114 protein-coding genes (1 of these 114 cut by a window edge) are annotated in these 113,383 nt (G+C 68.4%); 22 read left to right on the top strand and 92 right to left on the bottom strand.

The genetic code is table 11. From position 1 onward, the window contains the following. The 3 genes from ACZ3HL_RS20765 to guaB all read right to left on the bottom strand — a co-directional run. Positions 1–995, bottom strand: partial view of a GuaB3 family IMP dehydrogenase-related protein gene (locus ACZ3HL_RS20765; RefSeq protein ID WP_126736622.1) — the 5' portion only. The gene continues 139 nt to the left of window position 1, outside the view; 995 of the gene's 1,134 nt are visible here — the first part of the coding sequence; the start codon lies at positions 993–995; its stop codon lies beyond the left edge, outside the window. 150 nt (positions 996–1,145) lie between these two features. Further along, complete coding sequence (locus ACZ3HL_RS20760) at positions 1,146–1,616, bottom strand: DUF3574 domain-containing protein (protein ID WP_465415243.1); 471 nt, start codon at positions 1,614–1,616, stop codon at positions 1,146–1,148. A gap of 81 nt (positions 1,617–1,697) precedes the next feature. Further along, positions 1,698–3,209, bottom strand: coding sequence for an IMP dehydrogenase (gene guaB / locus ACZ3HL_RS20755; RefSeq protein ID WP_340684712.1), 1,512 nt, complete (start codon positions 3,207–3,209; stop codon positions 1,698–1,700). 135 nt (positions 3,210–3,344) lie between these two features. On the opposite strand from guaB, the gene ACZ3HL_RS20750 reads away from it, so the two are divergent. Then, positions 3,345–3,731, top strand: a complete 387-nt coding sequence (locus tag ACZ3HL_RS20750; RefSeq protein ID WP_005166667.1) for a DUF5319 domain-containing protein — start codon at positions 3,345–3,347, stop codon at positions 3,729–3,731. 111 nt (positions 3,732–3,842) lie between these two features. On the opposite strand, the gene ACZ3HL_RS20745 is transcribed toward ACZ3HL_RS20750, so the two are convergent. The 5 genes from ACZ3HL_RS20745 to ACZ3HL_RS20725 all read right to left on the bottom strand — a co-directional run bounded on the left by ACZ3HL_RS20745 (position 3,843) and on the right by ACZ3HL_RS20725 (position 8,245). After that, complete coding sequence (locus tag ACZ3HL_RS20745) at positions 3,843–4,790, bottom strand: anti-sigma-D factor RsdA (protein ID WP_465415246.1); 948 nt, start codon at positions 4,788–4,790, stop codon at positions 3,843–3,845. Beyond that, positions 4,791–5,363, bottom strand: a complete 573-nt coding sequence (locus tag ACZ3HL_RS20740; protein ID WP_026467317.1) for a sigma-70 family RNA polymerase sigma factor — start codon at positions 5,361–5,363, stop codon at positions 4,791–4,793. Positions 5,364–5,744: 381 nt separating this feature from the next. Then, positions 5,745–6,341 carry a response regulator transcription factor gene (locus ACZ3HL_RS20735; protein WP_003073605.1) on the bottom strand — a complete coding sequence of 199 codons (597 nt, stop codon included), beginning with the start codon at positions 6,339–6,341 and terminating at the stop codon, positions 5,745–5,747. Between the two features lie 140 nt (positions 6,342–6,481). Then, positions 6,482–7,321, bottom strand: a complete 840-nt coding sequence (locus tag ACZ3HL_RS20730; protein WP_465532873.1) for a hypothetical protein — start codon at positions 7,319–7,321, stop codon at positions 6,482–6,484. A gap of 9 nt (positions 7,322–7,330) precedes the next feature. Beyond that, positions 7,331–8,245 carry a MerR family transcriptional regulator gene (locus ACZ3HL_RS20725; protein ID WP_465533164.1) on the bottom strand — a complete coding sequence of 305 codons (915 nt, stop codon included), beginning with the start codon at positions 8,243–8,245 and terminating at the stop codon, positions 7,331–7,333. Between the two features lie 230 nt (positions 8,246–8,475). On the opposite strand from ACZ3HL_RS20725, the gene ACZ3HL_RS20720 reads away from it, so the two are divergent. After that, a complete protein-coding gene (locus tag ACZ3HL_RS20720; RefSeq protein ID WP_073847344.1) occupies positions 8,476–8,796 on the top strand; it encodes a WhiB family transcriptional regulator in 321 nt (106 codons plus the stop codon). Positions 8,797–9,112: 316 nt separating this feature from the next. Here the strand turns inward: ACZ3HL_RS20720 and groL are convergent, their stop codons facing one another. From groL to ACZ3HL_RS20705, 3 genes are all read right to left on the bottom strand, one after another. Beyond that, positions 9,113–10,726, bottom strand: coding sequence for a chaperonin GroEL (gene groL, locus ACZ3HL_RS20715; protein ID WP_400936152.1), 1,614 nt, complete (start codon positions 10,724–10,726; stop codon positions 9,113–9,115). A 100-nt stretch (positions 10,727–10,826) separates the two neighbouring features. Next, positions 10,827–11,120: a co-chaperone GroES gene (gene groES, locus ACZ3HL_RS20710; protein ID WP_009072407.1), complete on the bottom strand. Its 294-nt coding sequence runs from the start codon at positions 11,118–11,120 to the stop codon at positions 10,827–10,829. A 217-nt stretch (positions 11,121–11,337) separates the two neighbouring features. Further along, positions 11,338–11,976, bottom strand: coding sequence for an HAD family hydrolase (locus ACZ3HL_RS20705; protein WP_465415251.1), 639 nt, complete (start codon positions 11,974–11,976; stop codon positions 11,338–11,340). A 141-nt stretch (positions 11,977–12,117) separates the two neighbouring features. Between ACZ3HL_RS20705 and ACZ3HL_RS20700 the strand changes: the two genes are divergently transcribed. Then, positions 12,118–14,013: an N-acetylmuramoyl-L-alanine amidase gene (locus ACZ3HL_RS20700; RefSeq protein WP_465532871.1), complete on the top strand. Its 1,896-nt coding sequence runs from the start codon at positions 12,118–12,120 to the stop codon at positions 14,011–14,013. Positions 14,014–14,027: 14 nt separating this feature from the next. On the opposite strand, the gene ACZ3HL_RS20695 is transcribed toward ACZ3HL_RS20700, so the two are convergent. Together ACZ3HL_RS20695 and xrtP are read right to left on the bottom strand one after the other, a co-directional pair. Continuing rightward, a complete protein-coding gene (locus tag ACZ3HL_RS20695) occupies positions 14,028–15,416 on the bottom strand; it encodes a glycosyltransferase (protein WP_465415254.1) in 1,389 nt (462 codons plus the stop codon). Next, complete coding sequence (gene xrtP, locus ACZ3HL_RS20690; RefSeq protein WP_465533162.1) at positions 15,416–15,919, bottom strand: exosortase P; 504 nt, start codon at positions 15,917–15,919, stop codon at positions 15,416–15,418. The genes ACZ3HL_RS20695 and xrtP overlap by 1 nt, the downstream gene beginning before the upstream one ends. Positions 15,920–16,348: 429 nt before the next feature. Between xrtP and ACZ3HL_RS20685 the strand changes: the two genes are divergently transcribed. The 3 genes from ACZ3HL_RS20685 to wecB all read left to right on the top strand — a co-directional run bounded on the left by ACZ3HL_RS20685 (position 16,349) and on the right by wecB (position 18,582). Continuing rightward, entirely contained in the window at positions 16,349–17,125 is a 777-nt protein-coding gene (locus ACZ3HL_RS20685; protein ID WP_465415257.1) for a choice-of-anchor P family protein, read from the top strand. 21 nt (positions 17,126–17,146) lie between these two features. Further along, entirely contained in the window at positions 17,147–17,326 is a 180-nt protein-coding gene (locus ACZ3HL_RS20680) for an LPXTG cell wall anchor domain-containing protein (RefSeq protein WP_465415259.1), read from the top strand. Positions 17,327–17,430: 104 nt separating this feature from the next. Beyond that, entirely contained in the window at positions 17,431–18,582 is a 1,152-nt protein-coding gene (gene wecB / locus ACZ3HL_RS20675) for a non-hydrolyzing UDP-N-acetylglucosamine 2-epimerase (protein WP_465415893.1), read from the top strand. Here wecB and tsaD read toward each other — a convergent pair. The 3 genes from tsaD to tsaB are packed head-to-tail and all read right to left on the bottom strand — an operon-like array spanning position 18,579 to position 20,760. Then, entirely contained in the window at positions 18,579–19,625 is a 1,047-nt protein-coding gene (gene tsaD, locus ACZ3HL_RS20670; RefSeq protein WP_465532869.1) for a tRNA (adenosine(37)-N6)-threonylcarbamoyltransferase complex transferase subunit TsaD, read from the bottom strand. The genes wecB and tsaD overlap by 4 nt on opposite strands. After that, positions 19,625–20,104, bottom strand: coding sequence for a ribosomal protein S18-alanine N-acetyltransferase (gene rimI / locus ACZ3HL_RS20665; protein ID WP_465532867.1), 480 nt, complete (start codon positions 20,102–20,104; stop codon positions 19,625–19,627). Before rimI ends, tsaD begins: the two co-directional genes overlap by 1 nt. Next, the gene (tsaB, locus tag ACZ3HL_RS20660; RefSeq protein ID WP_465532865.1) at positions 20,101–20,760 is read right to left on the bottom strand and encodes a tRNA (adenosine(37)-N6)-threonylcarbamoyltransferase complex dimerization subunit type 1 TsaB; all 660 of its coding nucleotides are present in this window, start codon (positions 20,758–20,760) and stop codon (positions 20,101–20,103) included. The genes rimI and tsaB overlap by 4 nt, the downstream gene beginning before the upstream one ends. A 285-nt stretch (positions 20,761–21,045) precedes the next feature. On the opposite strand from tsaB, the gene ACZ3HL_RS20655 reads away from it, so the two are divergent. Continuing rightward, positions 21,046–22,467 carry an acyl-CoA synthetase gene (locus tag ACZ3HL_RS20655; RefSeq protein ID WP_465532863.1) on the top strand — a complete coding sequence of 474 codons (1,422 nt, stop codon included), beginning with the start codon at positions 21,046–21,048 and terminating at the stop codon, positions 22,465–22,467. Further along, the gene (locus ACZ3HL_RS20650) at positions 22,464–23,804 is read left to right on the top strand and encodes a carboxyl transferase domain-containing protein (RefSeq protein WP_465532861.1); all 1,341 of its coding nucleotides are present in this window, start codon (positions 22,464–22,466) and stop codon (positions 23,802–23,804) included. Before ACZ3HL_RS20655 ends, ACZ3HL_RS20650 begins: the two co-directional genes overlap by 4 nt. A 64-nt stretch (positions 23,805–23,868) precedes the next feature. Here ACZ3HL_RS20650 and tsaE read toward each other — a convergent pair whose 3' ends face one another. From tsaE to glmS, 8 genes are all read right to left on the bottom strand, one after another. Then, positions 23,869–24,333, bottom strand: coding sequence for a tRNA (adenosine(37)-N6)-threonylcarbamoyltransferase complex ATPase subunit type 1 TsaE (tsaE, locus tag ACZ3HL_RS20645; RefSeq protein WP_465415271.1), 465 nt, complete (start codon positions 24,331–24,333; stop codon positions 23,869–23,871). Then, positions 24,333–25,430, bottom strand: a complete 1,098-nt coding sequence (locus tag ACZ3HL_RS20640; RefSeq protein ID WP_465415273.1) for an alpha/beta fold hydrolase — start codon at positions 25,428–25,430, stop codon at positions 24,333–24,335. The genes tsaE and ACZ3HL_RS20640 overlap by 1 nt, the downstream gene beginning before the upstream one ends. Beyond that, a complete protein-coding gene (gene alr, locus ACZ3HL_RS20635) occupies positions 25,427–26,566 on the bottom strand; it encodes an alanine racemase (protein ID WP_465415275.1) in 1,140 nt (379 codons plus the stop codon). Before alr ends, ACZ3HL_RS20640 begins: the two co-directional genes overlap by 4 nt. Positions 26,567–26,594: 28 nt before the next feature. After that, the gene (locus tag ACZ3HL_RS20630; protein WP_034304347.1) at positions 26,595–27,686 is read right to left on the bottom strand and encodes an ABC transporter ATP-binding protein; all 1,092 of its coding nucleotides are present in this window, start codon (positions 27,684–27,686) and stop codon (positions 26,595–26,597) included. Positions 27,687–27,690: 4 nt separating this feature from the next. Further along, complete coding sequence (gene xylB / locus ACZ3HL_RS20625; RefSeq protein WP_465532859.1) at positions 27,691–29,118, bottom strand: xylulokinase; 1,428 nt, start codon at positions 29,116–29,118, stop codon at positions 27,691–27,693. Further along, positions 29,108–29,923 carry a DeoR/GlpR family DNA-binding transcription regulator gene (locus tag ACZ3HL_RS20620; protein WP_465415281.1) on the bottom strand — a complete coding sequence of 272 codons (816 nt, stop codon included), beginning with the start codon at positions 29,921–29,923 and terminating at the stop codon, positions 29,108–29,110. The genes xylB and ACZ3HL_RS20620 overlap by 11 nt, the downstream gene beginning before the upstream one ends. Positions 29,924–30,157: 234 nt before the next feature. Beyond that, positions 30,158–31,597, bottom strand: coding sequence for an NAD(P)H-hydrate dehydratase (locus ACZ3HL_RS20615; RefSeq protein WP_465532858.1), 1,440 nt, complete (start codon positions 31,595–31,597; stop codon positions 30,158–30,160). Positions 31,598–31,612: 15 nt separating this feature from the next. Continuing rightward, the gene (gene glmS / locus ACZ3HL_RS20610; RefSeq protein ID WP_465532856.1) at positions 31,613–33,475 is read right to left on the bottom strand and encodes a glutamine--fructose-6-phosphate transaminase (isomerizing); all 1,863 of its coding nucleotides are present in this window, start codon (positions 33,473–33,475) and stop codon (positions 31,613–31,615) included. 171 nt (positions 33,476–33,646) lie between these two features. On the opposite strand from glmS, the gene ACZ3HL_RS20605 reads away from it, so the two are divergent. After that, positions 33,647–34,471, top strand: a complete 825-nt coding sequence (locus ACZ3HL_RS20605; RefSeq protein ID WP_465532854.1) for a dienelactone hydrolase family protein — start codon at positions 33,647–33,649, stop codon at positions 34,469–34,471. 247 nt (positions 34,472–34,718) lie between these two features. Here ACZ3HL_RS20605 and ACZ3HL_RS20600 read toward each other — a convergent pair whose 3' ends face one another. The 5 genes from ACZ3HL_RS20600 to ACZ3HL_RS20580 all read right to left on the bottom strand — a co-directional run bounded on the left by ACZ3HL_RS20600 (position 34,719) and on the right by ACZ3HL_RS20580 (position 40,102). Next, positions 34,719–35,255, bottom strand: coding sequence for a hypothetical protein (locus ACZ3HL_RS20600; protein WP_465532852.1), 537 nt, complete (start codon positions 35,253–35,255; stop codon positions 34,719–34,721). 29 nt (positions 35,256–35,284) lie between these two features. Then, positions 35,285–37,675: a hypothetical protein gene (locus ACZ3HL_RS20595; RefSeq protein ID WP_465532850.1), complete on the bottom strand. Its 2,391-nt coding sequence runs from the start codon at positions 37,673–37,675 to the stop codon at positions 35,285–35,287. Continuing rightward, a complete protein-coding gene (locus tag ACZ3HL_RS20590) occupies positions 37,675–37,989 on the bottom strand; it encodes a hypothetical protein (RefSeq protein ID WP_016331125.1) in 315 nt (104 codons plus the stop codon). Before ACZ3HL_RS20590 ends, ACZ3HL_RS20595 begins: the two co-directional genes overlap by 1 nt. A 138-nt stretch (positions 37,990–38,127) precedes the next feature. Next, a complete protein-coding gene (locus ACZ3HL_RS20585) occupies positions 38,128–38,433 on the bottom strand; it encodes an acyl carrier protein (protein ID WP_465415294.1) in 306 nt (101 codons plus the stop codon). After that, positions 38,423–40,102 (bottom strand): fatty acyl-AMP ligase, encoded by a 1,680-nt coding sequence (locus ACZ3HL_RS20580; RefSeq protein WP_465532848.1) that lies wholly within the window; start codon positions 40,100–40,102, stop codon positions 38,423–38,425. The genes ACZ3HL_RS20585 and ACZ3HL_RS20580 overlap by 11 nt, the downstream gene beginning before the upstream one ends. A gap of 32 nt (positions 40,103–40,134) precedes the next feature. On the opposite strand from ACZ3HL_RS20580, the gene ACZ3HL_RS20575 reads away from it, so the two are divergent. After that, positions 40,135–41,067, top strand: coding sequence for a cytochrome P450 family protein (locus ACZ3HL_RS20575; RefSeq protein ID WP_465532846.1), 933 nt, complete (start codon positions 40,135–40,137; stop codon positions 41,065–41,067). 4 nt (positions 41,068–41,071) lie between these two features. Here ACZ3HL_RS20575 and ACZ3HL_RS20570 read toward each other — a convergent pair whose 3' ends face one another. From ACZ3HL_RS20570 to rplM, 6 genes are all read right to left on the bottom strand, one after another. Continuing rightward, positions 41,072–41,545, bottom strand: coding sequence for a hypothetical protein (locus tag ACZ3HL_RS20570; RefSeq protein ID WP_465415302.1), 474 nt, complete (start codon positions 41,543–41,545; stop codon positions 41,072–41,074). An 11-nt stretch (positions 41,546–41,556) separates the two neighbouring features. Further along, positions 41,557–43,926 (bottom strand): hypothetical protein, encoded by a 2,370-nt coding sequence (locus ACZ3HL_RS20565; RefSeq protein WP_465532844.1) that lies wholly within the window; start codon positions 43,924–43,926, stop codon positions 41,557–41,559. After that, a complete protein-coding gene (locus ACZ3HL_RS20560) occupies positions 43,926–44,234 on the bottom strand; it encodes a type VII secretion target (protein ID WP_126736594.1) in 309 nt (102 codons plus the stop codon). The genes ACZ3HL_RS20565 and ACZ3HL_RS20560 overlap by 1 nt, the downstream gene beginning before the upstream one ends. A gap of 84 nt (positions 44,235–44,318) precedes the next feature. Next, positions 44,319–45,653 (bottom strand): phosphoglucosamine mutase, encoded by a 1,335-nt coding sequence (gene glmM / locus ACZ3HL_RS20555; RefSeq protein WP_465532842.1) that lies wholly within the window; start codon positions 45,651–45,653, stop codon positions 44,319–44,321. 256 nt (positions 45,654–45,909) lie between these two features. Further along, complete coding sequence (rpsI, locus tag ACZ3HL_RS20550) at positions 45,910–46,413, bottom strand: 30S ribosomal protein S9 (protein WP_034304312.1); 504 nt, start codon at positions 46,411–46,413, stop codon at positions 45,910–45,912. A 14-nt stretch (positions 46,414–46,427) separates the two neighbouring features. Next, the gene (gene rplM, locus ACZ3HL_RS20545) at positions 46,428–46,880 is read right to left on the bottom strand and encodes a 50S ribosomal protein L13 (protein WP_005166833.1); all 453 of its coding nucleotides are present in this window, start codon (positions 46,878–46,880) and stop codon (positions 46,428–46,430) included. 275 nt (positions 46,881–47,155) lie between these two features. On the opposite strand from rplM, the gene ACZ3HL_RS20540 reads away from it, so the two are divergent. Then, positions 47,156–48,046: a hypothetical protein gene (locus ACZ3HL_RS20540; protein ID WP_465415311.1), complete on the top strand. Its 891-nt coding sequence runs from the start codon at positions 47,156–47,158 to the stop codon at positions 48,044–48,046. A gap of 59 nt (positions 48,047–48,105) precedes the next feature. Further along, complete coding sequence (locus tag ACZ3HL_RS20535) at positions 48,106–48,840, top strand: DUF4333 domain-containing protein (RefSeq protein WP_465415313.1); 735 nt, start codon at positions 48,106–48,108, stop codon at positions 48,838–48,840. Positions 48,841–48,963: 123 nt separating this feature from the next. On the opposite strand, the gene ACZ3HL_RS20530 is transcribed toward ACZ3HL_RS20535, so the two are convergent. From ACZ3HL_RS20530 to eccCa, 5 genes are all read right to left on the bottom strand, one after another. Beyond that, positions 48,964–49,248, bottom strand: a complete 285-nt coding sequence (locus ACZ3HL_RS20530; protein ID WP_219146111.1) for a WXG100 family type VII secretion target — start codon at positions 49,246–49,248, stop codon at positions 48,964–48,966. 53 nt (positions 49,249–49,301) lie between these two features. Further along, positions 49,302–49,622 carry a WXG100 family type VII secretion target gene (locus tag ACZ3HL_RS20525; RefSeq protein ID WP_091597926.1) on the bottom strand — a complete coding sequence of 107 codons (321 nt, stop codon included), beginning with the start codon at positions 49,620–49,622 and terminating at the stop codon, positions 49,302–49,304. Between the two features lie 232 nt (positions 49,623–49,854). Further along, entirely contained in the window at positions 49,855–50,217 is a 363-nt protein-coding gene (locus ACZ3HL_RS20520) for a hypothetical protein (RefSeq protein WP_465415316.1), read from the bottom strand. A 12-nt stretch (positions 50,218–50,229) separates the two neighbouring features. Next, positions 50,230–52,170, bottom strand: a complete 1,941-nt coding sequence (locus ACZ3HL_RS20515) for a type VII secretion-associated protein (RefSeq protein ID WP_465532840.1) — start codon at positions 52,168–52,170, stop codon at positions 50,230–50,232. Between the two features lie 68 nt (positions 52,171–52,238). Then, entirely contained in the window at positions 52,239–56,246 is a 4,008-nt protein-coding gene (gene eccCa / locus ACZ3HL_RS20510) for a type VII secretion protein EccCa (protein ID WP_465532838.1), read from the bottom strand. Positions 56,247–56,715: 469 nt separating this feature from the next. Here eccCa and eccD point away from each other — a divergent pair, with 469 nt between their 5' ends. Then, complete coding sequence (eccD, locus tag ACZ3HL_RS20505; RefSeq protein WP_465532836.1) at positions 56,716–58,080, top strand: type VII secretion integral membrane protein EccD; 1,365 nt, start codon at positions 56,716–56,718, stop codon at positions 58,078–58,080. A 23-nt stretch (positions 58,081–58,103) separates the two neighbouring features. Continuing rightward, a complete protein-coding gene (gene mycP, locus ACZ3HL_RS20500; protein ID WP_465532834.1) occupies positions 58,104–59,744 on the top strand; it encodes a type VII secretion-associated serine protease mycosin in 1,641 nt (546 codons plus the stop codon). A 96-nt stretch (positions 59,745–59,840) separates the two neighbouring features. Here the strand turns inward: mycP and ACZ3HL_RS20495 are convergent, their stop codons facing one another. The 3 genes from ACZ3HL_RS20495 to eccB form a co-directional block, all read right to left on the bottom strand. Beyond that, positions 59,841–60,977, bottom strand: coding sequence for a WXG100 family type VII secretion target (locus ACZ3HL_RS20495; RefSeq protein ID WP_465532832.1), 1,137 nt, complete (start codon positions 60,975–60,977; stop codon positions 59,841–59,843). Positions 60,978–60,982: 5 nt separating this feature from the next. Beyond that, a complete protein-coding gene (locus ACZ3HL_RS20490; protein WP_034304288.1) occupies positions 60,983–61,297 on the bottom strand; it encodes a hypothetical protein in 315 nt (104 codons plus the stop codon). A 68-nt stretch (positions 61,298–61,365) separates the two neighbouring features. Continuing rightward, positions 61,366–62,979, bottom strand: coding sequence for a type VII secretion protein EccB (gene eccB, locus ACZ3HL_RS20485; protein WP_465532830.1), 1,614 nt, complete (start codon positions 62,977–62,979; stop codon positions 61,366–61,368). Between the two features lie 558 nt (positions 62,980–63,537). On the opposite strand from eccB, the gene eccE reads away from it, so the two are divergent. The 3 genes from eccE to ACZ3HL_RS20470 all read left to right on the top strand — a co-directional run bounded on the left by eccE (position 63,538) and on the right by ACZ3HL_RS20470 (position 66,639). Then, positions 63,538–64,719: a type VII secretion protein EccE gene (gene eccE / locus ACZ3HL_RS20480; RefSeq protein WP_465415332.1), complete on the top strand. Its 1,182-nt coding sequence runs from the start codon at positions 63,538–63,540 to the stop codon at positions 64,717–64,719. Beyond that, positions 64,716–65,438 (top strand): hypothetical protein, encoded by a 723-nt coding sequence (locus ACZ3HL_RS20475; protein ID WP_465415334.1) that lies wholly within the window; start codon positions 64,716–64,718, stop codon positions 65,436–65,438. The genes eccE and ACZ3HL_RS20475 overlap by 4 nt, the downstream gene beginning before the upstream one ends. A 241-nt stretch (positions 65,439–65,679) precedes the next feature. After that, the gene (locus tag ACZ3HL_RS20470; RefSeq protein WP_465533160.1) at positions 65,680–66,639 is read left to right on the top strand and encodes an endonuclease domain-containing protein; all 960 of its coding nucleotides are present in this window, start codon (positions 65,680–65,682) and stop codon (positions 66,637–66,639) included. Here the strand turns inward: ACZ3HL_RS20470 and truA are convergent. The 40 genes from truA to ACZ3HL_RS20270 all read right to left on the bottom strand — a co-directional run bounded on the left by truA (position 66,609) and on the right by ACZ3HL_RS20270 (position 91,571). Continuing rightward, on the bottom strand, positions 66,609–67,442 hold the full coding sequence (truA, locus tag ACZ3HL_RS20465; RefSeq protein ID WP_465415895.1) for a tRNA pseudouridine(38-40) synthase TruA: 834 nt from the start codon (positions 67,440–67,442) through the stop codon (positions 66,609–66,611). The genes ACZ3HL_RS20470 and truA overlap by 31 nt on opposite strands. A gap of 73 nt (positions 67,443–67,515) precedes the next feature. After that, positions 67,516–68,079: a 50S ribosomal protein L17 gene (gene rplQ, locus ACZ3HL_RS20460; protein WP_034304270.1), complete on the bottom strand. Its 564-nt coding sequence runs from the start codon at positions 68,077–68,079 to the stop codon at positions 67,516–67,518. A gap of 74 nt (positions 68,080–68,153) precedes the next feature. Then, positions 68,154–69,227, bottom strand: a complete 1,074-nt coding sequence (locus tag ACZ3HL_RS20455; protein ID WP_005166811.1) for a DNA-directed RNA polymerase subunit alpha — start codon at positions 69,225–69,227, stop codon at positions 68,154–68,156. Positions 69,228–69,354: 127 nt separating this feature from the next. Beyond that, positions 69,355–69,960 carry a 30S ribosomal protein S4 gene (rpsD, locus tag ACZ3HL_RS20450; RefSeq protein ID WP_007031054.1) on the bottom strand — a complete coding sequence of 202 codons (606 nt, stop codon included), beginning with the start codon at positions 69,958–69,960 and terminating at the stop codon, positions 69,355–69,357. Between the two features lie 23 nt (positions 69,961–69,983). Then, entirely contained in the window at positions 69,984–70,391 is a 408-nt protein-coding gene (gene rpsK / locus ACZ3HL_RS20445; RefSeq protein ID WP_004558885.1) for a 30S ribosomal protein S11, read from the bottom strand. An 18-nt stretch (positions 70,392–70,409) separates the two neighbouring features. Then, positions 70,410–70,595, bottom strand: coding sequence for a hypothetical protein (locus ACZ3HL_RS20440; RefSeq protein ID WP_005166807.1), 186 nt, complete (start codon positions 70,593–70,595; stop codon positions 70,410–70,412). After that, entirely contained in the window at positions 70,592–70,972 is a 381-nt protein-coding gene (gene rpsM, locus ACZ3HL_RS20435; protein ID WP_005166805.1) for a 30S ribosomal protein S13, read from the bottom strand. Before rpsM ends, ACZ3HL_RS20440 begins: the two co-directional genes overlap by 4 nt. Before the next feature lie 205 nt (positions 70,973–71,177). Further along, positions 71,178–71,291 carry a 50S ribosomal protein L36 gene (gene rpmJ, locus ACZ3HL_RS20430; protein WP_004558882.1) on the bottom strand — a complete coding sequence of 38 codons (114 nt, stop codon included), beginning with the start codon at positions 71,289–71,291 and terminating at the stop codon, positions 71,178–71,180. 36 nt (positions 71,292–71,327) lie between these two features. After that, positions 71,328–71,549 (bottom strand): translation initiation factor IF-1, encoded by a 222-nt coding sequence (gene infA, locus ACZ3HL_RS20425; protein WP_005166804.1) that lies wholly within the window; start codon positions 71,547–71,549, stop codon positions 71,328–71,330. A 475-nt stretch (positions 71,550–72,024) separates the two neighbouring features. Further along, on the bottom strand, positions 72,025–72,801 hold the full coding sequence (map, locus tag ACZ3HL_RS20420) for a type I methionyl aminopeptidase (protein WP_465532828.1): 777 nt from the start codon (positions 72,799–72,801) through the stop codon (positions 72,025–72,027). A 44-nt stretch (positions 72,802–72,845) separates the two neighbouring features. Further along, positions 72,846–73,400: an adenylate kinase gene (locus ACZ3HL_RS20415; RefSeq protein WP_465415340.1), complete on the bottom strand. Its 555-nt coding sequence runs from the start codon at positions 73,398–73,400 to the stop codon at positions 72,846–72,848. After that, a complete protein-coding gene (gene secY, locus ACZ3HL_RS20410; protein WP_126733351.1) occupies positions 73,397–74,704 on the bottom strand; it encodes a preprotein translocase subunit SecY in 1,308 nt (435 codons plus the stop codon). Before secY ends, ACZ3HL_RS20415 begins: the two co-directional genes overlap by 4 nt. Before the next feature lie 306 nt (positions 74,705–75,010). Next, the gene (locus ACZ3HL_RS20405; RefSeq protein ID WP_465532826.1) at positions 75,011–75,643 is read right to left on the bottom strand and encodes a LysE family translocator; all 633 of its coding nucleotides are present in this window, start codon (positions 75,641–75,643) and stop codon (positions 75,011–75,013) included. A gap of 50 nt (positions 75,644–75,693) precedes the next feature. Beyond that, the gene (locus ACZ3HL_RS20400; protein WP_465532824.1) at positions 75,694–76,461 is read right to left on the bottom strand and encodes a hypothetical protein; all 768 of its coding nucleotides are present in this window, start codon (positions 76,459–76,461) and stop codon (positions 75,694–75,696) included. A gap of 212 nt (positions 76,462–76,673) precedes the next feature. Continuing rightward, complete coding sequence (gene rplO, locus ACZ3HL_RS20395; RefSeq protein ID WP_034304258.1) at positions 76,674–77,120, bottom strand: 50S ribosomal protein L15; 447 nt, start codon at positions 77,118–77,120, stop codon at positions 76,674–76,676. Further along, positions 77,117–77,302 carry a 50S ribosomal protein L30 gene (rpmD, locus tag ACZ3HL_RS20390; protein ID WP_007031047.1) on the bottom strand — a complete coding sequence of 62 codons (186 nt, stop codon included), beginning with the start codon at positions 77,300–77,302 and terminating at the stop codon, positions 77,117–77,119. The genes rplO and rpmD overlap by 4 nt, the downstream gene beginning before the upstream one ends. Before the next feature lie 2 nt (positions 77,303–77,304). Then, entirely contained in the window at positions 77,305–77,949 is a 645-nt protein-coding gene (gene rpsE, locus ACZ3HL_RS20385) for a 30S ribosomal protein S5 (RefSeq protein WP_007031046.1), read from the bottom strand. 31 nt (positions 77,950–77,980) lie between these two features. Then, complete coding sequence (rplR, locus tag ACZ3HL_RS20380; RefSeq protein ID WP_007031045.1) at positions 77,981–78,379, bottom strand: 50S ribosomal protein L18; 399 nt, start codon at positions 78,377–78,379, stop codon at positions 77,981–77,983. Positions 78,380–78,381: 2 nt separating this feature from the next. Further along, positions 78,382–78,921 carry a 50S ribosomal protein L6 gene (gene rplF / locus ACZ3HL_RS20375; protein WP_340684757.1) on the bottom strand — a complete coding sequence of 180 codons (540 nt, stop codon included), beginning with the start codon at positions 78,919–78,921 and terminating at the stop codon, positions 78,382–78,384. A gap of 16 nt (positions 78,922–78,937) precedes the next feature. Continuing rightward, positions 78,938–79,336 (bottom strand): 30S ribosomal protein S8, encoded by a 399-nt coding sequence (gene rpsH, locus ACZ3HL_RS20370; protein WP_005166791.1) that lies wholly within the window; start codon positions 79,334–79,336, stop codon positions 78,938–78,940. An 80-nt stretch (positions 79,337–79,416) separates the two neighbouring features. Next, the gene (locus tag ACZ3HL_RS20365) at positions 79,417–79,602 is read right to left on the bottom strand and encodes a type Z 30S ribosomal protein S14 (protein ID WP_005166789.1); all 186 of its coding nucleotides are present in this window, start codon (positions 79,600–79,602) and stop codon (positions 79,417–79,419) included. Positions 79,603–79,606: 4 nt separating this feature from the next. Next, the gene (gene rplE, locus ACZ3HL_RS20360) at positions 79,607–80,170 is read right to left on the bottom strand and encodes a 50S ribosomal protein L5 (protein WP_007031042.1); all 564 of its coding nucleotides are present in this window, start codon (positions 80,168–80,170) and stop codon (positions 79,607–79,609) included. A gap of 2 nt (positions 80,171–80,172) precedes the next feature. Then, the gene (rplX, locus tag ACZ3HL_RS20355) at positions 80,173–80,487 is read right to left on the bottom strand and encodes a 50S ribosomal protein L24 (RefSeq protein ID WP_005166786.1); all 315 of its coding nucleotides are present in this window, start codon (positions 80,485–80,487) and stop codon (positions 80,173–80,175) included. A gap of 3 nt (positions 80,488–80,490) precedes the next feature. Continuing rightward, positions 80,491–80,859: a 50S ribosomal protein L14 gene (rplN, locus tag ACZ3HL_RS20350; RefSeq protein ID WP_005166785.1), complete on the bottom strand. Its 369-nt coding sequence runs from the start codon at positions 80,857–80,859 to the stop codon at positions 80,491–80,493. Between the two features lie 77 nt (positions 80,860–80,936). Continuing rightward, positions 80,937–81,218, bottom strand: a complete 282-nt coding sequence (rpsQ, locus tag ACZ3HL_RS20345; RefSeq protein ID WP_007031041.1) for a 30S ribosomal protein S17 — start codon at positions 81,216–81,218, stop codon at positions 80,937–80,939. Next, on the bottom strand, positions 81,215–81,463 hold the full coding sequence (rpmC, locus tag ACZ3HL_RS20340; RefSeq protein WP_007031040.1) for a 50S ribosomal protein L29: 249 nt from the start codon (positions 81,461–81,463) through the stop codon (positions 81,215–81,217). Before rpmC ends, rpsQ begins: the two co-directional genes overlap by 4 nt. Next, the gene (rplP, locus tag ACZ3HL_RS20335; RefSeq protein ID WP_005166782.1) at positions 81,463–81,882 is read right to left on the bottom strand and encodes a 50S ribosomal protein L16; all 420 of its coding nucleotides are present in this window, start codon (positions 81,880–81,882) and stop codon (positions 81,463–81,465) included. The genes rpmC and rplP overlap by 1 nt, the downstream gene beginning before the upstream one ends. A 3-nt stretch (positions 81,883–81,885) precedes the next feature. After that, positions 81,886–82,743, bottom strand: a complete 858-nt coding sequence (gene rpsC / locus ACZ3HL_RS20330) for a 30S ribosomal protein S3 (RefSeq protein ID WP_037332686.1) — start codon at positions 82,741–82,743, stop codon at positions 81,886–81,888. Continuing rightward, positions 82,743–83,159, bottom strand: a complete 417-nt coding sequence (gene rplV / locus ACZ3HL_RS20325; RefSeq protein ID WP_005166780.1) for a 50S ribosomal protein L22 — start codon at positions 83,157–83,159, stop codon at positions 82,743–82,745. The genes rpsC and rplV overlap by 1 nt, the downstream gene beginning before the upstream one ends. Positions 83,160–83,187: 28 nt before the next feature. Continuing rightward, positions 83,188–83,469, bottom strand: a complete 282-nt coding sequence (gene rpsS, locus ACZ3HL_RS20320) for a 30S ribosomal protein S19 (RefSeq protein WP_003102083.1) — start codon at positions 83,467–83,469, stop codon at positions 83,188–83,190. Between the two features lie 18 nt (positions 83,470–83,487). Continuing rightward, the gene (gene rplB / locus ACZ3HL_RS20315; RefSeq protein ID WP_005166779.1) at positions 83,488–84,321 is read right to left on the bottom strand and encodes a 50S ribosomal protein L2; all 834 of its coding nucleotides are present in this window, start codon (positions 84,319–84,321) and stop codon (positions 83,488–83,490) included. Between the two features lie 16 nt (positions 84,322–84,337). Then, the gene (rplW, locus tag ACZ3HL_RS20310; protein WP_005166778.1) at positions 84,338–84,649 is read right to left on the bottom strand and encodes a 50S ribosomal protein L23; all 312 of its coding nucleotides are present in this window, start codon (positions 84,647–84,649) and stop codon (positions 84,338–84,340) included. Beyond that, a complete protein-coding gene (rplD, locus tag ACZ3HL_RS20305) occupies positions 84,646–85,332 on the bottom strand; it encodes a 50S ribosomal protein L4 (RefSeq protein WP_034304244.1) in 687 nt (228 codons plus the stop codon). Before rplD ends, rplW begins: the two co-directional genes overlap by 4 nt. A 2-nt stretch (positions 85,333–85,334) precedes the next feature. After that, a complete protein-coding gene (rplC, locus tag ACZ3HL_RS20300) occupies positions 85,335–85,985 on the bottom strand; it encodes a 50S ribosomal protein L3 (protein WP_007031036.1) in 651 nt (216 codons plus the stop codon). Positions 85,986–86,019: 34 nt separating this feature from the next. After that, the gene (gene rpsJ, locus ACZ3HL_RS20295; RefSeq protein WP_003102098.1) at positions 86,020–86,325 is read right to left on the bottom strand and encodes a 30S ribosomal protein S10; all 306 of its coding nucleotides are present in this window, start codon (positions 86,323–86,325) and stop codon (positions 86,020–86,022) included. 410 nt (positions 86,326–86,735) lie between these two features. Then, positions 86,736–87,929 (bottom strand): elongation factor Tu, encoded by a 1,194-nt coding sequence (gene tuf / locus ACZ3HL_RS20290; protein WP_465415348.1) that lies wholly within the window; start codon positions 87,927–87,929, stop codon positions 86,736–86,738. 124 nt (positions 87,930–88,053) lie between these two features. After that, a complete protein-coding gene (fusA, locus tag ACZ3HL_RS20285; RefSeq protein ID WP_034304237.1) occupies positions 88,054–90,153 on the bottom strand; it encodes an elongation factor G in 2,100 nt (699 codons plus the stop codon). 63 nt (positions 90,154–90,216) lie between these two features. Beyond that, a complete protein-coding gene (gene rpsG, locus ACZ3HL_RS20280) occupies positions 90,217–90,687 on the bottom strand; it encodes a 30S ribosomal protein S7 (RefSeq protein ID WP_007031033.1) in 471 nt (156 codons plus the stop codon). Next, complete coding sequence (rpsL, locus tag ACZ3HL_RS20275) at positions 90,687–91,061, bottom strand: 30S ribosomal protein S12 (protein ID WP_003102113.1); 375 nt, start codon at positions 91,059–91,061, stop codon at positions 90,687–90,689. Before rpsL ends, rpsG begins: the two co-directional genes overlap by 1 nt. A gap of 363 nt (positions 91,062–91,424) precedes the next feature. Then, on the bottom strand, positions 91,425–91,571 hold the full coding sequence (locus tag ACZ3HL_RS20270; protein ID WP_126733346.1) for a hypothetical protein: 147 nt from the start codon (positions 91,569–91,571) through the stop codon (positions 91,425–91,427). A 171-nt stretch (positions 91,572–91,742) separates the two neighbouring features. Here ACZ3HL_RS20270 and ACZ3HL_RS20265 point away from each other — a divergent pair, with 171 nt between their 5' ends. The 4 genes from ACZ3HL_RS20265 to ACZ3HL_RS20250 are packed head-to-tail and all read left to right on the top strand — an operon-like array spanning position 91,743 to position 95,273. After that, the gene (locus ACZ3HL_RS20265; protein WP_465532822.1) at positions 91,743–92,321 is read left to right on the top strand and encodes a YbaB/EbfC family nucleoid-associated protein; all 579 of its coding nucleotides are present in this window, start codon (positions 91,743–91,745) and stop codon (positions 92,319–92,321) included. Then, positions 92,318–92,650 (top strand): hypothetical protein, encoded by a 333-nt coding sequence (locus ACZ3HL_RS20260; protein ID WP_465415353.1) that lies wholly within the window; start codon positions 92,318–92,320, stop codon positions 92,648–92,650. Before ACZ3HL_RS20265 ends, ACZ3HL_RS20260 begins: the two co-directional genes overlap by 4 nt. 13 nt (positions 92,651–92,663) lie before the next feature. After that, positions 92,664–93,827, top strand: a complete 1,164-nt coding sequence (locus ACZ3HL_RS20255) for a hypothetical protein (protein WP_465532820.1) — start codon at positions 92,664–92,666, stop codon at positions 93,825–93,827. A gap of 9 nt (positions 93,828–93,836) precedes the next feature. After that, entirely contained in the window at positions 93,837–95,273 is a 1,437-nt protein-coding gene (locus ACZ3HL_RS20250; protein WP_465532818.1) for a hypothetical protein, read from the top strand. Between the two features lie 4 nt (positions 95,274–95,277). On the opposite strand, the gene ACZ3HL_RS20245 is transcribed toward ACZ3HL_RS20250, so the two are convergent. From ACZ3HL_RS20245 to rpoB, 9 genes are all read right to left on the bottom strand, one after another. Then, entirely contained in the window at positions 95,278–95,778 is a 501-nt protein-coding gene (locus ACZ3HL_RS20245) for a GNAT family N-acetyltransferase (RefSeq protein ID WP_465415359.1), read from the bottom strand. An 86-nt stretch (positions 95,779–95,864) separates the two neighbouring features. After that, positions 95,865–96,326, bottom strand: a complete 462-nt coding sequence (locus tag ACZ3HL_RS20240; protein WP_465532816.1) for a hypothetical protein — start codon at positions 96,324–96,326, stop codon at positions 95,865–95,867. A gap of 55 nt (positions 96,327–96,381) precedes the next feature. Beyond that, the gene (locus ACZ3HL_RS20235) at positions 96,382–96,612 is read right to left on the bottom strand and encodes a hypothetical protein (RefSeq protein WP_465532814.1); all 231 of its coding nucleotides are present in this window, start codon (positions 96,610–96,612) and stop codon (positions 96,382–96,384) included. Between the two features lie 26 nt (positions 96,613–96,638). Then, positions 96,639–96,872 (bottom strand): hypothetical protein, encoded by a 234-nt coding sequence (locus tag ACZ3HL_RS20230; RefSeq protein WP_465532812.1) that lies wholly within the window; start codon positions 96,870–96,872, stop codon positions 96,639–96,641. A 32-nt stretch (positions 96,873–96,904) separates the two neighbouring features. Further along, positions 96,905–98,665, bottom strand: a complete 1,761-nt coding sequence (locus ACZ3HL_RS20225) for a hypothetical protein (protein WP_465532810.1) — start codon at positions 98,663–98,665, stop codon at positions 96,905–96,907. An 80-nt stretch (positions 98,666–98,745) separates the two neighbouring features. Then, the gene (locus tag ACZ3HL_RS20220) at positions 98,746–100,590 is read right to left on the bottom strand and encodes a hypothetical protein (protein WP_465532808.1); all 1,845 of its coding nucleotides are present in this window, start codon (positions 100,588–100,590) and stop codon (positions 98,746–98,748) included. Positions 100,591–101,941: 1,351 nt separating this feature from the next. After that, entirely contained in the window at positions 101,942–103,699 is a 1,758-nt protein-coding gene (locus ACZ3HL_RS20215; RefSeq protein ID WP_465532806.1) for a hypothetical protein, read from the bottom strand. A gap of 189 nt (positions 103,700–103,888) precedes the next feature. Continuing rightward, positions 103,889–107,800 (bottom strand): DNA-directed RNA polymerase subunit beta', encoded by a 3,912-nt coding sequence (locus tag ACZ3HL_RS20210; RefSeq protein WP_257489273.1) that lies wholly within the window; start codon positions 107,798–107,800, stop codon positions 103,889–103,891. Positions 107,801–107,885: 85 nt separating this feature from the next. Then, complete coding sequence (gene rpoB / locus ACZ3HL_RS20205; protein ID WP_192747819.1) at positions 107,886–111,386, bottom strand: DNA-directed RNA polymerase subunit beta; 3,501 nt, start codon at positions 111,384–111,386, stop codon at positions 107,886–107,888. A gap of 646 nt (positions 111,387–112,032) precedes the next feature. Here rpoB and ACZ3HL_RS20200 point away from each other — a divergent pair. Beyond that, positions 112,033–113,250: a hypothetical protein gene (locus ACZ3HL_RS20200; protein WP_465532804.1), complete on the top strand. Its 1,218-nt coding sequence runs from the start codon at positions 112,033–112,035 to the stop codon at positions 113,248–113,250. Positions 113,251–113,383 lie beyond the last annotated feature (133 nt).

Here is a 113,383-nt window from a genome sequence, read left to right as displayed (position 1 = left end):
AAGTCGACGGCGTAGTCCGGCCCCAGCGCCACGCGCGAACGCGGCAGCGACGGGTGCGCGGCCGCCGACGTCCAGTAGAGCCCCTGCCCCGGCGCCTCGGAGGACGCGGCCAGCGGCGCGCCCAGCATGACCGCGTCGGCACCGCAGGCGATGGCCTTGGCGATGTCACCGGACGTGCTCATCCCGCCGTCGGCGAGCACGTGGACGTACCGGCCGCCGGTCTCGTCGAGGTAGTCACGCCGCGCGGCCGCGGCGTCGACGATCGCGGTCGCCATCGGCGTCCCGATCCCCAGCACGCTGTCGGTGCTCGTCACCCCGCGGCTGGCCCCGTGCCCGACGATGACGCCGGCCGCACCGGTGCGCATCAGGTGCATCGCGGTGCGGTAGTCGCTGACGCCGCCCGCGATCACCGGGACGTCGAGCCGTCCGATGAAGTCCTTCAGGTCCAGCGGCTCGGCGTCACGCTGGACGTGTTCGGCGGAGATGATCGTGCCCTGCACGACGAGGATCTCGACGCCGGCCGCGAGCAGGTCCGGCGTCAGCTCCGCGGCGTGCTGCGGGCTGACCCGAGCGGCCACGGTGACCCCGGACTCGCGGACGGTCTTGATCGCCTCGGTCAGCAGGTCCAGCCGGATCGGGGCGGAGTGCAGTTCCTGCAGCTCACGCACGATCGCGGTCGGGTCCTCGGTGTCCTCGGCCGCCCGGACGAGGCGGAAGATCGCGTCCTCGACGTTCGGGTGCCGCGCCCACAGCCCTTCGGCGTTGAGGACGCCCAGCCCGCCGAGCTCACCGACGGCCACCGCGGTCCCCGGCGACACGATCGCGTCGGTGGGGTGCGTGACCAGCGGCAGCTCGAACCGGTACGCGTCGATCTGCCAGGCGGTGGACACGACCGAAGACGACCGGGTGCGCCGCGACGGCACGATCTCCACGTCATCGAGGTCATACGCCCGCCGCGCGGTGCGGCCCATGCCGATCTCGACCAGATCCCGCACGTCAAGTCCCTTCTCACCGACGACCGTTACACCCCATTGTCGCTAGGCCGCGTGGGTGACCTGCGCACGGGGCACCCGAACCGGGCCGGAAGTCACACCAGCCCCGTTCGCCCCACCCGTTTCACGTTTAGCCCGCTAAAGGCGCTCGGGTCAGAAGGAGACCTTCTCCACCGAGTCGGTCCGGAGGACGGATTCCTGCGCGAAGGCCTTCTTGTAGTCGGTCCGGATCTCTTCGATCTCGCGGTTCGCGTCGCGGTCGCTGAACGGGTACACGACGACGATCACCTTCGACTTCTCTCGCGAGATCACGCCGTCCGAACCGCGCCACTGGCCACGTCCGGTCAGCTCGGTGAACCCGTCCGGGAACCTCGGTGTGACGGACTTGTCGGTGAACGCGGCGAACTCGGCGTCGGTCAGCTCCCCGCCGCCCGGCTTCGTCGTCCCGAAGTACAGCTCGGTGCGCTTCCACAGCTCACCCGGCGAGGCCTGAAGAGCCGCGGCCTCAGGTGCGGAAGGCGCGGCGGAAGCGGTGGGGACGGCGGAAGCCGCCACTCCGCCGCCGAGCCCGAGGGCGGCGGCGGCGAAGACGGCGAGCGCGGTTCGGCGCGAGGTGAAAGACATCGGGTTCCTCCCAGGAGACTTGATCGGCGGGCCAAGTCTCCTGGGAACGGAACCGGATGGGTAAGTGTCCTAAGGGACGGACTAACGGGTGGTGTAGTTCGGCGCCTCGACGGTCATCGTGATGTCGTGCGGATGGCTCTCCTTGAGCCCGGCCGCGGTGATCCGCACCAGCTGCGCCTCCTGCAGCTCGGGGATGGTCGACGCGCCCGCGTACCCCATTCCCGACCGCAGCCCGCCCACCAGCTGGTGGACGACGTTCGCGAGCGGCCCGCGGAACGGGATCCGCCCCTCGATGCCCTCGGGGACCAGCTTGTCCTCGCTCAGCACGTCGTCCTGGGCGTAGCGGTCCTTCGAGTAGGACTTCGCCTGGCCGCGCGACTGCATGGCCCCCAGCGAGCCCATGCCGCGATAGGTCTTGAACTGCTTGCCGTTGACCAGGATCAGGTCGCCGGGCGATTCGGCGGTTCCCGCGAGCAGGCTGCCGAGCATCACCGTGGACGCGCCGGACGCGATCGCCTTCGCGATGTCGCCCGAGTACTGGATACCGCCGTCGCCGATCACCGGGATCCCGGCCGGACGTGCGGCCTGGTCGGCCTCGTAGATCGCGGAGATCTGCGGCACGCCGACCCCGGCGACGATGCGGGTGGTGCAGATCGAACCGGGGCCGACCCCGACCTTGATCCCGTCCGCGCCGGCTTCCACCAGCGCCTGCGCGCCGGCCCGGGTCGCGACGTTGCCGCCGACGATGTCGACGGTGTCGCCCAGTTCCTTCTTCAGCAGCGCGACGGTCTCGACGACGGCGCGGGAGTGCCCGTGCGCGGTGTCGACCATCAGCACGTCCACCCCGGCGTCCGCCAGCGCCATCGCGCGCTTGTGCCCGTCCGGGCCGACCCCGACGGCGGCACCGACGATCAGGCGGCCGTTGGTGTCCTTGGAGGCGTTGGGGTACTGCTCGGTCTTGACGAAGTCCTTGACCGTGATCAGCCCGCGCAGCTTGCCGGCGCCGTCGACGATGGGCAGCTTCTCGATCTTGTGACGGCGCAGCAGCCCGAGCGCGGCCTCCGCGGTGACGCCGACCTGCGCGGTGACCAGCGGCGGCTTCGTCATCACCTCGTGCACCGCACGGGTGTGGTCGACCTCGAACCGCATGTCGCGGTTGGTGATGATGCCCACCAGGGACCCGGCGGCGTCCGTCACCGGCACACCGGAGATCCGGAACCGCGCGCACAGGGCGTCGACCTCGGCGAGGGTGTCCTCGGGCGAGCACGTGACCGGGTCGGTCACCATGCCGGCTTCGGAGCGCTTCACGACCTCGACGGCGGCCGCCTGGTCGTCGATCGGCAGGTTGCGCTGCAGCACGCCCATCCCGCCCTGACGCGCCATCGCGATGGCCATCCGGCCCTCGGTGACCGTGTCCATGGCGGCGGAGACCAGCGGGATGTTCAGGGTGACGTTGCGCGAGAGCCGGGTGCGGGTGCTGACCGCACTGGGCACCACGTCGGACTCGGCCGGCAGCAGCAGCACGTCGTCGAAGGTCAGCCCGAGCATGGCGAACTTGCTCGGGACGGGGGCGGTGACGCTGTCGCTGGTCATAGCAGGCGAAGGGCCTTCCTGGCGGTGATGGAGGGAAGCCGCCGTGGCTGGTGGCATCGTGGCGGGGGCCTGCTCCTCATGATATCCGGGCCGGGCGGCCGCCCGGCCCGGGTGGGCGCCCGGTAGCGTGCAGGCGTGCCGCAAGATGCGTTGCCCCCAGACCCGTTCGCGGATGACCCGGACGACCCGGCCCGCGCGTTCATCGACGACGCCGACCGGCTCGACGAGCCGATCAGCGACGAAGAACGCACCGAGTTGCTGGCCGATCTCTCCGATCTCGCCGTCTACCAGGCGCTCCTCGAGCCGCGCGGGGTGCGCGGGATCGTGGTCGACTGTGGTGAATGCGACGAACCCCACTACCACGACTGGCATCTGCTGCGCGCCAGTCTCGAACAGCTGCTCGCCGACGGCCGTATGCGGCCGCACGAGCCCGCGTTCGACCCGAACCCCGGTGACTACGTGAGCTGGGACTACTGCCGCGGCTTCGCGGACGGTGTCACGGCCAACGAGAGCGCCTACTGATCGCGTTTAGCCCGCTAAAGGCGATCGCCTTTAGCGGGCTAAACGCGATCTGAGACAGCGAAGGGCCTGGTGAGAGAGATCTCACCAGGCCCTTCGGGCGTTCGCGGGGTGTTAAGGCGTCGTCTCGACCGCACCGGGAGCCTGCGCTCCGGCGCCCGGCGACGGCTCGTTACGCGAGCCACCGGGGTCGTTGCCCGAGGCCGGCGGCGTCGTGGACGTCGTGGGCGCTGGCGGCTCGCTGGTCGTGGTGGGCGGAGTCGGCGAGGGAGTCGTGGTGCCCGGCAGACTCGTGCCGGGGTTGCCGCCTCCAGGCAGCGACGTCGGCGGAGCGGTCGGCTGCGGAGTGGGCTGTGGTGTGGTCGCGACCGGAGTCTGCGTCGGCCGCTGCTGATCCGGCGGCAACGGCTGCTGGCCGGGGTTCTGCAGCTGAGCGCTCAACTGGCGGTGCTGTTCGAGCAGCTGACCGCGGTTTTCTTCGTCGGTCACCTGGCTCAGCGCGGCCTGGGCCTCGTCGAGCGCCTTGCGGGCGTCGTCGAGGCGCCCGCCGGCGAGCGCGAGGTTGGCGTTCTCGAGATCGATTTTGGCCGCGGCGGCGGCCTCGACCGACCGGGCGTGGTCGGCGTAAAGCACCTTGGTCAGGCCCCAGAGCGTGTCACCAGGCTGCGCGTCCTTCGCGGCGAGACCGGTACCGGCGAAGGCGATGGCCAAGACGGCCGCGGCGGCGGCCACCGGGACCAGCAGCCGGCGTCTTCCCCCGTGTTTGCGGGCGAGCGCGGCGGTCTTCACGGTGACGACGGCGGTGTCGACGTCGACGAGTTCCGCGAGCGGTTCGCTGTCGATGTCACGCCGCCAGGCCAGCAGCAACGCATTGAGCTCTTGATCGCCGAGGTCGTCGGCCATCTTCGGATCCGAGCCACCGAGTGCGTCGAGCAGCGCGTCATCGGCCTGGACGGCCGACAGATCCGCGGCGAACTCGGCCTCCGAGGGCGTCAGCCCTCTTTCAAAGGCCGTCAGTTCACGATCGGTCCCAGGGGAGAACCGATGGTCGCGATCGGTCACTCAGATCACCTCCTCAGCGGCCAGAACCTTACGTAGGCGCGCGAGGGCGCGATGCTGGGCCACCCGGACGGCGCCTGGGGTGGACCCCACGGCCTCGGCCGTCTCTTCGGCGGACAATCCCACGACCACCCGCAGGACCACGATCTCACGCTGTTTGTCGGGTAGGACGCGCAGCAGCTGCGACATGCGCTCGTTCAGCTCGCCTTGCAGGGCACGCTGCTCGGGACCGACGCCGCCCTCGACCTCGTCGGGGACTTCGGCGACCGGTTCGGCGCGGTTACGGGCCGCGGCGCGATGCGCGTCGGCCACCTTGTGCTGGGCGATCCCGTAGACGAAGGCCAGGAACGGGCGGCCCTGATCACGGTACGAAGGCAATGCCGTGAGCACCGCGAGACACACCTCCTGAGCAACGTCGTCTGCGGAAGCGAACGAACGCTCCTGCCTGCCAACCCGAGCGCGGCAGTACCGCACTACCAAAGGACGGATGGCCGCCAGCAACCGCTCGACCGCTTGAGGGTCACCCTCAACAGCAGCGGCGACCGGCTCATCCAGTCCGTCCCCCACATTGGCCATCGCAGACAACAGTCCCAGTGTTACGTATAGGCGTGCAAAGAGTCCGGCGTGTGACTTCGGAATCCACTACCGGTGACAACTACCGTACCGCTCGGGCTCGCCGCCTTCGTTGACGGCCGCCATCGGCGCGCCGCCCTGCCGGCGAGCACGCTGAACCCGGATCTTCCTGGTCCCTTTCGCTCGTGGTCGAACTTTCAACGAGCCGGAACACAGTGGGGTACGACGGTCCACCCGGAGGCGGACTCGCTCGGGCCAGGGTGCCCGAGCGGTGAACAGAAAAGCGCGAAGCGTGACAGGGAACACAGGTACGGGCCAGGGGTGTACCCCCGGCCCGTTCGTCACCCGTTGTGCGATCTCGCCGTCGAAATCAAGAAAGCGTTGTCAGGAAACAAGTCCACGGCGGAATCCGTGGGCAACCGCCTGAGCGCGGTCTCGCACGCCGAGCTTGCGGAACAAGCGGCGCGCGTGGGTCTTCACGGTGTCTTCGGACAGATACAGCTCTCGGCCGATCTGCCCGTTGCTCTTGCCCTGGCTCATCCCGCGAAGCACCTGAAGCTCTCGCTCGGTGAGCTGGACACCGGGGTCCGACGGCTGACGCGGCGCCGGCACCGAGGTGCTGGCGAGCGTGTGCGCCAGTGCGGCGACCAGCTCGGGACGCGAGGCGTCCCAGCGCAGGTAGCCGCGGGCTCCGCCGGCGATGGCGGCGGCAATGCTGCCCGCGTCGTCCGGGGCGCCGAACACGATCACGTTCGCTTGGGGGTTCGCCGAGACGAGCCGCCGGGTGGCTTCGACGCCGGTCGGGACGGCGCGCTGGGTACCGACCAGCACGACGTCGACCGGCTGACGGGAGTACCGGGCCAGCAGCTCGTCACCGTGCGCTACGCAGTCGATGCGACTGACCCCTGGGACCGCGGACATCACTCGGGTGAGCCCTTCGCGGACACTGCGTCGGTCGTCGCAGATCAAGACCGTCGTCACGGGGTTTCCTTCCTGCAGCCGGGTGACATTCCACTTCCCCTATCGGACGCTTTAGCCCGAACCTTGACACGATCCGGTGGCTTTTTTTGAAAGTTCTTAGCCCGGTTGCCGGAATGGGCCCTCCAACAGGCTAGACGCCGTCAGAGGGGCACCCACGGAGATTGCCGGGCGAGCCACCTCCCGCAAGGATCCGCATGCCGTAACACTGCGTGCAACACTTCCGCCCCTCTGAATCGATACTCATCGGCGTGTCCTGCCCCGAAGTCCGCCCCGACCAGGCACGCCACCCACAAAAGTGAATTGAATTCGTATTTTTCAGCGGTTTCGCGCGCACTCTCCACCAGCGCTTTCGCGCGCTCCCGCTCAGCGGAACCGCCATTCGCGATCGTCACGCCGAGTACAAGCTGTGATTTGACGACGTGCCGGCACGCACCCCTGGCGCGCGCTGTTTCCCACGCCATTTCCGCAGGTGCGATCGCCGCGGCGGAAATGTTACTCGCCAGTTCGATTTCCGCGCCGACCCAGCCCGCCCTCGTCCGGGTCCGCCAGTTGCCGGTGTGCGCGCCCGCACGGGCGAGCAACCTCCGGGCGACGGCGAGCCTGCCGCGCCCCAGATTGTCCGCCGCGAGGCCGAGGAGGGCGTCCGCCCGCGCCCCCTCGGCGTCCAGACCGTCGGGGTCCGGCTCGCCTCGCGGCTCCGTGACCACCCGCGCGAGCGCCTCGCCGTCGAGGACGAGGGCCGCCGCATGCCCGCCCAGCTGCCGCCGATGCGAGGCCAGCGTGCTCGCGGCCAGCGACGCGACCACCGGATCCTTCCCCGTGCGCAACCCGTTCAGCAGCGTGGCCGCCGCCGCGTACCGGCCGCGGGCGCCGAGCCCGATCGCGGCGAGCAACCGTCCGCGAGACGACGCGGGCACCGCGAAAGAGTTCGGCGGCGGCACGCCGTCGCCGAACGCGGCGGACCGCAAGGACGATTCCATGCGTCCTTTCTATCGCCTCGCACCGACAAGAACGTGCTCAATCCGGTCGGCGGCGGTCGCGAGTTCGCCGAGCAGTTCGATCTTGTCCGGGAGGGCGGCGGGGTCCCAGCCGGGGCCGCACGCGAAGAGCCTGCTGCGCTGACGGCCGCGGGACACCCTGGCGAACAGGCGAGGGTCCGCCGTCGCACGTCGTCCCGACCACAGCACCACCGCCGCCGGGACGCTGCGGCGCACGGTCACCGCGAGCACCTCGGCGGGCAAGGAGGCCCCGAACAGCTGGGCGCCGATCCGGCGTCCCGCCAGCGCCGCGGCGAGCGCGTACATGGGCAGGTTGTCGCGCTCGTCCGGGACGCAGGTCAGCAGGACCGGTCGCTGGTTACGCGGTTCATGCAGCACCGGCGTCGCGCGGACGAGGGCGGCGTACACGCATTCGGCGAGCAGATACTCGACCTCGGCTCCGGCGCTGACACCGCGCCAGCGCGCGCCGAGCGCTGTCAGGACCGGCGAGACGACACCCGTCCAGGCCGGCAGGACGCCGAGTTCGCGGATCGTGTCGGCGAGCATGCGCTGGACCGCGCCGAAATCCATCGCGAGCGCTGCGGTGCTCAAGCGCCTGGCGAGACGAGATGGAACGTCATGATCGTCGGCGGGCGGCGCGGCGGCCCGCTCGTCCACTTGGACCACGGCGGCTTCGGGCGGCTCCGTCGTCGTCCGGGGCATCTGCTCCAGCGCGTACTTCGCCGCTTCGGCCGTCGAGGCGCCGCGAAGCAACGCGCGCTGCATCAGTTCGAGGCGGCCGATGTCGGAACTGCCGTAGCGACGGTGACGGCCGTTGGTGTGACGGCTCGGCCCTACGCCGTATCTGCGATCCCAGGTGCGCAGGGTGGACGGCGCGACCCCGAGCCGACGAGCGACCGAGGCCACCGGCAGGGTGGGTTCTTCACTGCTGATCCGAGATCCCACTCGACCCAATATCCAGGCAGCCCGGGACGGCGGCAACCGGAACGGAAAGTACCGCTCACACATCCGGGGGATGCCTAACGGCTGAATCGTCTTGAATCTCTTGAACAAGTATTGGCGCGCTTCTAACGTTACCGCCGTTGCACCGAATGGAGTATCCGCAGCGCAGCAGAGCAGGTAAACGCTTCGACCGGATGACGGAGGCGGTCAGGATGGCGGACACACGCAGGCTCCCAGGGCCCAACGCGGATGTATGGGACTGGCAGCTCGAAGGGTCGTGCCGAGGCATGGACAGCGCGTCCTTCTTTCACCCTGACGGCGAGCGCGGGCCGGCCAGAGCCCGCCGCGAGGCGAGGGCCAAAGCCGTGTGCCTGGCCTGCCCGGTACTGGCCATGTGCCGGAACCACGCGCTCGCCGTGCACGAGCCGTACGGGATCTGGGGCGGCCTGTCGGAATCGGAACGCGAGCACATCATCAAGGCGGACAAGCGTCAATTGAGCATGTCGAACGGCTGATCCGGCCGAGTCGGCAACGCGGAAGGGCGGCATCCGGGTGGGGTGCCGCCCTTCCGCGTCTCCGGCGCCGGATCGCGATTAGGGGGCTAAACGCAGGTCGGTGCGGCTGGGGGCACCCGCGCCACCCGGATCGCGTTTAGCCCGCGAAACGCAAGTCGGCCCGGCCGCCGCTCTCCGACCGCCGCATCGCGTTTAGCCCGCGAAACGCAGGTCGGGCGGCAGATCGCGATTAGGGGGCTAAACGCAGGTCGCCGACGGGCACAGCAAAACGGGGCGGCACTCCGGATGGAGTACCGCCCCGCTTCAAGGGGTGGAACTAGTGCGCGTGGCCGTGACCGGCCGCGGCGGGCTCCTCCTCGACCGGCTTCTCGACGATGGAGCTCTCCGTCGTGAGCACGAGCCGGGCGATGGAAGCGGCGTTCGCCACCGCGGACCGGGTCACCTTGACCGGGTCGACGATGCCGGCGGCCAGCAGGTCGGTGAGCTCACCGGTGGCGGCGTTGAAGCCGTGCCCCCAGCTCTGCTCCTGGACCTTGTTCACGATGACCGCGCCCTCGTGGCCCGCGTTGGTCGCGATCCAGAACAGCGGGGCGGACAGCGCGTCGCGGACGATGCGGACACCGGTCGCTTCGTCGCCCTCGAGGCCGAGGCCACCGTCGAGCTCCTTGACCGCGTGCACCAGCGCCGAGCCACCGCCGGGCAGGATGCCCTCTTCGACGGCCGCCTTGGTCGAAGCCACGGCGTCCTCGATGCGGTGCTTGCGCTCGTTCAGCTCGGTCTCGGTGGCCGCGCCGACCTTGATCACCGCGACACCGCCGCCGAGCTTCGCCAGCCGCTCCTGCAGCTTTTCGCGGTCCCAGTCGGAGTCGGTGTTCTCGATCTCCTTGCGGATCTGCGCGACGCGGCCCGCGATGTCGTCCTTGGTGCCGGCACCGTCGACGAGCGTGGTGTCGTCCTTGGTGACGACGATCCGGCGGGCGTTGCCCAGCTGGGCCAGCGTGGTCTCGGACAGCTTGTGCCCGATCTCGGCCGAGATGACCTCGCCGCCGGTGACGACCGCGAGGTCGTCCAGGAACGCCTTGCGGCGGTCGCCGAAGAACGGCGCCTTGACCGCGACGGCGGTGATCGTCTTGCGCAGCGAGTTCACGACGAGGGTCGAGAGCGCTTCGCCGTCGACGTCCTCGGCGATGATCAGCAGCGGCTTCTTGGCCTCGACGACCTTCTCCAGCACCGGGAGCAGGTCGGCCAGCGCCGAGATCTTCTCGCGGACCAGCAGGATGTAGGCGTCCTCGAGGATCGCCTTCTGCTCCTCCGGGTTGGTCGCGAAGTGCGCCGACAGGAAACCCTTGTCGAACTGCACACCCTCGGTGATCACGAGCTCGGTCGCCAGCGTGGACGACTCCTCGATCGTGATGACACCGTCTTCGCCGACCCGCTCGACGGCCTCGCCGAGCAGGGCGCCGATGGCCGCGTCACGGGAGGTGACGGTGCCAACCTGGGCGATGTTGTCGCGCCCCTTGACCGGGGTCGCCTTCTCCTTGAGGACCGCGATGACCTTCTCCGCGGCGGCCTCGATGCCACGGCCGACGGCGGTCGGGTTGGCACCGGCGGCGACGTTGCGCAGGCCGACCTTCACCAGCGACTGCGCGAGCACGGTCGCGGTCGTGGTGCCGTCACCGGCGACGTCGTTGGTCTTGGTGGCGACGCTCTTGGCGAGCTGGGCGCCGAGGTTCTCGAACGGGTCGTCGAGCTCGATCTCACGAGCGACGGTGACGCCATCGAGGGTGATGGTCGGGCCACCGAACTTCTTGTCGAGTACGACGTGGCGACCGCGCGGGCCGAGGGTGACCTTGACCGCGTCGGCGAGCTTGTTCACCCCGCGCTCGAGCGCGCGACGAGCGTCCTCGTCGAAACTGATCTGCTTGGGCATGGCCTGTTCCGCTTACCTTCCAGTTCTAAAGCTCGGAAAACACGAACGCCCCGTTCCCCGGCAATGCGGGGCCCGGGGCGTCATGCGCTGAGAGCGGACGTCAGTTGATGACGGCCAGCACGTCGCGAGCGGAAAGGATCAAGTAGTCCTCACCGTTGTACTTCACTTCGGTGCCGCCGTACTTGGAGTAGATGACGACGTCGCCGACAGCCACGTCCAGCGGAACGCGGTTGCCCTTGTCGTCGATGCGGCCCGGGCCCACGGCCAGAACCTTGCCCTCCTGGGGCTTCTCCTTGGCGGTGTCGGGGATGACGAGGCCGGAAGCGGTCGTCTCCTCGGCCTCACTCGTCTGGACAACGATCTTGTCCTCGAGCGGCTTGATGTTCACGCTCACCGGGTTGACCTCCACGGTCGTCGAAAGCGTTGGCAGGATTAGTTACGGCTCCTACCACCCCCGCCGTCGCGGGTGCCGGGGCGTGTTCGGGCCGTGCAATTAGCACTCTAGCCATGTGAGTGCCAGCTTCGCAAGGAGGGTCCGCTCACCCCGGGGAAACTCGGCCGCCGAGCCCCTGACCGGCCGTTTTGCTCCGCCCGGCACCACCGGATCGCGATTAGGGGGCTAAACGCAAGTCCGCGAGGTCGGTCACCAGGGCATCGGGGTCGAGCGCCGCGAGGGCCCGGCGTTTGGCGGGCGTCTTCGCCAAAGCGATCGAAGCGACGCCGGCGGCGCGGGCGGCCAGGATGTCCGCGGCCGAGTCGCCGACCATGACGCACTGCCCCGGCGACGTGCCGAGAGCCTTCACCGCGGCGTCGAGGAGCGCCGGCTGAGGCTTCAGCCTCGCGGGGTCGCTCGTCGTCCGCGCGCTGATCCCGCGAACGAACTCGGCGAGCTCGTGCAGCCCCAGGAAGGACCGGATCGCGTCGACGGAGTTGTTGCTGACGATCGTCACCGTGAATCCCTGGGCACGCCAGTCGCGGAGCACGTCCGCGACACCGGGCGACGGCGAGATCTGCGCGACGGCCTCCCCTTCGAAGCGGGTGAGCTGCCGCTCGACGACATGCCCGGCGTTCGGGCCGCATGAGGCCGCGAACCGGAGCACGTCGAACGGATCGGCCGAGTCGAGCACCTCGGGCTCGATGAGGCGGTTGAGCCTGTCCGCCACCTCGCTCGCCGGCAGCCTGGCGAACACGTCGCACACCGGCCCGTCGAAGTCGAGGAAGACGTGGTCCTTCTCCCGTAGAAGCTCCATGCCCCCACCTTGGCACCGACCTGCGTTTAGCCCCCTAATCGCGATCTGGAGGGGCCTTACGGGCAAAGCCGGTTTCTGGTTAGGTTCCGACCGTTGGGGTCGGTCCTGTTCAGCAGACCTAGTCACTGGGGGTATACGCCCATGCCGCGTCCCTTCCGTCCCGTAACCCTCGAGCCGCTCCGGCGCCGGTCCAAACGGACCGCCGGGCTCGCGGTCCTCGCCCTCGCCGCCGGCCTCCTCGCCGCGGCCCCTGCCGAAGCCGCTCCTGCGGACCAGCAGCGTCAGCGGGACTTCGCGGCCGCCGCGCGGGAGTTCGGCGTCCCGGAGAACGTCCTGCTCGGCGTCTCCTTCCTGGAGTCGCGCTGGGATTTCAACGCCGGCACCCCGAGCACGTCCGCCGGGTACGGCCCGATGCACCTGACCGACCTGCGCGAGGCGGGCACGGGCACGCATCACGACGAAGGCGAGGAAGACCCGCGCGGCGACGACGCCCGCCCGGCGAAACTCCCGGAGACGCCGGCGCCGAAGCCTCCCCCGCCCGGTCTCCAGACCATCGACGAAGCGGCCACGCTCATCGGCCAGGACGTCGCGACGCTGCGCACGAACACCACCCAGAACATCCGCGGTGGCGCCGCCCTGCTGGCCAAGTACCAGCGCGAGACCGGCGACTGGAGAGCCGCCGTCGCGCGCTACAGCGGCGAGAAGGACGCGGAGGGAGCGCAGTCCTTCGCCGACGAAGTCTTCGACACCATCTCCATGGGCGTCAGCCGCAGGACCGACGACGGCCAGAACGTCACCCTCGCCGCGTCACCGGTGAGCCCGGCACGCGCCCAGGCCGAAGACCCGAAGATCGAGTGCCCGAAGAAGCTCTCGTGCCTTTCGGTGCCGGCGCCGTACCAGGAGTTGCCGGACAACGACTACGGCAACCACGACAAGGCGAACCGGCCGAAGAGCCAGAAGGTCGAATACATCATCATCCACGACACCGAGGGCTACTGGGACACGGCGATGGACCTTGTCACCGACCCGACGTACGTGAGCTGGCACTACACGATCCGCTCGTCCGACGGCCAGATCGCGCAGCACGTGCCGACCAAGGACGTCGCCTGGCACGCGGGCAACTGGTACGTCAACGCGAAGTCCGTCGGCATCGAGCACGAGGGCTTCGCCGCGAAGGGCACTTGGTACACGGAGGCGATGTACCGCACCTCCGCGAAGCTCGTCGCCTACCTCGCGCGGAAGTACGACATCCCGCTCGACCGCGCGCACATCCTCGGCCACGACAACGTCCCCGGCACGCTCCCCTCGACGATCCGGGGCATGCACTGGGATCCGGGCCCGTACTGGGACTGGGCGCACTACTTCGACCTGATGGGCGCGCCGCTTTCCGGTTTCGGCCGTCCCGGCTCTCCGCTGGTGACCATCACCCCGGACTTCGCCACGAACCAGCCCGCGTTCACCGGCTGCGAGGCCGCTGGAAAGCCTTGTCCGGCAAGGGGTTCCGGTTCGGTCGTACTGCGCAGCGAGCCGAGCGACTCGGCGCCGCTGCTCAAGGACATCGGCCTGCGCCCGGACGGTTCGGCGAGCACGATGGCCGTTTCCGACATCGGCAGCCGCGCGGAGACCGGCCAGCGGTACGTGGTCGCCGAGCGTCGTGACGGCTGGACGGCGATCTGGTACCTCGGCCAGAAAGGCTGGTTCCGCGACCAGCGTACGACGAGCCCGGCGTTCGGCCTGGTCGTCACGCCGAAGCCGGGTCTGACGACGGTGCCGGTGTTCGGCCGCGCGTATCCCGAAGCCGAGGCCTACCCGGCGAACGTGCCGGTGCAGCAGGTCGTCCCGCTGCCGTACACGTTCTCGGCCGGCCAGCGGTACTCCGTCGGCAACGTGCTCGGCTCGGAGTACTACTCGGCGACGACGTTCGACCCGGCGAACCACGTGGTCGTCAAGGGCAAGACGAAGTACGTGCAGATCCAGTTCGGACACCGCATCGCCTTCGTGAAGGCGGACGACGTCCGGATCCTGCCCGCCCTCTGAGGCCGTCCCCGGGGTCAGGAGTCCAGCGCGACCTTGACCCCGGGGGCGTGCTCGGTGTTCCGCCGCGTCTTCGACCAGCCGTTGCGGCCGCGCACCAACCGGAACAGCGCCCGCCACGACGTGATGTAGAACGTGTAGATGTACAGCGCGTAGGCGAAGCCCATCCCCAGTCCACGTAGGACATTGCGGCTCTTCAGGCATTTGAACTGATAGATCGGGCCCCACACGATGAACGGCAGCAGCCCGAACGAGCCGTAGATCGCGAACAGGATCCACGCGCCGTCGTCGGCGAACCAGGTCCACACCTGTGCCGGATCACCCGCGGTGCTGAAGAGCAGCAGGATGAACGGGATCGGGTACAACAGCGAGCCGAGCAGCTGCATCCACGGCTGCGCGAGGTAGTACATCATCTCCGCCGCGCCCAGCGTGCTCACATGCGGCGAATCCCAGATCCGCCGGAGATACCGCGAACACTGCATCGTGCCCTGGCCCCAGCGCGTGCGCTGCACCAGGAACCGCCGCAGGCTGTACAGACCTTCCTGCTTCACATGGGAATCCGGGGTGTAGCCGGTCCGCCAGCCCGCGGTCAGCAGGTGCACGCCGAGCTCGAAATCCTCCAGCAGCGAACCGCGCCACGGCTGTTCGTCCGGCCCGGCGATCGAGTCCAATGCGGACAGCCGGGTGAACTGACCGTTGCCACCCATGGAGATCGTGCCGGTGAAGCCGCGCGAGGTCTGGATGGCCGCGATGGCCGTGCGGAACTCCAGATCCTGCATCTGGGCCAGCTTCAGCCCGAAAGCACGCGAAAACCAGTTCTTCCCCGGCGGGCGGGTGCCGGCGTTGCCCATCCAGACGTCGAGCTGGACGGCGCCGATCGTCTCGTCGCCGAAGAGATGGTCCGCGGCGCACACCTCCAGGCAGTTCGCCGCCGGCCGCCCGTCCGCGTCGACGACCACGACGACCACGTCGTCACGGCGCGCGTCCGGGCCCATCCAGTCGTTGAGCGCCTGATACGCCGCGTTGAGCGCGTCGCCCTTGCCCGTCCTCGCCTCCGGACGGCGCCGGGGAACGAGATGCAGGTACGGGTCGTAGCCGCCGTTGCGCCGCCAGATCGACCTCACCACCCGCGCCGTGCGGTCCTCGGAGTCGTCGTCGACGACCCAGACGTGTGCGTGCCGGAACGTCGACCGCAGGTATCGCACGGTCTCGCGGATGACGGTCTGTTCGTCCCGGCACGGCACGAAGAAGTGCCAGGTGAAGTCGGCGGCGTCACCGACTGGTGCGGGTTTTCGCCGCAGGTACGGCACGACGATCACGACCACGTACACGATGAACGCCACGCTCATCGTGAGCGCGAAGGCCTGCGTGATCGCCAGAAGGATCTTGATCGAGCCGCCGCCCATCAGGCGGCCACGCGTTCGGCACGGGGCTTGCGGGTGCTCAGCCAGACGAACAGCACGAGGGCGATCGCGCCGCCGAGGACGCTGACCATCGAACCGAGCAGGGTGTGACCCCAGTAATAGCCTTCGTCGATACCCATCACGTTCACGAGCCCGACGATGGCCAAAACCCTCATCTGATTGACAAGAATGACGACGACCGCGGAAATGAGCAACGAAGTGAAGAGCCGCTTCGCATTTCTCGGACGGAAATACAACATGACGGCCGTCACCAGCAACAGTGGCAGCAACATGAATGCCGACGAGCATTCCGGAGTCATTCTTAACCCGAGTGGAGTATCGCCGGACAACCCAAAGTAGACAGTCTCGCGTTCACCGGCGACGAAGACACCCGATGTGGTGATGACCCTCAGTATCAGGCCCGAGAACTGGACTTCGAAAACCCGGTACAGGCGTTCGGCCAGCACCAGGCCGACCGCGACGGCGAGTACCGCCAGCACCGCTATACGCAGCGGAAACCGGCTGGAACTCGGCAAAGGAGCGCTCGCAACGGCCACGATGACCCTCTCAGGAAAGACGCAGCAGACGACGGGAGACGTCGAAGCGGACAGGGACCTCGCCGACGAGCGTAAGTCAGCGAGAACCGGCCCTTTCGACCGGGGTTCGCCTTTTCAAGGTGATCATGGAGCCTTTCGGCACGATCGTGGAGAAACTGACTAGGCCGAAAGAGTGACACCTGCGGCGACCTGTGGAAAATGTCCGCAAGACCACCCGATCCGGTGATCCTCGCAGTTTTCCGTTCAATTTAAGAAACACTCGGCGATAGACGATCCGCGAGCCGAGTCAGGCCAGCTGAGGATTCGTCCGCGACGGTTGTGCCCTCGTGCCGACCGCAGATCCAGAGAAACTCCCCACGAATCAATTCGGAGGACCAGTTGAAGAACACGCACCTCTTGCGACGAGGTGGACTGCTCGCCGCTGTGGTGGCGAGCGTGGCCATCGCCGGCGCGGCGCCCGCCTCGGCGGCCCCCGGTGACGGCTCCGCCTACGGCGTCAAGGTCGATGTGAAGCTCCTCGGCCTCGACGCGGTGAAAGCCGGGCCGCTCGCCGAGGCGAAGACCTCCGGGCCGACCGCCAACAGCCTCGCGAAGGTCGACCTCACCGGCGTGCTCACCGCGGGCGCGATCAACACCGAAGCCAAGCGCGACGACAACTCCGGTGCCGTGACCGCCAAGGCCAGCACCGCCGATGTCGGCTTGCCACTGCTGAAGAGCGCGCTCGGCAACGTCGGCGTCAAGGTCGTCGAAGCCACCTGCACAGCGACCCAGAAGGGTGTGCAGGGTGCGACGAACCTGGTCGGTGCGAACCTCGGCAGCGCGGGGACGGTCGACTCGACGCCCGCCCCGAACACGCAGATCAAGGTCGGCCTCGGCACCGTCAACGTCGCGACGATCATCCTGAACGAACAGATCAAGAACAGCGACGGCAGCCTCACGGTCAACGCCATCCACGTGAAGCTGCTCGGCGAGGCCCTCACCCCGCTCGGTTCCGGCGACGTGATCGTCTCGTCGGCCACCTGCGGTCCGGCCGGTCTGCCCGTGCCGCTCGCTTCGGGCGCGGGGCTGTGGATCGGTCTCGGCCTGCTCGGCGCCGTCGCCATCCCGGTCGGTATCCGCGTCGTCCGCAACCGGCGTCCGGCGACCACCGCCTGACCTGGGTGAAGTGAGGTCGAAATGTACAAGTTGCCTGGCGCCGGAGTCGGCGTCGCCGGTGGCGGGGTGGGTGCCCTCGCCGCCACCGGGGCCGACATCGGCTGGTGGCTGGCCGTCGGGGTGATCCTGCTGGTTCTCGGAACCATCGCGGTCATCGCGGGCTATCGCCGCACGAAACGGCTCGGCGAGATGGGGAGCTGACGCTTCCCAGGACGGAACGGCCGCCGGCGTGGGCCCCTCGCGCGCCGGCGGCCATCTCCCGCGTTTTGCGGGACACTCGAAACGTGGATGAGGAGCGCGAACGCGTGGATGTGATGTTGCTGGCCGGAACGCGGCCGGAGGCGGTCAAGCTCGCGCCGCTGGCGTTGGCGCTGGCGGAGCACCCGCACCTACGGCCCTTCGTCGTCCACAGCGGACAGCATCAGGGCATGGTCGAACAGGCGCTGATCCCGTTCGGACTGCCGGTCGACGCGTGGCTCGACACCCCGCCCAGGACCACCGGTACCCAGGCGGAACTCGTTTCCGGGCTGCTGCCCGCGCTCGACGACGTGCTGCGACGTGTCGCACCGGCTGCGGTCGTCGTCCAAGGCGACACGACGACGGGACTGGCCGGCGCGCTCGCCGCGTTCTGGCAGGGCATCCCGGTCGTACATCTGGAGGCGGGCCTGCGCACGCACGACCTCGCCGCGCCGTTCCCCGAAGAGGGGACGCGGCAGATGATCTCGCGGATCGCCGCCCTGCATCTCGCGCCGACACCGGCCGCGGCCGCCGCGCTGCGCACGGAAGGGGTTCCGCGCCAACGGATCGCGGTCACCGGCAACACCGTCGTCGACGCCGTGATCGCGATCGCCGAGCGGGATCTCCCGGCGAGGGACACCGCGCTCGCCTTGCTGGAGATGGAAATCGCCGAGGCGGGCGAACGCCTCGTCCTCGTGACGTCACATCGGCGCGAGTCCTGGGGCGAGCCGCTGAGCCGCACACTCGCCGCCATCGAGCTGATCGTCGCGGAGCACAGCGACGTCCAAGTGCTGTTCCCGGTGCATCCCAATCCGGCCGTGCGGGATCAGGTGACGGCCGCGCTCGGCGGGACGCCGCGGGTGACGATCACCGAGCCGCTCGAATACCCCGACCTCGTGCGCGCGCTGCGGCTCGCCGAGCTCGTCCTGACCGATTCCGGTGGTATCCAAGAGGAAGCACCGACGTTCGGCACGCCGGTCCTGGTGCTCCGCGACGTCACCGAACGGCGCGAAGCCATCGAGGCGGGCTGCGCCTGGCTGGTCGGGACGGACACCGGCCTCATCGCGGACACCGCGGCGAAGGTCCTGAGTGGCGACCTCCATCCGACGCACGCCGGAAACCCTTACGGTGACGGGAATGCCGCCGCCTTGTCGGTGGCGGCGCTGGAGGAGCTGCTCAACCTCGCCCCGGCGCCGCGCACCGCCGCCGAATCGCGCTAGATCGAGACGATCTGCACCGGCAGGGCGGGATTCGCGGAGAAATCGAGCGATGCCCGCGGCCGTCCGGCGGCGACCACGTGCGCGCCGAGCGCGGCGATCATCGCGCCGTTGTCGGTGCACAGCCGCGGCCGCGGGACCCGCAGGGTGATCCCGGCTTCGGCGCAGCGCTCGGCGGCGAGTTCGGACAGTCGCGAATTCGCCGCCACGCCGCCGGAGATCACCAGCGTGTCCACGCCGTGTTCCTTGGCCGCGCGGATCGCCTTCATGGTGAGCACGTCGGCGACGGCCTCCTGGAACGACGCGGCGACGTCGTCGACGGGAATGTCCTCACCGCGGCGTTCGGCGCCTTCGACCCAGCGGGCGACGGCGGTTTTCAAGCCGGAGAAGGAGAAGTCGAACTTGGCGTCGCGCGGCCCGGTCATTCCCCGGGGGAACGCGATGGCGGCGCCGTCACCGTTCTTGGCGGCCTTGTCGATGGGCGGGCCGCCGGGGTACGGCAGGCCGAGCACGCGGGCGACCTTGTCGTAGGCCTCGCCCGCCGCGTCGTCCACAGTGGACCCGAGTTCGGTGATCTCGGAGGCGATGTCGTCCACCAGCAGCAATTGCGTGTGCCCGCCCGAAACGAGCAGGGCGAGAAACCGGTCGGGCAACGGGCCGTGCTGGAGCGTGTCGACGGCGATGTGCCCGGCCAGGTGATTGACGCCGTAGAGCGGGATGTCGAGCGCGGCGGCGTAGGCCTTGGCCGCGGCGACGCCGACCAGGAGCGCACCGGCGAGGCCTGGACCCGCGGTGACCGCGATCGCGTCCACATCGGACAGTTTCAGCCCGGCCTTCTCGAAGGCGCGCTCCACCGTCGGGACCATCGCCTCCAGGTGCGCGCGGCTTGCGACCTCGGGCACGACGCCGCCGAAGCGGGCGTGCTGGTCGACGCTGGAGGCGACCTCGTCGGCGAGGAGCTCGACGGTGTTGTCGTCGTGCAGGCGGACGAGACCGACGCCGGTCTCGTCGCACGAACTCTCGATGCCCATGATGATGCGCGGCATCAGCCCGCCACCTCGTCTCGGACCTGGGCCCGCGGGCGGGCCATCGTGTAGGCGTCGGCGCCGGAGGGCTGGTAGTAGCGCTTCCGGAGGCCGACGCGTTCGAAACCGTGCCGCTCGTAGAGCGTGATCGCCGCGTCGTTGTCGGTGCGGACTTCGAGGAAGACCGGTGCGGCGAGCTCGTCCGCGCGGTCGAGGAGTGCCTTCAGCAGCATGGTGCCGATGCCCTTGCGCTGGTGGCCGGGGTCGACGCCGATCGTGTGGATGCTCGCCTCGTGGTCGCCGCGGCGGCCGACGACGGCGAGCCCGGCGTAACCGATGACCTCGTCGCTTTCCTCCGGACGGACGACCAGGTAGTAGCCGCCGCCGTCGAGTTCGGCGTGGAAGGCGTAGGCGCTCCACGGCGAGTCGCCGGGGAAGAGGATCTTCTCTATCTCGACACAGCGGGGGATATCCTTGCGGCGTAAGGGTTCCAGCCTCACGGCGTGGTCACCTTCTTGCGCGCGGCCGGTTCGACGGCGTCCGGGCGGCGGAGGTAGAGCGGGGTGAGCTGGGCCGGCTCGTGGTTGAAGTCCTTGCGAGCGGCCTTGACCAGTCCGATGGGTGACGGGAAGCGCGGCTCGATCGGCTGGACACCGAGAGCGTCCGCGTAGAGGAGAGCGCCGTCGCCCGCCGCGACCTTGATGGTGGTCTGAAGGTCGGCAGGCCGCTCGACGTGGGGGCCGTCGGTGCGCGAGCCGTCGGCGGCGTACGCGGCCCAGTAGACCTCGCGGCGCCTCGCGTCGGTGAGGACGAGAAAGGGCGCTTCGCCGGGGGCGACGTCGGCGGCGATCGCGTCGAGGCTGCACACCGGGTACGCGGGGATGCCGAGTGCGTGGGCGAGCGACGCGGCGGTGGCCATGCCGGCGCGAAGGCCGGTGAAGGGGCCGGGGCCGACGCCGCAGACGATGGCGTCGAGCTCGCGAAGCGTGACGCCCGCGGCCTTGACGGCTTCGAGGGCGTGGGGCGTGATCAGCTCGCCGTGCGCGCGGGGGTCGACCGTGACGCGGTCGCCGCGCGACTCGAGGACGTCGCCGTCCAGGGCGACGAGGCCCGCGGTGACCGCCGGGGTCGAGGTGTCGATGGCCAATACCAGCACGGTTACCCAGCCTACGACCAGCGCCCCGGATCGCGTTTAGGGGGCTAAACGCAGGTCGGGTGGCGTGGCCGCTCCCCCGCCGCCGGATCGCGTTTAGCCCGCTAAACGCGACGCGCGCCGGGGCCTGCCGGGGCCCCGCGACCCGGCCGTCGGATCGCGATTAGGGGGCTAAACGCAGGTCGGCCCACCGTGTGAAGCAGGTCGCAGGGGTGCGGGTAGGCAGCGCGGTACGGTCCTGCGAGGGCCACGCGCCCCGCCCGGCGAAGTCGAGCAGGAGGTCACACGGTGCCCGATCGGTTGTTCCCCACACTGGCGAGCGGCTCGGCCAAGGAGGCGCTCCGCTTCGGCGACATCTCCCTCACCTACGACGACGTCGCGGCCGTCGCCGGCACACTGGGCCGCGACCTGCCGAGCGGCCGCGTCGCAATCTGGGCGACGCCGTCGGTGCACACCAGCGTCGCCGTCGTCGCCGCCCTGCTCGCCGGCGTCCCCGCCATCCCGCTCAACCCGAAGATCGGCGAGCGCGAGCTCGCGCACATCCTCACCGACAGCGAGCCCGTCCTCGTGCTCGCCGAACCGGGCGTCGACCTGCCCGCAGGGCTCAGCGGTCTGCCGCGCCGCGACATCGTCCTCGAAGGCACCCCTGTCGATCTCCCTGCGGAACCGGGCGCCGAAGTCCCGGCACTGATCGTCTACACCTCCGGCACCACCGGCCCACCCAAGGGCGTCGTCCTCCCCCGGCGCGCCATTTCGACCACCCTCGACGCGCTCGAGGACGCCTGGGGATGGACTGCCGATGACGTCCTGGTCCACGGTCTCCCGCTGTTCCACGTGCACGGCCTGATCCTCGGCATTCTCGGCCCGCTCCGGCGCGGCGGCTCGGTCCGGCATCTCGGTCGCTTCTCCACCGAGGGCGTCGCACGCGAACTCGCCTCCGGAGCGACGATGATGTTCGGCGTCCCGACCATGTACCACCGCATCGCGGGCGAAGTCGGTGAAGACCCGTCGCTCGCCGAGGCGCTCAGCAGCGCTCGGCTGCTCGTCTCCGGATCGGCCGCGCTTCCCGTCCACGACCACCAGCGCATCACCGCGGCGACCGGCCGACGCGTGATCGAGCGCTACGGGATGACCGAGACCCTCATGAACACCAGCATCCGCGCCGACGGCGAGCATGTCCCCGGCACGGTCGGCGTCCCGCTGCGCGGCGTCGAACTACGGCTGGTCGACGAAGCGGGCGAGCCCGTCGAGGAGGTCGAGACCGTCGGCGAGATCCAGGTCCGCGGGCCGAACCTGTTCACCGAGTACCTCAACCGCCCCGACGCCACAGAAGCCGCCTTCGACGACGGCTGGTTCCGGACCGGCGACATGGCGACGCGCGACGTGGCCGGGTACGTGAAGATCGTCGGCCGGAAGGCGACGGATCTGATCAAGAGCGGCGGCTACAAGATCGGCGCGGGCGAGATCGAGAACGCGCTCATGGAACACCCCGGCGTTGCCGAGGTGGCGGTGACCGGTGAACCCGACGACGACCTCGGCGAGCGCATCGTGGCCTGGGTGGTGCCCGACGGGGAACGGCCGACGGAGGCGGAGCTCGCCGACCACGTCTCGCGCCTGTTGTCGCCGCACAAACGGCCTCGGGTGGTCCGCTACCTGGAAGCGTTGCCGCGCAACGACATGGGCAAGGTCATGAAACGGGCGCTCGGATGAGCAGGCCCTCGGCGCGGTCCGTCGTCAAGGAGATCGGGACCGATTTCGAGGAGCTGGACGTTCCGCGTTCCGAGGAACCGGACGACGGACCCATCGGCTGGCCGGGTTACCGCTCGGCACGCGAGGCCGCCGAGGAGCGGACCGGAGAAGACGAGTCCGTGCTCTGTGGGACCGCCAGGATCGGTGACGTCGATGCGGTCGTGATCGCCTTCGAGTTCGGCTTCCTGGGCGGGTCGATCGGTCAGCGGACCGGAGATCGTGTCGAAGCGGCGTTCGCGCGGGCCGTGGAGTCCCGGTTGCCGGTGGTGTCGCTGATCGCGACCGGCGGCAGCCGCATGCAGCACGGGATGCGGGCGCTTTCGCAGTTGCAGCGCATCGCGCGGGCGGCGGCCGGAGCCCGGTCGGTGCCGCAGATCTCGGTGCTGCGCGATCCGACGACGGGCGGTGGCTGGGCGACTCTCGGTGCGAGCGCCGACGTCGTTCTCGCGCTGCCCGGGGCGCAGGTCGGTTTCGCCGGTTCCCGCGTGCGGCCTGCCGATGCTTCTCCAGAGGCGTACACGGCCGAAGCGAAGCTCGCGTGGGGCCAGGTCGACCAGATCGTGGCGCCCGTCGACCTTCCTGGGGCATTGGAACGGTGGCTGCGTCTTCTGACTTCGCCGACACCGGAAGCCGCGGAGCCGCCTGGCGCGCTCGGAGCGACGGACTTACCCGAAAGCGGATGGGACGCGGTCCAAGCCGCGCGCGCCGCCGAGCGGCCGAAGGCAGCGAAGTATCTCGACGCGTACTTCGACTGGCGCGAGGAAGTCTCGGGCGATCGATGTGGCGGAGTCGACCCCGGTGTCTTGTGCGGCTTCGGCTGGCGCGGCGGCCGAGCGATCGCGTATGCGGCGCAGTGCGGGACGCCGACATCGCCCGCTGGCTTTCGGACGGCGGCGCGCCTGGTGCGGCTCGCGTCGAGGCTCGGAATCCCGGTCCTCACCCTCGTCGACACCCCGGGCGCGGCGAACGACGAGGCGGCCGAGCGGGCCGGGGCCGGCGCGGCGATCGCGGAGTTGTTCGAGGCAGTCGCGAGCGCGGCTGTGCCGATCACGACCCTGGTGATCGGGGAAGGTGGTTCCGGGGGCGCGCTCGCGTTCGCGGCGCCCGGGTCGACCTGGGTGACGCCCGACGCCTACTTCTCGGTGACCGCACCGGAGGCGGCCGCGGCGATCCTCAAGCTGCCCGCCGACGAAGTCCCCGCCCTCGCGGACCGGCTCCGCCTGCGCCCTCAGGACCTCGTCGACCTGGGGATCGCGCGCTCCGTCGTCGGCCCCGCCGACCTGCGTTTAGCCCCCTAATCGCGATCCGGTGCCACAGATCGCGATTAGGGGGCTAAACGCAAGTCGCCCCCGCGGATCGCGATTAGCCCGCTAAACGCAGGTCGGGCGTGCGGGACGTCCAGGTGCCGTGCGGCTCCAGGGTGACCATGCGGACGTCGTCCTCCCGGCGTTCCAGCCGCACGACGAGGTAGTCGTCCGACAGACGCTCGGCGGACCCCTCGCCCCATTCGACGACCAGCGCGGACCGCTCCAGTTCGGTGTCGAGGTCCAGGTCGTCCAGCTGCGAGAGATCCCCGCCGAGCCGGTACGCGTCCACGTGCACCAGAGCGACCCCAGAGGCCCCAGCCGGATGCACCCTGGCGAGCACGAACGTCGGCGAGCTGACCCGTCCGCCGACCCCGAGACCGTCCGCGATCCCGCGGGTCAGCGTCGTCTTGCCCGCGCCGAGCGGCCCGGCGAGCAGCACCAGATCGCCCGCACGCAGCGAACGTCCGAGCTCACGTCCGAAATCGATCGTCGATTCGGGAGTCGGGAAAGCGAAATTCATCAGCGTTGCCACCACCAGGTCCGCCGTTCGGAAGTCTCACCATCGGTGCCGGTGCACCGTTGCACCAAGTCGATCAGGTGGCTGTTCACCAGTTCGGGTTGTTCCAGCTGCACCATGTGTCCCGCGCCGCGCACGCGCACCAGTTCCGCGTCCGGCAGCTCCGCCGCGATCCGCTCGGCGTGCGCGATCGGCGTGAACCGGTCGGAATCCCCGCCGACGACCAGCACATGCGCGTGCTTCAGCCCGGCGAGCGCGGCGTACCGGTTGTGGCTGCCGAGCGTGTCGACGAAGTTCACCAGCCCGCGCACCGGCGTGACTTCGAGCATTTCCAGCATGAAGTCGACAAGTCGAGAAGACACGTCACGGCTGCCGAAGGCCAGCCTGCGCACGGCCTGCCGGGTCAGCTGCCCGCCTGCCGCGCGCACGAACTCGACCAACCCCGGCTGCCAGCCGGCCAGCCCGCCGACGCCACGCGTGAGCGGGTTGTACTTCGAGAGCAGTGATCTCGGTAGCCCTCGAGCGCCGACCTCCCCCGCCGCGGTCGCGATGAACGCGACACCGCAGACGCGGTCGTCGAACAGCTCGGGATGCTCCGCGGCGAGCTCCATGATCACCATGCCGCCCATCGAGTGCCCCATGAGCACGATGGGCCCCTCCGGCACCACCGAACGGAGGACCATGTCGAGGTCGCGCGCCAGTTGCTCGATGGTGCTGGTCTCGGCGGTCGCGGCGCCGGATTGTCCGTGCCCGCGATGGTCGAAGTACACCTGACGCACCCGCGGCAGCTTCAGCGACGCGAGGTCTCGCCGCTGAAAATGCCAGCAGCGCTTCGACAACGCGAAACCGTGCACACCGACGACGGTCAGCTCCGGTTCTCCCCCATCGCCCGGATCGATCTCTTCGACCGCGAGCGGCGTGCCGTCCTCCGCCGCCACTGTCGATGTCCGATCCGGTGCGAGGTCCCCCAACGGCTCGTCCACGAACGGATCCTCACTCTGCCGCCGCTGCTGTGCGGCGACGGCGATCGCCGCGGCGGTGCCGGTGGCCACGGCCCCAACTCCGCCGACGATGGCCAGCAGTCTTCGTGAAGGTGTCACGAGCCTGCCTCCAGATACGTCCGGTGGATGCGCGGGCGGTACATCGAAGTCACGATCTCGTAGTCGATCGTCCCCAGCTTGTCGGCCCATTCCCGCGCGGTGGGCTCGCCGAACGTGCCCGCGCCGAAGAGGATCACTTCGCTGCCGATGGGCGGCTCGTCGTCTCCGCAGTCGATGATGAGCTGGTCCATGCAGACGCGGCCGACGACCGGCCGTCGCTGTCCGGCGAGCAGGACGTCCATCCGTCCGGACAGCGACCGCGGCACGCCGTCGGCATAACCCACGGGAACCAGCGCGAGGGTGGTGTCGCGTTCGGCCGTCCAGCTGTGGCCGTACGAGACCGATTCGCCGGCCGGGATCCGTTTCGTGAGCACGACCGACGATTTGAAGGCCATGGCCGGGCGGAGATCGTCGTCGGTGGGCACCGGGTTCAGCCCGTAGATCGCGATCCCGGGGCGTACGAGGTCGAAGTGCAGGTCGGGCCTGGTCAGCACGGCGGCGGAGTTCGCGATGTGCCGCATCGGGTTCAGACCGGCGGCGCGCGCGATGTCGTAGGCCTCGTCGAACCGTTTGGCCTGCGCGTCGATCGAGGGGTGGCCGGGCTCGTCGGCGCAGGCGAGGTGCGACCAGATGGCGACGACCTCGATGAGCGGCTTCGCGGCCGCCGCAGCCTTCACCAACGCCGGCCATTCCGCAGGTGGGCAGCCGTTTCGGGACAACCCTGTGTCGATCTTGAGGTGAACCCGGCAGATCGCGTTTAGCCCGCTAAAGTCGCGTGCCCGGCGAGCGCCGTCGGCCACGCGGGCCAGCTCGTCGAGGGAGCTGACGGCGACGTCGATGTCTTCGGCGACCGCGGGCGCGAAGTCGGCTTCGGGAGTGTCGAGCCAGCTGAAGAGGCGGACCCCGATCCCGGCCCTGCGCAGCGCGACCGCCTCGCCGAGGGAGCAGGTGCCCAGCCAGGTGGCCCCACCCTCGACGGCGGCACGGGCGACCTCGAGGGCTCCGTGCCCGTAGCCGTCCGCCTTGACCACGGCCATGGTCTGGGCCGAGGGAGCGCGGGATGCGAGCAGGGCGACGTTGTGCCGGATGGCGGACAGGTCGATGACGACCTCGGCACGCGGGAAACTGGCGGTCATAACGACCACCAGTTTCCCACGAACCGGCTCAGGACAGGCGCGCCCCGTCGGTGGCGGAGAACACGTGCAGCTCGTCGGGACGGATCCGCAGGTGCAGGGTGTCGCCCATGGCCGGCGGCTTGCGCGGGTCGACACGGGTGACGACGTTCGACTTCGTGCCTTCGGCGTCGGTCTCGGCCAGCTTGCCGTACACGTACGCGTCCGAGCCGAGCTCCTCGACGAGGTCGACCTTGACCGGCACGGTGCCGTCCTCGCTGGTGGTCACCTCGAGCGACTCCGGACGGAAGCCGAGGGTGACCGTGTCGCCGTCGGCCTTCGCGAGGATCTCGCGGGTCAGCGGCACGCGCGCGCCGCCCAGCTCGGCACCGTCTTCGGTGAGCTTCGCGGTGACGAGGTTCATCGCGGGCGAGCCGATGAACCCGGCGACGAAAGCGTTTGCGGGCCGGTCGTAAAGGGCGCGCGGGGTGTCGCACTGCTGCAGGAGGCCGTCCGAGAGGACCGCGACCCGGTCACCCATCGTCATGGCCTCGACCTGGTCGTGCGTGACGTAAACGGTGGTGACACCGAGGCGGCGCTGCAGCGCGGCGATCTGCGTACGGGTGGAGACACGCAGCTTCGCGTCGAGGTTCGACAGCGGCTCGTCCATGAGGAAGACCTGCGGCTCACGCACGATGGCGCGGCCCATCGCGACGCGCTGGCGCTGACCACCGGAGAGCGCCTTCGGCTTGCGGTCGAGGTACTGCTCGATGTCGAGCAGCTTGGCCGCGTCGAGCACCTTCTGCTTGATCTCCGACGCCGGGCGGCCCGCGATCTTCAGCGCGAAGCCCATGTTCTGGCCCACGGTCATGTGCGGGTACAGCGCGTAGTTCTGGAACACCATCGCGATGTCGCGGGCGCGCGGAGGCAGTTGCGTGACGTCGCGGTCGCCGATCCACACGGCGCCTTCGTCGATGTCTTCGAGACCGGCGAGCATCCGCAGGCTGGTGGACTTGCCACAGCCGGAAGGCCCGACCAGCACGAGGAACTCGCCGTCGGCGATCTCGAGGTCGAGTGCGTCCACGGCGGGCCGCTCGGAGCCCGCGTAGCGCCGGGTCGCCTTGTCGTAGGTGATCGTGGCCATCGGTTCAGTCCTCTTTCGGTTTCGCGGAAATACCGTGCCCGAGTTCGCGGGCTTCGAGATGCCGTTGCTGGATCCGGCGCCCCTCGGCGCTGTCCGCTTCGGTCGGCTCGAGTGGGGTGGAGCCGTGCTGTTCCTGCCAGCGGGGAGGTTCCGTGCTGGAAGCGAGGGCCCAGGCCGCCTGCCGCGCGGCACCGACCGCGACGTACTCGGCGACTTCGGGGATGACGACAGGCACGCCGAACACGATCGGCGCGACCGCGCGGACGGCGGCCGACTGCGCGCCACCGCCGATCAGGAGCACGCGGCGGACTTCGAGCCCCTGCTCGCGCAGGGCGTCGAGACCGGCGGCGAGCCCGCACAGCATGCCTTCGACGGCGGCGCGGGCGAGGTTCTCGGGCGTCATGTTCGCGCGGGTGAGGCCGAAGAGCGTGCCGTTGGCGTCGGGGAGGTTCGGCGTCCGCTCACCGTCGAGATAAGGAAGAAAGGTGAGACCGCCGGAACCAGGCGCGGCGGCGAGCGCCAGTTCGTCGAAGTCCGCGAGTTCGACGCCGAGCATCGCGGACGTGGCCGTGAGCACGCGGGCCGCGTTGAGGGTGCAGGCCAGCGGGAGGAAGCGGCCGGTGGCGTCGGCGAAGCCCGCGACGATGCCGGAGGGGTCGGCGCTCGCGGTTTCGGAGACGCCGAAGACGGTGCCGCTGGTGCCCAGCGAGACGACGACGTCGCCGGGGACGAGTTCGAGACCGAGGGCGGCGGCCATGTTGTCGCCGGTCCCGGCCGAGACGAGGATCCCGTCCGGAGTGTGGCCCGCGGCTTCGGCGGGGCCGATGACCTTGGGCAGTTCGGGAGCGCGGCCACCGAAGGCGTGCGCGAGGAGGTCTCGGCGGTATTCGCCGGTGGCGGGCGAGAAGTATCCGGTGCCGGAAGCGTCGCCGCGGTCGGTGACCGGCTCGGCGCCGTCACCCAGCAGCCGCCAGGTCAGCCAGTCGTGCGGGAGCAGGACGCGAGCGACGCGATCGGCCAGCTCCGGCTCGTTCTCCGCCATCCAGCGCAGCTTCGTGACGGTGAAGCTGGCGACCGGCAGCGAGCCGACGGACTTCGCCCAGTTCTCGGGACCGAGTTCGGCGCCGAGGTCTTCGGCCGCCTTCGCGGACCGGGTGTCGTTCCACAGCAACGCGGGGCGGACGACTTCGCCAATCTCGTCGAGGGCGACCATGCCGTGCTGCTGACCGCCGATGCCGATGGCGCCGACGCCGTCGAGCAGACCCTCCGTGGCCTCGCGGAACGCGTCCCACCACGCGGCGGGGGCGACCTCGGTGCCGTCGGGGTGCGAGGCGCGGCCGGTGCGGACGATCTCGCCCGTGTTCGCGTCACAGACGACGACCTTCGTCGACTGGGTCGACGAGTCGATTCCGGCGACCAGGTCAGAACTCATATTCCGGGCCTTCCGGTGCGCACTCGACCTGCTCGATGGCGGTTCCCGCGGTGAGCGCCGCCTCGATCTCCTCGGTCGGCGTCTCTTCGTCGGTGATCAGGAGGTCGTAGTCGCCGATGTCGCCGTACGCGTAGGTGGCGGTGCGGCCGAACTTGGAGTTGTCGACGACCAGGACGTTGCGATCGGCCGTGCGCAGCGCAGCCTTCTTGAGCTCGGCGTAGTCCTGGACCGGGTGGAACAGGCGGCCGACGGCGACCGCGGCGACCGACACGAACGCGATGTCGGCGTGCGTGCGGTCGAGGAACGCCACGACGTCCGGGCCGGCGCACGAGTCGAACTCGTGGTGGTAACGCCCGCCCGCCAGGACGACCTCGACGCTCTTGGCCGGGCCTAGGATGCGGGCGGCTTCGAGCGAGTTGGTGATGACGGTGAGGTCTTCGATCTCGCCGAGACGGCGGACGAGTGGGAAGAGCGTCGTCGAGTCGTCGACGAAGACCGTCTGGCCGGAGTTGACGTGTGCCGCGGCGGCCTCGCCCAGAGCGTCCTTCGTGGCCTGATTGAAGGTGTCGCGGAAGCGGGCGGCGGACTCCATGGTCGTCGCGGGGTAGGCCGCGACCTTGCCGCGAAGTTTGCGGAGGAGACGGCGCTCGGCGAGGTCGTCGAGGTCGCGGTGCATCGTCATCAGGCTGACGCCGAAGCGGGTGGTGAGGTCGTCGATGCGGACCTCGCCGGTGGCGATGACGTGGTCGAGGATCTCCTGGCGCCGGTGCTCGACGGCGGCGTCCGAGGGCCTGGTCTTAGACATGGGCGACACCGTTCACGACGCGGACCATGGCGGTCTCGGCGGGGTGGGTGTCGGCGCTCACACCTGCTTCTTACCAGAAGATTCGCCCGGAGTTAACACGTAACTCGATAACTTCCGCATTTTTTGCCACCTTCCCGCTCGGCCCCCCGACCTGCGTTTAGCCCCCTAATCGCGCTCTGAGGGCACCCGCCCGCAGAGCGCAGTTAGGGGGCTAAACGCAGGTCGGGGCCCTGGTCAGGAGGTCAGGGAGCGGACGGACCGGATGGCGTCCGGGACTGCGCCGAGGATGCCGGAGGCCGAGGTCGGGGCGCCGTCGGCGGCGAGGGAGCCGGCGAGCGAGTGGACGTGCGCGGCGGATCCGGCCGCCAGCCATGGGTCGAGTCCGGAGGCGAGTAGCGCGCCGACCAGACCGGACAGCACGTCCCCCGAACCGGCCGTCGCGAGCCACGACCCCCGCGGCGTGTTCACCAGCGCACGCCCGTCCGGCGCCGCGACCACCGTGCAGTGACCCTTCAAGAGCACGACGGCGTCGTACTTCCGCGCGGCCGAACGCGCCGCCGCGACCCGGTCGGCCCCCGGCGGCGAACCCATCAGCCGCTCAAACTCCCCCGCGTGCGGCGTCAGCACGAGCGGCGTGTCCGGATCGCGCGCGTCGAGCACGTCGGGCGAACCCGCGATGATCGTCGTCGCATCGGCGTCCGCGCACACCGGCACGCCGCGGCCGAGCACGAACCGCACCACGTCCCGCCCCTCGTTCCCGGTGCCGATCCCCGGCCCGACGACCCACGCCTGCACCCTGCCCGCGTCGGTCACCGAACCCGTCGCGATGATCTCGGGCCACTGCCCGCGCACGACGTCCGCGGCATGACCGGCGTAGCGCACCAGCCCGGACGTCGCCCGCACCGCCGCACCGGCCGCGAGCACGGCCGCCCCCGGATACGTCGCCGATCCGGCGGCCACCCCCACCACGCCCTGGCTGTACTTGTCGTCCTCCGGACCGGGCACCGGCCAAGCCGCGGCGACGTCCGCCGTATCGAGCCGCTGCAGATCGGGGTCGGTGAGCCGCAGGCCGATGTCCACCAAGGAGACCGCACCGCACGACGCGGGCGCGAGGACGTGCACCGGCTTGAGCGCCCCGAAGGTGACAGTACGATCCGCCACGACCGCCGGGCCGTCGACGGCGCCGGTGTCCGGATCCACCCCACTCGGCAGATCGACCGCGAGCACCGGCGCACTCACGTGCTTCAACAACGCCGCGGCGTCCGGCCGCAACGGCCCGCGCGCCGAAATACCGACGATCCCATCGACGACGAGGTCGGCTCTCTGGATCCACTGTGGACCATCCTCAAGGGACACGATCTTGCCGCCGGATCGCTTCAAGGCGGCCAAACCCGGGCCGTGCGCGCGTTCGGGCTTCAGCAGGATCGCCGAGACGGCCACATTGCGGCGGCGCAGGAACGCGCCGGCCCACAAGGCGTCGCCACCGTTGTTGCCCGACCCGACGAGCAGCGTCACCCGCCGCCCGGACACCGAACCCGTGTGCTCGGCGAGCATGCCGGCGGCGTGCACCGCGAGGCCGAAAGCCGCGCGCCGCATGAGCTCGCCGTCGGGAGTGACGGCGAGCAACCGGTCCTCCGCCGCGCGAATCCGTTCCGTGGTCCAGATTCCCTGCACGACGCCTCCGGTCTCTTACTCGACGGTGACCGACTTCGCCAGGTTACGCGGCTTGTCGACGTCGTACCCGCGCGTGCGGGCGATCTCGGCGGCCAGCACCTGCAGCGGCACCGTGGAGACCAGCGGCTGCAGCAGTGTCGGCACGGCCGGGATCTCGATCAGTTCGTCGGCGAACGGGCGGACGGTCTCGTCGCCCTCCTCCGCGATCACGATCGTGCGGGCGCCGCGTGCCTGGATCTCGCTGATGTTCGACACCAGCTTCGAATGCAGCACCGCGCGGCCCTTCGGCGACGGCATCACCACGACGACGGGCAGGCCTTCTTCGATCAGCGCGATCGGGCCGTGCTTGAGCTCGCCGGCGGCGAAACCCTCCGCGTGCATGTACGCCAGTTCCTTGAGCTTCAGCGCGCCTTCGAGGGCCACCGGGAAGCCGACGTGGCGGCCGAGGAACAGGACGGCCTTCGAGTCGGCGATCCGGCGGCCGAGGTCGCGGACCTGATCCACTGTGGACAGGACCTTCTGCACCGCGGCGGGCATCGCTTCGAGCTCGGCGAACTCGCGGGCGACCTCGTCCGGGTACTTGGTGCCGCGCGCCTGGGCGAGCGCCAGACCGACCAGGTAGTTGGCCGCGATCTGCGCGAGGAACGCCTTCGTCGAGGCGACACCGATCTCCGGACCGGCGTGCGTGTAGAGGACGGCGTCGGACTCGCGCGGGATCTGCGCGCCGTTGGTGTTGCAGACCGCCAGGACGCGGGCCTTCTGCTCGCGCGCGTGGCGGACGGCTTCGAGGGTGTCCGCGGTCTCGCCCGACTGGGAGACGGCGACGACCAGCGTCGCGCGGTCCAGCACCGGGTCGCGGTAGCGGAACTCGCTGGCCAGCTCGACCTCGACCGGGAGGCGGCACCAGTGCTCGATGGCGTACTTGGCGACGAGGCCCGAGTGGTACGCGGAACCACAGGCGACGACGAAGACCTTGTCGACGTCACGCAGGTCCTGGTCGGAGATGCGCTGCTCGTCGAGGATGATCCGGCCGCCGTCGAAGTGGCCGCGCAGCGTGTTCGCCAGCGCCTCCGGCTGCTCCTCGATTTCCTTGAGCATGAAGTACTCGTGGCCGCCCTTTTCCGCGGCCGAGAGGTCCCAGTCGACGGTGAACGGCTTGGCCTGGGCGGCGTCGCCGTGGAAGTCGGTGACGTCGTAGCCGTCGCGGGTGATCACGACGAGCTGGTCCTGGCCGAGCTCGACCGCCTCGCGGGTGTGCTCGATGAACGCGGCGACGTCGGAGGCGACGAAGTGCTCGCCCTCGCCGACACCGACGACCAGCGGCGACGAACGGCGGGCGGCGACGACGGTGTCCGGCTGGTCGGCGATGGTCACGACCAGGGTGAACGCGCCTTCGAGACGGCGGCAGACAGCGGCGACGCTGGCCGCGAAGTCGCCCTTCGTGTCGCCCTCGGTGTACGCGCGGGCGATCAGGTGCGCGGCGGTCTCGGAGTCGGTGTCGCTCGCCATCTCGACACCTTCGGCCTCGAGCTCGGCGCGCAGGGCGGCGAAGTTCTCGATGATGCCGTTGTGCACGACGGCGACGCGCTGGGAGGCGTCGCGGTGCGGGTGCGAGTTGCGGTCGACCGGGGCACCGTGAGTGGCCCAGCGGGTGTGGCCCATCCCGGCGGTGCCGGTGAAGGTGTCCCTGCCGACGGTGTCGAGCTGGGTCTCCAGGTTGGCCAGGCGGCCCGCTTTGCGCTCGACGTTCAGCGCGCCGGCGCCGTCGAGGACCGCGACGCCTGCCGAGTCATAGCCGCGGTACTCCATCCGGCGAAGCCCGCCGATGACGACGTCCAGAGCCGGTCGGTGTCCGACGTATCCCACGATTCCACACACGGCCACCAGCCTAACGACGGAAATTCGGCCCCTTCGCCCGGGCGCCCGCACCTGCGTTTAGCGGGCTAAACGCGACGCGTAGGCACGCTAAGCAGCACGGTTAGCCCGCGAAAGGCGAACGCCGGGGCGGCGCGCGGGCCGGACGGGGGCGCGGGCAGTAAGGTCACGAGCATGGCCAGCAAGCCCAAGCAGCTGCTCGCGGAGCTGTCCCACCCAGGTCCGCACGAGGTTCTGCGCGGCAACCTCGCCCTGGTCGGACTGCCCGGCGTCGTGTTCACCCCCCGTTCGGGACTCGGTCTGCCCGCGATCGCGTTCGGGCACGGCTGGTTGCAGCCGACCGGGAGCTACCGGCATCTGCTCCGGCACCTCGCGAGCTGGGGCATCGTCGCGGCGGCCCCGGCCACGCAGCGCGGCCCGCTGCCTTCGCACCGGCTGCTGGCCGGTGACTTGCTCACGACGCTCGAGTTGATCACGACGGTCCGCCTCGGACCGGACGGCATCAGCGTCGACCCGGCGAAACTCGGCCTGGCCGGGCATTCGACCGGCGGTGGCTCCGCGGTGTTGGCCGCCGCGCAGGCCGCCGAGAACGACGAGCGGCCCGAGATCCGCGCGGTCGCGACCATCACCCCCGCGCAGACGCTGCCGCCGGCGACCGTGTCGGCCCGCTCGGTGACCGCGCCCGGTCTGCACCTCGCGGCGGGCGAAGACCTGGTCGCGCCGCCCGTCGGACACGCCGAGGCCATCGCGGACGCGTGGGGCGGGCCGGTACAGCTTCGGACGCTCGGGAAGTCGTCGCACCTCGGCGTCACCGAGGGCAGGCACTGGAGCCAGCTGCTGCTGCACGGGAAGCCGCACCGCGGGACCCAGCAGCTGACGCGGGCGCTGTTCACCGCGTTCTTCCTCACGCACCTGACGGGGACGACGAAGTACCAGCCCCTGCTGGACGCCGACGTCAAACGCGCCCCCATCGAGCTCCAGGACGAACCCGCCGCCTGACGCCCGGGATCGCGTTTAGCCCGCGAAACGCGATCCGGCACCCCGGCGAGACGTCAGATCACGTTTAGCCTGCTAAACGCGACACGCCCCCGGCCCGGCGCCCGGATCGCGATTAGCCCGCTAAAGGCGATCCCGCACCCTGATCGCCCTCCGTATCGCGTTTAGCCCGCTAAACGCGACGCGGCGCCCGAGGGCGAAAAGAAGGGCCCGGCTCTGGTGAGCCGGGCCCTGAAGTGCGTGAAGCCGGTCAGTCGACCATCCACGAGTTGTTCGAGAAATCGTCGTCGTCGAATCCCTTGTCGTCACGGGCGTGACGACCGCGGCGACGCGCGGGCGTGCCGGGCGCTTCGGGCGCCGTGGCGCTGGGAGCGGGCGTCGGCGCCGTGGGCGGGACGTCCACCGTCGCCGGCACTCCGGGCACTCCCGGCGCGACCGGGAGCGGCGGCGGAGGAGGCGCCGGCCGCGACACGTCCGCACGGGCACCGAACTCGGCGAACCGGGCGTCCGGCTTTTCGTCGTCCTCGATGTCGAAGCCGATCGTGTGGCTGCGGTCGGCGGTCGTCTTGCCGGTCAGCCAGCCACCCGCCTCCTTGCTCCGCTTCCCCAGCTCCTGCATGTGCGCGGCGTACTTGTCATGGATGGCGGCGTCCTTCTGCATGGTCTCCGCCGCCTGGGCCTTGGCGTCGGCGAGATGCCGCTCCCGCAGCCCGCGCTGCTCCAACTGCTCCGTGATGGCGGCGTCCTGCCTGGACATGGCGGCCGCCAGCCGGTCAACAGCGCTCATCGGTCCTCCCTCGTTCCCCGGTCAGGCGATCATCGCTCGTAACTGATCGAACGGTCGCCGCCCTCGTCGTCGAGCGATCCGCTGATCCGGCCGCCCGCGCCACTGGTCTCGAAAATGCCACCCTCGACGCGGTACTGGCTCGACCCGCGCTGCGTGTCACCCCCGCCACCGCCGGCCGCGCCGCCCATGGCGCCCATTCCACCCATCATGCCGCCCATTCCGGCGGGCGAGCCCGCGGCACCGGCGTTCGCGGGCGCCGGGTCCATCCCGCCGGGAGCCATCCCGAGACCGCCCTCGGCCCCGGCAGGCTGCGCACCGCCGCCGGACTGCATGCCCGCTTCCAGCGAACCGGCTTCGTTCAGCGACCCCGACGAACCGCCCTCGAGAGGGCTGCCGATCGCGCCTTCGAAGCTGCCGCCGCCTCCGGCGGTCGGCACAGTGCCGTCTCCGGTGGAACCAGACGCGCCGCCCGCGGCGGCTTCGGCCCCCGCGGATACCGAAGCGGTCCCCTCGGCGCCGACGCCGACCTCGACTCCGCCTGGAGCGCTGAAGCCGCCACCACCACCGCCACCGGGCGCCATCCCGCCGTCGGCCGGGGCGGGCATGGGACGAACGTCTTCGACCTTGCCGGGCTGCGGGTTGCCGGGATTCCGGTCGTCGAGGCCGTTCTTGATGTCGTCGGTCTCGAGGGTGTCGCCGGGCTTGAGCTCCTTCTTCTCACCCTTTTCGTCGAGGGTGTAGGTGGTCGGCTCGCCCTTGCCGTCGTCGACGGTCACCACGGTCGGGCCGTTCGGTCCCTGTGGCTGCTCGGCGGTGATCTTGAGGTTGCCGTCCTGGATGTGGATCTTGCCGTCCGGGCCGGGCCGGTAGACGCCGTCGGGGCCGGGCTCGCCCTCCTTGACCGTGCCCTTCGGCCCGAACTCGCCGTCCTTGCCCTCTTCGCCGGGCTTGCCGTCCTTGCCTTCTTCGCCCTTCGGGTCGTCGAAGTCGAGCTTGTAGTCCTTCTCGTTGCCCTTGCCGTCGCCGACCTTGATGTCCATTTTGCCGTCTTTGTCCGGCTCGGTCATCTCGATCTTGTTGTCGCCCTTTTCGACGGTCATGGTGTCCTGACCGTCTATGCCGTCCTTGATCGCCTCACCCGTCGCCGGGTCGATCGGGTACGGCTTGCCGGTCTCGGGGTCCAGCTCGAGCGGCTTGCCGGTGACCGGGTTCATGCCCTCGGCGGGCTTGTCCTCCGGCTTCGGCGTCTCGGGGACCGAAGCGGCAGGCGGGGTGCTGGCACCGCCGCCGCTCCCGCTTCCACCGCCGCTTCCAGTTCCGCCGCCGGTGCCCCCACCGGTGTCACCACCGCCGCCCTTGTCGTTGCCCTTGCCGTCATCGGCGGGCGGCTTTTCGGACCCCGGCGCGGGGAACGGGTTCGTGTAGTCCTCCATGAACCGCGAAAGCTCGTGGTACTGCGTGTTGATCGTCTCGGTCGCGTTCTTGCAGAGCTTCTTGAAGTTCTCGAAACGCTCACCGAATTCGGTGGCGAACGAGCCCTTCAGCCACTGCTTCGCGGCCCCGATCGCGTAGTCCTTGTTCTCGTCGTTCAGATCGCAGTCGTCATGACGCAGCCGTTCGGCGAGGTTGTTGCCCGGACACGCGGAGTCGAGCCAGTACGCGACGTCCATGAGCTTTTCTTTGGAATCGACCTTGCCGTTCGCGATCTCGACGACCTGCTTCGCGATGTACAACGGCGCCGTGGCGACCTTGTCGACTCGGAGCTTCAGCGTTTCGTCGACCTTCAGCTTGAGCGCGCTGTAGATCTTGTCGATGGTCGAGGGCACCAGCTTGATGGCGCCGTCCATCTGCGCGATGAGTTCTTTCGCGTCGGGCTGGATCCGCTGCTCGTACTTGACCTTCGCGGCCGTCGCGCCCTCGCCCTTCCAGTCGTGGAAGAGCGTGGTCAGCGCCGAAGTCGCGTCCCGCTGGGTCTGCTCGACGATCTTCTTCGCGTCGGCGAGATCCTCGACCTCGTCGAACATCTTCTGGAAATTGATCTCGCGGTTTTCGTGGAACCGGTCCCAGATGTCGGTCTTGTAGCTGATTTCGCCCGACTTCTCCGGCATCTTGTTCCAGACCTGCTCGGCCCAGTCGGAGAAGAAGTCCAGCGCCGGTTTCCCGAGGTCGAGCACCTGGTCGGATTTGGTGGTGGAACCACCCGCGGCCGGCCGGGACATCGCGTCGAGGTCCTTGTCGGCCTGTTTCGTCTCGGTCGCCTGCTTCTTGTCCCCGGCGGCGTTCGAGTCGCGTTCGGCGACGGCCTTCTTGTAGGCCTCTTCCTTGTCGACGAACGGGTTCAGCAAAGCGTCTTTGGTCCCCTGCGTGACGTAGGGGTCCTTCAGCATTTCCTCTACCTGGGCGGGCGTCGGTTCACTCATTACTGCGCTCCCGCCTTGTTGGCAGCCGCGGCGTTCGCCTGGTCGGATGAGGTGTAGCGGGTCGACGCGGTGCTGACCCCGCCGGCGAGCTGGGTGAGCTGGCCCGCGTAGCCCTTCATCGCGTCGGAAATGGCGAGGATCCCGGTGGCGTACCCCTTCTGGTAGTCCTTGTGGACCCGGCCGAAGTTCTCTGGCCCGACCTGGGTCGGGCCGACCTTGCCCGCCTCGGACGTCGTTTTCTCAGCCGCGCGCTCCAACGACGTCGACGCCGTGAGCATCGCCTCTGAATCGGCTTTGTAGCCCCCGTCCGGCATGACCGGTGCCCCCTTCGTCCCGCTGTATCCGCCTCGTTGTCCTACCTACGACGCACGCCGGCGGCATCAGGTGCCATCGCATATGCACACAGAATGTACCCACCGGTCATCGAGACCGCAGGGACATTCACACCTTTGCTAACTCAAACGATTTCGGCGCAAGAAGCCTGGTAGACCGCGTTTTCGCGGTTTCGCGCCCGCCGCGATGGCTTCGGCGAGCACGGTGGCCGCGCCGCGGATGTCGACCAGGCGATCCAGCTCGTCGAGGTCGAGGTCGACACCGAACTCCACCTCGACCGTCGCCAGGAGCCGGACGCGGCGCCGGGAGTCGACGCCCATCTCGGCGAAGGGCGTGTTCTCGTCGATGGTGTCCGGATCGACGTCGAAGGTCTCGCAGACGAGGGCCTTGATCTCGTCGACGTACTCGCTCCCGTCAGCTGCCATGGGGGAATTCTGTCCCATCCGCGGTCCAGTACCGCGTTCTGGCCGCGGAACGCGCGACCTTGCCGCTGGAGGTCCGTGGCAGACCGCCGGGTTTGACCAGGAAGAAAGCACGAAGCCGCACGTCGTGCCGCTCGGCGACGGCGCGGGTGGCGGCTCGCGCGATCTCGGCTTCGTCGAAGTCCGAGGCCTTCCGGGCGCGCTCGGCGACCACGACGACGCCCTCGCCCTGGTCGTCGTCGACCGGGAACGCGGCGACTCGTTCGGGCCCGAGAAGAGGGTGCGCGGCGGCGACCGTCTCCTCGATGTCGTGGGGGCTGTGATTGCGGCCGTCGATGATGATCAGGTCCTTGATCCGGCCGGTCACCGACAACCTGCCGTCGCGGATCATGCCCAGATCGCCGGTGCGGAGCCAGCCGCCTTCCCCGTCGAGTTCGGCGCCGAAAACCTCGGCGGTCAACTCCGGACGGCGCCAATACCCGGCGGCCACGTTGGGCCCCTTGACCCAGATCTCGCCCATGTCGACTTTAGCGGGCAAAACGCGATCCGGCGGGGGCACGACGCGGACCCGCTGCCCCCTGGGCCAGCCGATCTCGACGATTTCCCGGCCGTCCACTTCGGTCACCACGGGGCCGCCGGAATCGCCGCTGGCGACGTAGACCGTGGCCTCGGCCAGACCATAGGACGGCCGGAACGCGCCCCGCGGGAAACCGTGGGGTTCGTATGCGGCGAGGAACTCCCGGACGGTCGCCGCCCGGACCGGTTCACTGCCGCTGAGCGCGATCGACACCGTCGAGAGGTCGTACTCGGCGCGCTTCGCCTCGGGCACGGCCTCGGTCACCAGGTCGTACGCGAAGTTCGGGGCCGCGGTGAGCGTGTTCGGATACGACGACATCAGCAGCAGCCAGCGCTCCGGACGCCGGATGAACTCCAGCGGCGCGATGAACACCGTCCGGCCGCCGCAATGCATCGTCCCCGCGAGCAGCTGCGCCAGCCCCATGTCGTGGAAGAACGGGATCCAGCCGACGCACGTGGTGCGCTCGTCGACGTCGTAGGCGTCGCAGATCTGCCAGCAGGCGGCCGACAACGCCCGATGCGTGATGATCACGCCCGCCGGCGATCGCGTCGTGCCGGAGGTGTACTGCAGGTAGGCGGGGTCCTCAGGTGAGAGTGGCGACGGCGGCGACTGGTCGGCCGGGTCCAGCGGCAGGGTGTCGACGGCGATGATCTCGCGGGGCGCCGGAACCGGCTCGGCACCAGCGAACTCCGTCAACCGCTCGACCAGGGCCTCCGACGTGAGCCAGATGTCGGCGTCACAGTCGTTGAGGACCCCGACGAGCCGCTCGCGGTGGGCGCGGACGTCCGGTGCGGACAGCGGCACCGCGACAGCACCGGCGTACAGCGCGCCGAAGAAGGCGACGACGTAAGAGAGGTCTTGCCGCGCTGTGATCGCGACGCGGTCTCCCGGCCGGACCACCTCACGCAGCTTCGCCGCGACAGCGCGGACGTGGACGAGCAATTCGGCCCAGGTCAGGGTGTCCTCGGCGGGCTCATACCGGCTCGAGCAGTCGAGGTACGTGTACGCCGGACGATCGACATCGGCGCGTTCGAGCAGGCGGAGCACGAGCGGGGTCCGCAACACTTCGTCGGGCACTTCTGGTGACACTGGCACATCCTCCGGCCGCGCATGGGCATCATACGAACGTGGACGACTTCTTCGTGCTGGACGATCCGGCGGACCGCGTCAAGGCCCTGCGCGACCGCGAGCTCAGCTCGAATCCGGGCGGTCCCGCGGCCGAGACGCCGAACCTCCTGCTGATGGACGGCCCGGACCACCGGCGGCTCCGCGCGGTCGTCAAGGAGGTCATCGCCCTGGTGGAGCCCCTGCCAGATGCCCTGGTCACAGACCTGCGCGTCACGATTAGCCCGCTAAAGTCGAGTGCGCGCTTCGACCTGGTGGCCGACTTCGCCAGGCCGGTGGCGGCCAGGGTGACGGAGGCGGTGCTGGGCACGGTCGAGCCGCTCGGCGAGAAGCTGCTGACGAACCTTTCGGAGACCGCCGCGAATCTGGACGTCTGGTCCGGCGGGCCCGCCGGTGCCGACGCCGCCGCGCTCAGGGTCGCGATGTTCTTCCTCAAGGCGACGGCCGTCGAAGGCGGCGGGCTGGCGCTGCTCCGCGAAGCGCACGAAGCAGGCCGGATCACCGAAGACGAGCTGATGATCACGCCGGTGATGCTCGCCCACGCGGCGTACGAGAACACCATGAACTTCCTCGCCCTCGCCGGTCTCGAACTCCTACGCCGTCCAGACGTCCTCGGCGACGTACGCGGTCTGATCCACGAAATCGCCCCGACACGCTTCGCCGCCCGCCGCGTGACCGCGCCGTTCTCCTTGGCGGGCAAGGACTTCACGACCGGGGACAAACTGGCCATCCCGCTGGGTCCCGACGCCGAACTCGCCTTCGGCCTCGGCCGCCACACCTGCCCCGGCTCGCGAGTCGCGGTCGCCGAGGGGGAGGTCGCCCTTCGCGCCCTCGCCGAGATCCTGACTCCCGACCACGTCGCCGAGGAGGTGCGGTACAAGACGCACGCCGTCTTCCACGGCGTCGAACGGGCCGTCGTGGCGCTGCGGACCTGACCGCTCAGGTCGCCAGCCAGTCGGTGTCGGCGAAATCGTCGTCGTCGCCCCGCGCGGCGGCCGCCCGCCGATGCCGTCCGGCCGGACGCTCCTCCGGCACAGGCACCGGCTGCGGCGGGGCGGCAACGGCTGGAGCAGGCGGCCGGTACGCAACCGGCGGCTCTTCGGCCGTCCGATACCCGGCACGGCGCTCGTTCTCGGCTTCGTCCTCCTCGAACCCGAAGTCGCCGTCGTCCTCGACCTTCTCGGAGAGCGTCGACTCGGTTTCCCAGCCGCCCGCGGCCTCCGCGCGCCGCTTCTGCTCGCTTCGGGCCGCAAGCGCCGCGCCCGTCTCCTGCTTGAGCTGGTCGCCCGACGCCTTGGTCTCCTCGATCGCCTTGGCCGCCCGGTTGTCGACCAGGTACATCCGGTCGCCGTTCTCGCGCTCCAGCCCGGCCAGTTTGTGCCGGAGTCTGGCGAGATCCTCCTCAGGATTCACTGACCCTCCCCCTAGCGGAAGCCGATGACGCCGTCGTCGTCGAGCGAGCCGCTGATCCGGCTGCCCGTCGTCGTCGCGGTGTCGAACAGGCCGCCGTCGACCCGGTATCCGCTGGACGTGCGCTGCTGGTCTTCGCCGGCCCCTTGTCCTGCTCCGGCCGCGCCGCCGCCCATCATGCCCATGCCGCCCATCATCCCCGCACCGGCCGCGGCCGGATCCTGGGCGCCCCCTCCCGGAGCGGAACCGAGCCCGGACGACGTCGAGGGAGCAGCCCCGCCGCCGCCGGTCCCGGCCGGATCCGACGTGTCACCGAGACCGTTGTCCCCGCCCTCGAACGGGTCGCTCAGCGACTGGGCCGTCGTCGATTCGGAATCGCCGTCCCCGGCCGCCGCCACCGGTTCGGCCTGCTGACCGGGCGCGGGTGCTCCACCGCCGGCTCCACCGGACGTGCCGTCGTGCGAGCGAACAGCCTGCTCTTCGACAGGCGCCGCCGCGGCATGCCTTCCGGTCGGCTGCGGTGCGGAGTCGGGGCTAGCGTGACGGCCACCTGCGGACTCGTCCTCGCCCAACGTGTACTTCGACGGCTGTCCCGAGCCGTCGTCGACGGTCACCAGCGTCGGACCGCCGGGACCGTTCGGCCGTTCCGCGGTGATCTTGAGGCCACCATCCTCGATGTGGATCTTGCCGTCGGGGCCAGGAGTCGCCGGCGGACGCTGTTCGGCGCCGTCCCGGGGCGCGGGTCCGCCCGCCGCGTCCGGCGTGGCCTTGCCGTCGCCGAAATCGAGGCCGTAGTCCTTCACCTGGCCGGTGCCGTCCTCGACGGAGATGCCCATCTTCCCGTCGGCGCCGGGCTCGGCCATGGAGATCTTGCGGTCGCCCTGCTCGACCGTCACCGGCTCCGGCCGCACGGTGTCCTTGATCGCCTCACCTGTGCGGGGGTCGATCGGATACGGCTCACCGGTGGCCGGGTCGATGTCGAGCGGCTTGTCCGTGACCGGGTTCTTCTCCTGGCCGGGAACTTCGGGCTTTTCCGGCTCCGGGAGCACGGTGTTGCTCGGCGTCATGCGCCCAGCGCCACCACCGGCCGACGGACCGGCACCGCCACTGCCACCGCTGGCGGGCGGGCCGCCACCGCCCTTCTCGACCGGCTTTTCGACCGGCTTCTCGCCGCCCGTTTCCGGGGTCTTGCCCAGATCCGCGAACGGGTTCTCGACCACCTGGCCGAGCGAATCGAAGTACGCCTTCCACGCGCCGTTGATCGCGTCGCGCGTGTTCTTGCACACCAGCTGGAAGTTCTCGATGTGCTTGCCGAACCAGCCGAGGAAGACGTTCTTCAGCCAGGCCACCGCCTGAGGTTTGAGGATCTCGTCGATGGTGCTCTGGTCGATGTCGCCGGCGTCGTCGTTGAACGCGTCCTTGGCTTCGATACTCAGGAACTTGATGCAGTGGATGATGTCGTTCTGGCTGCACGAGCCGTCGGCGATGCGGATGATCCGCTCGATGTCCTGCGCCGTGGCACCGTCGATGTTGTCGGTGAACCACTTCTGCAGCCACTCGACCTTTTCGCGGCAGAACCTGCCCACCGAGGCGGTGGTGCGCAGCAGCCCGTCACCCGCGGCCTTGAACGCCTCGGCGACCAGACCGGTCTTGTCCGAATAGGCCTTCTGGTAGGCGCGTGCCTGTTCGGCGGCGGCGCCTTCCCAGGTGCCGAGCGAATTACCCAGCTTTCCGGAGACGTCCTGCGCGGACCCGGTGACGGCCGTGCCGACCGCGGTCAGTTCCTCCGCGCTCGTCTTGAAGAGGTTGAACGGGATGTTGTCCTGCTCGTGGTACAGCCGCTGAAGCTCGGCGAGGGAGACCGCCGCTCCGCCGCCCGCCAGGCCCAGCGCGCGGACGTAGAGCGGGTGGAAGATCTCGTAGACCTTGAAGCCCGACAGGCCGGGGACCATGATGTCGTTCGAATTCGCGCAGCCCGGATCGGTCTCGGTGGCGCGCCCCGCGATCTCCTGGGTCTTCGCCGCGTCCCGGTTCAGCGCGTCACGATCACCCTGCCGCCCCGCGGCCTGGTTCGCGTCGTACTTCTCGTGCGCGGTCTTGTAAGCCGTCTGGACGTCTTCGAGGTAGGCGTTGTTGTCACCGATGTCGCTCTCGGTGATCCAGTCACCGTTCATCGACTTGATGTAGTCCCGGAAGCCGTTCCGCTCGGCTTCGCTGGCGAACCCACAGCTTTCCGGCGTCTCGTCCTCGATGTAGTCGATGTAGTTGAGGGCGAGCTCGCGTTTGGTGTCGCGATCGATGTTCGGGTCGTTGAGGATCTTCTCGACTTCGGCCCGGCTGGGAATGTCGTGCCCGGTGTCGCCACCGACGTCCGCGAGAGGCATCAGTGCTTCCTCATCTCGGCGGCGTTGGAGTCCTCATTGGACTGGTAAAGGTCCTTGGACGCCGCGAGCTTGCGGCCGAACTCGTCCGACGCCGCGAGATAACTGCGCGCGCATTTCGCCAGGCGCTGGATGCTCGCGGAGTACCCGCTGAAGCAATCCCCGTGCGCCGGGCCGAAACTCGCCGCGCTCAGGTTGATCTGCTCGACCGCCCCGATCGGTCCTTCGCAAGCCTGCTTGGGCAGGTCCTGCAGGACCTTGGCTGCCTCGTTCAGCTGCGCTGGATCGACCTTGTGCCCTTTACCGGCCACCGTCACCCTCCCCTAGGTATCCGCACACGGAATGTACCGGGCCGGTAACCCCAGCGCAGCGACTTGGGGAGATCGTGAGGGGGCTTACGAGGCGGAGGAGACGACTCCGGCGAGCCGGTCCGCGGCCGCCTGTGCGGTGTCGTGCGCGGTGGCCTCGACCATGACCCGGACCAGCTGCTCGGTGCCCGACGGGCGCAGCAGGACACGGCCTTCCTCGCCGAGTTCGGCCTCGACGGCGCCGACGGCGTCGCGGACCGCGGCGGAGACGGCGACCGCCGCCTTGTCCGCGACCGGGACGTTCACCAGCACCTGCGGGAGGCGGTTCATGACCGCGGCGAGCTCGGCGAGCGATTTGCCGGTCGACGCCATGCGGCTCATCACACGCAGCGCGGTGAGGAGGCCGTCGCCGGTGGTCGCGTAGGCGGGAAGGACGACGTGGCCCGACTGCTCACCGCCGAGCGCGAACCCGCTCGCGCGGAGCTCCTCGAGGACGTAGCGGTCGCCGACGGCGGTGGTGACGAGGTTGATGTCGTGCGCGCGCATCGCCAGGTGCAGCCCGAGGTTGCTCATCACGGTCGCGACCAGCGTGTTCTTCGTCAGCTCACCGGTCTCGGCGAGGGCGAGCGCGAGGACGGCCATGATCTGGTCGCCGTCGACGAGCTCACCCGCGGCGTCGACGGCGACACAGCGGTCGGCGTCGCCGTCGTGCGCGATCCCGAGGTCGGCGCCGTGCTCGACGACGGCGGCGCGCAACGCCTCCGGGTGATTCGACCCACAGTGCTCGTTGATGTTCACGCCGTCCGGGTCGGCGTGGATCGCGACGACCTCGGCGCCGGCCTTGCGATACACCTCGGGGGCGGCGAAGGAGGAGGCGCCGTTCGCGCAGTCGACGACGACGCGCAGGCCCGCGAGCGGGTGTGGGGTGGCCGACAGCAAGTGCTCGATGTAGCGGTCACCCGCGTCGGGGACGTCCTTCACCCGGCCGACGCCGGTGCCGGTCGGGCGGGTGACGGGAGCGGCGAGACCGGCTTCGATCTCGTCCTCGATCCCGTCGGGAAGCTTGTGGCCGCCCGCCGCGAAAAGCTTGATGCCGTTGTCGGGCATGGGGTTGTGGGAGGCGGAGATCATCACGCCGAGGTCCGCTTCGAGTGCGCCGACCAGGTAGGCGACGGCGGGCGTCGGGAGGACGCCGAGGCGGAGCACGTCGGCGCCCGCGGAGGTGAGGCCCGCGACGACGGCGGCCTCGAGCATCTCGCCGCTGGCGCGCGGGTCACGGCCGACGACGGCGACCGGACGGTGCGAACGGTCGTGGGCAGCGAGGACGCGGGCGGCGCTGGCGGCGAGCGAGAGCGCCAGCTCCGGGGTCAGCTCCTCGTTGGCGAGGCCTCGTACGCCGTCGGTACCGAATAGACGAGCCATCTGTCGACCTCCTTGAAAAACCACCACGACAACCTAGCCAGTCCCCCTGCCTGCCCACCCGCGCCCCGGCTTCGCCTTTAGCGGGCTAAACGCGACGCGCGCGACTTTAGCGGGCTAAACGTGACACGGGTGGGGCGTATGGGGCGGGTGTGACGGGTGGGACTGGGGGCGAGCGGGGACCGAGGGACCCCGGAAACACGGAAGCGCCCATCCGAGAGACGGATGGGCGCTTCCGCGGGTTGCGCCAGAGGCGCGATCAGCGCTTGCTGTACTGCGGAGCCTTACGGGCCTTCTTGAGGCCGTACTTCTTCCGCTCCGTGGCGCGGGCGTCACGGGTCAGGAAGCCGGCCTTCTTCAGGGCCGGGCGGTCGTCGGCGTCGACCTCGACGAGCGCACGGGCGATCGCGAGACGGAGCGCGCCGGCCTGGCCCGAGATCCCGCCACCGTGCAGGTTGGCGAAGATGTCGAACGAGTCGGGCTTGTCGACCGTCACCAGCGGCTCACGGATGAGCTGCTGGTGCACCTTGTTCGGGAAGTACTCTTCGAGCGTGCGGCCGTTGAGCTTGAACTCACCGGTACCGGGAACGACGCGCACCCGGACGACGGCTTCCTTACGACGGCCGACGGTCTGGGCGTTGCCACCGGCGGCACGCGACGGGCGCGGGGCGGCGGGGGTCTCGCTGGTCGCGACGGCGTCGCCGACCGGAGCGGTCTCCGTGGTCGCGACAGCCTCGACGGCCTCGGTCTCGGTGCTGGTCACAGACTGTTCCTCACTCACTGCGCGACCTGCGCGATCTTGGTGATCTCGCGCGCCTGCGGCTGCTGCGCGGCGTGCGGGTGCTCGGCACCGGCGTAGACCTTGAGCTTCTTCGCCTGGGCGCGGCCGAGCTTGTTCTTCGGGAGCATGCCCTTGACGACCTTCTCGAGCAGGTGCTCGGGCTTGGTGTCGAGCAGTTCGCCGAAGGAGCGCTTACGCAGACCACCGGGGTAACCGCTGTGCCGGTACGCGAACTTCTGCTCTCGCTTGTTACCGGTGAGCGCGACCTTCTCGGCGTTGACGATGATGACGAAGTCACCGGTGTCCACGTGCGGGGCGTAGGTCGGCTTGTGCTTGCCGCGCAGCAGCGTGGCGACCTCGGTCGCGAGCCGGCCGAGCACGACATCCTCGGCGTCGATCACGTGCCAGGCACGAGTGACGTCGCCGGGCTTGGGGCTGTACGTGGGCAAGGGTCTACCTCGTCGTCAACATTGCGTGTGGGTTCTGTGCGGGCCTAGCGCTTACGCGCCGCAGCGCACAACGACATATGAAGATACCCCCACGCCCGACCCTACTGCGAAGCGGGGGTCGGTCCGGGGTCCCATACTAGGACCGGCGCCCGGCGGGCGCCCCGCAACTGTACCCCGCCGGTGTGGCGGAACCGCCCACGGCATCGTCCTTCGCGGGAGAGGATGAGACGATCCGGACGCGCACCGCGCGCGGGGACTCGATCAGGGGAACGGCGATGAACAAACGTCCAACGACCATCTTGTGCGTGCTGAGCGCCGTGCTGGCCCTCACCACCGCCTGCGGCCAGGGGCGGGCGGGCACCGCCGTGCCGAAGGGTGACGACGCGGCGACCTACGTCGGCACGAAGTTCGAAACGGCGATGAACAAGCTGCAGGACACCATCGGCCAGCAGCGCGACGTCACCAGCGAGTCGGGCGCCTACTTCCGGTTCGACGAGAAGTACATCCGCAGCACGATCTCCTCGGCCCGCACCGGTTCGCCGGAAGGCCGGGTCAGCCGCCAGCGCTCGCAGAAGAACCCGGACGACAGCATCGACTGGTACACCCCGGCCGACGGGACCGTCGAGTACGTGTACCTCGGCCCCGTCTACAAGAGCCTCGCCCCGACTCCGTGGGTCTCGATGCCGAAGTCGGAGGCCGGGCTGGCGATCCCGTGCGCCTGGGTCGGGATCATCACCGCCTGCAAGATGGCCGACGCGATCGCCGTGTCCTACAACGCGGACAAGAAGATCGTGAAGGGCGCCAAAAGCCTTCCGGAGAACCGGATCGAGCTGACCGCGGACGTCCCGTTCGGGAAGTTCATGGAACGGCGGGTGGAGATCCTGCCGCCGTCGATCAGCGGGGCGGTCACGGCCGAGATGAAGAAGGCGCCGGTGCGCACCACCGTCTCCCTCAATTCGGACGGGACGCTGAACCAGATCGTGATGGACGCCAAGATCGAGGGCGGCGGGCACAAGATCGAGCTGCGTTACGACTTCCGCTTCACCGGCAAGGCGAGCGCACAGGACCTGCCCAAGCTGCCCGACGCCTCGCAGATCACCGTGCTGCCGGACAAGGCGGCCAAGGACGATTTCAACCGCCGCTTCAGCGAGTTGAAGGGCGTCTGAGCCGTGGCCCGCTTTCGTCCCGACGCCGTGAAGTTCCCGAAGTCCCGAGGTGACCACCGATGAGCCAGCCCCCCGAACAGCAGCCACAACAGCCGCAGCAGTGGTGGCAGCCGCCCGCCAATCCCGGGAACCAGCAGCAGGGCTGGCAGCAGGAAGGCCAGGCCACCGGACCGCATGCCGGACAGTGGCAGCAGAACGACCCGAACGCGGCGACCACTGGTTCCTACACGGGACAGTGGCAGCAGCAGCCCGGCGTCACCGGCTCGTTTTCCGGGCCCTGGCAGCAAAGCGGCGCCCCCGCGCCCGGAACGGCGTGGCAGCAACCGCAGCAGCAGCCCATGCCGCAGCAGCAGGATTGGCAGGCACAGCAACAGATTCCGGGCACTCCCCCGCAGGGACAGTACGGCGGCGGGTTCCAGCCCGCCCAGTCTTCCCAGTACGGCGGACTCGGCGCTTTCGGGGCGGAGCCGAAGAAGCCCAAGGCGTCCAAGAAGACGTTGCTGATCGGCGGGATCGCGGCGGCCGTCGTGATCGCGGGCGGCGTCGGCGCCTGGCTGCTCGGCGCGTTCTCGGGCGACACGCTCGACCAGAAGTCGGTCCAGGACGGCGTCGTCCGCGTGCTCAACGAGCACTACGGGGAACCGGACGTGAAGAACGTGTCCTGCCCTTCCGGCCAGCCGGTGGAGAACGGCACCACGTTCGACTGCTCGATCGATCTTTCGGGACAGCAGAAGAAGGTCACCGTCCGCGTGCTGAACACCAGCCCGGAGTTCGAGGTCGGCGCGCCGCACTGACCCGCCACGGGACGAGAAAAGCCGCGACGGATCCCGTCGCGGCTTTTCCTTTGACACAAACGAAACGGCGGGCTCGGCATCCGAAGATGCCTGCCCGCCGTTGCTCGTTCGGAGCCGGAAGACTCAGAACAGGCCGGTGACGCCCTGTTCCGTGGCCTGGTAACCGTCGGCCAGCTGCGGCAGCACGCCGGCGACCTGCGCGAGCAGCTGCTTGAGCTCCTCGAACTTGTTGTCCCACTCGGTCTGCGCGGCGATGTACGCGGTCTGCGCGTCACCCTGCCAGGTGTTGACCAGCGGAGCGAGGTCGCTCTTCAGCTGACCGAAGAGGGACTCCAGCTCGCCACCGGTGTTCTTGCAGTCGTCGGCCGCCGCGTGGATCGTGGCGTAATCGACCTTCATCTCGCCCATGAATTCCTCCAGTGATTAAGAAAAGTCTTTGAATGTTGCGGGGTGGAGCCAGATCAGCCGAGGACGCCGAAGCCCTTGTTGACCGAGTTGATGAGTTCCTGCTGCTGCTGCTCGGAAGCGTTGTACTTCGAGCCGGCCTGCTCGAGCAGGTCACCGATGTTCTGGAGGGCCTGGTTGAGCCCACGGCCCGCCTCGTCGAAGCGCTTCATCACGTTGTTGAACGCGATCGAGGCGTCGCCGGTCCAGCCCGCGCGGGTGGCCTCGATGTTGTCGCGAAGCTTGCTCAGGTTCTGGTCCATCGAAACGCGAACCTCGGTCACCCGCTTCTCAGCCTGGGTGAACTGCTCGACATTCCCCTGAAAACCGCCAGCCATGGGAGCTACCCCCTTCGTTCGTGGTTATCCGTACTTGGTGAAGTTCGTTTGGTACGGACCTACGACGGAGACACTGCCACGTCTGGTTCCCTCTTGTCGCTCGTTGGTTTCAAGTAGTTGCTTGCGTTAACGCTCCCGGCGGGAACCGAACGCGGGAACTCGGCGCGCGCGCTGCGTTTCCCGCGGAGAAAATGGCTCTCACCACGCGATTTAGCGAACGCACACAGGCGGCTCAATCGCCGCGGCTCATGATTCGCGACTGCGAAAAGTCCTCGTCGTCGTCACCCACACGTGGCCGTCTGGGCGCCGGTTCTGGCCGAAGGGGAACCAGGTCTGCCGCTGAGGGCAAAGCGGGAACCGGAAGACCGGCGCCCACGCGGAACCGTTTCGCGGCGTTGCGGACGGCGTCGGGGGTCGGCGCGGTCTCGCCGCCCGCGAGCCGTCCCTTGCCGAATTGCTTGGCCAGTTCGGCGTTCTCGCCCCGGCGGCGTTCGTAGCGCGCCTTGGCCGTGCGGGCGACCTGCCGCGCATAGGTGACCGCGTCGCGCCCTGTGCGCGCGAAGTGTTCGGCGGCGGTCTCGGGTTCGGGTGGCATGTGCCTCCCCCTTCAGTGGATGACCACCATCGTCTTGACGACCTGCTCGCAGGCCGCGCTCACGCGTTGTTCCAGCGGTGAGCCGGTGCCGTACTGGCACCCGATGTGGACGCGAGTCTTTCCCTGCACGACGACGTACCAGTCGACGCGCGCGCTCGGTTTGGTCTCGCGGTAGTAGATGACGGTCTTGCCGGCGTACTGCGCGGCGCCGTTGAAACCGCTGTACTTGTGCGGCTCCAGCCGCGCCAGCGCGGCGAGTTCGTCGACGAGCTTCTGTCTGTCGGCCGTCGCGTCGTAGTCCATCACGTTCTCTTGGGCGACCACGAGGTCGTCACCGGTGAGCGATTCGCTGGGGTGGATCACCACCTGACGCTTGGCGACGCGGTCGTCGGTCTGTGTCCAGTCCGGCGGCGCGATGAAGCGGTAGTCGTACTGGGCGAGCGTGCGGCCCTCCGGCTCGGCCTCCCCGCTGTTGACCGCGAAGAGGATGCCTCCGACGGCCGCCGCGACGGCCACCACGGCCCCGGCGATGATCCAGGGCAGCTTCTTGTTCTTCCCGCCGCTCTCGGCGGCCTTGGGCTCCCGGGCGGGTTCACCCGGCCGCCACGGCGGCGGTGCCGCTATCCCCTGCTGCCCCATCGGAGGCGACGGCGGCCCCTGCCGCGTCGCGTTTAGCGGGCTAAACGCGCTCTGCGGGGGTGGGCCGGGCGGGAACGGGGGGCGCGGGACCTCGGGACGCCGGTCGGCGGGAGCGGGCATGGGGCCACCACCGGCCCGCGAGACCGCGGAACCGGCGAGGGAACCCGTCCGGTCCGGGTCGATCAGCACCGCGCGCAGGGCACCGCGGGCGACCACGGTCTCCGGCTGGTCCAGGGTCGTCGGTACGACACCGGTCCGCTCGTGCACCAGCCGGGACACCATCGGGATCCGGCTCGACCCGCCCACGAGGAAGATCGCCGTCAGCTGCTTCGGCCGCAGCCCGGAATCGCCGATCGCGGCCACGGTCAGCTCGACCGCGCGGCCGAGCGGGCCCGCGATGAGCCGCTCGAGGTCTTCCCGGGTCACATGCGCGTCGGCGAACGGCGGCGGCATCGGGACGTCGGTGTACGCGTGCCGCGAGAGCGTCTCCTTCGCGCCGCGCACGTCCTGCCGCAGGACGCGGCGACGCCGTCTGTCCGTGAGCTCGCGGCCCTCGACGAGTTTCCGCCACTCCGGCGGATCGGCCGACGACACCAGCGAACCCACGTGCTCCAGGAGCGCCTGATCGACGTCCGCTCCCCCGAAGCTCGGATCGCCCCGGGTGGCCAGCACCTGGAACCCTGCGCGTTTAGCGGGCGAACTGCGATCCGCCGGGCTGCCGGGCATGCGCTGGACCACGGAGACGTCGACGGTGCCACCGCCGAGGTCGAGGACCGCCAGCGCGTCGCCGGGACGGCCGCTGAACTCGACGGTGCGTTCGGAATTGAGGTCGGCCGGGGCGAACGTCGCCGCGTGGTAGACCGCCGCGGCGACCGGCTCCGGCACGAGCGCGACCTGACGCGCTAGCCCGCTCGCCGCCTGCCGGAGCAGCCGGGTGCGGGTCGCGCCCCAATCGGCGGGATGGGTCAGCACGAGCAGCTCGACCTCGGCGTCGCCGGCGAGCCGCCGGGCCTCGGTCACCGCGCGTTTCAGCACGGCGTGGACGACGTCGGTCACGCGCAGGACGTTGTCGCCCAGCAGCAGATCGCCCTCGTCGATCCGGCGCTTCGGATTCGGCTCGTAGCGCGACGGATCCACCGCCGCCTGCCGCTCCGCCTCCTGGCCGACGAACAGCGTCCCGTCCGGCGCGGCGTAGACCGCCGACGACATCAAGGGCTGCCCGTCCACCACGACGACCTGCGGCTCGCGGCCGTTGATCGAAGCGACTACGCAGGTGCTCGATGTCCCGAAGTCCACCGCTACCCGCACTGTCACAAGCCACTCCCGCAGATCATCGTCGTCACCCCACGCCCGGCCCTTGCCTCACCTGGTTCCGCGGGCGGTCAGTCCGGCTGGATCCACGAGACCTGCATGAGCTGCTTGCCGTGCTTCCGGGTCACGAGGTTGCCTCGGCCCGGCGGCATCTGGCTCGGCTTCACGTTGGCGACGAGGTTGCCCTCGTCCCGCGAGCCGTTCATGACCATACCGGGCGCCGCGATCTCCCTGAGCTTGCCGAGGATCGGGTCGAACATCGCCCGGCTCGCGCCACCACTGCGGCGCACGACGACGATGTGCAGACCGACGTCCTTCGCCTGCGCGAGGAATTCGGCGAGCGGCTTCAGCGGGTTGCTCGTCTGCGTGGCGACCAAGTCGTAGTCGTCGACGATGACGAACAGCTCCGGACCGGTCCACCAGGACCGGGTCTTGAGCTGTTCCTGCGTGACGTCCGGACCGGGGAGGCGCCGGGTCATCGACCCGTGCACGTCCTTGACCATGCTGTCCAGCTGCGCGGCGGACACCGCGTAGCCGAGCAGCTGGTCTCCACCGACGAAACCGAGCATCGTGCGCCGGTAGTCGACGAGGATGATGACCGCTTCCTGCGTCGTGTACCGCTCGGTGATGCCCCTGGTGATCTGACGCAGCAGGTTCGTCTTGCCCGACTCGCCGTCCGCGAACGCGTAGAAGTGCGAATCGGCCGCGAAGTCCAGGTAAATGGGCTGGAGGTCTTCCTCGTTGACGCCGATCGGCACCAGCTTCGTGTTGCGCTTGGTGTCGATGGACAGGACCTCGTCGTAGGTGACCATCTCCGGCAGCAGGCGGACCTGCGGCGCCGGGCGGCCCTTCCACGCGGCCTTGATCTTCGCGACCGCGTCGGCGACGCCGGCGGCGACGTCGTCCGGGTTGCTCGATCCGTCGATCCGCGGAAGACCGGTCAGCAGGTGCAGCTTGTCCCTCGTGAGACCACGGCCGGGACGCGCGGCCGGGACGTTCACCGCGACCCGGCGGTCGATGTCCGACTCGCTCGGGTCACCGAGGCGCAGCTCGAACCGGGAACCGATCATGTCCTTGATCGCCGGACGGATGTCCGCCCACCGGTTCGCCGCGATGATGACGTGCACACCGTAGGAAAGACCCTGGGTGGCGAGCTTGGTGATCGAGGTCTCCAGCTCGTCGAAGTCGTCCCGCAGCGCCTTCCAGTTGTCGACGATCAGGAACGCGTCGCCGAAGGCGTCTTCCTCGGGCTTGATCTCGCCCCGCCGCTTGCGGTTGCGGAACTCGTTCATCGAGTCGATGCCCATGGCACCGAACCGGCCTTCCCGCTCGGTGAGCAGGGTGGTCAGCTCGGCCACGATCCGGCGGGCCTTGTCCGGCTCGCGCCGGGCGACGGCGACGCCACCGACGTGCGGCAGGCCCTGGAGACCGGCCAACGTACCGCCACCGAGGTCGAGCGCGTAGAACTGCGCTTCCTCGGGGGTGTGGGTGAGCGCCATCGACATGATCAGCGTCCGGAGCATGGTCGACTTGCCCGACTGCGGACCGCCGACGATCACACCGTGCCCGGCGCCACCGGAGAAATCGGCCCACAGCAGGTCACGACGCTGCTCGTACGGGCGGTCGACGATACCCATCGGCACCTGGAGCCGTCCGTTGCCGAAGAACCCGACCGGGGAAAGACCGCGGTCGTCGGTGGGGTTCAGGTTCGGCAGCAGGGTGTCGAGCGAGTTCGGCTCCTTGAGCGGCGGCAGCCAGACCTCGTGCGCGGGCGGGCCCTGGCCGATCAGCCGGGACACGATCACGTCGAGCTCACTGGGCTCGACGGCCTCCTCCGACTTGGCCTCTTCCACCGGCGCGGCCTCGATCTGCTGCGGCTCCGGCTCCTTCGGCAGTTCGACGAAGTCCGGGACGAACAGCTGCGGGCGCTTGTCCGCGCGGACCACGGTCGCGACCGGGCCGGCGGCCTTGATGCCCGCGGGCCGGTACGGGCCCGAGACGTACGAAGCCTTGAAGCGGACCAGCGTCGAGGTGTCGTACTTGAGGTAACCGCCACCGGGCACCGACGGCAGCTCGAACGCGTCGGGCACGCCGATCGCGGCACGGGATTCCGCGGCGGAGAAGGTCTTCAGACCGATGCGGTAGGAAAGGTGCGAGTCGAGACCGCGCAGCTTGCCCTCTTCCAGCCGCTGCGACGCGAGGAGCATGTGCATCTGCAGCGACCGGCCGAGACGGCCGATGGCGACGAACAGGTCGATGAAGTCCGGCTTGGCGGCCAGCAGCTCGGAGAACTCGTCACAGACGATGAAGAGCGCGGGCAGCGGGTCGAGGTCGGCGCCGTTCTCGCGGGCCTTCTCGTACTCCCAGACGTTCTTGAAGTTACCGCCGTTCTTCAGCGCCTCCTGGCGCCGGTTCATCTCGCCCGCCAGCGCGTCCTTCATGCGGTCGACCAGCGTGACCTCGTCCGCGAGGTTGGTGATGACCGCGGAGACGTGTGGAGCGGCGTCCAGGCCGAGGAACGTCGCACCACCCTTGAAGTCGACGAGGACGAAGTTCAGCGTGCTCGACGAGTGCGTGGCGAGCATGCCCAGCACCAGGGTGCGGAGGAACTCCGACTTACCGGAACCGGTCGCCCCGATGCACAGGCCGTGCGGGCCCATGCCCTCCATCGCGGCTTCCTTGATGTCCAGCTCGACCGGCTGGCCGTACTCACCGACACCGAACGGGACGCGGTAGCGGTCTCGCACCGGACGCGGCCGCCAGGCCTGCTGCACGTCGAAGGTCATCGGGTCGCCGGGGATGCCCAGCAGTTCGAGCAGACCGGGGTTGGACAGCAGCGGCTCTTCCTCGGCGGCGTCCTGCGCGGCGGTGCCGACGCGGTACGGGGCGAGGAGCCGGGCCAGTGCCTCGGACTCGACCACGCTGAGCGTGTCCGGGCGGCCGAACCACTCGACGCCGCCGGCGCTGCGCGCGCCGAGGCGGTCTTCCTCGACGACCAGCCGCAGGCCACGACGGGCCGCGAGGTTGCTGATGGAGTCGGAAAGGTCGATCAGGGTGACGCCGACCAGACCCTCTTCGAGGATGATCTGCTCCTCGCGGGTGACCTCGGCGTCGTCGACGATGATGACGACGTGCGGCTGGTCCGGGGCGGGCGTCGCGTTGCGGGAGAAGCGCTGGCGGTCACGGAGTTCTTCGTCGAGCCACTGCTCGATCTGCGCGAGGGAACCCGCCATCATCCGCAGCTGGCCGATACCGTCGGCGAGCGCCGGGTGCTGGGCGTGCGGCAACCACTTCGCCCACTCCCACTCCTCCTTGGCGCGGCCCGCCGTGGCGACCGCGATGAGGACGTCGTCGGGGCTGTGGAAGGTGACCAGCTGGGCCAGCATCGCCCGGGTGAGGCCGCGGGTGAGGCCGCGGTCGCCCTGCATGCTGACCGCGGCGAACCCGCGGAGCGTGATCTGGGTCGGGAGATCCGGGACGATCGAGTGCGCGCGGACGAACCGGCGCAGGGCGAGCGTGGCGATCGGCTCCAGCTCGTCGACCGGGCCGGTCTGCGGCGGCACCAGCCGCGTCGCGAGGCGGTGCGAGCTGCGGCCGACGCGGAGGTGGAGGAAGTCCTGGTCGTTCTGGCGGCGTTCCCACATACGGCGGCTCGCGGCCAGCGACCACAGGGTCTGCGGGTCGGGGTGGACCCATTCGAGAGCGGCGCGCTGGTCGACCATGGCCTCGCGGGCCCTGTCGCGCATCTGGCCGAGGTAGCGCAGGTAGTCCTTGCGGTCCTCGTCCATCTCGGCCTTTTTGGCGCCGCCGCCCTTGCCCGCGCCGCCTGCCATCATGCCGACGGTGCTGAGCACCATCATGCCGCCCATCATCATCATCATGGGATTGCGTCCACCGACGGTGAACATGAAGACCATCATCCCGATGGAAGCGACGATCATCACCGCCGGAAGCAGCTTCATGATGATGTTGCCCGGGATGGTGCGCGGCACCTCAGGCGGCGGTTCGAGATGCACCTCGCCGCCCGGCGGCCGGGGCGCCGCCAGGCGCGGTGACTTCTTGAACTGCAGCGTGCTCATCGAAGGACCCCTCTTCAAACTCGACGATGGCGGCCACCGTTGGTGCGCGTACTGGTGCGCGAGACAACCTATCGAACGTGACCGACGAAATCCGGACAACGCCGAGAACGGCCCCGACCGGGACCATACGCACGCCAGGAGTGTAGGGCTCCGGCTCCGCCGACGTGCGTTTAGCGGCCTAACTGCGATCCGGCGGCCCAGACGCCCGACGTGCGTTTAGCCCCCTAATCGCGATCCGGCGGTCTGGGCCCGCTGAGGCGCCAGGGCTCCGGCGCGTCACGATTAGCCCGCTAAAGTCGACGCGCCGGCAGCCGGTGAGCGGGGGCTCGGAGGTCGCCTCTCTTACTTTTGCCGGTCTTTTTCCGACAGTCGATGATGTGGGCACCCGGGTTCGGTATAGGTTCCCCCGGGAGCAGACTCTCAGGGCAGGGGGAAGGCAGTGGCAACGGGCACGACGGTATTCAGCAGGGTGACGGTGGTCGCTCCACGCACCCGGATCGACGTGGCTTTGCCGGCTGACGTCGCGGTGGCGGACCTGCTGCCCATGCTGTTGGAGATGGCGAAGGAGGCGACGCCGGACGGTGGCGCCCGCCACGGCGGCTGGGCGCTGGCGAAGCTGGGCGACGCGCCGCTCGACCCGAGCCGGACCCTCGCGTCCCTCGGCGTGGTCGACGGCGAGCTGTTGCAGCTGCGCAAGCGCAACGAGAACCCGCCGCCCCCGCTGTACGACGACGTCGTCGACGCGATCGCCGAGTCGTCCCCGGACAGCTTCCGTCCGTGGACCAAGGAGACGGCACGCCGTTTCGGGCACATCGCGGGCGGCCTGGCGCTGTTCTTCGCGGCCCTCGCGCTGTTCACCAGTGGCTCGCTCTACGGCGGCAACGCGCTCGCCGCGGCGATCGCGGGCGGTGTCGGCACGATCGCGTGCGTCGCGATCGGCGCGACGCTGGCCAAGGCCTACCAGGCCGAGGCGACCGGCGTGCTGATCGCCGCCGCGGGCGGTCTGCCGCTGGCCTTCGTCAGCGGTTTCTACATCGTGCCGGGGCTGTCCGTGTGGGCGAATCTGCTGCTCGCGAGCGCCCTCGTGATCATCGTGGCGGCGGTCTGCATCCTCGTCATCGGACACGGGATCACCACCTTCATCGCGGCCGCGACGACGGCCACGATCTCGGCGCTGACGTTCCTGGCCGCGACGCTCATCGACACCCCGATCGCCGGGATCGCCGCCGGCGCCACCGCGTTCTCACTGGCCTGCATCTCGCTCCTGCCGCGCGCGACGATCAAGCTCGCGGCCCTCCCGACGCCGCACGTTCCCGGCAGCGCCGAAGAGCTCAAGGAAGACTCGGGCTTCCCTGACTACCGCGCCATCGAACGCCGCACCGCGGTCGCCCACGAGTACATGACCGGCCTGCTGACCGGCTGTGGAGCGGCCACGGCGCTGTTCGCGATCATCTCCTCGACTTCTCCGACCGTCTTCGGCCCGATCCTCGGCGTGATCGCCACGCTGGTCCTGCTTCTCAGGGCACGGGCGTACGCGAACGGCGCGCAGGCCATCGCCCTCCTGACCACCGGCATGGCGTCCGGTGCGGGCATCCTGCTCGGCTGGATGTGGTCGGCGAGCCCGCTGAACCGCGTCCTGTTCGTGTTCGGCGCGCTGCTGCTGATCGGCGCCGCCGCGCTCGTGGTCGGCGTGATCTTCCCGAACCAGCGCTTCTCGCCGCCGCTGCGGCGGACGGTGGAGATCTTCGAGGCCATCTTCATCGCGACGGTGCTCCCGTTGGCGCTCGGCGTCATGGATCTCTACACGACGCTGCGCCACCTCAACTTCAAGTGACGACCCGATCGGATGATGCTCTGATGGCCGTAGCGCGGAAGTCCAGGGGGACGCGCGTCCGCCACCTCGGCCTCGCCGGACGTACCGGAACGGTGCTGCTGGCGGCCGGGATCGGTGTTCTCTCGCCGGCGTCGGTGGCTCTTCCCGCGTGGGCGCAGCAAAGCAGCATCGCGCCGGACGCCGGAGGCTACTACGCGACCCCGCCCCGGGTGGACCCGTCCAAGAAGCCTGCCGACCCGGGCAAGCCGGACAAGACCTACGAGAAGAAGACCGAGTGCGTCCAGCGCAGCAAGCTCGGCGGCGACCAGGTCGACATCAAGAACCGGCCATGGGGCCAGGAATACCTGCAGATCGAAAAGGTGCACCAGCTGATGCGCGGTGCCAAGCAGTCGGTCGGCGGGGGTATCAAGGTCGCCGTGATCGACACCGGCGTGTCCGCGCACCCGTACTTCGGAGGCCGTGTCGAATCGGGTGGTGACTACGTCGCGACACCCGGTGGAGGCAAGGCGCCGGGGCTCGAGGATTGTGATGGTCACGGCACCGAGGTGGCGGGCATCATCGCCGCGAACCCGCCCGACGCGAGCATCGGGTTCCGAGGGGTGGCGCCGGACGCCACGATCCTGTCGATCCGGCAGTCCAGCCAGAACTACGAGGAAGTGGAGAAGAAGGACGAGCCGCCGGTTTCGTCCAACAACCCGGCTCCCCCCTCCTCGTCGAACAATCCGGGTTCGCAGCTACCGCCGTCCTCCCAGGGGAACGGTGCTAGCGGCGGAACATCACCGGGCCAGGACAAGGGTGGACGGCAGCAGGAGCAGGGCAAGACCGCGGGCACGCTCACCACGCTCGCGCAAGCAGTGGTCCGGGCCGTCGACCGGGGCAGCAACGTCATCAACATGTCGGTCGACAACTGCCGCGCGGCCACCGGCACCATCACCCCGCGCGAGCAGGAGCTTCAAGCGGCGGTGAACTACGCCGTCAATCGCAATGTGGTGGTCGTCGCGGCGGCGGGCAACGTCGGCGACAAATGCCCGCAGAACGACCAACCGGACCCCAAGACCCCCAAGACGATCGTCACCCCGCCTTGGTTCTCCGAAGACGTGCTTTCGGTCGCGGCGATCGACGACACCGGAGGCGTCGCGGAATTCAGCGTCCACGGGCCGTGGGTCAGTGTCGCCGCTCCGGGCACCAAGATCATCTCGCTGGATCCGGCCGAAGGGTCCAGCAGCCTGGCCAACCTGACCATCGAGGGCGGCAAGGACCCCGGTCCCATCCAGGGGACCAGCTTCGCCGCACCGTACGTCGCCGGCGTGGCCGCGCTCGTGCGCCAGAAGTTCCCGGAGCTGAACGCGCGTGAGGTGATGAACCGGATCAAGGCGACGGCACAGCACCCCGCGGCGCCGGGCGGGCGGGACAACTTCGTCGGCTTCGGGGTCATCGATCCGATCGCGGCGCTGACGGCGATCGTGCCGTCGGAGGCGGACAAGGCCAAGCCGGTCCAGCTGCCCGCGAACCTGCCGCCCGCGAACGACCGTGACCCCGCTCCGATGATCGTCGCGCTCGCCGGAACCGGCGGAGGCCTGGTGGCGCTGCTCGTCACGCTGTTCGTGGTGCACTCGGTCCGCCGCAACCGGCCGGCCACCTCCCCGGGCCGCAAGACCCCGTAGGACCTGCGTTTAGCGGGCTAACTGCGATCTGACGCGAACTCGTCTCCGAGCCGCCCAGATCGCGGTTAGCCCGCTAAAGTCGCTCGGCCTGGGCGCCTACTTGGCCGGCTTGGGCTTCGGAGCAGGCTTCTCGTCTTCGCCGATCACGGGCGGGACGACCTGGCCGGGCTCACCGACCACATCGGACGGTTTCGAGGCGGGCCGCGTCTTGGACTGGTGAGCCGTCTGGCCCCCACCCATGCCGCCCATCCCCATCATCGGCGCCATCCCCATCGGCATCATCGCCGATCCGGCCCCGGCGGCCCCGTGCCCTTGAGCCGGAGCGGCCTGAACGGGCGCGACCTCCGGGACCAGCGCCTGCCCTTGCTCGATCAGTGGTTCCTGCGACCCGGTCTGCCTGCCATCGGCCGCCGACGGCGACGTCGACTGATCCTCGGACGCCGCATCGGAATCCGCCTCAGCAGAGGCTTTGTCGGGCACCGGCGCGCCCTGCGCCTCGGAATCGTCGTGAAGCTTGAACTCGTCCTGCGGGTACCGGTGAGCGATTTCGATGCTCCGCGAGCCCGCGTCGGGATCGTCGACGCCGTCGCAAAACCGCACGAAACCCTCGAGGACGTTGCGAGCGGCTTCATAGAGCGCCTTGGCCGACTCCTGTGCCTCCTCCAGCTGGGTCCGCGCCCGCCGGACACCACCGACCGGCAGCATCGCGGTCTCGGAGGTCAGTTCGGCCGTGTCGACCAGGACCTCGACGAGGTCGGTCAGGATGCGGCGGATCGACAGCACCAGCTCGTCGAGCGAGCTCGCCAGCGTGGTGAGGGCGTCTTCGACGTCGGAGCCCGCGGCGTGGATGTCCACGATGTACGCGACGAAGGCGTCAGCGTCCTTGCCGGACCACCCGGCGTCGAGACGCCCGAGGTCCTCCGACAGTTCATTCGAGACGTTGCCCGCGGTCTTCGCCGCTTTCCGGAGCAGGTCCGCCTCGGCCTTCAAGTCCTCCCAGCGCCCAGCCAGCGGGGTCAGGTAGGTCTCGACCGGATCGATCAGCCCCAGATGGCCGGACAGCTCCGAGACGAAGGCGAGATGCGGCGCCGCGGCCTCGATCAGCTCCTCACCTCCCGACCCCGTCGCGTTTAGGGGGCTAAACGCGATCGGGGGCACCTCGGGAGCCGCAGCGCGTGCGGCCGCCATCGGGTGCGGGATGGAATCCGTCGGGTTCTCAGATTCGGCGATCATGCGGTTCAGAGCTCCACTGCGCGCTTGATCGTCTGCGCGGCCTCGTCGTCGTGCCCGGCGTGCCGCGCGGTCACCGTGTGCAGGGCCTCGGACGCCGACCTCAGCGCGGCCGCGCCTTCCACCAGCTGACGCCGGATGGCCTCGGCAGCACGCCCATAGGACGCGCCGAGGCCCAATTCCTCCCCCAGTGTGCCGTGGGATTCGACGGTGACGCCCTCACCTGTCACCTCCGCGGCCGCCAGGTCGAGCTCTCCGGCGGCCGCGTCCACCCGTTTCGCATAGTCACCGACGACGTCGCCGTCGATCTTCAGGCCGGCCACTGCACCCTCCACTCACCCGATTCCGCTCGGGCGTTGAGACGCTCGCGCCGTCCGGGAGGTTCCCGTGATCAGTTACCCGCCGGAGCCTGCTGCGACTGCGTGACGACCGAACCGGCCCTGTCGTCGATCGGCACCGTGTCGAACGTCCGGAGCACGTCCTGCGTGTTCAGCGACGCGCCGGTGGGCAGGATCCTGATGATGGACTCGGGCGCGGGCACCCGCTTGTTGAGCCCGATCGAATCCGCCGTGACGGCGTCGGGGACGCCGTACCGGATCCCGCGATCGGAGATCAGCTGGATCGGCCCCTTGTCGAAGGTCTCCTTGCCGGTCGCCGACTGGACGACCGCCGCGAAGCCGGGCTCCATGTAGAAGCTGTTGATCGGCGCGCCGACCGGGCCGGGGGTACCGATCTTGACGCCGGGCGCGGATCCGTCGGCGTTCCGGCCCTTCGGCAGCTTGTCGTCGACGAACACGGCCGTGTGCGCGTCCCGGGAAGCGCCTTCGCCGGTGATGGACCAGCTCAGGCAGGAGACCCGGGAGCCCTGGGTCGCGTTGAGCACCGTCGGCACCGTCTGGGGGTACGCGTCGAGCGCGACGACCTGGGAAACCCGCGTGAGGTTGCGGATCGCGGCCAGCGGCACGGACGTGACCGAGGTGCTGCCGTCGTTCTTCCCGGTCTTCACGATGTCCGCGACGGCGGGCGAGATGGCCTGGATGCCTTCCCTCGTGATGAGGTAGAAGTCCTTCCGCCCTTCGGCCTGCTCCGTGGAGAACACGTCACCGACCTTCATGCCTTCGATCTCGTAGCTCGGGCTCTCGCCCTTGCCCGGGACGTCCGGGAGCTTCAGCTCCGGCACCTCGGGGATCGCGTCCAGCAGGCCCTGCGAGATACCGCGGGGCTGATTGGGCAGCTTCAGCGCGGAGCGGACGGAGTCGGCGTCCGGCTGGATCTCGGCCTTGACGGCGTTCGCGTTCCGGACGTTCGGGTCCGGCTTCTGCCGGTAGATCAGGTACTCGCGGCCGTTGGCGCCCTTGGCCAGCAAGGCTTCGTTCTGGCCGAGTTCCCGGCTCCCGAGCTGCTTCACGCCCGCGTAGACGGTCGTCTCCGTCTTCGTGAGGTCCGGCTGAGGCACGGACGGGTCGTACATGACCTCGTCGCACACACCCCAGTCCGGGGCGACGCGCTGGGTGTCCGTCGGCATCAGCTGCGGGCCGTTCGGAATACCCATGAGTTGGCCGCGGGGGATGTTCTTCAGCTGTTCATCCGAGACGACTGTGGGGTTCTTCACTTCGGAGGCCTGTGTGGGCCCGGAAGGCTTGGCACCCGCCTGCTGCGCCCCTTGTTTCGACTGCGCGATGATCAGCAGCCGCGCGGAGGCGAGGTTGAAAGTCGGGATCAGTTTCTTCGGGTTCCCGGCCACGACGTAAACCGTTCCGGACTGCTCGCCGATGACGATGTTGCCCGCGTCCGGCACGGACGGCTTCGGGCTCAGCAGGCCCCAGATGACGAAGACCAGGACGCCCAGCGCGGCCAGCACGACACCCACGATGGTGGCCCGCGTGTGCGTGCGCATCGGGTCGTGGAGCATGACGGCGTCGCGACGGACCAGCGCGGATTGCATCCGTCGCAGAACGAACTGATAAGCCTGAACTTGAGACTTAGTAGTCGGTGTTGATGGCATTCTCGACCTACAGTCCTCCCCGTCGCGGTACGGTTCCGCAGGATAGCCGTACGGGGACCGTCTGGTGTGGGGTTTCTACCAACTCCAGCTAGTGTCAAGTTCCTCGGGACCGGCTTTCCGGGTACGCAGCAAGCACGAGGGGAAGAGAAAGCGCGGATGTCCGTCACCACTCCTCCACGTCCGCCCGGCCCTCCGGGGTCGCAACCTCCTGGTCGTCCGCCGGGACCGCCGCCCAGGCCCGGCAGACCGGGTGGTCCGGGCGGCCCGGCCGGAGGCCCGGGAGGTCCCGGTGTTCCTCGTGGTCCCGGGGGCCCAGGTGGCCCTGGAGGGCCTGGCGGACCGCAGGGTCCTGGCGGCCCCGGTGGTCCAGGAGGGCCCAAGGGCCCAGGCGGACCCGGTGGCCCGGGGGGCCCCGGAGGACCTGGTGGGCCAGGCGGCCCGGGCGGCCCCCCGTCCGGCGGCCCCGGCCCGCAGTCCGGCCCGCCGCCCGCTCCGGCGGCACGGATCGCCGCGCCCGCGCGACGCCGCACCGGCGGGATCAACCTCGGTCCGCTGCCCGTGGCGAACCTGGTCGTGCTCGAACTCGGGCTGGCGATCGGCCTCGTCCTGCTCGCGATCGACATGAAGCTGAAGTACGTCGCGATCGGCGTGCTCGCGTTCGCGCTCATCATCGCGTTCCTGCGGTGGGGCGGCCGTTGGTTCACCCAATGGGCTGGCCTCACCATGCGGTACACGTTCCGTTCGCACGATCGGGTGGCGAATCCGCTTCCGCCGAGCAGCATCGAGTCGCTCGCGGCCGAAGAGGACGCCGTCACCGGTCCCGACGACGCCCGCGTGAACCTGCTTCGCCTCGCCGTCCCCGATCTCGTCGTCGCGCACGGCGTGGATCACGAACGCCAGCAGGTCGGTATCGCGTGGAACGACGGAACGTGGACCGCTGTCCTGCTCGTCGAACCCGCGCCCGCGCTGATCACCCAGGCGGGTGGAGCGCCGAGCCTGCCGTTGTCCGCGCTCGCGCCGTGCCTCGAAGACCGCGGCGTGGTCCTCGACTCGATCCAGATGATCTGGCACTGCTATCCGGGCAGCGCCGCGCTTCCGTCAGACTCGCCCGCCCTCAGCTCCTACATGGAGGTGCTCGGCCCGCTCCCCGCGGCGGCGCGGCGGACGACGTGGGTCGCCATCCGGCTCGACCCGCGCCGGTGCCCGGCCGCCATCCGCGAACGCGGCGGCGGCGTCGTGGGTGCGCATCGCGCGCTGATCGGCGCGCTCTCGCGGGTGCGCAACGCCTTGGAATCACAGGGCGTGCCGACCCGGCCGCTCGACCCGGACGAGTTGCTGCGATCCAGCATTTCGGCCGCCGAGCTGACGGCGGTCGCCGGCTCGCAGGGGAAGGTCGGTCTGCAGGAACGCTGGACCGGCGTGACCGCTGCCGGTATCGGACACGCGAGCTACGCGATCACCAGCTGGCCGAAGGGCAAGATCAGCGGCAGCCTGAACGCGCTGACCAGTGTCCGCGCGCTGTCGGCGACGGTGGCGATGTCGATTTCGCCGTCCGCGGACGAGGGCAAGATCGGCCTGCGGGGAATCGTGCGCTTGAGCGCGCGGAACCCGCGTGAACTGGACGCGGCCGACCAGCGGCTGCAGGGCATCTCGGACCGGCTGGGTGTGACGCTGACGCCGCTGCGCGGCCTGCAGATCTCCGGGTTCTCCGCGACTTTGCCGATCGGAGGCACGGCATGAGCACCCGCATGCGCGACGCCGGCCAGAGCGCCGGTGTCGCCCCGGAATTCACCGTCGACCCGGCGATGCTCGACGCGATCAGCCCGTCCGGCGATCGCGGCGGGATCGTTCTCGGCTCCGGGCTCAAGGGCGAGCCGCTGACGATCTCCGCGCTGCGCTCGGCGCCGACCCGGATCGTGCTGGTCGGTGGCCTCTACCTGGCTCGCCAAGTGGCGCTGCGGGCGATGGCGGTCGGAGCGTGGGTCGTCGTCGCGACCGGGCGTCCAGCCGCGTGGCAGGTGCTCCCTCAGGCCGCGGGAACCCAGCCGAACGGCAGGCCTTCGCCGCTGGTGCAGATCCGGCGGCTCTCGCCGGTGGACCTTCCTCGGCCCTCCGAGGACGCGCCGCTGCTCGTGGTGACCGATGGTGGCCCGACGCCGCAAGACCTGTTCCCGCCGCGGTCGCCGTGGCAGACGACGGTCTACGTGCTGCCGTATCTGCACCCGCAGGCCGGGGCGACCGCGAACGCCGCCGACCTGGTGCTGATGCAGCGGCTCCCGCCGGGACAGGCTGAGCTGGCCGCCCGGATCTGGCGGCTCCCGCCCCAGATGATGAAGCAACTCACGACGCTGAAGGACGACCAGGTCGTCGCTCTGGGCCGGAACCTGTGGCGCCCTCTTCGCCTGGTCACCACGGCGAAAGAGCAGCAGATCCTGGGCCCCGTGCGCCGCGGCGACTAACCCACCCGCGTCGACTTTAGCGGGCTAATCGTGCTCCGTGGGGCACCGTCCTTTTCGGACGGTGCCCCCTTTGCGTCTTGCCCGCGTCGCGGTTAGGCCGCTAAACGCGATCCGGGGCGCGAGGTTCGTCTGTCAAGGGATAATCGCGCCGACTGTGGATAAGCCGGGGGTTGTGGATAAACGCCCCTCGAATTGGCGGTCACGGCCATGGACTGTCGGTCTAGTCGATCACTGTGTCGATATGACCAAACCCTTCGATTCATCTCATCTCCCCGACGTCTTCCGCGGTTCGGAAGCCCGCAAGGCAGGGCTCGTCACGGCTAGCCAGCTACGCGGCTCAAGTGTCCGGCGGTTGTTTCAGGACGTCTACACACGCGCCGGCGTCGAGGTCACACATGAGCTGCGATGCCGAGGCGCCGCACTCCTGGCACCTCCGGAAGCAGTCCTGACCGGACGATCGGCCGCGACCGTTCACGGTGTCGAGCTGGCCAAACCCAACGATCCCGTCGAGATGATCGTGCCGGAGAAGAATCGCTTCGGCCCGATCGTCGGTATCAAAGTACGGCGAACCGAGGTCAAACCCGAAGAATCGAGACCGTGGAACGGCATTCGCATCGCGCGGAAACGCCGAATAGCACTGGATCTCCTGCTTCGGCTTTCTCCCCGTAAATCCGGATGGGTGCGACGGCTCCGCATCGGCGTCCCGGATCTGGACCAGTTCATGAGAGCCGAGAAGCTGACCGATCTGCATCTCAACGGCGAGTTCTACGGTCGCCGCAATAGAGGAATCCGCTTGGCCAGACACGCTTTACGCCTGTCCGACCCTCGCGCGGAGTCACCCCCGGAATCGGAGGTGCGCATCGTGCTGGCCGCCGCCGGCATCACGGCGACGCCTCAGGTCGAGGTCAAGTCCCGAACCGGCCGTTTCCTCGCACGTCTCGACCTCGCGGACGAGAGGTTCCGGGTCGCCATCGAGTACGACGGCCGATGGCACAACACCCCGAAGGAACAAGCATATGACCGCAAACGCCGAAGACGTGTGGAGGCCGACGGCTGGCGATTCGTCGTCGTCACCGCGGAAGACCTTGCGAACGATCTCAGGGGCGTCGTCGAGGCCGTCTGGCAGGCCCGCCGCGGCGCGTTTAGCCCGCTAAAGGCGCCGCGGCCGGTTCAGGAGGGAGTGCGCATGGCGCGCGTTTGATCGGCACGGGCGGCAAGTTCGGCGTCCGGCGGATAGTCGACCGCCAGCAACGTCAGGCCGTGTGCGGGAGCCACAGCACTGTCGCGCGTCCGGCTCTCCAAGACGTCGCCGGGCCAGCCCAGCGGACGGCGGCCGTCCCCCACCAAGAGCAGTGCCCCCACCAGACTGCGCACCATCGAGTGGCAGAACGCGTCGGCGGAGACGGCGACCTCGACCGAGTGCGGCCCGGTCCGCCGCCACACAAGCCGCTGCAGCTCTCGAATGGTCGTCCCGCCCTCACGCTGCTTGCAGAAGGCCGCGAAGTCCTGAAGGCCCAGGAGAGCCTCCGACGCCTCGTTCATCGCCTCGACCGAAAGCGGGCGGCCCCAGGCCAGAGTGTCGTGACGCCGCAACGGATCCACGCCCCACGGCGCGTCCGAAACGCGGTAGAGGTAGTGACGCCGCACGGCCGAGAACCGCGCATCGAACCCAGGCGGCGCGACCCGGGCATCCAGCACCCGCACGTCGCCCGGCAGGTACCTATTCCAGCGATGACGCATTCGCCCCAGGTCAGGAATGCCCTGCTCGTCCACTTCCAGGCGACCGGATCGCGTTTTGCCCGCTAAAGGCGACGCGTCGACGTGGACCACCTGGCCCGCAGCGTGCACACCGGCATCGGTGCGGCCGGCGACGACGACGGACTTAGGGACCGAAGCTCCTGGAGGCTGCTTCGCGAGCGCCTCTTCGAGGACTCCCTGCACCGTGCGCCGCCCGGGCTGCCGCGCCCAGCCGGAGAAATCGGTGCCGTCGTAGGCGACATCCAGACGCAGACGAACGAGCCCGCCCTCCGCAGTGGGAGTGGCGGGCTCGTCCGGGGTGTTCGGTGCCGTCAGGACGTCAGTCCTTCTTGCTGTCCGCGTCCGCGGCGGGGGCCTCAGCGGCCTCGTCGGCGGCGGGAGCCTCGGTGGCCTCCGGAGCCTCGGTGGCGGCCGTGTCGGCAGCCTCAGGGGCGTCGGTGGTCTCCTCGGCGGCCGGGGCGGCAGCCTTCGGCTCGTCCTTGGCGAACTTCGTCTTGCGCGCGGCCTCGGCCTCGGCGGTGACGGTCTTCTCGGCCACCAGCTCGATGACGGCCATGGGGGCGTTGTCGCCCTTACGCGCCATCGTCTTGGTGATCCGGGTGTAGCCACCCGGACGCTCCGCGAAGAACGGACCGATCTCGGCGATCAGCTTGTGCACGACGTCCTTGTCGCGCACGATGCGCTGGATCTGACGACGGTTGTGCAGGTCGCCCCGCTTCGCCTTCGTGATCAGCTTCTCGGCCAGCGGGCGCACCCGCCGGGCCTTCGCCTCGGTCGTCGTGATCTTGCCGTGCTCGAACAGCTGAGTGGCCAGGTTGGCCAGGATCAGCCGTTCGTGCGCGGGCGACCCGCCGAGACGGGGTCCCTTTGTGGGGGTGGGCATCGGTTCTCCTCGTTCAGCTCACAGCTGAAGGCCGGCGCTCCCCCACCCGACCGGTGAGGGAGCCGTAGCTGGCCTTACAGCTGCTCCGTCTCTGCGTAGTCCTGGCCATCGTCGTGGCCATTGTCCGAAATTCCGTCCGTGATGCTGTCGACGCCCTCGGACCAGCCTTCACCGTCGTAGCTGGCCGCGGCCGCGGTCGGGTCGAACCCGGGCGGGCTGTCCTTCAGCGCGAGGCCGAGACCGACGAGCTTGAGCTTGACCTCGTCGATCGACTTCGCACCGAAGTTGCGGATGTCCAGCAGGTCGGCCTCGCTGCGCGAGACCAGTTCGCCGACAGTGTGGATGCCCTCGCGCTTGAGGCAGTTGTACGACCGGACGGTGAGGTCCAGGTCCTCGATCGGCATCGCGTAGGCGGCGATGGTGTCCGCCTCCTGCGGCGACGGGCCGATCTCGATGCCTTCGGCGTCGACGTTCAGCTCGCGCGCGAGACCGAACAGCTCCACCAGCGTCTTACCGGCCGACGCGACAGCGTCCCGCGGCGTGATCGACGGCTTCGTCTCCACGTCCAGGATCAGCTTGTCGAAGTCGGTGCGCTGCTCGACACGGGTCGCCTCGACCTTGTAGGTCACCTTCAGCACCGGGGAGTAGATGGAGTCGACCGGGATCCGGCCGATCTCCGCGCCCGCCTGCTTGTTCTGCAGGGCCGGAACGTAACCGCGGCCGCGCTCGACGACGAGCTCGATCTCGAGCTTGCCCTTGCCGTTCAGCGACGCGATGTGCAGATCCGGGTTGTGCACGGTGACACCGGCCGGGGGCACGATGTCGGCGGCGGTGACCTCACCGGGGCCCTGCTTGCGCAGGTACATGGTGACCGGCTCGTCCTCTTCCGAGGAGACCACGAGCTCCTTGAGGTTCAGGATGATGTCGGTGACGTCTTCCTTCACCCCGGGAACGGTGGTGAACTCGTGCAGCACGCCGTCGATGCGGATGCTCGTCACGGCCGCGCCCGGAATGGACGACAGCAGCGTACGACGCAGCGAGTTGCCGAGCGTGTAGCCGAAGCCGGGCTCCAGCGGTTCGATGGTGAACCGGGAGCGGGTCTCGTTGACCGTCTCTTCGCCGAGAGCCGGCCGCTGGGAAATCAGCATCTTTCCTAATTCCTTTCCAAACGGCGCCCGCCATATGACACCGAAAGGGATGGCGAAGCGGCGGCGCACTCCGGGCGCCGCCGCCCGTGCCCACATCGGGCCGGGGAAACCCCGGCCCGATGGTGGATCACTTCGAGTAGAGCTCGACGATCAGCTGTTCCTGGACCGGAACATCGATCTGAGCGCGCTCCGGGAGCTGGTGGACCAGCACGCGGAGGTTGGACGGAACGACCTGGAGCCACGCGGGAACGGGACGCTCGCCGAACGACTCCTTGGCCGCGACGAAGGGCAGCATCGCGAACGACTTCGGCCGCACGTCGATGATGTCCCACTTCGTGACCTGGTAGGACGGGACGTTGACCTTGACGCCGTTGACCAGGAAGTGGCCGTGGCTCACCAGCTGCCGCGCCTGACGGCGGGTGCGGGCGATGCCGGCGCGGTAGATCACGTTGTCCAGCCGGGACTCGAGGATCTGCAGCAGGTTCTCACCGGTCTTACCCGGACGCCGGACGGCTTCCTTGTAGTACCGGACGAACTGACGCTCGAGAACGCCGTAGGTGTAGCGAGCCTTCTGCTTCTCCTGCGACTGCAGGAGGTACTCGGACTCCTTGATGCGCCCGCGGCCGTGCTGGCCCGGCGGGTAGGGGCGACGCTCGAAAGCCTGGTCGCCGCCGATGAGGTCAACCTTGAGGCGACGCGAAATACGCGTCGCGGGGCCGGTGTAACGAGCCATTTCTTCTTACTCCTCCCCGTTCCTCAGACCCGGCGCCGCTTGGGCGGACGGCAGCCGTTGTGAGGCTGCGGGGTCACGTCCTGGATGGTGCCGACCTCGAGGCCGGCCGCCTGCAGCGAGCGGATCGCCGTCTCGCGACCCGAACCCGGGCCCTTCACGAAGACGTCGACCTTCTTCATGCCGTGCTCGGCAGCCTTGCGGGCGGCGTTCTCGGCGGCCATCTGCGCGGCGAACGGGGTGGACTTACGCGAGCCCTTGAAGCCCACGTGACCACTCGACGCCCACGCGATCACGGCACCGGTCGGGTCCGTGATCGAGACGATGGTGTTGTTGAAGGTGCTCTTGATGTGCGCGTGACCGTGCGCGACATTCTTCTTTTCCTTGCGGCGGACCTTCTTGGCCCCAGCCGCAGTACGAGACTTCGGTGGCATGTTCTGAGGGTTCTCCTGTTAGCGCGCGTTCTCTTGGTGAGCGGCGACCGCTTCGGCCTGGCCGCGCCGGATGATCGAACCGGCGTCGGTGTACAGGTTGCGGAGCGCCATCGGGCGGGCGTAGAGCGCCTTGGGCGAGACACAAGCCGAGCCGCGGCGGTGGACGCCGCCCATACGCACGACCTTCTTGCCCTGGACGCTCACTTCTTGCCAGCCTTCTTCTTGCCGGCGACCGTCTTCTTCGGACCCTTACGGGTGCGGGCGTTCGTCTTGGTCCGCTGACCACGGACGGGAAGTCCGCGACGCCAGCGAAGGCCCTCGTAGCACCCGATCTCGATCTTCCGACGGATGTCGGCGTTCACCTCGCGGCGAAGGTCACCCTCGACCTTGAAGTTCTCCTCGATGTAGACCCGCAGCTTGGCGAGGTCGTCATCGCTCAGATCCTTGACGCGAGTGTCCGCGTTGAGCTCGGCAGCCGCGATGAGCTGCTTCGAGCGGGTACGGCCGATGCCGTAGATGTAGGTCAGCGCGATCTCCAACCGCTTTTCGCGGGGGAGGTCTACGCCAGCGAGTCGTGCCATTGGCGTTGATGCTCCTTCATAGAATTCATCTTCAGGTCTGCTCCCCGTCCGGTCCCGGGACCGACTCGCCTGTCGTGCCCTCTGCTTGCGCTTCGGGTGTCCCGGCCTCGGCCTGAAGTCCGAGGGTGAACCGGGCCGTTCGCACGGCCCGGCAGGTGCGGGGAGATTGTGTAGCCGTCAATCCACTCTGTACGAGTGCGAGTGATCAGCCCTGCCGCTGCTTGTGCCGCAGGTTTTCGCAGATCACCATGATCCGGCCGTGACGGCGGATCACCTTGCACTTGTCGCAGATCTTCTTGACGCTCGGCTGGACCTTCACGTCTCCTGCTCTCCTGCTTGTGCTAACTCGTCGTGATCACTTGTAGCGGTAGACGATGCGACCACGTGACAAGTCGTAGGGCGAGAGCTCCACGACAACCCTGTCCTCGGGCAGGATGCGGATGTAGTGCTGCCGCATCTTGCCGCTGATGTGTGCAAGGACCTTGTGGCCGTTCTCCAACTCGACGCGGAACATCGCGTTGGGGAGCGGCTCGACTACGCGGCCTTCGACCTCGATGGCCCCGTCTTTCTTGCCCATGTCCTCCGCATTTCCTGTCGCTACACTGTGTGATCAGTCAAAGCTTGAGTGCTTGGCTGGGTGGTGCATCGGCACACTCCTGCCCGGGTCCAATGTCCGTTCGCGAGAGTTCACGAGCGCGCAGGATCCGGGCGCGATGAGTACACCGACTTGACAGTGTACGCAACCCGTGTCGCGAGCCCCAAACGGGGGTGACTGTGTTAGGTGACCCCTCGAGCCCGCCCGATGTGGCCTTCCCCATCGTACGCCCCTCGCCGACCTGCGTTTAGCGGGCTAATCGCGATCCGGCGGGCCCGTGACGTGGGACACTCGGCAGCCGAGGTGTACCTGATGGAGGCAGCGGGCAGGCGCCTCAATGGCCGTCCCAGGCGCTCCGCCGACCAGCGGGCGCACTTGCGTTTAGCGGCCTAACTGCGATCTGTGAGCGCACTTGCGTTTAGCGGGCTAAACGCGATCTGTAGGACGAAAGGCCAGGTCAGGCGTCTTCGGGGGCGGTCAGCACCCACGGGCCGTCGTCGGTGATGGCGACGGTGTGCTCCCAGTGCGAGGCCCGGGAGCCATCGGCGGTCACGACGGTCCAGCCGTCCTCGAGCTCGACGGTCTCCCCGCCGCCACCGGTCAGCATGGGCTCGATCGCGAGCGCCATACCGGTCTTGAGCCGCGGCCCCTTGCCCGGTTTGCCCAGGTTCGGCAGGAACGGGTCCATGTGCATCTGGCGCCCGATGCCGTGACCGCCGTACTCGACGATCATCCCGTACTCGACGCCGTCTTCCCGGCTCGACTTCTCGGCCGCGGTCTGCACCGCGTGCGAGATGTCCGTGAGCCTGCCGCCGGACGACACCGCGGCGATCCCCGCCCACATCGCCGCCTCAGTGGCGGCCGAGAGCGCGAGATCCGCCTTCGACACCTCACCGATCGCGAGGGTGACCGCCGAGTCGCCGTGCCAGCCGTCGAGGATGGCACCGCAGTCCACCGAGATGATGTCGCCGTCGTTCAAGACCTGGGTCTTCGACGGGATGCCGTGCACGATCTGCTCGTTCACCGAAGCGCAGATCGACGCCGGGAAGCCGTGGTACCCCTTGAACGAAGGCACCGCGCCGGCGTCACGGATCGTCTGCTCGGCGAGCTCGTCGAGGTCGGCCGTGGTCACCCCCGGCTTGGCGATCTCACGCACCGCGGTGAGGGTGCGCCAGACGACCAGGCCGGCGGCTCGCATGGCCTGGAGCTCGCCAGGGGTCTTGATTTCGATCATGCGCCCACGACGAAGCCGTTGCAGTACACGCAGTCCTCCGAGATTCACGTGCGGTCGCGCAGCGCTTCCAGCACGCGGGCGGAGATCTCGTCGACCGAGCCGACGCCGTCGACCGAGACCAGGATGTCCGAGTAGTACTCGAGCAGCGGAGCGGTCTCGGACACGTAGATCTGCTGACGGCGGCGGATGACCTCTTCGGTGTCGTCCGAACGGCCGCGGGACAGCAGCCGATCGACGACGACGTCTTCCGAGACCTGGAGCTGGATGACCGCGTTGAGCTTGGTGTCGACCTCGCCGAGGATCTCACCGAGGACGTCGGCCTGCTTCGTGTTCCGAGGGAACCCGTCGAGCAGGAAACCGACCTTCGCGTCGGGTTCGGCGAGGCGCTCGCGCACCATCTCGTTCGTGACCGAGTCGGGCACGAGTTCACCGGAGTCCAGGTAGCGCTTGGCTTCCTGGCCCAGCGGCGTCTGCTCGCCCACGTGGGCGCGGAACAGATCGCCGGTCGAGATGTGCGGGATCCGGAGCTTCTCCGACAGTGCTACCGCCTGAGTACCTTTGCCCGCGCCAGGAGGGCCAACGAGAACCAGGCGCGTCACTTCAAGAACCCTTCGTAGTTACGTTGCATCAGCTGGCTTTCGATCTGCTTCACGGTGTCGAGACCGACACCGACCATGATCAGCACAGCCGTGCCACCGAACGGGAAGTTCTGGTTGTTCCCGCTGCCGGTGACGGACAGGAAGAAGTTCGGAAGGATCGCGATGATGCCCAGGTACAGCGAGCCCGGCAGGGTGATCCGGCCGAGGACGTAGCTGAGGTACTCCGCGGTGGGTCGGCCCGGGCGGATACCCGGGATGAAGCCACCGAACTTCTTCATTTCTTCCGCACGCTCGTCCACGTTGAACGTGATCGTGATGTAGAAGTACGTGAAGAAGATGATCAACGCGAAGTACAGCAGGACGTGCGCCCAGCTGGACTGGTTGACGATGTAGTTCTGGATGAAGACCTGCCAGCCCGCGTTGCTGTTGGCGTCACCGACGAGGCGGCTGATCAGGTCCGGCAGGTAGAGCAGCGACGAGGCGAAGATGACCGGGATGACACCGGCCTGGTTCACCTTGATCGGCAGGTAGGTCGACGTCCCGCCGTACATACGGCGGCCGATCATGCGCTTGGCGTACTGCACCGGGATCCGGCGCTGGCCCTGCTCGACGAAGATGACGCTGGCGATGATCACCAGGCCGAACACACAGATCAGGGTGAAGACCACCGGGCCGGCGCTGCTGAGGATGTTGCCACCCTCGATCGGGATCCGGGCCGCGATGTTCAGGAAGATGAGGACGGACATGCCGTTGCCGACGCCGCGCTCGGTGATCAGCTCACCCAGCCACATCATGACGGCGGTACCGGCGGTCATCGTGATGACGATGATGGCCAGCGTGTAGACGCTGTTGTCCGGGATGATCGCGGTGTCGCACTGCGGGAAGAGCTGCTTGCGGTCGGCGAGTGCCACCACACCGGTCGCCTGCAGGACCGCGAGGGCGATCGTCAGGTACCGGGTGTACTGGGTCAGCTTGCCCTGGCCGGCCTGGCCTTCTTTCTTCAGCTCCTCGAACCGCGGGATGACCACGGTGAGGAGCTGGACGATGATGCTCGCCGTGATGTACGGCATGATGCCGGTCGAGAACAGCGACAGCTGCAGCAGTGCACCGCCACTGAACAGGTTCAGCAGCTGATAGACGCCCTCCTGCGACCCGGTCTCCGTGCATTGCTGCACGGCGGAATACGAGATGCCCGGGGCCGGGATGGTGGCACCGATTCGGTAGACCGCGACGATGGCTAGCGTGAACAGGATCTTCTTACGTAGATCCGGCGTCGCTAGAGCCGAGCGGAAGGCGCTGAGCACGCGGGGAACCTCCTCGGCGTCGTCGGCTGTCTTACCGACGATCGGCTTGGCCGGCCTGGGGCCGGCGGGAACACACAGCTTTCTGGCACAAGCCAGGAACGCTTCGGGGCACACTCGTCCCGAAGCGTGTCGCCGACTCTAACAGCTTCACAGGGCGTGTCCGCAGTGCGTGTGGGTTTTCCGGACGAAGGTTGGTCCGCGGGGTTGATCGGCTGCCGCTTCTCGCTCCAGAACCTTGACAGATCACCTTGGCGTTCCTCACTTTCCGGCCACCGGATCGCGATTAGGGGGCTAAACGCACCGTGATCAGGAACTCGAAGTGGCGAGCGCGCCCGCCATGCCGAGGAGCACGACGCCGGTGCCGCGGTCGACGTTGCGAGTCGCCCGGCGGGACAACCGGAGCGACTTCACGAGCGCGCCCGCTCCGATGTAGGTCGCGCCTGCCACGAACTCGGCGAGCAGGTAGACGGCGCCGAGAATCGCGATCTGGGCGGGAAAGGAGCCGTGAGCTGCGTCGATGAACTGGGGTACGAACGCAGTGAAGATGAGGATCGCCTTCGGATTCGTGATCGCGACGACGAATTCCTTCCTCGCGATCCGGAGCGCGGGTACGGATTCAGTGCCTCGCGGCGCCTGGACCAGCGCGGTTCCCCCGGCGCGGAACGTCGACCACAGCAGGCGCCCGCCGATCCAGACCAGGTACGCGACGCCGGCCCATTTGATCACTGTGAGTGCAAGCTCCGAAGCCGCGAGGAGCTGTCCGAGCCCGGCGGCGACGGCCGCGATCAGCACCGTGAATGCGGCCAATCGGCCTAACAGCCCGGCTAGCCCCTTCCAAGCACCCTGTGTCATGCCGTGGTGCATGCCGAGCAGATTGTTCGCCCCTGGCGTAAAAGCCACGAGGACCGCCGCTCCGAAAAAGACCACCGCCCAAGTCATCGGCCACCTCCTCCCCCACCGTATCGGCGGCCGCGAGCGCGTTTAGCGGGCTAATCGCGCTCTTTCGCGCCAGGATCCGGCGGAGGCGCGAAAGCGGAGTAGTCCGGTTTCTCCGGCTGAGGCTCGGGCGGGAGGACCGCGATGGAGATGCCGTCCTTCGGTGTGGGCATGTCCGCGAGACTCGGGTCGCCGCTCACCGGGACTTCGTCGTCATGGACGCGGTGGCTCATGACGGCCGCGCCCGCTGCGGCGACTACCGCGGCGAAGAGGGCCCACATACCCGCGCCCGGTGTCGTCGACGTCTCGACGGACTCGCCCAGCGTGCGCCCAAGCCCCAAGGGGGCGATGGTGACGACGACTCCGGTGAGGAACACCGCCGCGATGGTGGTCAACCATCGGTCCAAAGCGCCCGGATGCCGCAGGCGGGAGGCACGGGCACTGACGATTACGGCCCCCAGAAGGATCGCCGCGGCGATCAGGAGCGGAACACCGACAGGTGCGGACGGCCCGCTGACAGGGGGTGCGTTGGGCTGAAGGACCTTCGTGTCCCACGCGCCTTGAATGAACACGACCATGACGGCGTCGCTGCGGTCGAAAGAAAAGCGATTCTCGATGCTGAAGAACGGGAAGAGGCAGCCCAGGATGGCGAGCAGCATGGCCAGAGCGGCCAAGCCCGCCGCGACGAGTCTGCGGGGCTCGGGCCGGCCCGACCGCACCGGCTCGCCCGCAGGCTCCGTGGGGCCGGAAATCGACACGATCACCGGCGGGGCGTCCGGCTGCTGAGGGGGCTGCGGATCCTGCCCTGGAGGTGTGGCCACCTCGCAATCCTTCCAGCACAGGCCCCCTTCCGCCACGCTCACGACTCCAGCGGCAGATCGCGATTAGGGGGCGAAACGCAGGTCCGCGCGCGGGTGGCGGGTCAGGAGGCCAGATCGCGTTTAGCCCGCGAAACGCAGGTCCGGGTGAGCGCAAGCGAAAGGCCCGCCGGGCGGAGCCGGGCGGGCCTTTCGGTGAAGCGAGCGAAGAGAGCTCAGAGCGTGGTGGCGGAGCCACCGGCAGCGGAGAGCTTCTCCTTGGCGGAGCCGGAGAAAGCGTCGGCGGTGACGTCCAGCTTGACGCCGTTCACGTCGCCGTTGCCGAGCACCTTCACGAGCTTGCCCTTGCGGACCAGACCGTTCGCGACGAGCTCCTCGGCGCCGACCTTGCCACCCTCCGGGAAGACGCGGGCGATGTCGCCCACGTTCACCGGCTGGTACTCGGTACGGAAGCGGTTCTTGAAGCCGCGAAGCTTCGGGAGCCGCATGTGGATGGGCATCTGCCCACCCTCGAAACCGGCGGGCACGTTCTTCCGGGCCTTGGTGCCCTTGGTACCGCGACCGGCGGTCTTGCCCTTCGAGCCCTCACCACGGCCGACGCGGATCTTGTCGCGCTTCGCGCCCGGAGCCGGACGAAGGTGGTGGATCTTGATGGCAGTCATGCCTTGACCTCCTCGACCTCCACCAGGTGGCGGACGGTGTGGATAAGGCCGCGCACCTCGGGAGTGTCATCACGCACGACGCTCTGGCGGATCTTGCGCAGCCCGAGGGTGCGCAGCGACTCGCGGTGAGCGTGCTTCGTGCCGATCTTGCTCTTGACCTGGGTCACCTTGAGCTGAGTCATGGTCAGACCCCCTGACCCGCGCGCTGACGCAGCATACGAGCCGGAGCGACGTCCTCGAGCGGGAGACCGCGGCGGGCCGCGACCTCTTCGGGACGCTGCAGACCCTTCAGGGCCGCCACGGTCGCGTGCACGATGTTGATCGCGTTGTCGGAGCCGAGCGACTTCGACAGCACGTCGTGGACACCCGCGCACTCCAGCACCGCGCGCACCGGGCCACCGGCGATGACACCGGTACCGGCCGAGGCCGGACGGAGCAGCACGACACCGGCGGCTTCCTCACCCTGGATCGGGTGGGGGATGGTGCCGGCGACGCGGGGAACGCGGAAGAAGTTCTTCTTCGCTTCCTCGACGCCCTTGGCGATGGCCGCGGGAACTTCCTTGGCCTTGCCGTAGCCGACGCCGACCTGACCGTCGCCGTCACCGACGACCACCAGGGCGGTGAAGCTGAAGCGACGACCACCCTTGACGACCTTGGCGACGCGGTTGATCGTCACGACCTTCTCGAGGTGCGGGGTCTTTTCCTGGCCGGCCCCGCCACGGCCGCTGTCGCGCCGGTCCCGGCGGTCGCGACGGTCATTGCGGTCGTTGCCGCCCTGCCCGCCGGGTCCGCCCTGGCCGCCGCCGAATTGCCGTGTACGTCCCGGCATCAGGCTTTCCTTCCATTCACGAGCATCTGCATCAGAACTCCAACCCCGCCTCGCGGGCAGCGTCGGCGAGCGCCGCGATGCGGCCGTGGTAGGCGTTGCCACCACGGTCGAACACCACGGTCGAGACACCGGCGTTCTTGGCGCGGGCGGCGACGAGTTCCCCGACCTTGGCGGCCTTGGCCTTCTTGTCGCCTTCCAGCGCGCGGACGTCCGCCTCGAGGGTGGACGCCGACGCCAGGGTCTTGCCGGCGAGGTCGTCGATCAGCTGCACGGCGATGTGCCGCGACGAACGCTTGACGACCAGGCGCGGACGCTGGTCCGTGCCGTTGATCTTCTTGCGAAGGCGGAAGTGCCGACGGGCCTTCGCGACGCGGCGGCGGGTCGAGATGTCCTTGCCGACCGGCTTGCGCTTCGTAGTCGTGTCGCTCATGATCACTTACCCGTCTTTCCGACCTTGCGGCGGATCTTCTCACCCTCGTAGCGCAGGCCCTTGCCCTTGTACGGGTCCGGGCGGCGCAGCTTGCGGATGACCGCGGCGATCTGGCCGACCTTCTGCTTGTCGATGCCCGAGACCGAGAACCGGGTGGGGGTCTCGACCTTGAAGGTGATGCCTTCCGGGGCCTCGATCTTCACCGGGTGGCTGTAGCCGAGGGCGAACTCGAGGTCCGAACCCTTGGCCTGCACGCGGTAACCGACACCGTGGATCTCGAGCTTCTTCTCGTAGCCCTCGGTCACACCGACGACGAGGTTGTTGACCAGCGTCCGGGTGAGACCGTGCAGGGCACGGCTGGTGCGCTCCTCGTCGGGACGCTTCACCTCGAGAGTGCCGTTCTCGGCCTTCTCGACGGTGATCGGCTCGGCGATGGTGTGCTCAAGGGTGCCCTTGGGCCCCTTGACCTTGATCTGCTGACCGTCGATGGTCACCTCGACCCCGGAGGGGACGGCGACCGGCAGCTTTCCAATGCGTGACATGTCTTTGCCCCCTTCCTTACCAGACGTAGGCGAGGACTTCGCCGCCCACGCTGTTTCGCTTGGCCTGACGGTCGGTCTGGAGGCCGGACGACGTCGAGATGATCGCGACGCCGAGGCCACCGAGAACCGACGGCAGTTCGGTCGATTTTGCGTAGACCCGCAGGCCGGGCTTGGACACGCGGCGAAGGCCGGCGATGCTGCGCTCACGGTTGGGGCCGTACTTCAGCTCCACGATGAGGTTCTTGTGCTTCTCGCCCGGCTCGTCGCGGTAGCCCGAGATGTAGCCCTCGCGCTTGAGGATCTCGGCGATGTTCGCCTTGATCTTCGAGTGGGGAAGCACGACCTCGTCGTGGTACGCCGAGTTCGCGTTACGCAGACGGGTCAAGAAGTCTGCGATGGGGTCGGTCATCGTCATGGTGACCTGTCAACCTTTCTCGCCCTGGTTCCCTGCACTCACTGCGGGGCCTGTGGCGAAGTGGGAGTTAAAAAAGACTCTTACCAGCTGGACTTGCGGACGCCGGGCAGCTCGCCCGCGTGTGCCATCTCGCGAAGGCAGATCCGGCAGAGCCCGAACTTGCGGAACACCGAGTGCGGGCGACCGCACCGCTGGCAACGCGTGTAACCGCGCACCTTGAACTTCGGCGTCTTCGCGGCCTTGTGGACCAGTGCTTTCTTGGCCATCGACTCAGTTCTCCTTGAACGGGAAGCCGAGCTTGCGAAGCAGCGCGCGGCCCTCGTCGTCGGTGTTGGCGGTGGTGACGACAGTGACGTCCATACCGCGCGGGCGGTCGATGGCGTCCGGGTCGATCTCGTGGAACATGGACTGCTCGTTGAGACCGAACGTGTAGTTGCCGTTGCCGTCGAACTGCTTCGGCGAAAGCCCGCGGAAGTCACGGATACGCGGCAGCGCGATGGTCAGCAGCCGGTCGAGGAACTCCCACATCCGGTCGCCGCGCAGCGTGACGCGCGCGCCGATCGGCTGGCCCTCGCGCAGCTTGAACTGCGCGATGGACTTGCGAGCCTTGCGAACCTCGGGCTTCTGCCCGGTGATCGCGGCCAGGTCGCGGATGGCGCCTTCGATCAGCTTGCTGTCACGGGCGGCGTCGCCGACACCCATGTTCACGACGACCTTGACGACGCCCGGGATCTGGTGGACGTTCTCGAAGGAGAACTCCTGCTGGAGCTGCCCCTTGATCTCCTCGCGGTACCGCACCTTGAGGCGCGGGGCGATCTTCTCTGCGGTGGTCATGATCAGATGTCCTTACCGTTCCGGCGCGAGACCCGGACCTTCTTGCCGTCCTCGCCGATGCGGTAGCCCACCCGGGTCGGCTTGCCGTCGGAGTCGACGACCATCACGTTCGAGACGTGGATGGGCGCTTCCTGCGTGACGATGCCGCCGGACTGCGCACCGCGCTGGGTCTGGGAGATCCGCGTGTGCTTCTTGATCCGGTTCACGCCCTCGACCAGCACGCGCTCGCGCTCGGGGTAGGCCTGGATGACCTTGCCCTTGGCACCCTTGTCCTTGCCGGCGATGACGACGACCGTGTCGCCCTTCTTCACCTTCATGCTCTACAACACCTCCGGCGCGAGCGAAATGATCTTCATGAACTTTCGGTCGCGCAGCTCGCGGCCGACCGGCCCGAAGATGCGGGTGCCGCGGGGCTCATTGTCGTTCTTGATGAGCACAGCAGCGTTCTCGTCGAAGCGGATGTAAGAACCGTCCGGACGACGGCGCTCCTTGCGCGTGCGAACGATGACCGCCTTGACGACGTCACCCTTCTTCACGCCGGCGGCCGGCATGGCGTCCTTCACGGTGGCGACGATGATGTCGCCGATGCCCGCGTAGCGCCGCCCCGAGCCACCGAGAACGCGGATGCAAAGGATTTCCTTCGCGCCCGTGTTGTCGGCAACCCGAAGCCGCGACTCCTGCTGGATCACGTCTACTCCTGTATGTCGCGCTGGTTCTCGCGTTCAGCCGCGAGCCTTGCGGAACTAAGGGACTCAGAGAGCCCTACTTACTTGGCCTTCTCCACGATCTGCACCAGACGCCAGCGCTTGGTCGCCGACAGCGGGCGGGTCTCCATCAGGGTGACCCGGTCGCCCACGCCCGCCTCGTTGTTCTCGTCGTGCACCTTGACCTTGCTGGTGCTGCGGAGAACCTTGGCGTAACGACGGTGCTTCTTGCGGTCTTCGAGCTCGACCACGATCGTCTTGTTCATCTTGTCCGAGACGACGTAACCCTCACGGACCTTGCGGTCGTTGCGGGGGGCCGCCTCAGCGTTGGGCTGCTCGCTCATGCGGCACCTTCACTCTCGGCGTCAGGGGAAACGGACAGGCCGAGTTCACGCTCGCGCATGACCGTGTAGATCCGCGCGATGTCCGTGCGGACGGTGCGCAGACGGCGGTTGTTGTCGAGCTGTCCGGTCGCCATCTGGAAGCGGAGGTTGAAGAGCTCCTCCTTGTATTCCTTCAGACGCAGAACGAGCTCTTCCGCGGTGAGCTCACGCAGCTCCGATGCCTGGGCGGCACCTGCCTTCGCCATCAGAACTCACCACCTTCACGGGTCACGATGCGGCACTTCATGGGCAGCTTGTGGATCGCGCGACGGAGCGCCTCGCGGGCGGTCTCCTCGTTCGGGAACGAGATCTCGAACATCACGCGGCCCGGCTTCACGTTGGCGATCCACCACTCGGGCGAACCCTTACCGGAACCCATGCGGGTTTCCGCCGGCTTCTTGGTCAGCGGGCGGTCCGGGTAGATGGTCGTCCACACCTTGCCGCCACGCTTGATGTGACGCGTCATGGCGATACGAGCGGACTCGATCTGCCGGTTGGTCACGTAGCTGTGCTCAAGCGCCTGGATGCCGTACTCGCCGAAGTTCACCTTCGTACCGCCCTTGGCGGCACCGTGGCGCTTCGGGGAGTGCTGCTTCCGGTGCTTGACCCTGCGCGGGATGAGCACGTGTCAGCCCTCCGTCTTTTCTGCAGTCTCAGCAGCCGGGGCCTCGGTGGCCGTGTCGCCCTTGGGAGCGTCGCCGCTCTTCGCGGCGGCGGCGGCCCGGCCGGCTTCGGTCGAGGTCGGCGTCGTGCCCGACGAGCCGGAACGGCGCGGTCGGGACGGGCGGTCGCCACGGTCACGGCGCGGGGCGCGCTCGGCGGCCGCGGCGGCGTCACGCGCCTCCTTGGCCTTGAGGCCACCCACGAGCTCGCCCTTGTAGATCCACACCTTCACGCCGATGCGACCGAACGTCGTCTTGGCCTCGAAGAAGCCGTAGTCGATGTCGGCACGCAGCGTGTGCAGCGGGACGCGGCCATCGCGGTAGTGCTCGGAGCGGGACATCTCGGCACCGCCGAGACGACCGCCGCACTGCACGCGGATGCCCTTGACCTGCGGCGAACGCATGGAGGTCTGGATCGCCTTGCGCATCGCGCGGCGGAACGCCACCCGGTTGCTCAGCTGCTCCGCGACACCCTGAGCGACGAGCTGGGCGTCGGCCTCGGGGTTCTTGACCTCGAGGATGTTCAGCTGGACCTGCTTGGCGGTCAGCTTCTCCAGCGCGCCGCGGATGCGGTCGGCCTCCGCGCCGCGACGGCCGATGACGATGCCCGGCCGGGCGGTGTGGATGTCGACGCGGACCCGGTCACGGGTGCGCTCGATCTCGACCTTGGAGATCCCGGCGCGCTCCATGCCCGTGGACAGCAGCTTCCGGATCTTGACGTCCTCGGCCACGTACTCCGCGTACTGCTTGTCGGCGTACCAACGCGACTTCCAGTCCGTGGTGATACCCAGGCGGAAGCCGTGCGGGTTGATCTTCTGGCCCACTACCGGCCACCTGCCTTCTTCTTGCCCTGTGCCTTCTTGGCTTCGGCCTTCGGACGCGACTCCACCTCGACGGTGATGTGGCTGGTCCGCTTGCGGATCCGGTACGCGCGGCCCTGGGCCCGCGGACGGATGCGCTTGAGGGTCGGGCCCTCGTCGGCGTAGGCGTTCTTGACCCAGAGGGTGTCCGGGTCGAGATCGAGGTTGTTCTCGGCGTTGGCCACGGCGCTGGCGAGCACCTTCGCGACCGGCTCGCTTGCCGCCTGCGGGGCGAACTGGAGCACGGCCAAGGCGTCGGCGGCGCTACGTCCCTTGATCAGCTCGATCACCCGGCGCACCTTGGTAGGCGAGTCCCGGACGAAGCGAGCCCGCGCGTAAGCCGTCGGCAAAGCCTCGGCCACGTCGTTCTGGGCGTTCATCGCTAGTTCCTTGTTCTCTCGTGCCCGCTCAGCGGCGGCGCGACTTGCGGTCGTCCTTGATGTGGCCCTTGAAGGTCCTAGTCGGGGCGAATTCGCCCAACTTGTGACCCACCATCGCCTCGGTGACGAACACCGGGACGTGCTTGCGGCCGTCGTGCACCGCGATCGTGTGACCCAGGAAATCCGGGATGATCGTGGAGCGACGCGACCACGTCTTGATCACGGTCTTCTTGCCCGACTCGTTGAGAGCGTCCACCTTCTTGAGCAGGTGGTCGTCCACGAAGGGGCCCTTTTTGAGGCTACGTGGCATGTTCTTCTACCTCCCTGCTCAGCGCTTCTTGCCGGTACGCCGGCGGCGGACGATCATGGCGTCGGAGGCCTTGCGGCGGCGGGTGCGGCCTTCGGGCTTTCCGTTCGGGTTCACCGGGTGGCGACCACCGGAGGTCTTACCCTCACCACCACCGTGCGGGTGGTCGACCGGGTTCATGACGACACCACGGACGGTGGGGCGCTTGCCGCGCCAGCGGTTACGGCCCGCCTTGCCCCAGTTGATGTTGGAGTGCTCGGAGTTGCCGACCTCGCCGATGGTGGCGCGGTTGCGCACGTCGACGTTGCGGATCTCGCCCGACGGGAGACGAAGCTGGGCGTACGGCCCGTCCTTCGCCACCAGCTGCACCTTGGCACCGGCGGACCGCGCCATCTTCGCGCCGCCACCGGGGCGGAGCTCGATCGCGTGGATCACGGTGCCGACCGGGATGTTGCGCAGCGGCAGGTTGTTACCCGGCTTGATGTCGGCGCGGGGGCCGTTCTCGACCGTGTCACCCTGCTTGAGCTTCTCCGGGGCGATGATGTAGCGCTTCTCGCCGTCGGCGTAGTGCAGCAGCGCGATACGAGCGGACCGGTTGGGGTCGTACTCGATGTGCGCGACCTTGGCGGGAACGCCGTCCTTGTCGTTCCGGCGGAAGTCGATCAGCCGGTACGCACGCTTGTGGCCACCGCCCTTGTGGCGAGTGGTGATCTTGCCGCTGGAGTTACGGCCGCCGGACTTGCTCAGCGGACGCAGCAGCGACTTCTCCGGGGTGGACCGAGTGATCTCGGCGAAGTCGGAGACGCTGGAACCGCGACGACCCGGGGTCGTCGGCTTGTACTTGCGGATGCCCATGTGTCAGCTCAGTCCTTTACGCGGTGGGTCCGCCGAAGATCTCGATCGGCTTGCTCTCAGCCGAAAGAGTCACGATGGCGCGCTTGGTGTCCTTGCGCTTGCCGAAGCCGGCGCGAGTCCGCTTACGCTTGCCCTGGCGGTTGGCCGTGTTGACGCTGACCACCTTGACGCCGAACACCTTCTCGACCGCGATCTTGATCTGGGTCTTGTTGGCGTCCGGGCGGACGATGAACGTGTACTTGTGGTCCTCGAGCAGCCCGTAGGACTTCTCGGAGATCACCGGCGCGAGCAAGATGTCGCGGGGATCGGGGATGGCGATCGCACTCACTGCTCGTCACTCCCTTCAACCTCGCTCGACCGAGCCGAAGCCTTCGCGCCCTTGCCCCGGACGGGGCCGGCGACGAACACGTCGTAAGCGGCCTTGGTGAACACCACGTCGTCGTTGACCAACACGTCGTAGGTGTTGAGCTGGTCGGGCGTGATGATGTGGACCTCGGCCAGGTTCCGCAGCGAGTTCCAGCTCAGCTCGTCGTCGCGGTGCAGCACCACGAGAACGCGCTTGGCCTGGGTCACCGCGGCGATGGCGGCCTTGGCGGACTTGGTGGACGGCTTCTCGCCGGTCACCAGTTCGGTGACGACGTGCAGCTGTCCGGCGCGGGCCCGGTCGGAGAGGGCGCCACGCAGGGCGGCGGCCTTCATCTTCTTGGGGGTGCGCTGGGTGTAGTCACGCGGCGTGGGGCCGTGGACGACGCCACCACCGGTGAACTGCGGCGCACGGGTCGAACCCTGGCGGGCGCGGCCGGTGCCCTTCTGGCGGTACGGCTTCTTGCCACCACCGCGGACTTCACCGCGGGTCTTGGTGTCATGCGTGCCCTGGCGCGCGGCGGCCAGCTGGCCCACCACGACCTGGTGCATGAGGGGCACGTTGGCCTGCACGTCGAAGATCTCCGAGGGGAGCTCGACCGTGCCGTCGGCTTTACCGGCCGGGGTCTTCAGCTCGACGCTGGTCATGTTCAGTTACCACCCTTCGCGGCGCTGCGAACGAACAGCAGGCCGCCCTTGGGACCGGGCACGGCGCCCTTGATCAGCAGCAGGCCGTCCTCGGCACGCACCGCGTGCACGGTCAGGTTCTGCGTGGTGACCCGGTCGTTGCCCATCCGGCCCGCCATGCGCAGGCCCTTGAAGACGCGGCCCGGGGTGGCGCAGCCACCGATCGAGCCGGGCTTGCGGTGCACGGCCTGGGCACCGTGGCTCGCGCCCTGGCCCTTGAAGCCGTGACGCTTCATGACACCGGCGTAGCCCTTGCCCTTGCTGGTACCGGTCACGTCGACCTCGATACCGGCCTCGAACACCTCGGCGGTGATCTCCTGGCCGACCTCGTAGGTCTCGGCGTCGGTGGTACGCAGCTCGGCAAGGTAACGGCGCGGGGTCACGCTCGCCTTGTCGAAGTGGCCGGTGCGCGGCTTGTTCACCCGGCGCGGGTCGACCGCGCCGAAAGCCAGCTGCACGGCCTTGTAGCCGTCGTTCTCCTGGGTCCGAACCTGGGTGACCACGTTCGGCCCGGCCTGGACGACGGTCACCGGGACGACCCGGTTGTTCTCGTCGAAGACCTGGGTCATGCCGAGCTTGGTGCCCAGGATGCCCTTCACTTGCCTGTCAGACATGAGTCTCTTACTCTCCGCCGCTCGCCAGCCGCTGCTACTGGATGTTGACGTCGACGCTCGCCGGCAGGTCGATGCGCATGAGCGCGTCGACCGTCTTCGGCGTCGGGTCGAGGATGTCGATCAGACGCTTGTGCGTGCGCATCTCGAAGTGCTCGCGCGAGTCCTTGTACTTGTGCGGCGAGCGGATGACGCAGTAAACGTTCTTCTCGGTGGGCAGCGGCACCGGCCCGACAACACGGGCGCCGGTGCGCGTGACCGTCTCGACGATCTTGCGCGCCGAGGTGTCGATCGCCTCGTGGTCGTAGGCCTTGAGCCGGATGCGGATCTTCTGTCCCGCCATGGTGGCTGCTCGTTCCTTGTCGTCTCGTGCCGCTTTTGTCTTTTCAAACCTCAGCCTGGCTGAGGTTTTCCCAGTTCAACGGCCCTGTCCCCGGTCCACGCGGTCGGGCGTGTCGTGCCCGACGCACAGACGGATCCCGCGGGATCTTCGTCTTGCCTGGTCTTCCTCAACGTGAGGAGGCATCGAGCCGGCGGAAAAGCTTGAATCGCCGTCTCAAACGCCCTTGCCCGCTAGCCTCACCCGAAGGAAGTGCTCCGCGGACCGTGGCCGCTCATACCAGGGCGGCCGGAACCTGTCTTCCGAAGGAAGTACGAGTTCGGCCGCCCCAGGACGAGCAACCTGAATAGTGTCGCACACGTGATTTGACGCCTTGAACCCGGGGGTGTATCAGACCCCCGGGTGGCGTTGAATCACTTGATGATCTTGGTGACCTGGCCGGCGCCGACGGTCCGTCCACCCTCACGGATGGCGAAACGCAGACCCTCGTCCATGGCGACCGGCTGGATCAGCACGACGCTGATGTCCGTGTTGTCGCCCGGCATGACCATCTCGACACCCTCCTTGAGGGTGACGACGCCGGTCACGTCCGTGGTGCGGAAGTAGAACTGCGGGCGGTAGTTGTTGAAGAACGGGGTGTGACGGCCACCCTCGTCCTTCGACAGGATGTAGACCGAGCCCTCGAACTCCGTGTGCGGGGTGGTGGTGCCCGGCTTCACGACGACCTGGCCGCGCTCGACGTCCTCGCGCTTGATACCGCGGACCAGCAGACCGACGTTGTCGCCGGCCTCACCCTGGTCGAGCAGCTTGCGGAACATCTCGACACCGGTGACGGTGGTCTTGGTCGACTTCTCCTTGATGCCGACGATCTCGACCTCTTCGTTCACGTTGACGCGGCCACGCTCGATACGGCCGGTCACGACCGTGCCACGGCCGGTGATCGTGAAGACGTCTTCGATCGGCATCAGGAACGGCTTGTCGAGCTCGCGCACCGGGTCCGGCACGTTCTCGTCGACGGCCTGCATGAGCTCGAGAACGCTCTCGCCCCACTTGGCGTCGCCCTCGAGGGCCTTCAGGCCGGAGACCTTGACGACCGGAGCGTCGTCACCAGGGAAGTCCTGGGAGGACAGCAGCTCGCGGACCTCGAGCTCGACGAGCTCCAGGATCTCCTCGTCGTCGACCATGTCGGCCTTGTTCAGCGCGACCACGATGTAGGGCACGCCGACCTGCTTCGCGAGCAGCACGTGCTCACGGGTCTGCGGCATCGGGCCGTCGGTCGCCGCGACCACGAGGATCGCGCCGTCCATCTGCGCCGCACCGGTGATCATGTTCTTGATGTAGTCCGCGTGACCGGGGGCGTCCACGTGAGCGTAGTGACGCTTCTCGGTCTGGTACTCGACGTGCGAGATGTTGATCGTGATACCGCGCTGCTTCTCTTCCGGCGCGTTGTCGATCTGGTCGAACGCCGAAGCGGTGTTCAGCTCGGGGTACTTGTCGTGCAGAACCTTGGTGATCGCCGCGGTCAGAGTGGTCTTACCGTGGTCGACGTGACCGATGGTCCCGATGTTGACGTGCGGCTTGGTCCGCTCGAATTTCGCCTTCGCCACTGGAATGTCCTCCTGGACTGTTTTGCTTACTCACCGGCCAACGTGGCTGTCGGACGGGGATTCGTTTCTTGACGGATGCTGCGGACGTTCAGGAGTGTTCCTTATGCCCGCGAGCGGACGGGAACTACTCCCCCGTCGCCTTCGCGATGATTTCCTTCGCGACGTTCGCGGGAACCTCGGCGTAGGAGTCGAACACCATGGAGTAGTTGGCACGTCCCTGCGTACGCGAACGCAGGTCGCCGACGTAACCGAACATCTCCGACAGCGGGACCAGTGCCTTGACGACACGGGTACCGGCGCGCTCCTCCATGGCCTGGATCTGGCCACGGCGGGAGTTGAGGTCGCCGATCACATCGCCCATGTAGTCCTCGGGCGTGGTGACCTCGACGGCCATCAGCGGCTCGAGGATGACCGGACCGGCCTTCTTCGCGGCTTCCTTCATCGCCATGGAGCCGGCGATCTTGAAGGCCATTTCCGAAGAGTCGACCTCGTGGTACGCGCCGTCCAACAAGGTGAACTTCAACCCGACGAGCGGGTAGCCGGCCAGCACGCCGTACTGCATGGCGTCCTGTGCGCCCGCGTCGACCGACGGGATGTACTCCCGCGGCACGCGGCCACCGGTGACCTTGTTGTCGAACTCGTAGAGGGCACCGTCGGTGGACTCGAGCGGCTCGAGCTTGACGATGACCTTCGCGAACTGACCGGAACCACCGGTCTGCTTCTTGTGCACGTAGTCGAGCTTCTCGACCGTCTTGCGCACCGTCTCGCGGTAGGCGACCTGCGGCTTACCGATGTTCGCCTCGACCTTGTAGTCGGACTTCATGCGGTTGACCAGCACCTCGAGGTGCAGCTCGCCCATACCGGCGATGATCGTCTGGCCGGTGTCCTCGTCCAGGTTGACCTGGAACGTCGGGTCCTCTTCGGCCAGCTTCTGGATCGCCAGGGACAGCTTCTCCTGGTCGGCCTTGGTCTTCGGCTCGATCGCGACGCGGATGACCGGCGCCGGGAACGTCATCGACTCGAGGACGACCGGGTTCTGCGGGTCGGCGAGGGTGTCACCGGTGGTGGTGTCCTTCAGGCCGATGACCGCGTAGATGTGGCCCGCCTGGGCCTCGTCCACCGGGTTCTCCTTGTTGGAGTGCATCTGGAAGAGCTTCCCGATGCGCTCCTTGCGCTCCTTGGTGGCGTTGATCAGCTGCGCGCCGGAGGCGACCTTGCCCGAGTACACCCGGATGTAGGTCAGCTTGCCGAAGAACGGGTGCGCGGCGATCTTGAACGCCAGTGCGGAGAAGGGCTCCTCGGTCGACGGCTTGCGCGACACGACCGTCTCGCCGTCGGGCAGCGTGCCCTCGACGGCCGGGACGTCCAGCGGCGACGGAAGGTAGTCGATGACCGCGTCGAGCATGGGCTGGACGCCCTTGTTCTTGAACGCGGAACCGGTGAGCACCGGGTACGCCTCGCGGTTCACGGTGAGCTTCCGGATGCCGGCCTTGATCTCGGCCTCGGTCAGCTCCTCGCCCTCGAGGAACTTCTCCATCAGGGAGTCGTCGGTCTCGGCGATGGCCTCGACCAGCTTCTCCCGGTACTCGGCCGCCTTGTCGGCGAGCTCGGCCGGGATCTCCTCGACGGCGTAGTCCTCGCCCTTCTGGACCTCGCCGCGCCAGGTCAGCGCCTTCATGCGGACCAGGTCGACGACGCCTTCGAACTCGTTCTCGGCGCCGATCGGCAGCTGGATGACCAGCGGGCGGGCGCCGAGGCGCTCCTCGATGGTGCGGACGGTGAAGTAGAAGTCCGCGCCGAGCTTGTCCATCTTGTTGACGAAGCAGATACGAGGAACCTCGTACTTGTCCGCCTGACGCCAGACCTGCTCGGACTGCGGCTCGACACCTTCCTTGCCGTCGAAGACGGCGACGGCACCGTCGAGCACGCGGAGCGAACGCTCCACCTCGACGGTGAAGTCGACGTGGCCCGGCGTGTCGATGATGTTGATCTGGTGGTCGGCCCAGAAGGTGGTGGTGGCAGCCGAGGTGATGGTGATACCCCGCTTCTGCTCCTCCTCCATCCAGTCCATGGTGGCGGCGCCATCGTGGACTTCACCGATCTTGTAGTTGACCCCGGTGTAGAACAGGATCCGCTCGGTGGTGGTGGTCTTACCGGCGTCGATGTGGGCCATGATGCCGATGTTGCGGACCTTGTTCAGGTCGGTCAGCACTTCACGTGCCACGAGAGTGTTCCCCTGTCTCAAAATTGGGGCCCGGCAAGGCTTTGATCGGCAGCCGGGCGGATATCACCAGCGGTAGTGCGCGAAGGCCTTGTTGGACTCGGCCATCTTGTGCGTGTCCTCACGCCGCTTCACGCTGGCGCCGAGGCCGTTGCTCGCGTCGAGGAGCTCGTTCTGCAGACGCTCGATCATGGTCTTCTCGCGACGGGCCTGCGAGAAGGAGACCAGCCAACGAAGCGCGAGGGTCGTCGAGCGGCCCGGCTTGACCTCGATCGGCACCTGGTAGGTGGCACCACCGACGCGGCGGCTCTTCACCTCGATGGTGGGCTTCACGTTGTCGAGGGCGCGCTTCAGCGTGACGACCGGGTCGGTGCCGGTCTTCTCGCGAGCGCCTTCGAGGGCGCCGTAGACGATGCGCTCGGCCAGGGACCGCTTGCCGTCCTTCAGCACCTTGTTCACCAGCTGGGTGACCAGCGGGGATGCGTAGACGGGGTCAGAGATCAGCGGCCGCTTCGGGGCCGGACCCTTGCGGGGCATTAGCTCTTCTCCTTCTTCGCGCCATACCGGCTGCGCGCCTGCTTACGGTTCTTGACACCCTGGGTGTCGAGCGAACCGCGGATGATCTTGTAACGGACACCCGGCAGGTCCTTCACACGACCACCGCGCACGAGCACCATCGAGTGCTCCTGCAGGTTGTGGCCTTCACCGGGAATGTAGGCGGTGACCTCGATGCCGCTGGTCAGCTTCACACGAGCGACCTTGCGAAGCGCCGAGTTCGGCTTCTTGGGGGTTGTGGTGTACACGCGAGTGCACACGCCACGCCGCTGCGGGCTCCCCTTGAGGGCCGCGGTCTTCTGCTTGGCAGCCTTGTCCTGGCGGCCCTTACGGACCAGCTGCTGGATCGTGGGCAATGGACCAGCTTTCTGTTCGCGATCTTGCTACTACGTGTTGTCTCCGGCCCCCGCGGTCGGGCGTGTCGGCCCGCGTCACGGTCTTGCGACCGGTAACTTCCCGTAGGGATTTTCCGTCGGATCCCGCGTGGGCGAAGCCTTGGAACCGGATGCCTGAGCACCCCGTTCATGCCGCACGGCACACGGGACGGCCCGACGCCTGCCGGGCACGGTCTCCAAAGATACCCGGCCACTTCCGGACCGGCCAAATCGGGGGGTCGATAACTATATCGTGCCGGGCGTCACGCCGCGGCCACCCTGATGGAACGGCGTTTCGGGCCGTTCCATTCCCCGTCTTGGCGTCGCCCCCTCCCGGTGGTGGACTCAGTCCTCGTCGGGCTTGGCGTGGTCCGCCCGGCCCGGATGCGGGTCCCGGGAGAGGTCGATCAACGGATGCACGGGTGCCCCCTCCGGCGCCGCGTGACTCCCCCGCCTGGGTTCTTCGCTGCTTTCCTGCTTCTCGGCGTCCACGACGCCTCCCCTCGTTCGTACTGATACCGCCCTGCTCGGCGGACCACGCTACCTATTCCCCTATCGGGTGAGCCGGATGGATCCGGAAAGCACCCCATCGCGTCCAACGAGTGAATAGGTCACGATGGCTGCGGTGAAAGCGGTCACACGCACTTTGCACGGGGAGGCTCCATGTCGGCCGAGTTCGAACAGCTGGTCGCCGAGTTCGAGAAGTTCCAATCCAAGATCAAACAGGCCGAGACGCAGTTCGCGAAGGTCGGCGAGATGCAGGGCGAACTGGCGGAGCTGGAGTCGGTGGCGACGTCGCCGGACCGTTCGGTCACCGTCGTCGCGGGGCCCGGCGGGTCCGTGAAGGACATTCGCCTCAGCCCGGAAGCCCTTCGGCAGCAACCACAACAGCTCTCCGCCGCGATTCTGTCCACTTTGCACACCGCGGTGGCCGACGCGGCGCGGAAGCAGGCGGGGATCGTCGACGCGCAGTTCGGCGGGGCCTTCCATCTGAACGTCGAAGAACAGGTTCTCGAAGCCCAGGCGGAAGCACTGGGAACCACGGCGGACGATCTGCGGTCTCAGATGTCGGAGGAGCCACCACGGAACCCCGCGCGCCGCCCTCGGAACGAAGACGACTTCAGCGAGGAGACGGTGCTCCGGCGGTCGGACGAACCGACTCCCGGGCCGGCACCGTCGGGCGGGAACTCGGCCGGTGACCAGTTCCTCAAGAACCTGTTCGACGAGGAGGATCACCGATGACCGGACCAGGCGGGCACGCGGTCAAGACGCAGGCCTTGACCGACTACTCGAACAAGCTCGGTTACTACAAGGACGAGGCGGGCAAGTTCGGCGATCTCGTCGACCAGGCCGACGTCACGGACAAGTCGTGGGGCCTGATCGGGCTCGCGGTCAAGCAGACCTACACCGGCAAACTCGCCGACCTGCGTGAACTGCTCGAACTCCTGAAGACCGGCGTCGACTCGTTCTCCGGGAAGATGACCCAGGCGGCGTCGATCTACAACGGCTTCGAAAACGACGCGACGATCACCCTGGGGAAGTACGAAGCCAAGATCGACGGACCGAAGTGAGCTGGGGGACGGCATGACCGACGAGAAGGCGAGCATCGCCGCCGGCGTCAAGATCACGGGTGACGACAGCTTCGGCAAGAACGCGATGGACGCGGCGAAGAAGGTGCCGATCGCGGGCAAGGGCGTCACCACCGTCGCCAACGCCTACGAGAAGTTCAGTACCGCGCAGGGCCCCGGCGACCTGGTGGCCGCCGGCGGGCAGCTGGTGCAGGACGGCGCCGGGTTCATCGCGGGAGCTGGGGCGGATGTCGCGAGTTTCGTGCTCGACCCGGTCGGCTGGCTGGTCAGCAACGGCCTGAACATCCTGATCGAGCTGATCCAGCCGCTGCAGGACGCGCTGCATTTCGTCACGGGTGACGGCCCGGCGCTCAAGACCGCGGCGGGGAACTTCGGCAACATCGCCAAGGGCTTCGTCGCACTGGCCGACGACTTCGTCAAGACCGGCGACGAGTCCTTGAAGGACTGGGTGGGCGACGCGGGCGACGCCGCCAGGAACGCGCTCGGCGACTTCGCCGTCGGTATCAAGGGCATCGGCAACAGCGCCGGCACGGTGGCCGAGACGCTGCAGATGTGGTCGATGGTGATGACCGTCATCGAAGAGGTCGTCAAATCGATCATCTCCGAGCTGGTCACGTGGGCCATTTACATCTGGCTGCCGGCGCTGGCCGCTTCCGTCGTGAGCCTCGGCTCGTCGGTGGCCGCCGCGATGACCGCGACGATCGCCAAGGCCGCGAGCGCGATGGGCAAGATCACCAAACATCTCGGCAAGCTCGGCAAGCTGCTCGACAAGTTCATGGGCTTCATGCTCAAGTGGACCGACGACCTGGTGAAACAGGGTTCGAAGCTGACGAAGGCGGGCAAGGTCGGGATGACCCCCGGCCAGGAGAAGGCGATCGTCGGCGCGTTCGCGAAGGGCACCGGGTCGCAGCTGGGCACCTTCGGCGACGCCGCGAAGGACGTCCTCCAGGGGGTGCCGAACCAGGCGATCAAGCAGGTGGTCGGGGTCAATCCCGCCGACCTGGCGAAGGGTTCGGCGTATCAGGGCAAGGCGGCTTTCGACGTCGCGAACAAGGTCATCGACAACACCAAGAACGTCACCGCCGGGCAGGAGTACGGCCGCACCGGCGGTCGCCACAGCGACGAGGAGACCCGCGAGAACCTCGACATGGACCAGTAGGGTCGCCCGATGGACGATCAGCTGGCCGGGCCGTGGCTCATCGCCGGCGGGTACACCCTTGCCCTGGTGTTGCTGCTGCTCGGCGGGCGATTCGACGGACGGCGGCCGACCGCGGCCGCCGTCAGCTACGCGCTCTGCGGGATCCTCGTCTCCGAGACGTCGCTGTACTGGCTCTCGGCGGGGTCCGGCAGCGCGGTGCCCGGCTGGCTGTGGTTCGCGTTCCCGCTGGTCATCGCGGGTCTGGCGGCCTGGCGGGGGTATCGGCAGAAGACCTGGACCGGCAGGCTCGACGGATCCGGTGAGCCGAGCTTCGGCGTACTCCCCTCGCGGGGGATCGCCGTCACCCACGCGTCACCCGAGTCGGTGGTGACCGCGGTCGAGTTCGAGCACAACGGACACCGCCTGCTCGGGGTCGAGTACCGGCTCGGCGGCTCGGCCGACTTCCCCGACCTGGCCAGGACAGCTGACCTGACCGATGGGACGTACGCCCTGATCCAGCTTCGGACGCCTGTCGTGCCTTCGGTCGTCGTCACCCCCGTGACGGGCGCTTTCGAGCCGGAGCGGTTCACGCCGCTGGAGGACGCCCGGATCACGCGGAACACCGTCGGGGCGCCGAAGCCGGACGCCCTGCTGCAGCGGTTCGAGACCGGCACGGAGTTCGACCGCCGGTTCACCGTGACGACTTCCGATCCGGAGTTCGCCGAGGCGCTGCTCTCTCCCGGCGTCCGCGCGCTGTTCGAAGGCGATCCGTGGTTCCGGGTCCGGGAGGTCGCCTTCCACGGCGGTTCACTGTGGACCTCCGAAGCCGGGACGCTGACCGAAGAGATGATGTTCGCCGATTCGCGCCGCCTGGCCGTCCTGGCGTCCACTGTGGACTGGGAAGACGCGGGCTTTCGTTCGGTGGCGGTGGCTTCCGACACCAGTGACGCCGGATGGCTCGGCGGCCGCCGGGGTCCGCTCGCCGGGCTCCGCGGTCCCCTCAACCGGCGCCGGGAAGCGGCCGGACGTCAGCCGCTGTCGACGTTGTCGCTGGTGGCACGCACGGTCGTCGCGCTCGTCCTGGTGATCCCGGGGCTGGCGCTCGCGGTGAACTCGCTGACCGCGCTGACCGGGCTCGCCCCCGAGGCGCGGCTGACCGTGACCGCGACGCTGCGGGCGGAGGCGAGCACGTCGAGCTGCACCAGCTGCGGCAACGGCAACCTGGTGGACGGCACCTACGAACTCGACGGAGAGACGCACGCGGTCAAGGACCTGCGATGGATGTCCTTCGGGAACTTCCCGGAACGGGGTGACGTCGTCGATATCGCCGTGACGCCGCTGTGGTGGCATCCGCTGATCGAGGGCAAGGACACCGGTGTCTTCATGCTGCTGATCGGGCTGGCGCCCGTCCTCGCCGGCGCCGTCCTCGCCAAAGCCACCTTCCGCCCGCGCCCGCGTCGCGTTTAGCGGGCTAAACGCGATCCGGCACGGCCGGGGCCAGGGACTTCGCGAAGTAGTGGTGCGCGTAGGGGTCGTCGTTGAAGGGCTCGACCGTCTCGTAGCCGAGGCGCGCGTACAGGGCCCTCGCCTCGACGAGGTCGTCGCGGGTGTCGAGGCGGATGGTCGTGGCCCCGAGGCCGCGGGCGACGTCTTCGGCGGCGGCCACGAGCAGCGCCGCGCCGCCCTTGCCGCGTTCGGACTTCCGCAGGAAGACGCGTTTGAGCTCGGTGATCTCGGGCGTCATCACCCGGAGCCCGGCACAGCCGGCCAGTACCCCGTCGCGCCACGCGAGGAGGAAGGCTCCGGTCGGCGGGACCATGTCCCGGCTGTGCTGCTCCTGGAGCAGGACGTCGAGCTCCGCTTCGGTGACCTGGCGCTCGTAGTAGCGCGAGGCGATCTCGTCCAGATACTCGCGCAGCAGCTGGGCGGCGTCCGGTCGATCGACGGGGGTGACTTCGAAGCTCCAGGTCATGGCTACATTCTGCCGACTCTGGCCACCGGTTTTCGCTCCGCCACCAGATCGCGATTAGGGGGCTAAACGCAGGTCCGCCGGGGTGGTCAGGAGGGGGCAAGGCGGCCGGCGCAGGTGGCGACCTCCCCGGCGGCCGACCTCTCCGAGGTGACGACGGCGCCGCCCACGGCCACCCGGCATTCGACGGCGCCCTCGCCCTGCCCCATCAGCTGGACGGTCGGCGGGGTGCCGGTGTTCTTCCACGTGAGCTCCTTGCGCCACGGCAGCCTCACCTGCAGCTCCTGGTGCACGAGCCCCAGCCCGTTCGAGTCGTAGACCACGGTCGCGGTCCCCGAGCCGGCAAGTTCGTAGGCGATCCGCCAGTCGTTCGACACCGGCCGCGCCTGGCTGAGCGTCCGGGTGATCGTGCGGTCGGGCCCCCGCGACGGCACCGCCGTGGTCTCGGCCCACGGCTCCTCACCACCGTTGAGCAGCACCACACAGGTCGCGATCGCGGCCACCACGATCCCCGCGATGGCGATACGCCCGATCAGTTGCCTGTCGGCCATCGGCCCTCCTCACCGAATGCGGCGGCGCGGCCCGGAAGCCGCGCCGCCGCGGAAGTCAGGACGGCAGCAGCCGGCCGGGGACGCCGTTGAGCGACTGGACGAGCCCCAGCACCGGGACGCCGAGCGGCGCGAACGTCCAGATGTTGTGGAGGTCGCTCGTGTCGGGTTCGTCGACGACCACGACATCGTTCGGCGCTTCCTGCGCGGCGAGCGCCGGAGCGGCCGAACCGAGCACGACGAGCCCGGCGAGCGCGGTACCGGTGACCGCGCGGACGAAGGTCTTCATGAGATTCTCCTTTACTGGTAACGGTTTTACGAAATGGGCGTGATGATCCCGTAGATCGGGGCGAGGACGTCGGTGGGCACGGGTACGGTCGGTCCGAGCAGGCCGCCGAGGTCGAGGCCGGGGAACAGCCAGACCGCGGGGCCGCCGCCACCGGTGGGCAGACCCGGCAGCGGGTCGGCCGAGGCGACCCCTCCGGCGAGTCCGGACAGCGCGCCCGCGACGGCGAGCGGCAGCAGCACACGGGCCGCGATTCGTTTCATTTCCTCTCCCATTCTTTCGTTGAAATCGAACTTCACCGCAGTACCGGGCTGACCGGCACGATCGTGCCGTCGGGGATCCACTGCCCCGCGTAGTTCCGGTCGGCGATCATCCCGACGGCGTGCGGTTCGCCCGGGTACATCGGCATGGCGTTGACCTGCGCCGCCGCGAAGATCTGGACGTCGCCGTCGATCGACCTCCACTGATCACCCAGCCAGCTCCGGAACCCGCCGAGCGTGGGACTTTCGCCACCGAAGGCGTTGCCCGCTGCGACGGCGAAACTCACGGCGACCTGCTCGCGCGGGTCGAACCTCAACGGCACCGAGGAACTCGCGACGGAGTTGACGATCGGCCCGTTCAGTAGCCAGGGCGCCAGGTACAGGCCGTATTGATGGGTCGGCTTGAGCCGCTGGGACTCGGCCGCGCGGGTCATCGCCGTGTAGCCGCCCGCCCAGCCGGACACGACGACCAGCGCGGTGTTCGGCCCCGCCTCGGCCCGCACCGGCAGACCGGAACGTGCGGCGGTCTCGCGGACCAGCTTCGCTGCGGCCGTACTGCGCGGCGAGGTGTCCTCGACGAGGGTGAGCGCGGAAGGTTCGCGTCCGACGAGGAATTCGACGAGTTTGACGAGAGAACCGCTGTCCTCACTCGAAAGTGCGTCCGCCGGGCAAGAGGTGAGGACTTCGCGGCGGTCGGCGATCAGACCGCCCAGCGCCGCCGAAGCACACTCGGGTGCGTCCGCGTCCTCGATGGCGGGGCCTGGCTCCTCCCCCGCGTCGACCTCGATATTCGTCTGCTCCCCGCCGCGGCTGATGACCAGGTCGTTACGCCCCTTCGGCAGGTCGACCTCGGCCCAAGTGCCCTCGGCACCCGGCCGCACGATGGCCTTGCCGATCAGGCCGCCTTCGATTCCCGCGGACAGGTCTTCTCCCGCGCTCGCGGGGAAATGGACCAGGTTCTTGCCGGGACGTTGCGGACTAACCAGAACGGGGAATCGCTGTCCACCGAGGGCGGCGTCGGCGAGCAGCGCCACACCGGGGGTCGGGAGCTCGGGTGGTTCGGGAATGGCCGCGAGACCGCTCCAGGCAACGAAACCGAGTACCACAGCGGCCGCGCCGTACCGATAGGCGCGGATGGATTCCTTACCCGCGAAGAAGAATCCTGCGATCACGGTGGCGAATACCGGCAGCAAGGCGATCACCAGCAAGGTGATACCGAAGAGCGTGCCGTAGATCCTGCGGTCGAAACCCAGCCCGGAGGAGAACAGCTGGGCCGCGCCCGCGACGACGAGAAGTCCGCCCAACGTCAGGGAAAGCGGGCCGAGCCGGAAGTTCGTCTGACGCCACTGCTCCGCGGGCACCCAGACGGAGAGAACAGTGACGCCGAACCACAAGGCCGCGGCCGCGACGTAGACGGTGTCGATGGCGAATTCGACACCCGTCCGCCCGAGCGAGGTTTCGAGCACCACCAGCGCGGCGAGCGCCAGAGCGGCCCAACGGCCCGCCGACGGCCAGCGGATCAGTACTGGAATGGCCAGCGCGAGCACGAGATGCACGATCGACGCGATGACGGTGACGTCGGTCGCGAAGGCGGAAACCGCGGCCAGCACGGCGGAAACCCCACCGAGAGCGGCGATGGTGAGGTGCAGCCGGTGGGGCAGTTCACCCACCAGCGGACGCAGGATTCCTGTGCCCGCGAGGAAAGCGGTCGCCAGCAGAAGTCCGATCCGGAGCAGGACGAGGGCGATGTCGGCGCCTGCCGAACCCGAGCTCGCCGGTATGACGTGGTGATCCATGGAGCCTTCTCCGAAAAGATCGGCGGAGCCGTGGGTGGCGGAGTGTGCCCGCCACCCACGACCTTCCGCGCCGAGCAGGGCTATTTGAGATCCGCGTCCGCCACGACGAACAGTTCGGAGTGCGGTTTGGCGTTGCCGAAGGACCCGTGCGGCCAGGTCTTCCGGTTGAAATTGATCCCGACCTGGCCGGTGAACTCGTCCCGGAAGTTCTGGTCGACCGCGACCTTCCCGTCCTGGCCGAGGTTCAGCAGGTTGACCTTGTGGTCACCGTCCAAACCGGACCGTGCGACGAAGTAGTTCGACACCGCGAGATGCTGCGGCTTGTCGGTTTCGTGGTAGTACCCGTCGTCGCCGAGCACGAAGTTGTCGTACGCGCCCCAGTGCGGGCCCCCGCCGGGGGTACCCGGGTTGATCGGCGCCGCGCCGACGACGGTCGGCAGGTCACCGCCACCGCCCTGCTGGGACTTCTCCTTCGTGTCGATCCGGCCCTTGATGTTCTCGACCTTGTCGCCGGCGGCGACCAGCTTCTGGATGTCGAGGACGTACACACCACCTGTGGTGCCTGGGTCGTCCGGGCCGAGCGCGCCCTTGGAGCGTCCGGTGATCGCACGGTAGAGGTACTTGTCGTCGGGGCTGGTCTGGATCCAGCCACCGTTCGACCCGCCGCCGTTGGAGTCGTTGTTCGGGTGGATCGCCTTGTTGGCGGCGCCGTCGTCGAACACCTGGATCCAGTGCGGCTCCTTGGCGGTGATGTCCGGCGTGTAGAACACCGCGCCGCCCTGCATGGTCTGGGCGAACGCGCCCTTGTGGCCGGGCAGGTTGGTCACCGTGGTCTCCATGACCGCGCGGCTTTCCGCGTGCAGCGGGTCCGCGGGATCAGCCCTCGGGCCGTCCGGCAGGTACGAGACCGCCTTGAGCTTCGGCTTGTTGCGGTCGGAGATGTCCCAGGTGCGGACGGTCGGCCGCCGCAGATACGGCGACGGCTGCTTCACCGGGTCGAGGATGATGTTGCGCGGCTCGGCGTAGTCACTGGTGACCAGGGTGTCGAGATCCTCGCGGGCTTGGATGCCGTGCGGGTTGGCGCAGGTCGGCTTGTCCAGCTGCGGGAGGTTGTCGCACAGCTTCTTGTTGTCGCCCTGCGGCGTGGCCGCCGGGGACTCCGAAAGCACCTGTGCGTTCTGGTCGAAGCGGACGACCTCACCGGGGCTGCCGGCGAAACCGTTGCCCACCACGGTCGAACCGTTGGCGTAGGTGTGCGGGCCGGGCACGACCGGGCCGCCCATGTAGGTGCCGTAGGCGGTGCCGTCCTTGAGCACCCAATACGCGTCCGGCACCGAGCCGCCGAGGGTCTGGGTCGGGAGGCTGACGCCCTTGAGCTTCAGTCGCGGCAACGCGGAGACGTCGAAGGCGTACGTCGCGGCGGCGAACAGCGCGCCGGCGTAGATCGTGTCTCCCTTGTGCCACACGTATTGCATGTGGTGCGGCTCGTTCTCGACGAGCGGGCCGACGGTGGCGGTGTTGACGACCTTGCCGTAAGTCGGCGAACCCTGCGTCGCGTCGATCACGGCGAGGAAGTCCGGACCGGGCAACGCGTTCTTGATCTTGTTCAGGCCGCCACCGAGCGAACCCGGCAGATTTTTGACGTCCTTGACCAGGGTGTCGGCGATGTTCTCGTCACCGGCCCAGACCAGCAGCCACTTCTTGCGCTTGCCGTCCGCGCTCCGGGACGCCGCGACGTCCTTGGACACCAGGTGGTTCTGGACCCAGTACTCCTTGCCGTCGGCCGCCTTCTTCGCGTCCTTGACGACCTGGACGTCGGCGTAGGCGCTCGTCGCGGAGCCGGTGTAGGTCACCGTGCCCACAGCGAGCGCCGACGCCAAGGCGCCGATCACCACTTTTCGCCACTTGGGCGAGTTGGATAGCATTCTTTCTCCCTGTTTTCGCTACCGAAGCGCCAGAAAATCGGCACACCTCTCCCCTATTTCGCGCAGGCTTCACCGCACGAAACGAAGGGAATTACAATCAACCGCCGGTTCGCGCAGGGAACCGTTGCGGCACAGTGGAAACGTCAGCGCACGACGAACAGACGCAGCTGATCAAGTGATCCCGGAAAGGGTCAGGAATCCATACACAGCGCGCTGGCTTGCTGCCGCAAGTCAACGTGCCGGCGCCATACCAAGGCGACTGGGGATTGCATGGGCGAATACTCGTGCGAAGCCGCCAGAGTGTCAATCTCGCGATCAAAGAATGGGACGTGCCACGACAGGGTGAATTTCCCACGATGCGGATGAACCATTAGTCCGGACGGGTGGCGACTTTCCGCGCCTTGGGAATTAGGCCACCTGGCGGCACTACGGCAGGTCACAACGGACCAGTAACCCGGGCCCAATAGAGCGCGCCCGTTATGTTTTCGTTATGCAATCTCAGGAACTCTGCTGCTGCCCGCCCCATGTAGGACAGGCCAAGTGCCGAAGAACCTCAGACGAGCCGAAGGCGCACCCCGAGTTCGTCGCGCTCTCCGACGTCGCGCCGACGATCCTGTATGAAATCCGCTACCGGGGGTGGCACAACTTCGTCGGCCGGAAGACCGAAGGATACGTCCAACCGCCGTTCCTCCTGCCCCTGCAAGCTGCGGAGGGCCTACGGCCGGCCAGCGGCGACTGCTGCGGCAGAGCCACACGCTCAAGGTGTACGACTGCTACCGGCCGCCGCGGACCGTCGACCATTTCGTCCAGGGGGCCGAGGACCTCTCGGACGAGAGGATTAAGGCGGAGTTCTGTCCGAACGTGGCGAAGAACCGTTTGTTCGCCGACGGGTCCGGTCACAGCCGCGGGAGCACGGTGGACCTGACGATCGTGAAGCCACCGCCCCGGCCGCAGCACCCATATCGGCTGGGTGAACCGCTGGCGCCTTGCTTCTCGCCGGACCGGTTGAGGATCACCGGCGAGGCCCGGGCGAACCGGCAACTGCTCAAGGTCACGCTCGCGGAGGCCGGGTTCCGAAACCTCGCCGAGGAGCGGTGGCACTACACCTTCGCGGGGAAGCTTTCCCGAACACCCACTTTCGACTTCCCCGTCACCCGACCCTCCCTGACCTGCGCCCCCTCCCACCGGATCGCGTTTAGGGGGCGAAACGCAGGTCGGGGCAGGCGGCAGGCAGATCGCGTTTAGCCCGCTGAACGCAAGTGCCACCGGATCGCGTTCAGCGGGCTAAACGCGATCCGGTGGCATCGGGCGTGGGCAGGTGACAGATCGCGATCAGGGGGCTAAACGCAGGTCAGTCAGCCTGGCGGCGACGGCGGCGGGAGGTGAAGATCAGACCCCCGCCGAGGGCCAGGGCGGCCAGGGCGAGGGCGCCGAGGCCGAGTACATCGGCACCGGTGCTGGCCAGACCCGTTCCGCCGCCGGAACCCTGCTGACCCGGCGCACCGGGTGCGGGCGTGGTGGTTCCAGACGCGTCACAGCCAGGACGCCGGGTAGGCAGGGTGACCGGCGGTTCCTCGCCCTTCTCTGCTCCGACGCGCAGCCGGGCTGGGTTGTCCGGCGGGCCGACGACATAGATCGAGGTCGGGTTCTCGTTCTTGATCCGCCAACCTTGCGGCGGCGCGAAGAACAGGCGGTACTTCGGCCCCGGGACCACGTTCTCGATCTTGAAGTTCCCGTCCGCGTCGGTCGTGGTCTCGACGATGGTCGGACAGTCGCCGTCGGACGAGAAGACGAGCTTGACGCCGGCGATGCCCGGGCCAGGCCTGCTCGGATCGGACTCGTCGGCGACCTGTCCCGCGAAGGTGGCCATCCCACCCGGCACCGCGGCCTCGTCAGTGGCGACCGGGTTGCCGTCGATGCCGACGTCGGCATAACCGAAGTCACACCCCACCGCGACACGGCCATGATTCAGTGCGGCGTCCGGAACCTTCTCGGTAACGTCGAAGGTTCTGGTCTCGCCAGGAGCGATCGCCACCCCGCCCTCGAAGTAGGAGAGCTCCCCCCAACCGGGACCGTTGCCCTTCAGACCGAAGTCATTTCCGACACGATTGCACCCCGCCACGACGCCGGAGAGCGGGATGGATCCGGAGTTCGACAGCGTGACGGTGAGGTGGGCGAGCTCGCCTGCTTTGTACAGGTCCTTGGTGAAGGACACCGATGCCTTGAGTGCGCCGTCCAATGGCTGCACGCCGCGGATGGGCAAGTTCGTGGTGTCCGCGCCGATCTGGACGACCTTGGCCGGGAAGAGCCAACCCTTGCTCGCGTCGCCGCCGCCGAGGCGGTACTGGGCGGCCGCGACGTCGCCGAAGTCAATCTTCCCGTCGGCGTCGCTGGTGGCCTTGTACTCCTTGGCGCCAAGGGTGTGGCGCAAGGTGAGCGGGATACCACCGAGCTGTTCGCCGTCGTCGAGCTTGCCGTTGCCGTTCTTGTCGCCGAACACGACTCCCTCCGCGCGTTTGACGACCTTCGTGACAGGGACGCTGGCGCTGAACTCGCCGATGCCCAACGAGGAATCGTCGTAAAGGAAGCCGCGGACGTTCACGACATCACTGTCGAGGTCCGCCACCTGGCCGGTGAGGGTCATCTCGATGGTTCCCGCCGGCTCGAGGCTCACCCCCGGCGAGCGACCCAGTTCCCGCCATCCCGGCTCGTAAGGGATCGAAAGGGCGCCTGGTTCGCTGAAGAAATAGTGCAGCTGAAGGCCGGTCAAACGAGTTTCGGTGACGTTCTTGACCTTGAACGTGAAACGAACGTCTTCGTCGGTCCGGTAAGACGACTTTTCGAACGCGACCGAAGCTTCGACCTTGTCGTTCCCGGCCTGCGGCTTCGGCGCCGCGGACGAAGAACTCTCGACCGGCGGCGCGCTCGAAGTCGGGGCGGGAGAGGTACTCGGCGCCGCGGACGTCACCGGCACACTGCTCGAGGGCGGGGTCGACGGCTCCGGATCCGCCATGGCAGGCGTGGCGAACACGCCGGTCAGTGCCGCCAAGGCGGCGAGATAGACAACCCCGGTACGCGCGATCGATCTCGCGCCAGGTCTCTTGCTCACGCAGAGTCTCCCCAGATAACCCGATGAAACGCGCACAGCCCCCGAGCCGCGTCGAACCCGATCAATTTAACGAGCTCCGCGGAGGATGCCTACCCGGTTCGGGTGACGGGGTTCAAACTGGAACATTCCGGGAAACGGGAAGGGCCCCCGCCGGATCGGCGGGGGCCCTTCTCGTGGATTTCGCTTCGGTCAGCGGAAGTCGCGGCCGAAGTCGTAGTCGTCCAGCGGCACCGCGGCGCCCGGCGTGGAGCCGAACACATCCGGGGTGTAGTAGCCGTCGTCGTAGGACGGGATCGCGTAAGCGGCGACCCGCGCCTCCTCGGTCGGCTGCACCTGGATGTTGCGGTACTTGTTGATCCCGGTACCGGCCGGGATCAGCTTACCGATGATCACGTTCTCCTTGAGGCCCACGAGCTTGTCCGAGCGGCCGTTGATGGCCGCGTCGGTCAGGACACGCGTGGTCTCCTGGAACGAGGCCGCCGACAGCCACGAGTCCGTGGTCAGCGAGGCCTTCGTGATCCCCATCAGCACCGGGCGACCCGAGGCCGGCTCGCCGCCTTCTGCGACCGACGCACGGTTCTTCGCCTCGAACTTGGTCCGCTCGGGCAGCTCGCCCGGCAGGAAGTCCGTGGCACCGGAGTCGATGATCGTCACGCGGCGCAGCATCTGCCGCACGATGACCTCGATGTGCTTGTCGTGGATCGACACACCCTGCGCCCGGTACACCTTCTGGACCTCGTCCACCAGGTGCATCTGCGCCTCGCGCGGCCCCATGACCCGCAGGACCTCGTGCGGGTCCGGCGTGCCTTCGAGCAGCTGCTGGCCGACGGCGACACGGTCACCGTCACCCAGCGGGCCGTTCGGGGTGTTCGCGAGCCGCTGACGCTTGGACAGCTTGTCGAAGACGATCTCCTCGCTGCCGTCGTCCGGGATCAGCGTGATCTTCCAGAACCGCTCGCTCTCCTCGATGCGCACGCGGCCATCGACGTCGGCGATCGGCGCCTTGCCCTTCGGGACCCGGGCCTCGAACAGCTCCTGGACACGGGGCAGACCGGTCGTGATGTCGTCACCGGCGACACCACCCTGGTGGAACGTACGCATCGTCAGCTGCGTACCCGGCTCACCGATCGACTGGGCCGCGACGATACCCACGGCCTCGCCGACGTCGACGAGCTGACCGGTCGCCATGGACCGGCCGTAGCAGGTGGCGCAGATACCGACGGCCGACTCGCAGGTCAGCACCGAACGCACCTTGACCTTGGAGATCCCGCTCGAGATGAGCTTGTCGATCGCCGGGTCACCGATGTCGTCACCGGCGTTGAGCACGACGTTGCCCTTGGCGTCGACCGCGTCGGTCGCCAGGTTCCGCGCGTACACGCTGGTCTCGACGTGCTGGTCGCGCAGGACCTTGCCGTCGCCGATGTCCTCGCCGATCGGCATGTTGATACCGCGGGTGGTGCCACAGTCGATCTCACGGACGATGACGTCCTGCGACACGTCCACCAGACGACGGGTCAGGTAACCCGAGTCGGCGGTACGGAGCGCCGTGTCCGCCAGACCCTTACGGGCACCGTGCGTCGCGATGAAGTACTCCGCCACCGACAGGCCTTCACGGAAGTTGGCCTTGATCGGACGCGGGATGTACTCACCCTTCGGGTTCGACACCAGACCACGCATACCGGCCAGCGACCGGACCTGCGTCATGTTGCCCGCCGCGCCCGACTTCACGATCATCGCGATCGGGTTGTCGTCCGGCAGCGCCGTCTCCATGATCTTGTGGACCTCTTCGGTGGCCTGCGTCCACACCTTGACGAGCTCGTTGTTGCGCTCGGCGTGCGACAGCTGACCACGCTGGTACCGCTTCTCGACCTGGTCGGCCTTGCCTTCGTACTCGTCCAGAATGGCCTTCTTGCCGGTCGGGACGAGAACGTCGGAGATCGCGACCGTGACGCCCGAACGGGTCGCCCAGTAGAAACCGGCGTCCTTCAGGCGGTCCAGGGTCTGCGCGACCTGGGTCATCGAGTAGCGCTCGGCGAGGTCGTTCACGATCGCGGCCTGACGCTTCTTCGGCATCGGCTCGTTGATGAACGGGTAGTCCGCCGGCAGCAGCTCGTTGAACAGCACGCGGCCCAGGGTGGTCTCGGCCAGCCACGCCTTGCCCGGCTCCCAGCCCTTCTCCGCGAGCGCCGCTTCGTCGGCCTTGGCGGGCTGACGGTCGGTGATGCGGATCTTGACCGGGGCGTGCAGGCTCAGCGCCTTGCGGTCGAACGCCATGATCGCCTCGGCGGGCGACGAGTACGCGTTGCCCGCGCCCTCGGCGGTCTCGGTCAGGCGAGTCAGGTGGAACAGACCCGTCACCATGTCCAGACGCGGCATGGCGAGCGGACGGCCCGACGCCGGCGAAAGGATGTTGTTCGCCGACAGCATCAGGATGCGGGCCTCGGCCTGCGCCTCCGCGGACAGCGGGAGGTGCACGGCCATCTGGTCACCGTCGAAGTCCGCGTTGAACGCTTCACAGACCAGCGGGTGCAGCTGGATGGCCTTGCCTTCGACCAGCTGCGGCTCGAAGGCCTGGATACCGAGGCGGTGCAGGGTCGGCGCACGGTTCAGCATCACCGGGTGGCCGGTGATGACCTCTTCGAGCACGTCCCACACCTGCGGCCGCGACCGCTCCACCATCCGCTTGGCGGACTTGATGTTCTGCGCGTGGTTCAGGTCGACCAGCCGCTTCATGACGAACGGCTTGAACAGCTCGAGCGCCATGTCCTTCGGCAGACCGCACTGGTGCAGCTTCAGCTGCGGACCGACGATGATGACCGAACGGCCGGAGTAGTCGACACGCTTGCCGAGCAGGTTCTGACGGAACCGGCCCTGCTTACCCTTGAGCAGGTCGGACAGCGACTTCAACGGGCGGTTACCGGGACCGGTGACCGGGCGGCCGCGGCGGCCGTTGTCGAACAGCGCGTCGACGGCCTCCTGCAGCATCCGCTTCTCGTTGTTGACGATGATCTCGGGCGCGCCGAGGTCGATCAGCCGCTTCAACCGGTTGTTCCGGTTGATGACCCGGCGGTAGAGGTCGTTCAGGTCGGAGGTGGCGAACCGGCCACCGTCGAGCTGGACCATCGGGCGCAGGTCCGGCGGGATCACCGGGACGGCGTCGAGGACCATGCCGCGCGGGTCGTTGCCGGTGGCCTGGAAGGCCGCGACGACCTTGAGCCGCTTCAGCGCGCGGAGCTTCTTCTGCCCCTTGCCGTTGCGGATGGTGTCGCGCAGGCTCTCGGCCTCCGCGGCGACGTCGAACTCGGTGGCCAGCTTCTGGATGGCCTCCGCGCCCATGCCGCCGGTGAAGTACTCGCCGTAGCGGTCGACGAGCTCGCGGTAGAGCAGCTCGTCGGCGATGAGCTGACGGGTGTCGAGCTTGGTGAAGGTCGTCCAGACCTCCTCGAGACGGTCCAGCTCGCGACCGGCGCGGTCACGCAGCTGACGCATCTCGCGCTCGCCGCCTTCCTTGACCTTGCGGCGGACGTCGGACTTGGCGCCCTCCGCCTCCAGCTCGGCCAGGTCGGCTTCCAGCTTCTGCGCCCGTGCCTCGATGTCCGCGTCACGCTTGGTCTCGAGGTTCTTGCGCTCGACGCCGATCTCGTTCTCGAGGGTCGGGAGGTCGTTGTGCCGCAGCTCGGTGTTCACACCGGTGATCACGTAGGCCGCGAAGTAGATGATCTTCTCGAGGTCCTTCGGCGCCAGGTCGAGCAGGTAGCCCAGGCGGGAGGGAACACCCTTGAAGTACCAGATGTGGGTGACGGGAGCGGCCAGCTCGATGTGGCCCATCCGCTCACGACGCACCTTGGCGCGGGTGACCTCGACGCCACAGCGCTCGCAGATGATGCCCTTGAAGCGGACCCGCTTGTACTTACCGCAGTAGCACTCCCAGTCCCGGGTCGGGCCGAAGATCTTCTCGCAGAAGAGGCCGTCCTTCTCGGGCTTGAGCGTCCGGTAGTTGATGGTCTCCGGCTTCTTCACCTCGCCGAAGGACCACTGACGAATGTCGTCGGCGGTGGCGAGGCCGATGCGGAGCTCATCGAAGAAGTTGACGTCCAGCACGTCTTTACATCCCCTTGGGGTTGATGCGACTAGAGGAGTTGGCGAGCGGAGGCGGGAGCCCGAGGGACTCCCGCCTCATCGCGGGTCAGTGCACGACGTCGTCCACCGAGGGCGACTCGTTGCGGGACAGGTTGATGCCGAGGTTGGCCGCGGCACGCTCGAGGTCCTCGTCGTCGGAGTCGCGCATCTCGATCGCGGCGCCGTCGCTGGACAGCACCTCGACGTTGAGGCAGAGCGACTGGAGCTCCTTCAGGAGCACCTTGAACGACTCCGGGATGCCCGGCTCGGGGATGTTCTCCCCCTTGACGATGGCCTCGTACACCTTGACGCGGCCGACCACGTCGTCCGACTTGATCGTCAGGAGCTCCTGCAGGGTGTATGCGGCGCCGTACGCCTGCATCGCCCAGCACTCCATCTCGCCGAACCGCTGGCCACCGAACTGCGCCTTACCACCCAGCGGCTGCTGCGTGATCATCGAGTACGGACCGGTGGACCGGGCGTGGATCTTGTCGTCGACCAGGTGGTGCAGCTTCAGGATGTACATGTAGCCGACGGAGACCGGGTACGGGAACGGCTCGCCGGAGCGGCCGTCCAGCAGCGTGGCCTTGCCGTTCTGCTTGACCATGCGCTCGCCGTCGCGGTTCGGCTTGGTCGCGCCGAGCAGCCCGGTGAGCTCCTCTTCCTTCGCGCCGTCGAACACCGGGGTCGCGGTGTTCGTGCCGGGGTCGACGTCGTAGAGCTCCTCGTTGAGGTTCTTCGCCCACTCCGGGTTGCCCTCGATCTTCCACCCCTGCGACGCCAGCCAGCCCAGGTGAAGCTCCAGGACCTGGCCGATGTTCATACGACGCGGGACACCGTGGGTGTTCAGGATGATGTCGACGGGCGTGCCGTCCTCCATGAACGGCATGTCCTCGGCGGGGAGGATCTTGCCGATGACACCCTTGTTCCCGTGGCGGCCGGCGAGCTTGTCGCCCGGCTGGATCTTCCGCTTCTGGGCCACGTAGACGCGGACCAGTTCGTTGACGCCCGGGGGCAGCTCGTCGTCGTCCTCGCGGGAGAACACGCGGATGCCGATGACCTTGCCGGTCTCGCCGTGCGGCACCTTCAGCGAGGTGTCGCGGACCTCACGGGCCTTCTCGCCGAAGATCGCGCGGAGCAGGCGCTCCTCCGGGGTCAGCTCGGTCTCGCCCTTGGGCGTGACCTTGCCGACCAGGATGTCGCCGTCGCGGACCTCGGCACCGATGCGGATGATGCCGCGCTCGTCGAGGTCGGCGAGGACCTCCTCGGAGACGTTCGGGATGTCCCGGGTGATCTCCTCGGCGCCCAGCTTGGTGTCGCGGGCGTCGATCTCGTGCTCCTCGATGTGGATCGACGTGAGCACGTCGTCCTGCACCAGGCGCTCGGAGAGGATGATCGCGTCCTCGTAGTTGTGGCCCTCCCACGGCATGACCGCGACGAGCAGGTTCTTGCCGAGCGCCATCTCACCGTTCTCGGTGGACGGGCCGTCGGCGATGACCTGACCCTGCTCGACCCGGTCGCCCTCGTTGACGATCGGGCGGTGGTTGAAGCAGGTGCCGTGGTTCGAGCGACGGAACTTGTACAGTCCGTAGCTCTTCCGCGTGCCGTCGTCGTGCATGATCGTGATCAGGTCGGCCGAGAGCTCCTCGACCACACCGGCCTGCTCGGCGACGAGCACGTCACCGGCGTCCACCGCGGCACGCAGCTCCACGCCGGTGCCGACCAGCGGGGCCGAGTTGCGCAGCAGCGGAACGGCCTGACGCTGCATGTTCGCGCCCATGAGCGCGCGGTTCGCGTCGTCGTGCTCGAGGAACGGGATCATCGCCGTCGCGACCGAGACCATCTGCCGCGGCGAGACGTCCATGTAGTCCACGTCCAGCGGGTCGATCAGCTCGACCTCGCCGCCCTTCTTACGGACCAGGACGCGGTCTTCGACGAAGGTGCCGTCGTCCGAGATCGGCGCGTTCGCCTGCGCCTTCACGTACCGGTCTTCCTCGTCCGCGGTGAGGTAGTCGACCTGGTCGGTGACGCGGCCCTCGACGACCTTGCGGTACGGGGTCTCGATGAAACCGAACGGGTTGACCCGCGCGTACGAGCAGAGCGAACCGATCAGGCCGATGTTCGGGCCTTCCGGCGTCTCGATCGGGCACATGCGGCCGTAGTGCGACGGGTGGACGTCCCGGACCTCCATGCCGGCGCGCTCACGCGACAGACCACCCGGGCCGAGGGCGGACAGACGACGCTTGTGCGTCAGCCCCGACAGCGGGTTGTTCTGGTCCATGAACTGCGACAGCTGCGAAGTACCGAAGAACTCCTTGATCGCCGCCACGACGGGACGGATGTTGATCAGGGTCTGCGGGGTGATCGCCTCGACGTCCTGGGTGGTCATCCGCTCGCGGACGACGCGCTCCATCCGGGACAGACCCACGCGGATCTGGTTCTGGATGAGCTCGCCGACGGTGCGGAGACGACGGTTGCCGAAGTGGTCGATGTCGTCGGTCTCGACCGGGATGACCTGGTCGCCGACGGTCGCCTTGTCCTCGCCCGCGTGCAGGCGGACCAGGTACTCGATCGTCGAGACGATGTCCTCTTCGGTCAGCGTCCCGGTGTCGTACGGCGTGGTCAGGCCGAGCTTCTTGTTCAGCTTGTACCGGCCGACCTTGGCCAGGTCGTAGCGCTTCGGCTTGAAGAACAGGTTCTCCAGCAGCGTCTGCGCGCTCTCCTTGGTGGGGGGTTCGCCCGGACGCAGCTTGCGGTAGATGTCGAGGAGCGCCTCGTCGGTGCCGGCGGTGTGGTCCTTCTCGAGGGTGGCGAGCAGCGTCTCGGAGAAGGAGAAGCGCTCGCGGATCGCCTCGGTGGTCCAGCCGAGCGCCTTCAGCAGCACGGTGACCGGCTGGCGGCGCTTGCGGTCGATGCGGACGCCGACGGTGTCGCGCTTGTCGACGTCGAACTCCAGCCAGGCACCCCGGCTCGGGATGACGCGGACGTTGAAGACGTCCTTGTCGGTGGTCTTGTCGACGCTGGTGTCGAAGTACACACCCGGCGAACGGACCAGCTGGGACACGACGACACGCTCGGTGCCGTTGATGACGAAGGTGCCCTTGTCGGTCATCACCGGGAAGTCACCCATGAAGACCGTCTGGCTCTTGATCTCGCCGGTGTTGTTGTTCACGAACTCGGCGGTCACGAACAGCGGGGCCGCGTACGTCATGTCCTTGTCCTTGCACTCCTCGACGGAGGCCTTGACCTCGTCGAAGCGCGGGTCGGAGAAGGACAGCGACATGGATCCGGAGAAGTCTTCGATCGGCGAGATCTCGTTGAGGACCTCTTCCAGGCCACCGACCGGGTTTTCTTCACCTTCTTCGACGCGGCGTTCGAACCACGCCTCGTCGCCGGTGAACCATTCAAAGGACCTGATCTGCACGTCGAGCAGGTTCGGGGTGCTGAGCGGCTCGCGAATCTTTGCGAAGGAGACCCGCTTGGGGGCTCCCGGGATTCCCGTGGACTCCGAGCGAGATACAGCCGAGGTGGTCGCAGCAGTGGCCTGGTTCGCGGGAGAGACTGCCAAGATGCGTCCTTCCGGGGACAATGAGCGGTGAGCAGCCGCGTCAGCAACAGCTGATGCGATCTGTCAAGGGTGCCGTGTGCCCACTATCCTAACTACCGGCTCCGGGCAGCCTGAAAGAGGGCAGCGCAAAGAAGCAGTCTAGCCCGAACGTCGCGGTCTGTCCAGGGGGCGCTCCCGATGGGGCCCAGCCTGCATCGCAACGTCTTCAGGTATGCCTCTCCTCGGCCTCCCCGGGCCGTCCCTCCCGCAAGGGCACCGCCGGTTCTCACCGTTGCCAGTAAGCGTGACCCCACAGGGGCTCTGAGTCAAGATGCCGCGCGGTGGTCCCGCCGGTTGGCGCAGCGTCGAAGTAGCTCCGCGCGGGGTGCCTCACAGGACGATCATCCTGGTTACCGCCCGGTACCCGCAGGTGGCGGCGCCGGCGCGCCGACCTGCGTTTAGCGGGCTAATCGCGATCCGGCCGCCGGAGCTTCCCGGAGGGTCACCGGGTCGGGCCAGGCGATCGGAGGGGTGCCCGGACGGACTTGCCCGGTGTGACCGTTGTGGCCGGTGGGCCACCTGGTGCGGCACACAGGCAAGGCGACGCACCTGCGTTTAGCGGGCTAATCGCGACGCGCGCCGGGCGGGCGGTGCCAGACTGGGCCGCGTGACGAATCCGTACGAGCTGGACGCCGATGCCGACGTTATGCGGACGATGCCCCCGGTCTTCTTGCCGCCGGAGGCCGAGCTGCGGCTGGCCGCGGAGCAGATCCCCCTCCTCGACGATGTCCGCGGGTACGTGGCCGGGTTGGACGAGAACAGCGAGCCGGGCGACACGCTGGTCCCTCGGTGGGCGGAGGCTTCCGACCTGGTCCGGGTCGTCAAGGGCAAGCACGTGCCCCTCAAGAGGGCCACGAAACTCCTCGAGGACCCTCTCCTGCTCTGGCAGCGGCTGTATTTGACGATCGGTGAAGCCTTGCCGCCGGCCGCCGAGATGCCTCCAGCCAGACTGGTCGCGTCGATCTCACTCACCCTCTATCAGTCGGGTCCCGTCCAGGTGCCGGTCGAACTCCTTTTCGAGGTGGTCGATCTCGGGCAGGCACCAGACGAGTCGGCACGACACACGATGACCGTCGCGCTGGATCTGCTGGAACGGCTCGGCGCGATCGAGCAGGCCACCGCGGACCCGGCCGGGCTCGCGATGATCGCCGAGATCGCCGGTAGACCCGATCCTTCCCCGTTCCTCCTCAGCCTCACCCCGATCGCCTTGTGGGCGATCAACAGGGAGCTCCGCGAGGCCGGAATGGACGCACCGGTCATCGGTGACGCCGCGGAAGCGAGTCTCGGCGAGCTGACCCCGCGCCTCGTCGACTCCGCGCCGGAGATCATCGACGCGGAGCTGAAGGCCTGGACCCGGCACCGGGGGCCCTCCGACGCGGCAGCGGAGGCGAGCGAGTTCCTCCGCAGGTCGCGACTTCCCGAAGAACGGCTGTTCGCCTTGATCGCGCTCGGGGAGACCGGCGAGATCGGCCTCGAGACCGCTGTGGAAGTCCGCAGCGAAGGCGGTCTGATCAGCGCAGTCGCCGCGATGTGGCTGTGCGAACGTGGAGCGGTCGACCGGGAAACGGTCACCCGTGACGAGGTCTTGCTTGGGATGGCCGACCATTACGCGGCAATGCACGCGCTCGGCGCGTTCGTCCATCAACTGGCCGACATGGATGACGGCTTCGACATCGTGGACCTGCTGACGTCCTCCGGCCACCCGGACAGGCTCGAACTCCTGAACGTCGTCGGCGCGAACCATCCGGACCGGGAGATGGCCAAGAAGGCGCGCACGGCGGCCTTCAAGCTCCGGTCGAGCGGCGCGCAGACGCGTGACGATTAGCCCGCTAAACGCAGGTCAGGGGCGGGGGCGCCGGAAAGCCGTGAAGACATCCCTGGGTTTTGTGTGTCAAGCGGTGGTGGTGTGGTGGGCCCAGGCGGTGTTTTCGTTGTAGTGGGTGTGGGTTTTGAGGCAT

This window comes from Amycolatopsis sp. NPDC000009 (assembly GCF_055563465.1).
This window is presented reverse-complemented; position numbering and strand designations above follow the sequence as displayed.

Coding starts and splice junctions, on each gene's coding strand:
- rplO (WP_034304258.1), bottom strand. CDS start 77,120: ATGACTGCCATCAAGATCCACCACCTTCGTCCGGCTCCGGGCGCGAAG.
- ACZ3HL_RS20240 (WP_465532816.1), bottom strand. CDS start 96,326: ATGGCCGACAGGCAACTGATCGGGCGTATCGCCATCGCGGGGATCGTG.
- rpsH (WP_005166791.1), bottom strand. CDS start 79,336: ATGACGATGACCGACCCCATCGCAGACTTCTTGACCCGTCTGCGTAAC.
- rpsQ (WP_007031041.1), bottom strand. CDS start 81,218: ATGAGCGAGCAGCCCAACGCTGAGGCGGCCCCCCGCAACGACCGCAAG.
- ACZ3HL_RS20650 (WP_465532861.1), top strand. CDS start 22,464: ATGAGCAGGCCCTCGGCGCGGTCCGTCGTCAAGGAGATCGGGACCGAT.
- ACZ3HL_RS20540 (WP_465415311.1), top strand. CDS start 47,156: ATGAACAAACGTCCAACGACCATCTTGTGCGTGCTGAGCGCCGTGCTG.
- ACZ3HL_RS20565 (WP_465532844.1), bottom strand. CDS start 43,926: ATGCCTCTCGCGGACGTCGGTGGCGACACCGGGCACGACATTCCCAGC.
- rplB (WP_005166779.1), bottom strand. CDS start 84,321: ATGGGCATCCGCAAGTACAAGCCGACGACCCCGGGTCGTCGCGGTTCC.
- ACZ3HL_RS20530 (WP_219146111.1), bottom strand. CDS start 49,248: ATGGGCGAGATGAAGGTCGATTACGCCACGATCCACGCGGCGGCCGAC.
- ACZ3HL_RS20700 (WP_465532871.1), top strand. CDS start 12,118: ATGCCGCGTCCCTTCCGTCCCGTAACCCTCGAGCCGCTCCGGCGCCGG.
- ACZ3HL_RS20265 (WP_465532822.1), top strand. CDS start 91,743: ATGTCGGCCGAGTTCGAACAGCTGGTCGCCGAGTTCGAGAAGTTCCAA.
- ACZ3HL_RS20455 (WP_005166811.1), bottom strand. CDS start 69,227: ATGCTGATTTCCCAGCGGCCGGCTCTCGGCGAAGAGACGGTCAACGAG.
- rpsG (WP_007031033.1), bottom strand. CDS start 90,687: ATGCCCCGCAAGGGTCCGGCCCCGAAGCGGCCGCTGATCTCTGACCCC.
- rplD (WP_034304244.1), bottom strand. CDS start 85,332: ATGACCAGCGTCGAGCTGAAGACCCCGGCCGGTAAAGCCGACGGCACG.
- rplR (WP_007031045.1), bottom strand. CDS start 78,379: ATGAGCGACACGACTACGAAGCGCAAGCCGGTCGGCAAGGACATCTCG.
- ACZ3HL_RS20235 (WP_465532814.1), bottom strand. CDS start 96,612: ATGAAGACCTTCGTCCGCGCGGTCACCGGTACCGCGCTCGCCGGGCTC.
- ACZ3HL_RS20720 (WP_073847344.1), top strand. CDS start 8,476: ATGACGGAGGCGGTCAGGATGGCGGACACACGCAGGCTCCCAGGGCCC.
- ACZ3HL_RS20470 (WP_465533160.1), top strand. CDS start 65,680: ATGACCAAACCCTTCGATTCATCTCATCTCCCCGACGTCTTCCGCGGT.
- ACZ3HL_RS20225 (WP_465532810.1), bottom strand. CDS start 98,665: ATGGATCACCACGTCATACCGGCGAGCTCGGGTTCGGCAGGCGCCGAC.
- glmM (WP_465532842.1), bottom strand. CDS start 45,653: ATGGCTCGTCTATTCGGTACCGACGGCGTACGAGGCCTCGCCAACGAG.
- rpsM (WP_005166805.1), bottom strand. CDS start 70,972: ATGGCACGACTCGCTGGCGTAGACCTCCCCCGCGAAAAGCGGTTGGAG.
- ACZ3HL_RS20595 (WP_465532850.1), bottom strand. CDS start 37,675: ATGAGTGAACCGACGCCCGCCCAGGTAGAGGAAATGCTGAAGGACCCC.
- rpsK (WP_004558885.1), bottom strand. CDS start 70,391: ATGCCACCGAAGTCTCGTACTGCGGCTGGGGCCAAGAAGGTCCGCCGC.
- rplF (WP_340684757.1), bottom strand. CDS start 78,921: ATGTCACGCATTGGAAAGCTGCCGGTCGCCGTCCCCTCCGGGGTCGAG.
- ACZ3HL_RS20260 (WP_465415353.1), top strand. CDS start 92,318: ATGACCGGACCAGGCGGGCACGCGGTCAAGACGCAGGCCTTGACCGAC.
- rplE (WP_007031042.1), bottom strand. CDS start 80,170: ATGACCACCGCAGAGAAGATCGCCCCGCGCCTCAAGGTGCGGTACCGC.
- groL (WP_400936152.1), bottom strand. CDS start 10,726: ATGCCCAAGCAGATCAGTTTCGACGAGGACGCTCGTCGCGCGCTCGAG.
- ACZ3HL_RS20365 (WP_005166789.1), bottom strand. CDS start 79,602: ATGGCCAAGAAAGCACTGGTCCACAAGGCCGCGAAGACGCCGAAGTTC.
- ACZ3HL_RS20495 (WP_465532832.1), bottom strand. CDS start 60,977: ATGATCGCCGAATCTGAGAACCCGACGGATTCCATCCCGCACCCGATG.
- alr (WP_465415275.1), bottom strand. CDS start 26,566: ATGACCGCCAGTTTCCCGCGTGCCGAGGTCGTCATCGACCTGTCCGCC.
- tsaD (WP_465532869.1), bottom strand. CDS start 19,625: ATGCCGCGCATCATCATGGGCATCGAGAGTTCGTGCGACGAGACCGGC.
- ACZ3HL_RS20475 (WP_465415334.1), top strand. CDS start 64,716: ATGAGCACCCGCATGCGCGACGCCGGCCAGAGCGCCGGTGTCGCCCCG.
- ACZ3HL_RS20600 (WP_465532852.1), bottom strand. CDS start 35,255: ATGAGCGCTGTTGACCGGCTGGCGGCCGCCATGTCCAGGCAGGACGCC.
- rplV (WP_005166780.1), bottom strand. CDS start 83,159: ATGAACGCCCAGAACGACGTGGCCGAGGCTTTGCCGACGGCTTACGCG.
- ACZ3HL_RS20705 (WP_465415251.1), bottom strand. CDS start 11,976: ATGGAGCTTCTACGGGAGAAGGACCACGTCTTCCTCGACTTCGACGGG.
- ACZ3HL_RS20245 (WP_465415359.1), bottom strand. CDS start 95,778: ATGACCTGGAGCTTCGAAGTCACCCCCGTCGATCGACCGGACGCCGCC.
- rplQ (WP_034304270.1), bottom strand. CDS start 68,079: ATGCCCACCCCCACAAAGGGACCCCGTCTCGGCGGGTCGCCCGCGCAC.
- ACZ3HL_RS20525 (WP_091597926.1), bottom strand. CDS start 49,622: ATGGCTGGCGGTTTTCAGGGGAATGTCGAGCAGTTCACCCAGGCTGAG.
- rpsE (WP_007031046.1), bottom strand. CDS start 77,949: ATGCCGGGACGTACACGGCAATTCGGCGGCGGCCAGGGCGGACCCGGC.
- ACZ3HL_RS20630 (WP_034304347.1), bottom strand. CDS start 27,686: ATGGCCACGATCACCTACGACAAGGCGACCCGGCGCTACGCGGGCTCC.
- ACZ3HL_RS20730 (WP_465532873.1), bottom strand. CDS start 7,321: ATGGAATCGTCCTTGCGGTCCGCCGCGTTCGGCGACGGCGTGCCGCCG.
- ACZ3HL_RS20590 (WP_016331125.1), bottom strand. CDS start 37,989: ATGCCGGACGGGGGCTACAAAGCCGATTCAGAGGCGATGCTCACGGCG.
- ACZ3HL_RS20695 (WP_465415254.1), bottom strand. CDS start 15,416: ATGGGCGGCGGCTCGATCAAGATCCTTCTGGCGATCACGCAGGCCTTC.
- ACZ3HL_RS20620 (WP_465415281.1), bottom strand. CDS start 29,923: ATGTCTAAGACCAGGCCCTCGGACGCCGCCGTCGAGCACCGGCGCCAG.
- rpmC (WP_007031040.1), bottom strand. CDS start 81,463: ATGGCGAAGGCAGGTGCCGCCCAGGCATCGGAGCTGCGTGAGCTCACC.
- guaB (WP_340684712.1), bottom strand. CDS start 3,209: ATGACCAGCGACAGCGTCACCGCCCCCGTCCCGAGCAAGTTCGCCATG.
- tsaE (WP_465415271.1), bottom strand. CDS start 24,333: ATGAATTTCGCTTTCCCGACTCCCGAATCGACGATCGATTTCGGACGT.
- ACZ3HL_RS20680 (WP_465415259.1), top strand. CDS start 17,147: ATGTACAAGTTGCCTGGCGCCGGAGTCGGCGTCGCCGGTGGCGGGGTG.
- rplC (WP_007031036.1), bottom strand. CDS start 85,985: ATGTCTGACAGGCAAGTGAAGGGCATCCTGGGCACCAAGCTCGGCATG.
- rpmD (WP_007031047.1), bottom strand. CDS start 77,302: ATGACTCAGCTCAAGGTGACCCAGGTCAAGAGCAAGATCGGCACGAAG.
- ACZ3HL_RS20230 (WP_465532812.1), bottom strand. CDS start 96,872: ATGAAACGAATCGCGGCCCGTGTGCTGCTGCCGCTCGCCGTCGCGGGC.
- rpsD (WP_007031054.1), bottom strand. CDS start 69,960: ATGGCTCGTTACACCGGCCCCGCGACGCGTATTTCGCGTCGCCTCAAG.
- ACZ3HL_RS20250 (WP_465532818.1), top strand. CDS start 93,837: ATGGACGATCAGCTGGCCGGGCCGTGGCTCATCGCCGGCGGGTACACC.
- ACZ3HL_RS20605 (WP_465532854.1), top strand. CDS start 33,647: ATGGCCAGCAAGCCCAAGCAGCTGCTCGCGGAGCTGTCCCACCCAGGT.
- ACZ3HL_RS20255 (WP_465532820.1), top strand. CDS start 92,664: ATGACCGACGAGAAGGCGAGCATCGCCGCCGGCGTCAAGATCACGGGT.
- mycP (WP_465532834.1), top strand. CDS start 58,104: ATGGCCGTAGCGCGGAAGTCCAGGGGGACGCGCGTCCGCCACCTCGGC.
- ACZ3HL_RS20760 (WP_465415243.1), bottom strand. CDS start 1,616: ATGTCTTTCACCTCGCGCCGAACCGCGCTCGCCGTCTTCGCCGCCGCC.
- ACZ3HL_RS20520 (WP_465415316.1), bottom strand. CDS start 50,217: ATGCCACCCGAACCCGAGACCGCCGCCGAACACTTCGCGCGCACAGGG.
- ACZ3HL_RS20740 (WP_026467317.1), bottom strand. CDS start 5,363: ATGGCCAATGTGGGGGACGGACTGGATGAGCCGGTCGCCGCTGCTGTT.
- infA (WP_005166804.1), bottom strand. CDS start 71,549: ATGGGCAAGAAAGACGGGGCCATCGAGGTCGAAGGCCGCGTAGTCGAG.
- xylB (WP_465532859.1), bottom strand. CDS start 29,118: ATGAGTTCTGACCTGGTCGCCGGAATCGACTCGTCGACCCAGTCGACG.
- rpsJ (WP_003102098.1), bottom strand. CDS start 86,325: ATGGCGGGACAGAAGATCCGCATCCGGCTCAAGGCCTACGACCACGAG.
- eccCa (WP_465532838.1), bottom strand. CDS start 56,246: ATGAGCACGCTGCAGTTCAAGAAGTCACCGCGCCTGGCGGCGCCCCGG.
- ACZ3HL_RS20405 (WP_465532826.1), bottom strand. CDS start 75,643: ATGACTTGGGCGGTGGTCTTTTTCGGAGCGGCGGTCCTCGTGGCTTTT.
- ACZ3HL_RS20585 (WP_465415294.1), bottom strand. CDS start 38,433: ATGGCAGCTGACGGGAGCGAGTACGTCGACGAGATCAAGGCCCTCGTC.
- eccB (WP_465532830.1), bottom strand. CDS start 62,979: ATGCCATCAACACCGACTACTAAGTCTCAAGTTCAGGCTTATCAGTTC.
- ACZ3HL_RS20535 (WP_465415313.1), top strand. CDS start 48,106: ATGAGCCAGCCCCCCGAACAGCAGCCACAACAGCCGCAGCAGTGGTGG.
- ACZ3HL_RS20220 (WP_465532808.1), bottom strand. CDS start 100,590: ATGCTATCCAACTCGCCCAAGTGGCGAAAAGTGGTGATCGGCGCCTTG.
- rpsS (WP_003102083.1), bottom strand. CDS start 83,469: ATGCCACGTAGCCTCAAAAAGGGCCCCTTCGTGGACGACCACCTGCTC.
- rplX (WP_005166786.1), bottom strand. CDS start 80,487: ATGAAGGTGAAGAAGGGCGACACGGTCGTCGTCATCGCCGGCAAGGAC.
- map (WP_465532828.1), bottom strand. CDS start 72,801: ATGATCGAAATCAAGACCCCTGGCGAGCTCCAGGCCATGCGAGCCGCC.